85 protein-coding genes, 2 tRNA genes and 2 pseudogenes (1 of these 89 running past the window's edge) are annotated in these 91981 nt (G+C 69.4%); 42 read left to right on the forward strand and 47 right to left on the reverse strand.

Annotated elements, in window-relative coordinates:
- The 7 genes from KV106_RS26675 to hemP all read left to right on the forward strand — a co-directional run.
- Positions 1–1524 carry the 3' portion of a catecholate siderophore receptor Fiu gene (locus tag KV106_RS26675; protein WP_261213604.1) on the forward strand. 882 nt of this gene lie to the left of the window's left edge, so 1524 of the gene's 2406 nt are visible here — the last part of the coding sequence; its start codon lies beyond the left edge, outside the window; its stop codon occupies positions 1522–1524.
- Between the two features lie 105 nt (positions 1525–1629).
- Positions 1630–2310, forward strand: coding sequence for a Fe2+-dependent dioxygenase (locus tag KV106_RS26680; protein ID WP_261213605.1), 681 nt, complete (start codon positions 1630–1632; stop codon positions 2308–2310).
- A gap of 130 nt (positions 2311–2440) precedes the next feature.
- Positions 2441–2713, forward strand: coding sequence for a (2Fe-2S)-binding protein (locus KV106_RS26685; RefSeq protein WP_082322199.1), 273 nt, complete (start codon positions 2441–2443; stop codon positions 2711–2713).
- A 114-nt stretch (positions 2714–2827) separates the two neighbouring features.
- Positions 2828–3529, forward strand: a complete 702-nt coding sequence (locus KV106_RS26690) for an energy transducer TonB (protein ID WP_261213606.1) — start codon at positions 2828–2830, stop codon at positions 3527–3529.
- Between the two features lie 11 nt (positions 3530–3540).
- Positions 3541–4254: a MotA/TolQ/ExbB proton channel family protein gene (locus KV106_RS26695; RefSeq protein ID WP_057590302.1), complete on the forward strand. Its 714-nt coding sequence runs from the start codon at positions 3541–3543 to the stop codon at positions 4252–4254.
- A gap of 5 nt (positions 4255–4259) precedes the next feature.
- Positions 4260–4673 (forward strand): ExbD/TolR family protein, encoded by a 414-nt coding sequence (locus KV106_RS26700; protein WP_057590304.1) that lies wholly within the window; start codon positions 4260–4262, stop codon positions 4671–4673.
- Between the two features lie 95 nt (positions 4674–4768).
- Positions 4769–4981 carry a hemin uptake protein HemP gene (gene hemP, locus KV106_RS26705; RefSeq protein ID WP_057590305.1) on the forward strand — a complete coding sequence of 71 codons (213 nt, stop codon included), beginning with the start codon at positions 4769–4771 and terminating at the stop codon, positions 4979–4981.
- A 201-nt stretch (positions 4982–5182) separates the two neighbouring features.
- On the opposite strand, the gene KV106_RS26710 is transcribed toward hemP, so the two are convergent.
- Entirely contained in the window at positions 5183–5590 is a 408-nt protein-coding gene (locus KV106_RS26710; protein WP_057590432.1) for a GlcG/HbpS family heme-binding protein, read from the reverse strand.
- Positions 5591–5770: 180 nt separating this feature from the next.
- On the opposite strand from KV106_RS26710, the gene KV106_RS26715 reads away from it, so the two are divergent.
- A complete protein-coding gene (locus tag KV106_RS26715; protein WP_057590307.1) occupies positions 5771–6472 on the forward strand; it encodes a Bax inhibitor-1/YccA family protein in 702 nt (233 codons plus the stop codon).
- A gap of 91 nt (positions 6473–6563) precedes the next feature.
- On the opposite strand, the gene rlmD is transcribed toward KV106_RS26715, so the two are convergent.
- From rlmD to surE, 5 genes are read right to left on the reverse strand one after another with little or no spacing between them, the layout of a single operon-like run.
- On the reverse strand, positions 6564–8012 hold the full coding sequence (gene rlmD, locus KV106_RS26720) for a 23S rRNA (uracil(1939)-C(5))-methyltransferase RlmD (protein ID WP_261213611.1): 1449 nt from the start codon (positions 8010–8012) through the stop codon (positions 6564–6566).
- A 51-nt stretch (positions 8013–8063) separates the two neighbouring features.
- Entirely contained in the window at positions 8064–9077 is a 1014-nt protein-coding gene (locus KV106_RS26725; protein ID WP_261213613.1) for a sigma-70 family RNA polymerase sigma factor, read from the reverse strand.
- A gap of 4 nt (positions 9078–9081) precedes the next feature.
- Positions 9082–9996 (reverse strand): peptidoglycan DD-metalloendopeptidase family protein, encoded by a 915-nt coding sequence (locus KV106_RS26730; RefSeq protein WP_261213615.1) that lies wholly within the window; start codon positions 9994–9996, stop codon positions 9082–9084.
- Positions 9997–10007: 11 nt separating this feature from the next.
- Positions 10008–10799 carry a protein-L-isoaspartate(D-aspartate) O-methyltransferase gene (locus KV106_RS26735; protein ID WP_057590315.1) on the reverse strand — a complete coding sequence of 264 codons (792 nt, stop codon included), beginning with the start codon at positions 10797–10799 and terminating at the stop codon, positions 10008–10010.
- Between the two features lies 1 nt (position 10800).
- Positions 10801–11559 (reverse strand): 5'/3'-nucleotidase SurE, encoded by a 759-nt coding sequence (gene surE / locus KV106_RS26740; protein ID WP_057590316.1) that lies wholly within the window; start codon positions 11557–11559, stop codon positions 10801–10803.
- Positions 11560–11689: 130 nt separating this feature from the next.
- Here surE and KV106_RS26745 point away from each other — a divergent pair, with 130 nt between their 5' ends.
- Entirely contained in the window at positions 11690–12676 is a 987-nt protein-coding gene (locus KV106_RS26745) for an NADPH:quinone oxidoreductase family protein (RefSeq protein WP_057590318.1), read from the forward strand.
- Between the two features lie 111 nt (positions 12677–12787).
- Here the strand turns inward: KV106_RS26745 and KV106_RS26750 are convergent, their stop codons facing one another.
- The 3 genes from KV106_RS26750 to KV106_RS26760 all read right to left on the reverse strand — a co-directional run bounded on the left by KV106_RS26750 (position 12788) and on the right by KV106_RS26760 (position 14301).
- On the reverse strand, positions 12788–13135 hold the full coding sequence (locus KV106_RS26750) for an H-NS histone family protein (RefSeq protein ID WP_057590319.1): 348 nt from the start codon (positions 13133–13135) through the stop codon (positions 12788–12790).
- A gap of 356 nt (positions 13136–13491) precedes the next feature.
- Positions 13492–13567, reverse strand: a tRNA-His gene (locus KV106_RS26755).
- Between the two features lie 77 nt (positions 13568–13644).
- Positions 13645–14301: a YbhB/YbcL family Raf kinase inhibitor-like protein gene (locus KV106_RS26760; RefSeq protein WP_261213621.1), complete on the reverse strand. Its 657-nt coding sequence runs from the start codon at positions 14299–14301 to the stop codon at positions 13645–13647.
- 203 nt (positions 14302–14504) lie between these two features.
- On the opposite strand from KV106_RS26760, the gene KV106_RS26765 reads away from it, so the two are divergent.
- Both KV106_RS26765 and KV106_RS26770 read left to right on the forward strand, forming a co-directional pair.
- Entirely contained in the window at positions 14505–14753 is a 249-nt protein-coding gene (locus KV106_RS26765) for a GlsB/YeaQ/YmgE family stress response membrane protein (protein WP_057590393.1), read from the forward strand.
- A 24-nt stretch (positions 14754–14777) separates the two neighbouring features.
- Positions 14778–15110 (forward strand): hypothetical protein, encoded by a 333-nt coding sequence (locus tag KV106_RS26770; RefSeq protein ID WP_057590394.1) that lies wholly within the window; start codon positions 14778–14780, stop codon positions 15108–15110.
- A 15-nt stretch (positions 15111–15125) separates the two neighbouring features.
- Here the strand turns inward: KV106_RS26770 and KV106_RS26775 are convergent, their stop codons facing one another.
- The 6 genes from KV106_RS26775 to KV106_RS26800 all read right to left on the reverse strand — a co-directional run bounded on the left by KV106_RS26775 (position 15126) and on the right by KV106_RS26800 (position 20528).
- Positions 15126–15800, reverse strand: a complete 675-nt coding sequence (locus tag KV106_RS26775; protein WP_057590395.1) for a histidine phosphatase family protein — start codon at positions 15798–15800, stop codon at positions 15126–15128.
- 116 nt (positions 15801–15916) lie between these two features.
- The gene (locus KV106_RS26780; RefSeq protein ID WP_261213626.1) at positions 15917–17836 is read right to left on the reverse strand and encodes a SurA N-terminal domain-containing protein; all 1920 of its coding nucleotides are present in this window, start codon (positions 17834–17836) and stop codon (positions 15917–15919) included.
- Between the two features lie 76 nt (positions 17837–17912).
- Positions 17913–17988, reverse strand: a tRNA-Val gene (locus KV106_RS26785).
- 38 nt (positions 17989–18026) lie between these two features.
- On the reverse strand, positions 18027–18299 hold the full coding sequence (locus tag KV106_RS26790; protein ID WP_007830705.1) for an HU family DNA-binding protein: 273 nt from the start codon (positions 18297–18299) through the stop codon (positions 18027–18029).
- 232 nt (positions 18300–18531) lie between these two features.
- Positions 18532–19617, reverse strand: coding sequence for a tartrate dehydrogenase (locus KV106_RS26795; protein WP_261213634.1), 1086 nt, complete (start codon positions 19615–19617; stop codon positions 18532–18534).
- The gene (locus tag KV106_RS26800) at positions 19614–20528 is read right to left on the reverse strand and encodes an alpha/beta fold hydrolase (protein ID WP_261213636.1); all 915 of its coding nucleotides are present in this window, start codon (positions 20526–20528) and stop codon (positions 19614–19616) included. Before KV106_RS26800 ends, KV106_RS26795 begins: the two co-directional genes overlap by 4 nt.
- Positions 20529–20598: 70 nt before the next feature.
- Here KV106_RS26800 and KV106_RS26805 point away from each other — a divergent pair, with 70 nt between their 5' ends.
- On the forward strand, positions 20599–21546 hold the full coding sequence (locus tag KV106_RS26805; RefSeq protein WP_261213639.1) for a LysR family transcriptional regulator: 948 nt from the start codon (positions 20599–20601) through the stop codon (positions 21544–21546).
- An 18-nt stretch (positions 21547–21564) separates the two neighbouring features.
- Here the strand turns inward: KV106_RS26805 and KV106_RS26810 are convergent, their stop codons facing one another.
- The 3 genes from KV106_RS26810 to uvrC all read right to left on the reverse strand — a co-directional run bounded on the left by KV106_RS26810 (position 21565) and on the right by uvrC (position 25081).
- A complete protein-coding gene (locus KV106_RS26810) occupies positions 21565–22449 on the reverse strand; it encodes a DMT family transporter (RefSeq protein WP_261213641.1) in 885 nt (294 codons plus the stop codon).
- The gene (gene pgsA, locus KV106_RS26815; RefSeq protein WP_057590401.1) at positions 22446–23012 is read right to left on the reverse strand and encodes a CDP-diacylglycerol--glycerol-3-phosphate 3-phosphatidyltransferase; all 567 of its coding nucleotides are present in this window, start codon (positions 23010–23012) and stop codon (positions 22446–22448) included. Before pgsA ends, KV106_RS26810 begins: the two co-directional genes overlap by 4 nt.
- 83 nt (positions 23013–23095) lie before the next feature.
- Positions 23096–25081, reverse strand: a complete 1986-nt coding sequence (gene uvrC / locus KV106_RS26820; RefSeq protein ID WP_057590402.1) for an excinuclease ABC subunit UvrC — start codon at positions 25079–25081, stop codon at positions 23096–23098.
- Positions 25082–25227: 146 nt separating this feature from the next.
- Here uvrC and ggt point away from each other — a divergent pair, with 146 nt between their 5' ends.
- Complete coding sequence (ggt, locus tag KV106_RS26825) at positions 25228–27279, forward strand: gamma-glutamyltransferase (protein ID WP_261213642.1); 2052 nt, start codon at positions 25228–25230, stop codon at positions 27277–27279.
- A gap of 24 nt (positions 27280–27303) precedes the next feature.
- On the opposite strand, the gene KV106_RS26830 is transcribed toward ggt, so the two are convergent.
- Positions 27304–28758: a M20/M25/M40 family metallo-hydrolase gene (locus KV106_RS26830; RefSeq protein ID WP_261213644.1), complete on the reverse strand. Its 1455-nt coding sequence runs from the start codon at positions 28756–28758 to the stop codon at positions 27304–27306.
- 96 nt (positions 28759–28854) lie between these two features.
- On the opposite strand from KV106_RS26830, the gene earP reads away from it, so the two are divergent.
- The 3 genes from earP to KV106_RS26845 all read left to right on the forward strand — a co-directional run bounded on the left by earP (position 28855) and on the right by KV106_RS26845 (position 31660).
- Entirely contained in the window at positions 28855–29958 is a 1104-nt protein-coding gene (gene earP, locus KV106_RS26835) for an elongation factor P maturation arginine rhamnosyltransferase EarP (RefSeq protein WP_261213645.1), read from the forward strand.
- A gap of 172 nt (positions 29959–30130) precedes the next feature.
- Entirely contained in the window at positions 30131–30685 is a 555-nt protein-coding gene (gene efp, locus KV106_RS26840) for an elongation factor P (protein ID WP_057590405.1), read from the forward strand.
- A 108-nt stretch (positions 30686–30793) separates the two neighbouring features.
- Positions 30794–31660: an LOG family protein gene (locus KV106_RS26845; protein WP_057590406.1), complete on the forward strand. Its 867-nt coding sequence runs from the start codon at positions 30794–30796 to the stop codon at positions 31658–31660.
- A gap of 28 nt (positions 31661–31688) precedes the next feature.
- On the opposite strand, the gene KV106_RS26850 is transcribed toward KV106_RS26845, so the two are convergent.
- From KV106_RS26850 to pncB, 8 genes are all read right to left on the reverse strand, one after another.
- Positions 31689–32390, reverse strand: coding sequence for a TetR/AcrR family transcriptional regulator (locus KV106_RS26850; protein ID WP_261213648.1), 702 nt, complete (start codon positions 32388–32390; stop codon positions 31689–31691).
- Between the two features lie 8 nt (positions 32391–32398).
- Complete coding sequence (locus KV106_RS26855) at positions 32399–32938, reverse strand: hypothetical protein (RefSeq protein ID WP_261213650.1); 540 nt, start codon at positions 32936–32938, stop codon at positions 32399–32401.
- Positions 32939–32950: 12 nt separating this feature from the next.
- Positions 32951–34489 (reverse strand): MFS transporter, encoded by a 1539-nt coding sequence (locus KV106_RS26860; RefSeq protein WP_261213651.1) that lies wholly within the window; start codon positions 34487–34489, stop codon positions 32951–32953.
- 128 nt (positions 34490–34617) lie between these two features.
- Positions 34618–35799, reverse strand: coding sequence for an MFS transporter (locus tag KV106_RS26865; protein ID WP_261213653.1), 1182 nt, complete (start codon positions 35797–35799; stop codon positions 34618–34620).
- Positions 35796–37157 (reverse strand): DNA recombination protein RmuC, encoded by a 1362-nt coding sequence (locus tag KV106_RS26870; RefSeq protein WP_261213655.1) that lies wholly within the window; start codon positions 37155–37157, stop codon positions 35796–35798. Before KV106_RS26870 ends, KV106_RS26865 begins: the two co-directional genes overlap by 4 nt.
- A 42-nt stretch (positions 37158–37199) precedes the next feature.
- On the reverse strand, positions 37200–38180 hold the full coding sequence (locus tag KV106_RS26875; protein ID WP_261213656.1) for a 2-hydroxyacid dehydrogenase: 981 nt from the start codon (positions 38178–38180) through the stop codon (positions 37200–37202).
- 12 nt (positions 38181–38192) lie between these two features.
- Positions 38193–39602, reverse strand: a complete 1410-nt coding sequence (locus KV106_RS26880; protein ID WP_057590413.1) for a sodium:proton antiporter — start codon at positions 39600–39602, stop codon at positions 38193–38195.
- Between the two features lie 52 nt (positions 39603–39654).
- A complete protein-coding gene (pncB, locus tag KV106_RS26885) occupies positions 39655–40875 on the reverse strand; it encodes a nicotinate phosphoribosyltransferase (protein ID WP_261213660.1) in 1221 nt (406 codons plus the stop codon).
- Positions 40876–41067: 192 nt separating this feature from the next.
- Between pncB and KV106_RS26890 the strand changes: the two genes are divergently transcribed.
- Together KV106_RS26890 and KV106_RS26895 are read left to right on the forward strand one after the other, a co-directional pair.
- On the forward strand, positions 41068–41301 hold the full coding sequence (locus tag KV106_RS26890) for a CsbD family protein (RefSeq protein ID WP_057590415.1): 234 nt from the start codon (positions 41068–41070) through the stop codon (positions 41299–41301).
- A gap of 50 nt (positions 41302–41351) precedes the next feature.
- Positions 41352–41759: a hypothetical protein gene (locus KV106_RS26895; protein ID WP_057590416.1), complete on the forward strand. Its 408-nt coding sequence runs from the start codon at positions 41352–41354 to the stop codon at positions 41757–41759.
- 58 nt (positions 41760–41817) lie between these two features.
- Here the strand turns inward: KV106_RS26895 and KV106_RS26900 are convergent, their stop codons facing one another.
- Positions 41818–42273: an acyl-CoA thioesterase gene (locus tag KV106_RS26900; protein ID WP_093343058.1), complete on the reverse strand. Its 456-nt coding sequence runs from the start codon at positions 42271–42273 to the stop codon at positions 41818–41820.
- 246 nt (positions 42274–42519) lie between these two features.
- Between KV106_RS26900 and KV106_RS26905 the strand changes: the two genes are divergently transcribed.
- Positions 42520–43074: a phasin family protein gene (locus tag KV106_RS26905; RefSeq protein WP_057590418.1), complete on the forward strand. Its 555-nt coding sequence runs from the start codon at positions 42520–42522 to the stop codon at positions 43072–43074.
- A gap of 155 nt (positions 43075–43229) precedes the next feature.
- Positions 43230–43988: a 3-hydroxyacyl-CoA dehydrogenase gene (locus tag KV106_RS26910; protein ID WP_057590419.1), complete on the forward strand. Its 759-nt coding sequence runs from the start codon at positions 43230–43232 to the stop codon at positions 43986–43988.
- Here the strand turns inward: KV106_RS26910 and KV106_RS26915 are convergent.
- Positions 43936–44883 (reverse strand): YihY/virulence factor BrkB family protein, encoded by a 948-nt coding sequence (locus KV106_RS26915; protein WP_057590420.1) that lies wholly within the window; start codon positions 44881–44883, stop codon positions 43936–43938. The two genes, KV106_RS26910 and KV106_RS26915, sit on opposite strands and share 53 nt — an antisense overlap.
- A gap of 86 nt (positions 44884–44969) precedes the next feature.
- On the opposite strand from KV106_RS26915, the gene dnaG reads away from it, so the two are divergent.
- The 4 genes from dnaG (at position 44970) to KV106_RS26935 (ending at position 52167) form a co-directional block, all read left to right on the forward strand.
- Positions 44970–46952, forward strand: coding sequence for a DNA primase (gene dnaG / locus KV106_RS26920; protein WP_261213666.1), 1983 nt, complete (start codon positions 44970–44972; stop codon positions 46950–46952).
- A 309-nt stretch (positions 46953–47261) separates the two neighbouring features.
- Positions 47262–49634 carry an RNA polymerase sigma factor RpoD gene (rpoD, locus tag KV106_RS26925; protein WP_057590422.1) on the forward strand — a complete coding sequence of 791 codons (2373 nt, stop codon included), beginning with the start codon at positions 47262–47264 and terminating at the stop codon, positions 49632–49634.
- Positions 49635–49742: 108 nt separating this feature from the next.
- A complete protein-coding gene (locus tag KV106_RS26930; protein ID WP_261213670.1) occupies positions 49743–50978 on the forward strand; it encodes a multidrug effflux MFS transporter in 1236 nt (411 codons plus the stop codon).
- A 52-nt stretch (positions 50979–51030) separates the two neighbouring features.
- Positions 51031–52167: an HPP family protein gene (locus KV106_RS26935; protein ID WP_057590424.1), complete on the forward strand. Its 1137-nt coding sequence runs from the start codon at positions 51031–51033 to the stop codon at positions 52165–52167.
- 28 nt (positions 52168–52195) lie between these two features.
- On the opposite strand, the gene KV106_RS26940 is transcribed toward KV106_RS26935, so the two are convergent.
- Genes KV106_RS26940 through KV106_RS26950 form a run of 3 tightly spaced genes read right to left on the reverse strand, consistent with a single transcriptional unit; the run spans position 52196 to position 55390 of the window.
- Entirely contained in the window at positions 52196–53182 is a 987-nt protein-coding gene (locus tag KV106_RS26940; protein ID WP_261213672.1) for a tripartite tricarboxylate transporter substrate binding protein, read from the reverse strand.
- Positions 53183–53222: 40 nt separating this feature from the next.
- Positions 53223–54425, reverse strand: a complete 1203-nt coding sequence (locus KV106_RS26945; RefSeq protein WP_261213674.1) for a CaiB/BaiF CoA transferase family protein — start codon at positions 54423–54425, stop codon at positions 53223–53225.
- Positions 54422–55390, reverse strand: coding sequence for a hydroxymethylglutaryl-CoA lyase (locus tag KV106_RS26950; RefSeq protein WP_261213676.1), 969 nt, complete (start codon positions 55388–55390; stop codon positions 54422–54424). Before KV106_RS26950 ends, KV106_RS26945 begins: the two co-directional genes overlap by 4 nt.
- A 131-nt stretch (positions 55391–55521) precedes the next feature.
- Between KV106_RS26950 and KV106_RS26955 the strand changes: the two genes are divergently transcribed.
- The 3 genes and pseudogenes from KV106_RS26955 (at position 55522) to KV106_RS26965 (ending at position 58134) form a co-directional block, all read left to right on the forward strand.
- Positions 55522–56427, forward strand: a complete 906-nt coding sequence (locus KV106_RS26955; RefSeq protein WP_057590428.1) for a LysR family transcriptional regulator — start codon at positions 55522–55524, stop codon at positions 56425–56427.
- A gap of 121 nt (positions 56428–56548) precedes the next feature.
- A pseudogene (locus KV106_RS26960) lies at positions 56549–57427 on the forward strand (MBL fold metallo-hydrolase); the annotation flags it as partial.
- Positions 57421–58134 carry a DsbA family protein gene (locus tag KV106_RS26965; RefSeq protein WP_057590430.1) on the forward strand — a complete coding sequence of 238 codons (714 nt, stop codon included), beginning with the start codon at positions 57421–57423 and terminating at the stop codon, positions 58132–58134. The pseudogene KV106_RS26960 and the gene KV106_RS26965, both read left to right, overlap by 7 nt.
- Before the next feature lie 3 nt (positions 58135–58137).
- Here KV106_RS26965 and KV106_RS26970 read toward each other — a convergent pair whose 3' ends face one another.
- The 10 genes from KV106_RS26970 to KV106_RS27015 all read right to left on the reverse strand — a co-directional run bounded on the left by KV106_RS26970 (position 58138) and on the right by KV106_RS27015 (position 68175).
- The gene (locus KV106_RS26970) at positions 58138–58437 is read right to left on the reverse strand and encodes a putative quinol monooxygenase (RefSeq protein WP_261213681.1); all 300 of its coding nucleotides are present in this window, start codon (positions 58435–58437) and stop codon (positions 58138–58140) included.
- Positions 58438–58547: 110 nt separating this feature from the next.
- Positions 58548–60245: a tannase/feruloyl esterase family alpha/beta hydrolase gene (locus KV106_RS26975; RefSeq protein ID WP_261213683.1), complete on the reverse strand. Its 1698-nt coding sequence runs from the start codon at positions 60243–60245 to the stop codon at positions 58548–58550.
- Positions 60246–60308: 63 nt separating this feature from the next.
- Positions 60309–61013 carry an ABC transporter ATP-binding protein gene (locus KV106_RS26980; RefSeq protein ID WP_261213685.1) on the reverse strand — a complete coding sequence of 235 codons (705 nt, stop codon included), beginning with the start codon at positions 61011–61013 and terminating at the stop codon, positions 60309–60311.
- Positions 61006–61776, reverse strand: a complete 771-nt coding sequence (locus KV106_RS26985) for an ABC transporter ATP-binding protein (protein WP_261213687.1) — start codon at positions 61774–61776, stop codon at positions 61006–61008. The genes KV106_RS26980 and KV106_RS26985 overlap by 8 nt, the downstream gene beginning before the upstream one ends.
- A 145-nt stretch (positions 61777–61921) precedes the next feature.
- Positions 61922–62908 (reverse strand): branched-chain amino acid ABC transporter permease, encoded by a 987-nt coding sequence (locus KV106_RS26990; RefSeq protein WP_057595670.1) that lies wholly within the window; start codon positions 62906–62908, stop codon positions 61922–61924.
- Positions 62908–63780: a branched-chain amino acid ABC transporter permease gene (locus tag KV106_RS26995; RefSeq protein ID WP_057595671.1), complete on the reverse strand. Its 873-nt coding sequence runs from the start codon at positions 63778–63780 to the stop codon at positions 62908–62910. The genes KV106_RS26990 and KV106_RS26995 overlap by 1 nt, the downstream gene beginning before the upstream one ends.
- Before the next feature lie 141 nt (positions 63781–63921).
- Positions 63922–65106, reverse strand: a complete 1185-nt coding sequence (locus KV106_RS27000) for an ABC transporter substrate-binding protein (RefSeq protein WP_261213690.1) — start codon at positions 65104–65106, stop codon at positions 63922–63924.
- A gap of 164 nt (positions 65107–65270) precedes the next feature.
- Complete coding sequence (locus KV106_RS27005) at positions 65271–66260, reverse strand: PDR/VanB family oxidoreductase (RefSeq protein ID WP_261213692.1); 990 nt, start codon at positions 66258–66260, stop codon at positions 65271–65273.
- A gap of 35 nt (positions 66261–66295) precedes the next feature.
- Positions 66296–67072 (reverse strand): GntR family transcriptional regulator, encoded by a 777-nt coding sequence (locus tag KV106_RS27010; protein ID WP_261213694.1) that lies wholly within the window; start codon positions 67070–67072, stop codon positions 66296–66298.
- Positions 67069–68175, reverse strand: coding sequence for an aromatic ring-hydroxylating dioxygenase subunit alpha (locus KV106_RS27015; RefSeq protein ID WP_261213696.1), 1107 nt, complete (start codon positions 68173–68175; stop codon positions 67069–67071). The genes KV106_RS27010 and KV106_RS27015 overlap by 4 nt, the downstream gene beginning before the upstream one ends.
- A gap of 156 nt (positions 68176–68331) precedes the next feature.
- Here KV106_RS27015 and KV106_RS27020 point away from each other — a divergent pair, with 156 nt between their 5' ends.
- Genes KV106_RS27020 through KV106_RS27030 form a run of 3 tightly spaced genes read left to right on the forward strand, consistent with a single transcriptional unit; the run spans position 68332 to position 71572 of the window.
- Positions 68332–69453, forward strand: coding sequence for a 5-methyltetrahydropteroyltriglutamate--homocysteine S-methyltransferase (locus KV106_RS27020; protein ID WP_261213698.1), 1122 nt, complete (start codon positions 68332–68334; stop codon positions 69451–69453).
- Positions 69454–69480: 27 nt separating this feature from the next.
- On the forward strand, positions 69481–70146 hold the full coding sequence (locus KV106_RS27025; RefSeq protein WP_261213700.1) for a glutathione S-transferase family protein: 666 nt from the start codon (positions 69481–69483) through the stop codon (positions 70144–70146).
- 46 nt (positions 70147–70192) lie between these two features.
- Positions 70193–71572, forward strand: a complete 1380-nt coding sequence (locus KV106_RS27030) for a phospholipase D-like domain-containing protein (RefSeq protein ID WP_261213702.1) — start codon at positions 70193–70195, stop codon at positions 71570–71572.
- Here KV106_RS27030 and KV106_RS27035 read toward each other — a convergent pair.
- Positions 71550–72296: a TetR/AcrR family transcriptional regulator gene (locus tag KV106_RS27035; protein ID WP_261213704.1), complete on the reverse strand. Its 747-nt coding sequence runs from the start codon at positions 72294–72296 to the stop codon at positions 71550–71552. The two genes, KV106_RS27030 and KV106_RS27035, sit on opposite strands and share 23 nt — an antisense overlap.
- Positions 72297–72389: 93 nt before the next feature.
- Between KV106_RS27035 and KV106_RS27040 the strand changes: the two genes are divergently transcribed.
- The 6 genes from KV106_RS27040 to KV106_RS27065 all read left to right on the forward strand — a co-directional run bounded on the left by KV106_RS27040 (position 72390) and on the right by KV106_RS27065 (position 80977).
- Entirely contained in the window at positions 72390–73406 is a 1017-nt protein-coding gene (locus KV106_RS27040) for an HlyD family efflux transporter periplasmic adaptor subunit (protein WP_261213706.1), read from the forward strand.
- Positions 73403–75184, forward strand: a complete 1782-nt coding sequence (locus KV106_RS27045; protein WP_409976564.1) for an ATP-binding cassette domain-containing protein — start codon at positions 73403–73405, stop codon at positions 75182–75184. The genes KV106_RS27040 and KV106_RS27045 overlap by 4 nt, the downstream gene beginning before the upstream one ends.
- On the forward strand, positions 75181–76311 hold the full coding sequence (locus KV106_RS27050) for an ABC transporter permease (RefSeq protein ID WP_261213707.1): 1131 nt from the start codon (positions 75181–75183) through the stop codon (positions 76309–76311). The genes KV106_RS27045 and KV106_RS27050 overlap by 4 nt, the downstream gene beginning before the upstream one ends.
- A gap of 13 nt (positions 76312–76324) precedes the next feature.
- Positions 76325–77443, forward strand: coding sequence for an ABC transporter permease (locus KV106_RS27055; protein ID WP_261213709.1), 1119 nt, complete (start codon positions 76325–76327; stop codon positions 77441–77443).
- A gap of 32 nt (positions 77444–77475) precedes the next feature.
- On the forward strand, positions 77476–78999 hold the full coding sequence (locus tag KV106_RS27060) for an efflux transporter outer membrane subunit (RefSeq protein WP_261213711.1): 1524 nt from the start codon (positions 77476–77478) through the stop codon (positions 78997–78999).
- Positions 79000–79225: 226 nt separating this feature from the next.
- Positions 79226–80977 carry an Ig-like domain-containing protein gene (locus KV106_RS27065; protein ID WP_261213713.1) on the forward strand — a complete coding sequence of 584 codons (1752 nt, stop codon included), beginning with the start codon at positions 79226–79228 and terminating at the stop codon, positions 80975–80977.
- 7 nt (positions 80978–80984) lie between these two features.
- On the opposite strand, the gene KV106_RS27070 is transcribed toward KV106_RS27065, so the two are convergent.
- Entirely contained in the window at positions 80985–81884 is a 900-nt protein-coding gene (locus KV106_RS27070; RefSeq protein WP_261213715.1) for a LysR family transcriptional regulator, read from the reverse strand.
- Positions 81885–81978: 94 nt separating this feature from the next.
- On the opposite strand from KV106_RS27070, the gene KV106_RS27075 reads away from it, so the two are divergent.
- From KV106_RS27075 to KV106_RS27085, 3 genes are all read left to right on the forward strand, one after another.
- Entirely contained in the window at positions 81979–83103 is a 1125-nt protein-coding gene (locus KV106_RS27075; protein ID WP_261213717.1) for a TauD/TfdA family dioxygenase, read from the forward strand.
- A gap of 56 nt (positions 83104–83159) precedes the next feature.
- Complete coding sequence (locus KV106_RS27080; RefSeq protein ID WP_261213718.1) at positions 83160–84113, forward strand: tripartite tricarboxylate transporter substrate binding protein; 954 nt, start codon at positions 83160–83162, stop codon at positions 84111–84113.
- A 128-nt stretch (positions 84114–84241) separates the two neighbouring features.
- Positions 84242–85633 (forward strand): MFS transporter, encoded by a 1392-nt coding sequence (locus KV106_RS27085; RefSeq protein ID WP_261213721.1) that lies wholly within the window; start codon positions 84242–84244, stop codon positions 85631–85633.
- Here the strand turns inward: KV106_RS27085 and KV106_RS27090 are convergent, their stop codons facing one another.
- Positions 85634–86740 (reverse strand): ROK family protein, encoded by a 1107-nt coding sequence (locus tag KV106_RS27090; RefSeq protein WP_172705637.1) that lies wholly within the window; start codon positions 86738–86740, stop codon positions 85634–85636. It abuts the gene before it with no gap.
- 87 nt (positions 86741–86827) lie between these two features.
- Positions 86828–87715, reverse strand: a complete 888-nt coding sequence (locus tag KV106_RS27095; protein WP_261213723.1) for a LysR substrate-binding domain-containing protein — start codon at positions 87713–87715, stop codon at positions 86828–86830.
- Positions 87716–87818: 103 nt separating this feature from the next.
- Here KV106_RS27095 and KV106_RS27100 point away from each other — a divergent pair, with 103 nt between their 5' ends.
- Positions 87819–88118, forward strand: coding sequence for a DUF6506 family protein (locus tag KV106_RS27100; RefSeq protein ID WP_057595691.1), 300 nt, complete (start codon positions 87819–87821; stop codon positions 88116–88118).
- Positions 88119–88164: 46 nt separating this feature from the next.
- A complete protein-coding gene (locus KV106_RS27105; RefSeq protein ID WP_261213724.1) occupies positions 88165–89718 on the forward strand; it encodes an ABC transporter permease/substrate-binding protein in 1554 nt (517 codons plus the stop codon).
- Here the strand turns inward: KV106_RS27105 and KV106_RS27110 are convergent.
- A pseudogene (locus tag KV106_RS27110) lies at positions 89708–90607 on the reverse strand (LysR family transcriptional regulator); the annotation flags it as partial. The gene KV106_RS27105 and the pseudogene KV106_RS27110 sit on opposite strands and share 11 nt — an antisense overlap.
- Before the next feature lie 104 nt (positions 90608–90711).
- Here KV106_RS27110 and KV106_RS27115 point away from each other — a divergent pair.
- Entirely contained in the window at positions 90712–91908 is a 1197-nt protein-coding gene (locus tag KV106_RS27115; RefSeq protein WP_261213725.1) for an MFS transporter, read from the forward strand.
- Positions 91909–91981: the final 73 nt, after the last annotated feature.

A 91981-nucleotide genomic window follows, 5' to 3' on the forward strand; every position in this document is an offset into this window, starting at 1 on the left:
GCTCGCCGCACCTTCCTGAACTACGCGCAGCGCGTCGACTCGAGCAACTTCTACGGCACCAGCTCGGACTTCGACCATGTCACCACCGACATGTTCACCGCGCGCGTCGAACACGACCTGACGCCGGACATCACGATCCGCAACACCACCCGCTACGCCAAGACGCAGCAGGACTACATGCTGACCGCGTTCATGGGCGGCGGCCTCACCGCGTCGACGGCCGGCGTCGGCCAACTGCCCGCGGTGAACTCCGGCTTCATCAACACGGTGGTGCCGACGAATCCCGCGACCTGGACGATCACGCGCAACCTGCCGACCAACAAGGACCAGACCAATACGATCTTCACCAACCAGACCAGCGTCTCGGCGAAGTTCAACACCGGCGGCATCAGTCACACCTTCAACGGCGGCCTCGAGTTCATCCGCGAAACCCAGCGCGCGAACAACTACTACACGGCCGGCTATCCGACCGTCGGCACCACTTTCGCGCCGGCTGGCACCTGGCCCGCAGCCAATCTGTACGCGCCCGACCCCAACGTGCTCGGCTACAACCGCATCCCCAACGGCACCGGTTCCGACGGCAGCACGGACACGATCGGCCTCTTCGCCTTCGACACGATCAAGTTCAACGAACAGTGGCAGCTCACTGGTGGTTTGCGCTATGACCACTACTCGACCAACTACGACGCGACCGCGCTGACCCTGGCTCGCACCGGCAACAACCCGCAGACGTCGACCATCACGCCGACCCGCCTCAAGCTGTCGGACAGCCTGTGGTCGGGCAAGATCGGCCTGGTCTACAAGCCGACCGAGAACAGCAGCGTCTACGCGGCCTACGGCACGGCGGCACAGCCCCCGGGTGGCGCCAACTTCCAGCTCGCAGCAGGCGGCACCGGCAACAGCGCCGCGCGCACCGACTTCCTGCCGCAGAAGGCCAAGACCTATGAACTCGGCACCAAGTGGGACGTGCTCAACAAGCATCTCGCCTTGACCGCCGCGCTCTACCGCACCGACGTCAGCAACGAAGTGGTGCAGGACTCGATCTCGCAGCAGTACTACCAGACCGGCAAGAAGCGCGTGCAGGGCATCGAACTCGGCGTGTCGGGTGCGATCACCGACAACTGGGGCGTGACCACCGGCTTCACGACGATGAACACCCGCGTGCTCAGCGGCCCCTCGGTGCTGGCCGACGGCTCGACCTCGCTGGCCTACACGCCCAAGCGCGCCTTCACGCTGTGGACCACCTACCAGCTGCCGTTCGGACTGACGATCGGCGGCGGCGCGCGCTACAACGGCAAGCTGTACCGCGGCACGGACGGCGCGGTCGGCACGCCGGCCTACGTCGAGTCGTACTGGGTGGTCGACGCCATGGCGTCCTACCGGATCAACAAGAACGTGGACCTGCAACTGAACGTCTACAACCTGTTCGACAAGGACTACGTGGCGGCCATCAACAAGTCGGGCTACCGCTACACGCCGGGCACGCCGCGCTCGTTCAAGGTCACCGCGAACTTCGCGTTCTGATCCTTCGCCACGGCGCGCCACCGGCCAGGGCCGGTGCGCCGCGCCGCGGTGCGACACTCGAGCCCCGGCCCGCGTCGGGGCTTTTTTCCTTGCGGAGTTCCCGAGATGATGCTGCATGTGCCCGAAGTGCTGAGCCCGGACCAGGTGCGCAGGATGCGCGCCACGCTCGATGCCACCCAGTGGGTCGACGGGCGCGAGACCGTCGGCGACCAGGGCGCGCAGGTCAAGCGCAACCGGCAGTTGTCGGAGCATTCGCCGGTCGGGCGCGAGCTCGCCAAGACCGTGCTGGCCGCGCTGGCGCGCAACCCGCTGTTCTTCTCGGCCGCCCTGCCCGCGCGCTTCGTGCCGCCGCTGTTCAACCGCTACGAGGGCGGCGAGCACTACGGCCTGCACGTCGATGGCGCGGTGCGCGCCGTACCCGGCAGCGAGCAGCCGCTGCGCACCGACCTGTCGTGCACCTTGTTTCTCTGCGACCCCGACGACTACGACGGCGGCGAGCTCGAGGTGGTCGACACCTACGGTTCGCACGAGGTCAAGCTGCCGGCCGGCGACCTGATCCTCTATCCGTCGAGCAGCCTGCACCGCGTGCACCCCGTGACGCGGGGCGCGCGCGTATGCGCGTTCTTCTGGGCCCAGAGCATGGTGCGCAACGACCAGCAGCGCGCGATGCTGTTCGAACTCGACCAGAGCATCCAGAAACTGCGCGCCCGGCTGGGCGAATCCGAGGAAACCGTGGCCCTGACCGGCCACTACCACAACCTGCTTCGGCTCTGGTCGGAGATATAGGCGACCGCCCCCTCATAGCGAATAGCTGTCGCGCCGGGCGCTGGCGAATACGATAGTTATTGCAAATGCGAGGGATTCTTATTTATAATCATTGCATCCAACAGCCAGCCAAACTGCCGCCTTCACAGCCATGATCGTTTGCATTTGCCGCCGAGTCTCCGACCGCGAAATCGCACGCCACGTGCGCGCGGGGATGACTTTCGACGAAGTGCAATTCGAACTCGGCGTGGCCACCCAGTGTGGCCAATGCGAAGGATGTGCGCGCGATATCGTCGCGCAGTGCAGCGCTTCGCACCCGGTCGCGGCCCTGCACTGCGAATCGGAACCGAAGTCGATCCAGCTTGCCAACTCCATCAAGGAAAGCAAAGCATGGAACTCGTCTCTGCACTCGGCGGCAGCCTGATCCTGGTGGCGGGCTCCGTCTGGTGGATCCTTCGTAAATAGAAGTAGACGTCGTCGTAGCGGTTTTGCTGCAATCGGGGCACGTACCCACGTGCTCGCACTCGAATGGTTGATCGTGTCTGACCGCTTTGCCCCCCCTCCTACCTTTCTCGGCCTCTCGCGCAACGCCGCCATCGCCGGTGGCGTGATCGTCTTCCACGCCGCAGCGCTCTGGGCGCTGCAGAGCGGCCTGCTGCGCCGGGCCGCCGAAGTGGTGATCCCGGTCGAGATCATGAGCCAGTTCATCGAGCCGCCGAAGCCCACGCCGCCTCCGCCGCCCCCACCTCCGCCGCCGCCCCAGCCGCGCGTGAAGGCGCCGCCGCCGCCGCGTCCGCAGGCCATCCGCGAGCCCAAGCCCACGCCGGCGCCGCAAGCCCCCGTGGGCGATCCGGAACCGCCGCCGCCGGCACCGACACCCCCCTCGCCGCCGCCGGCGCCACCCGCGCCGCCGGCCCCTCCGCCGGCACCGCCCGCACCGCCCAGGGTGGTCGAGGTGACGGCCGCGCAGGCGCAATGGCTGCGCCAGCCGGTGGTGGTCTATCCGCAGCTGAGCTCACGGCTCGGCGAATCGGGCACGGTGACCATCGCCGTGTACTTCAACCGCAGCGGCATCGTGCGCCGCGCCGAGATCCTCAAGTCCAGCGGCTACGACCGCCTCGACCGCGCGGCCCGCGAGGCGGTGCTGAAGTCGTCCGTGACCGTGAGCAACTATCCGAACGCGAGCGACGAGACCCTCTTCATGCTGCCCGCGCCCATCGTTTTCAACCAACCTAAGTAACTGAGACCCCTATGGATTCCCAATTTGGCTTGATGAATGTCTGGCACCAAGGCGACTTCGTCACCAAGGCCGTCGCGGTGCTGTTGATCGCCATGTCGCTCGCGTCGTGGATCGTGATCATCGTCAAGGCGCTCGACGTCATCCGCTACAAGCGTCTCGCCAAGCAGTCGCAGGACTTCTGGCACAGCGAGGATTTCGCCACCGCGCTCAACAAGCTCGGCAAGGACGACAGCAACCCCTTCCGCGCCCTCGCGCTCGAAGGCCGCGAAGCCGCCGCCCACCACCGCAACACCAAGGCGCACCTGCATGACGCGCTCGACGTCAGCGACTGGATCACGCGCTCGCTGCGCAACGGCATCGACGCCTTCACCGCGCGCCTGCAGACCGGCCTGGCCGTGCTGGCGTCGGTCGGCTCGACCGCGCCCTTCATCGGCCTGTTCGGTACCGTCTGGGGCATCTACCACGCGCTGATGAGCATCGGCTCGGCCGGCCAGGCCACGATCGACAAGGTCGCGGGCCCGATCGGCGAAGCGCTGATCATGACGGCCCTGGGCCTCGCGGTCGCCATTCCCGCGGTGCTTGGCTACAACGCCCTGGTGCGCGGCAACAAGTTCGTGCTGACCAAGCTCAATGCCTTCGCGCACGACCTGCACGCCTACTTCGTGACCGGTGCCCGCGTCCAGAGCGGCGCCGAATCGATCGTGGTTCCGCTCAAGAAGGGCTGAGCATCATGGCCTTCGGTACCCAAGACGAACCCGATGAGGTGATGAACGAGATCAACATGACGCCGCTGGTCGACGTCATGCTGGTGCTCCTGATCATCTTCATCATCACCGTGCCGGTGATGAAGCACGCGGTGAACATCGACCTGCCGCGCGCCACCAGCGAGCCCGAGCAGCCGAAGCCCGAGAACATCCTGTTCAGCGTGACGGCCGAGGGCGACTACTACTGGAACGACCAGAAGATCGCCGACAGCGAACTCCCGGGCCGCCTCGCGGCCGAGGCCGCCAAGGAGCCGCAGCCCGAGCTGCACATCCGCGGCGACAAGGCGGTGCGCTACGAGCGCGTGGCCAAGGCGATGTCCGAGGCCCGCGAAGCCGGCGTGCGCAAGATCGGCTTCATCACCGAGCCCGACGCGAAATAACGGCCCCGCGGCTCACAAAATTTTTCATCGCGGCGATTGACTTCTTGATGAGAATTATTATCATTCAGTCATCGCTTCGATAAGAGGAATTCGAGATGCCAGCCACCACCAACGCCTTTTCTGTTCTGAGCCACCCTTCGCTCGATCAATCGGGCGGCGGTCACGCCACCATCCAGGCTCAGCGGCCGGTTCCGATGGTCGAAAGCACCGAACTGCTCAAGGGCAGCAAGACCGTCGGCATCATGCACAACGGCTCGCTGTACCGCCTGCAGGCCACCAAACTGGGCAAGCTGATCCTGACCAAGTAGGTCCCGGTCAGCCCGCCCCTCGCGCAAGTTTCATCGTGGGGCGACTCCAGGAGATTCATTTCTCCGAAGGGTCGTTTTTTGCTAGCCAACGGTTCGCCGACTAGCCAAGCTTTTTTTCACGCTGAACGTCCAATGCAAAACGCCGACCCTCGAGTCGGCGTTTTCGCTGGTGCAAGGCGCCGAGGCGCCCCGCGCAGGATCTCAGAGGCCGAGCGCCGCGATGCCGGCCTTGGCGACCTGCGCATCTTCGTTGGACTTCACGCCGCTCACGCCCACCGCGCCGATCACATGACCGTCCTTCACGATCGGCACGCCGCCCTCGAGCAGGCCTTGCACCAGGGGTGCCGTCAGGAAAGCGGTGCGGCCGCCGTTGATGATGTCCTCGTAGACCTTGCTCTCGCGGCGGCCCATGGCGGCCGTATGGGCCTTGGCCGGTGCGATGTGCGAGGACAGCGCGGCCGCGCCGTCGAGGCGCTGCAGCCACAGCAGGTTGCCCGCGTCGTCGGCGATGGCAATGGTCACGGCCCAGTTGTTCTTGAGCGCCTCGGCCTCCGCGGCGGCGGCGATCAGCTTGACATCGGCGAGTTCGAGGAATGATTTCGTTTGCATGATGGTGATCAAAAGTCTTGTTGCGCGAACCCCCGAGCATACCGGTCCGTCGCATGGGCTCCCCCTGTCGGACGGCGCGCCGCCTAAGGAACACCCCCCATACGGTCTTTGGAGGCCCCGGTCTTGCAGACTTCTAGAATGAGCCCAACTGCCAAGGCAGCAACCACAGGAGCTTCGGCCATGAACGACCGCGTTACAACCCTCGACACTTCCACCGGCTACGGCCAGGTGCTGCCGCAGGCTGACCGCCAACGCGTGCTGCGCAACACCTACTGGCTGCTGGCGCTGAGCCTGCTGCCCACGGTGCTGGGCGCCTGGCTGGGCGTGCAGACCGGCATCACCCGTTCGCTGACCGGCGGCCTCGGACTCATCGTCTTCCTCGGCGGCGCCTTCGGTTTCATGTTCGCGATCGAGAAGACCAAGAATTCGGCCGCCGGCGTGCCGGTGCTGCTGGGCTTCACCTTCTTCATGGGCCTGATGCTCTCGCGCCTGATCGCGATGGTGCTGGGCTTCAAGAACGGCCCCGAACTCATCATGACGGCCTTCGGCGGCACCGCCGGCGTGTTCTTCGTGATGGCCTCGCTGGCCACCGTGATCAAGCGCGACCTGTCGGGCATGGGCAAGTGGTTGTTCGTCGGCGCGATGGTGCTGATGGTCGGCGCGGTCATCAACGTGTTCGTCGGTTCGACCGCCGGCATGTTCGCGATCTCGGTCGCGGCCATCGGCATCTTCTCTGCCTACATGCTCTATGACCTGAAGCAGATCATCGACGGCGGCGAGACCAACTACATCAGCGCGACGCTCGCCCTGTACCTCGACCTGTTCAACGTATTCCAGAGCCTGCTGGCGCTGCTGGGCCTCGCCGGCGGCGAACGCGACTGACGATTCCTCTTTCGATGGCCCCGCGGCCATCGATCGGCAAAAAAAGAAAGGGCCCTTCCGGGCCCTTTCTCATTGCGGCGTCAGAACCGGTTCATTCGCGCTCGAACACCGCGATCGACTCCACGTGCGCCGTGTGCGGGAACATGTTGACCACGCCCGCATGCGTGCAGCGGTAGCCCGCCTGGTGCACCAGCAGGCCGGCATCGCGCGCGAGCGTCGACGGATTGCAGCTCACGTAGACGATGCGCCTGGGCGGCGTCCATCCGCCCGTGCGCAGCTCGGGCTGCTGATGCAGGTCGGCCATCGCCTTGGCCAGCGCGAAGGCGCCCTCGCGCGGCGGGTCGACCAGCCACTTGTCGGCCTGCCCGTCGGCGACCAGCATCTCGGGCGTCATCTCGAACAGGTTGCGCGCCACGAACGAAGCCGGCGACAGCGCACGCCGCGCGGATGTCGCGGGCTGGTTCTTGCGGAAATTCTCGGTGGCCCGCGCCACCAGCGTGTCGCTGCCCTCGATGCCCAGCACCTCGCGCGCGCGGCTTGCCAGCGGCAGCGTGAAGTTGCCGAGGCCGCAGAACCAGTCGATCACGCGTTCGTCGGACTGCACATCGAGCAGGCGCAGCGCCTTGCCCACGAGCGCCCGATTGATGTGCGGATTGACCTGCGTGAAATCGGTGGGCCGGAACGGCATCGTCACGCCGAACTCTGGCAGCCCGTAGGCCAGCGGCGTGCCGCCCTCCTCGAGCAACCGCACGGTGTCGGGCCCCTTGGGCTGCAGCCACCATTGAACCTGATCGTTCTTCGCGGCGAAGGCCTTGAGGCGTCCGATGTCCGCGTCCGACAGCGGCTCGAGGTGCCGCAGCACCAGCGCGATGGTGCCGAGCGCCTGGGTACCCGGCGCGTCGCCGCAGGCCAGTTCGATCTGCGGGCAGGTGTCGCGCGCATCGAGCGAGGCGATCAGCGCGCGCAGCGGCATCAGCATCTGGCTGACCTGCCTGGGCAGCACGGGACAGACCTGCATGTCGGCCAGGTAACGGCTCTTGCGCTCATGGAAGCCGATCAGCACCGTGCCCTTCTTGACCACGTGGCGCACCGACAGGCGCGCCCGGTAGCGGTAGTGCCAGGCCGGGCCCTCGAGCGGACGCAGCAGGTTCTCGGGACGGACCTTGCCGAGGTGCCAGAGGTTGTCCTCGAGCGCGCGCTGCTTCACCGCCACCTGCGCCGCGGCGTCGAGGTGCTGCATCTTGCAGCCGCCGCAGGCGCCCGTGTGCAGGCCGAAGTGCGGGCAGCCGGGCCGCACGCGCTGCGAGGACTCGCGCCGGATCTGCGTGACCGTGCCCTGCTCCCAGTTGTTCTTGCGGCGGTGCACGTTGAGCTGCACCTCTTCGAAGGGCAGCGCGCCCTCGATGAACACGACCATGCCGTCGGCCTTGTGCGCCACGCCCTGTGCGTCGAGGTCCAGCGATTCCACATGAAGCCATTCGCCGCCGGCGTTCGTGGGGGTGTCCGTGGGGGATTTATCTTTCTTGATGGGTTCCGTCATGCCCCGATTGTCTCAGCGTGGGAAGAGGCCCTCGCGCGGAGCCCGGCAGGGCTAGAACAAGGCGTCCCGCCCCACGCCCGAGCGCGCGAGCTGACGCCGCATCTTCGCGAGCGCCTCGTTCTGGATCTGGCGCACGCGCTCGCGCGTCAGGCCCAGCCGCACGCTGAGCACCTCGAGCGTCTCGGGCTCGCGGTCGTGCAGGCCGTAGCGCCCTTCGAGCACCTCGCGCTCGCGCGCGTCGAGCGCGGCCACCCAGCCGTCGAGCAGGCGCTCGACCTCGTGCGCCTGGGTCGCGCCGGTCGGGTCGCTTTCTTCGCCGTCCGCCGCGACCGAATCGGACAGCGCGTAGCTCTCCTCGCCACGCGATTCGCCCGCGTCGAGCGAACGCGGCGCTTCGGCCAGCGCCAGCAGGTCGGCCACCGACTGCACGTCCGAGCCCAGCAGCGCCGCGACGTCTTCCACGCGCACGCCGTCGGGCCGGCGCGCCACGAACTCGGGATCGCCCTCGAGCGTGCGGCGCGCGCGCAGCACCTGCTGCAGTTCGCGCACGATGTGCACCGGCAGGCGAATCGTGCGGGACTGGGTCATCAGCGCGCGCTCGACCGACTGGCGTATCCACCAGGTCGCATAGGTCGAGAAGCGGAAACCGCGCTCGGGCTCGAACTTGGTGATCGCGTGCATCAGGCCGAGGTTGCCTTCCTCGATGAGGTCGGAGAACGGCACGCCGCGGTGGAGATAGGCCTTGGCGATGTTGACCACGAGCCGCAGGTTGTGCTCGATCATGGATTGGCGCGCCGCGAAGTCACCGGCGCGCGCGGCGCAGGCGGTTGCGTATTCCTGCTCGGGGGTGAAGAGCTCGGTGCGCCGGATGCGGCGCAGGTAGACGGTGAGCGCGTCGGCCGTGTCGTCGCCGATGCGCGCGAGCGATTCGACGCTCGGCTCGGGCGCGGTCAGGCCATCGGGGGATGAAGCGGGCGGTGGAGCTTCGCCGCCGGTAGTCGATTCGACCGGGTTGCCCGCCGACCGGCGCACGGGCAACGTGCGACGGGGGCGGGAACCGGCCATGGCATCACCGGTTCGGGAGGTAGCGCGCCGGATCGACCGGCTTGCCCTGGCGACGGATCTCGAAGTGCAGCTTCACGCGATCGGCATCGCTGCTGCCCATCTCGGCGATCTTCTGGCCCTTCTGGACCGACTGGTCTTCCTTCACGAGCAGCGTCTGGTTGTGCGCATAGGCCGTGAGGTAGGTGTTGTTGTGCTTCAGGATGATCAGGTTGCCGTAGCCGCGCAGGCCCGCGCCCGCATACACCACGCGGCCATCGGCCGCGGCCAGCACCGGGTCGCCGGCCTTGCCGCTGATGTCGAAGCCCTTGTTCTTGGCATCGTCGAAGCCCGCGATCAGCGAGCCATGGGCCGGCCAGATCCAGCCGATGTCCTCATCGCCACCCGCTGCACCCGGGGTCGACGGCGAAGCCGTGACCGGCGGCTTGGTGCCCGCAGCGGCGGCGCCGCTCGCGGCCGCACCGGGCACGACGGCGGGCTGCGGCGTCACCGGCTTGGTGACGACACCGTTCTCGTTCGGTGCCGACGGCGTGGCGGCCACGGTGGAGCCCGGGCCCGAGGGCGGGATCACGCGCAGCACCTGCCCCACCTCGATCAGGTCGGGGTTGTCGAGGTTGTTCCAGCGAACGAGGTTCTGCCAGGTCTGGCCGGTCTCGTTGGCGATGCGGCGAATGGTGTCGCCGGGACGCACGGCGTAGTAGCCCGGCTTGCCGAAGTTCTCGATTCCGGCCAGCGGCTTGCCCGAGGCGTCGGTGGTGATGGTCGGACCGCCCGGAACGGGCGCGGCCGCGCCGGGCGCGCGGGTCATCGTGCCGCGGTCTTCGACCGGTGCCGGGCCCCGCGGCGTGGAACAGCCCGCGATCACGAGCACGACGGCCAACGTGACGCCAGCGTACCAACTCCGATTGCCAAAACCCTGCATTTGTTATTCCTTCAAGCAACGCCCGATTTTAGGGGGACAAAGTGAACCGCCTCAAGAATGAGGCGCTCGAGACCGCGGGCCGTCTTGTCGATCACGACGAGGGCCTGGCCGCCCTTCGCCGAGTGCGTCGGCGCGACGATCCGCCCCCCCACCGCGAGCTGTTCGATCCAGGCTTCGGGCACGGCCTCGCCACCGGCGGCGGCGATGATGCCCGCATAGGGTGCGCCCTTGGCATAGCCGACCATGCCGTCGCCGAACATCAGGTGAACCGTGGCCAGCCGGAAGTGCCGCAGATTGGTCCGCGCCCGCTCGTGCAGGCCGCGCAACCGTTCGATGCTGTAGACCTCCGTGGCCACGTGGTTCAACACCGCGGCCTGGTAGCCGCAACCGGTGCCGATCTCGAGCACGCGCCCCAGACGGTCCTGCGGCTTGCCACTCAGAGCCGGGGCCGCGAGCAAAAGTTCGATCATGCGCGCAACGACGCTGGGCTTGGAGATGGTCTGGCCCAGTCCGATCGGCAGGCTGGTGTCTTCGTAGGCCTGGTTGACCAGCGCGCTGTCGACGAAGCGATGCCGTTCGACCGCGCCCATGGCGCGCAGCACGCGCGCATCCGAGATGCCCTGCGCGGCCAGCTTCTGCACCATGCGCGCGCGCACCGCGTCGGAGGCCATCGAGGGCGTCGACGCGACCGACGGCTTGGGCGGCACGACGGGCTGCCGTCCGCGCAGCGCGGACGAAGCCGGCGTCGAAGCCGAGACGGTGGGCGCGAGGCGAGCCGGGAATCCAGGCCGTTGGGTGGCCATGTCAGTCGGCGAGCCGGACCACCGCGTCGCGCCACTGGCCCAGGTTGGCGTGGTCGGTCAGGTCGATCTGCAACGGCGTGAGCGCCACGTGGCCCTCGGCCGTGGCATGGAAGTCGGTGCCCTCGCCGCTGTCCTTGGCGCTGCCCGCGCCGGCGATCCAGTACATCGTGTCGCCACGCGGGCTTTCCTGCGTGATGACCTTCTCGGCCGCGTGGCGGCGGCCCAGCCGGCACACCTTCACCGGCTTGAGCTCGTCGAAGGGCCGGTTCGGCACGTTGACGTTCAAAAGAAAGGCGCCGCCCTCGAGCATGCGCTCGCGCTCGATACGCTGCACCAGTCGCCGCGCCACCTGGGCCGCCGCGTCGACATGGGCCCAGCCCTTCTCGATCTGCGAGAACGCGATCGCGGGAATGCCGAACAGGTAGGCCTCCATGGCCGCGCCGACGGTGCCCGAATAGATGGTGTCGTCGCCCATGTTGGCGCCGTTGTTGATGCCCGAGACCACCAGGTCGGGCCGGTAGCCGAGCAGGCCCTTGAGCGCGATGTGCACGCAGTCGGCCGGGGTGCCGGTCACGTAGCGGAAGCCGTTGTGCGCGGTGTGGACGTAGAGCGGTGCCGCGAGCGTCAGCGCGTTCGACTTGGCGCTGTTGTTGTGCTCGGGAGCCACCACCTCGACCTCGGCCAGGTCCTTGAGCGCGTCGTGCAGTGCGACGATGCCGGGCGCCTGGAAGCCATCGTCGTTGGAAATGAGTATCTTCATGATGCGGTGCGGTGCAACGGATTGTAGGCGTCGGGTGCGTCGCAGCAGGGACAAGGACACGCGAGGGCGACGCCTATCATCGCGCGCTTCATTGCCTCAACATTACTACCCGTTTCGAAGGAGACCGAGCATGCACGCATGGCTTTGCGAGAACCCCGTCGGCGTCGACGCGCTCACCTGGAAGGAGCTGCCCACGCCGACACCCGGCCCGGGCCAGGTGCTGATCGAGATCCGGGCCGCGAGCCTGAATTTCCCCGACCTGCTGATCGTGCAGAACAAGTACCAGATGAAGCCGCCGCTGCCGTTCGTGCCGGGCTCGGAGTACGCGGGGATCGTCCAGGCCGTGGGCGAAGGCGTCACGCACCTCAAGGTCGGCCAGAACGTCGCCTGCCTCTCGGGCACCGGCGGCTTCGCCACCCACACGCTGGCGCCCGCGGCGCTGTGCATGCCGCTGCCCGAGGGTTTCGGCCATGTCGACGCGGCCGCCTTCATCATGATCTACGCGACCTCGTGGCACGCGCTGATGGACCGCGCGCAGCTCAAGGCCGGCGAGACCGTGCTGGTGCTCGGCGCGGCGGGCGGCGTGGGCACGGCCGCCATCCAGATCGCCAAGGCGGCCGGCGCCAAGGTGATCGCGGCGGCGTCCACCGACGAGAAATGCGAGCTGTGCCGTTCGATCGGCGCCGACGCGACGATCAACTACACCACGCATGCATTGCCGAACGGCTTCAGGGACGCCATCAAGGCCGCGACCGACGGCAAAGGCCCCGACGTCATCTACGACCCGGTCGGCGGTGATTTCGCGGAACCCGCATTTCGCTCGATCGGATGGCGCGGCCGCTATTTGGTCGTGGGTTTTGCGTCGGGCCCGATTCCCTCGCTGCCATTGAACCTCACGCTGTTGAAAGGCGCGTCGCTGGTCGGCGTGTTCTGGGGCGATTTCGCCAAGCGCGAGCCGAAGGCCAACGCGCAGATGATGGCCGAATTGGCGCAATGGTATGGGCAGGGAAAGATCAAGCCGGTGATCGACAGCACGATGCCGATGGCCGAATTGAAAGCCGCCTACGCGCACATGGGTTCGCGCGGGGTCAAGGGAAAGCTCGTGATGGTGAACTGATCCCCACGAACCCGGGCACCAGGAGATTGGCACCCGGACCCGCAATAAAAAAGCCCGCGCTTGCGGGCTTTTTTATTGCGGAACCGGTTGGCGCGTGTTCGCGCACCATGCTCACTTGATCTCGAAATCCGTCAGCGACTTGCCCGCGGCCAGCGCCTCGGTCACCCAGCGCGGCTTGCGGCCACGGCCACCGGACCAGGTTTCGCCAGTCGGGCTGCGGTACTTGGCGGCGGCCTTGGGGGCCGGCGCACTGGCGGCGCGCTTGGCGGTCACGGCGCGGCCGGCCGAGAGCTTCAAATCCGAGGCGGTCAAGCCATAGTCGGCGATCTTCCTGCGAATGTCCTCGATCACGCCGGCACGTTCCTGGTTGCGCAGCTCTTCGGCCTGCTTGCGCAATTGCGCGATCTGTTCGTCGTGCTTCTGGATCTGGGAATTGATATCTGCGAGCGTCGAGGCCATTGGCGGCTCCTGTAAATGAAAACGCCCGCAGTTTAATTCAGTTTGCAATTGATTTTGAGCAAACCCGACCAGAAAAATCCGGGTCGCTTGGCGTTTTACAACAGCGCGAGGGTAAAACGCCCCGTTCCTGGGCAGGAACCGGGCCTGAGCCGGGCTTTGAAAGTCTGCCTGCAACGCGGAAGCCGGGGAATTGAACGCCTTGCGACCGTTTCGGGCCGCTGGTGCTTATTGAAAGGCCGGAAAGAAAAGCATTCGCCCGTTGCCCACCCAAGAACGCGCACGGAAAACGCTTTAGGCAGGCCCCAAAAACAAAAACGGCCCTGGATCGCTCCAGGGCCGTTTCTTCGGAATTCATATGGGGTGGCTGATGGGACTCGAACCCACGACGACCAGAATCACAATCTGGGACTCTACCAGCTGAGCTACAGCCACCGTAATAGAGTCCACGATTATAGCCATAAAAGCCGCGCCCCCGACCCTGGTTTGGAAGAATGATGCGCGCGCCCCACTCAGCCCGCCGCCAGCGGACCCGAAGGCGCTACCTGCGGCGCCTCGTCATGCGCGGCGTCCCTCTGCCGGATCGAGCCGTCCGAGCGCTCGAAGGTACCGATCAGCAGACCGCTGGCGATCGCATGCGCCTTCAGTTCGTCGACCACCTCGTCCCGTCCGGGCGCGACCGAGAACTCGTGCGCGCGGTCGAGCGCGAACAGCTGGAAGGCGTAGCGATGCACGCCATGCCCCGGCGGCGGATCGGGCGGCAGCCACGCCGCCTGCAGCCCGGAATTGCGGCCGGCGTGCACCGTGTCCTGGCCTTCGTTGCCCTGGCTCGGCAGCGCCGCCTCGACCAGCCGGGTGTCGCCGGGCGGCAGGCTGACGACGATGGCATGCACCAGCGGGTTCGGCGTGGGCGAATCCGCGTCCTCCACTACCAGCAGCAGCGAGGCGGCGCCTTGCGGCACGCCCTCCCACTGCAGGGGCGGCGACAGCCCTTCGCCATCGGCCGTGTAGCGCGGCGGAATCGGCGTGTGATCGGCAAAGGCCACGCTGGTCAGTGAAATAGAGGCCATGCCTTCGCGCAGGCCGAGCGTGTTGAAAACGATCTTGTCCAGGCCGGCACGCACGCCGTGCAGGGCCTGGCCGATGACTTCGGGCAACTTTTCGAGCATGCCGAGGGTATAGCGCGCCCTTTGCCGCGCCCCTGTAGGACGCCACAGCGGGCCAACCGAAGCCTGCGGCGCCAGATCGCGCAGCCCCGCACGCCGATTCGAAAGCACGGGCTCTCGCCTCGCCCGCGCGATGCATCCGGCCGCTATCATGGCCGCGCCCTGCCATGCGGGCGCCGCTTCATTCACGAACCAAGGGATCACTCATGAGCATCGTCTGGACCATCCTGATCGGCTTCGTCGTAGGTCTGGTGGCACGCGCCGTCAAACCGGGCGACGACTCCGCCGGCTTCATCGTCACCACGCTGATCGGCATCGCGGGCTCGCTGGTCGTCACCTATGTCGGCCAGTCGCTCGGCTGGTACACGGCCGGCGAAGGCGCCGGTTTCATCGCCTCGGTGCTCGGCGCGATCGTGCTGCTGATCCTCTACGGCCTCGTCAAGCGCAAGAGCTGAGTCGCCGGCCATCGGGCGGGGCCGATGCCACGCAAACCCCGCGCGCACCACCATGTCTACGTGGTCGAGCTCGACGACCGCGTCTGGAACATCGCCCGCTTCCGGCGCGCCAATCCCGACTACCAGCTCGGCAAGCCCTTCGTCTACGTCGGCATGACCGGGCTCGATCCCGACATCCGCTTCGACAAGCACAAGGCCGGCATCCAGGCCAACAGCTTCGTGCAGGACTACGGCCTGCACCTGCTGCCCGCGCTCTACGAGCGCTACAACCCGATGAACTACGAAGACGCGCGCTCGATGGAAGTCGAGCTCGGCATCGCCCTGCGCAAGGCGGGCTACGGCGTCTGGCAGGCCTGAGCGCGAAGGCCCGCGTCAGGAATAGGTGACCCAGTCCTCGTACGCCGGCCCGTCGAGATGCGGCAGCGTGTTGTAGGTCACCAGCATGTGGCGCTTGGGCGTGAAGGCGAACTCGGTCACCGACGAGTTGCGGATGCGCAGGTTGAGCTCGATCGTGGTCTCGGGGCTGGTGCCCAGCACATGGCCCACCGCCGTGCTGATCGGGCCGCCGCTCGACACCACGAGCACCTTGGCCCCATGGTGCTTGTCGCGCACATGGTCGAGCGCGGTGGTCACGCCCGCGAGAAAGTCGACGTAGCTGGGCATGCCGACCGGCTTCGTGCGCCCCTGCATCCAGGCGCCCAGTCCTTCGCGCAGCAGGCGGAAATGATGCCGGTACATCTCGGGCGAATCGGGCTTCTCGAGCTTGCCTTCATGGATGGTGGCGATCACCGCCTCGCTGTCGTACTCGTTGAGGCCGGGCCACGGCAGCACGTCGTCGCGCGACAAGCCGAGGCCCTGTGCGATGCCTTCCCAGGTCTGCCGATGCCGGCGCAAGGTGCCGGTGATCACGGCATCGAAACGCATGCCGCGCTCGCGCCAGTACTCGCCGAGCCGCACCGACTGCCTGTGGCCCAGTTCGCTCAGGTTGTCGTAGTCGGCCGCGCCGAAGCTGGCCTGGCCATGGCGCACGAGGTAGAGAGTTCCCATGCGCGGATTCTGGCAAGAAGCGACCGCGGCGCTTGTCCCACGCGAGACGGAAAAAGCAACGGGCCGCGCAAGGCGGCCCGCGAAGGGGAAGAGGAAGCGCCTCGCGGCGCGACCGGTCAACGTGCGCCGGCGAACGGCAGTCCGTCGGTCGCGGGACGCGGCACCAGGATCTCGGCCTTGTAGCGGTCCTTCAGCAGGTTGTAGTAGGCGGCGTCTTCGGCGGCAGCGATCGACTGGCCGACCTGCGCGTTCTCCTGCTTCGCGACTTCCGCCGTCGGCGCGGTGCGCGGCACGGCCTTGGTCACGCGCACCACGGCATAGCCCTGCGTGCCGAGGTCGACGCCGACCAGGGTCGGCAGCTTGCTGGCGTCGGCGCGCAACGCGGCCTCGACCACCACGCCCGGCTGTGCCTTCGCATCGGTGCGCGACACGGTGACGGGCGCCGCGAAATTGGCGCCGTCGGCCTTCGCGGTCCAGGCCGCGAGCTTGGCCTCGCCCTCGGTCTTGGCGAGGGCCGCCGCGCGCTCGGTGACGAGTTGCGCGCGGATCTTGTCTTTCACATCGGCCAGCGGAATCGGGTGCGCGGCCGAATACTGGGTCACGCGGCCCGAGGCGAGCTGGTTGGTGCCGACCTCGATCGCTTCGGTGTTCTGCTTGCGGCTCAGCGAATCGGGAGAGAACAGCGCACTCAGGAAGTTGCGGCTCGCGAGCGGTCCGGTGGCACCCGGCGCGGCCGTGCGGCCGATGTTGTTCGCGGTCTGGATCGTGAGCTTGAGCTTCTCGGCGGCCGGCTTCAGGCTCTCGGGCTGCTGGTACACCGTATCGGTGAAGGTCTCGGCGGCCTTGGCGAATTCCTGCGTGGCCTGCTGGGCACGGTAGTCGTTCTCGAGGGTGGCGCGCACCTGCTCGAACGGCGGCACCACGGCCGGCTTGATGTCGTCCAGGCGAATGATGTGATAGCCGAACTCGGTTTCGACGACGTTGCTGATCTCGCCCTTCTTCAGGGCGAACATCGCATCTTCGAAAGGCTTGACCATCGCGCCGCGCGTGACGAAGTCGAGGTCGCCGCCCTTCTCGGCCGAGCCCGGGTCCTGCGAGTTCTTGCGCGCGACATCGGCGAAGGTGTTGGGTGCCTTGCGCACATCGGCCAGCAGTTGCTCGGCCTTGGCCTTCGCCTTGGCGCGATCGGCGGCCGGCGCGCTGGCGGCCGCGGTGATCAGGATGTGGCTCGCGCGGCGTTCTTCCTTGGTGCCGAAGCGCGCGGTGTTCTGCTCGTAGTAGCTCTTGAGCTCGGCCTCGTTGACCGTCACGTTCTTCTTGGCCGTTTCGAGGTCGAGCAGCAGGTATTCGATGCTTGCCTGCTCGGGCGCCTGGAACTGCGCCGCGTGGTCCTTGTAGTAGGTCTCGATGTCGGCATCGCTGACCGTGACCTTCGACGCGAAGCCCTCGGGCGCGAAGCGCGACACCTGGATCTCGCGCTGCTCGTAGAAGGCGTTGATGGTGGCGGCCGCCAGCGCGGGCGGCGTGAAGGTGGTGCCCGACACGCCCAGCAGCAGTTGCTGCGTGGCGAGCTCGGCGCGCATCGAGGCTTCGTACTGCTCGGGCGTGCGGCCGGTCACGCGCTGGAAGGCGTCGCGGTCGAACTTGCCCTCGGGCGTACGGAAGGTCGCGAGGCCCGGGTCCTGCGCGAAGATGCGCGAGAGACGTTCCTCGGACACCGTCATGTTGGCCTTGTTGGCCGCCACCGTCAGCACGCGGTCGCGAACCATCTTCTCGAGCGTGGCGTAGCGCAGCGCATCGGAGTCGAGCACCAGCGGGTCGACGTTGGGCGACTGCTGGCGGATGCGGTCGGTTTCCACGCGATGCTGCGCATCCCATTCGGGCCGCGTGATGCTGGTGCCATCGACATGCGCGACGGCCTCGTCCTTGGAGAAGCCCTGGTAGCGCTCGACGCCGAACAGCACGAACGACGGGATGATCAGCAAGAACAAGATAATCATCATGATCTTGTTGTACTTGCGGAAGAAATCAAACATGCTTGGACACTCTCAGGCGTTGGCTGTCGGACGGCAATAAAAAAGGCGAACCGTTGTTCGCCTTTGCATCGGGTGGTGGTGGGTGCTGAGGGGCTCGAACCCCCGACCTACGCCTTGTAAGGGCGCCGCTCTACCAGCTGAGCTAAGCACCCCACCGGGAATACTTTTCTTCCGAGTTCTCGTCGTCGACTTAGTTCAACGCGTCCTTGAGGGCCTTGCCGGGACGGAACTTCGGAATCTTGGCGGCCTTGATTTTAATCGCGTCGCCGGTGCGCGGATTGCGACCCGTACGCGCCGCACGTTTACCGACTGCAAAAGTGCCGAAACCGACGAGCGACACGGAGCCGCCCTTCTTGAGCGTGGTACGAATGGCGCCGATGGTGGATTCGAGCGCGCGCGTGGCGGCTGCTTTGGAAATATCGGCGTTCTTTGCGATGTGCTCAATCAGTTCGGTCTTGTTCACAAGGGCCCCTTGTAGAAAAAAGTTGGTCGGCTTTCGTCGGCTGGCGAGTCGGTCGCGGCGTGGTGCGACGCGGAAGCTTGGCAGGCCTGACGCCCCGGCAGCGCGCTGCCATCGGGGATTACAACCACTGGCCTGCGGGGTGTCAATACGACATCAGCCCGTGCGGCGCAGCGGAGCGCGCGATTCTAGGGGCGTTTCGCGAAGACCTTTTTCCGACCGGGCTCAGGCCGTCTCACAAGGCTTCGGCGATCGCTTTTCCGAGGTCGCTGGTGCTCGCCGTGCCACCGATATCGGGCGTGCGCGGCGCACCGCTTCCGGGCGCGAGCACCTTCTCGATGGTCGAGAGGATCGCGTCGTGCGCGTCCTTGTGGCCGAGAAATTCCAGCATCATCGCGCCGCACCAGATCTGGCCGATCGGGTTGGCGATGCCTTTGCCCGCGATGTCGGGCGCCGAGCCGTGCACCGGTTCGAACAGCGAGGGCGTGGTGCGCTCGGGGTTGAGGTTGGCGCTCGGCGCGATGCCGATGGTGCCGGTGCAGGCCGGCCCGAGGTCGGACAGGATGTCGCCGAACAGATTGCTCGCCACCACCACGTCGAAGAAGTCGGGCCGCTGCACGAAGTGGGCGGTGAGGATGTCGATGTGGAACTTGTCGAGCGTCACGCCCGGATAGGCCTTCGCCATCTCGGCCACGCGCTCGTCCCAGTAGGGCATGGTGATCGAGATGCCGTTCGACTTGGTGGCGCTGGTCAGGTGCTTCTTCGGCCGCGACTGCGCGAGCTCGAACGCGAACTTGAGCACGCGGTCCACGCCCAGGCGCGACATCACGGTCTCCTGCACCACGATCTCGCGCGGCGTGCCTTCGTACATGCGCCCGCCGATGCTCGAGTACTCGCCCTCGGTGTTCTCGCGCACGATGTACATGTCGATCTCGCCGGGCTGGCGCGGCGAGCCGTCGCGGCGCACCACGGGCGCGACGATGCCGGGCATGAGGCGCGCGGGGCGCAGGTTGATGTACTGGTCGAACTCGCGGCGGAACAGCAGCAGCGAGCCCCACAGCGAGATGTGGTCGGCGATCTTCTCGGGCCAGCCGACCGCGCCGAAGAAGATGGCGTCATGGCCGCCGATCTGGTCCTTCCAGTCGTCGGGCAGCATCTTGCCGTGCTTCTCGCAGTAGTCCCAGCTCGAGAAGTCGAAGTGGTCGAACTTCAGGTCGATGCCGAACTTGCGCGCCGCCGCATCGAGCACGCGCACGCCCTCGGGCGTGGTTTCCTTGCCGATGCCGTCGCCGGCGATCACTGCGATTCTGTGGGTGGTCATGGTCTGGGTCCTTCCGATGGGATGAGCGGTGCAAAGAAGTCGAGTGCCTCGGCGAACAGTTCGCCCGGCGCCTCCTCGGGAACATAGTGGCCGCAGGGCAGCGCATGCCCGTCGATCCGGTCGGCGCGCTCGCGCCACAGTGCCAGCACGTCGAAGGCGCGTCCGACCACGCCGTGCGCGCCCCACAGCACGCGCAGCGGCATCGCGAGCCGCGCGCCCGCGGCGATGTCGGCGCGGTCGTGCTCGAGGTCGATGCCGGCCGAGGCGCGGTAGTCCTCGCAGATGGATTCGGCGCTGCCCGGGATGGCCGCGCAGCGCTCGTACTCCGCGAGCACCTCGGGCGCGAAGGGCGCGAGCCCCGCGTGACGCCCGCCCATCACGCTGCGCACGTAGCGCACCGGATCGGAGGCGATCAGCGCCTCGGGCAGCGGCGGCGGCTGGATCAGGAAGAACCAGTGCCAGTAGGCGCGCGCGAAGGCTTCCGAGGTGTGCTCGTACATGGCGAGCGTGGGCGCGATGTCGAGCAGCAGCATGCGCTCGACGGCGGACGGATGGTCGGCCGCGAGCCGGTGCGCCACGCGCGCGCCGCGGTCGTGCGCGAGCACGCCGAAGCGCTCGAAGCCGTGATGGCGCATCGCCGCGAGCGCATCGAGCGCCATCGCGCGCTTGCTGTGGTTCGCGTGCGCGGCATCGGCCGCGGGCCGGTCCGAATCGCCGTAGCCGCGCAGGTCGATCGCGACCACGGTGAAGCGCTCGGCCAGCGCGGGCGCGACGCGGTGCCAGATGGCGTGCGTCTGCGGATGCCCGTGCAGCAGCAGCAAGGGTGCGCCGCGGCCGCCGATGCGGCCATGCACGCGCACGCCATCGCGTTCGATGTCGAAGACGGGAAAGTCGAGGAAAGAGGCGGTCACGCGGCGATTGTGCGTTGCGCACCCGGGTCCATCAAGCAACAATCGGCCAATTCATACTTTCCTTTCTGGCATGAATTCATTGGCACTGGAGCGCGCCGACCTGGCATTGGCGCTCGCCATCCGCGAACACGGCAGCCTCGCGGGCGCGGCCGGCGCGCTCGACGTCGTGCCCTCGGTGGTCACCAAGCGGCTCGGCGCGCTCGAGGCACGGCTGGGCCAGCGGCTGTTCGACCGCACCACGCGGCGGCTCAGCGTCACGGCCGAGGGCGAGGCCGTGTGCCGGCATGCGAAGCAGCTGCTCGAAGGCTTCGCCGCGCTCGAGGGCGAACTCGGCGAGCGCCAGAACGAACTCACGGGCGCGGTGCGGCTGGCCGCCACCTTCGGCTTCGGCCGACGCTGGCTCGGCCCCGCGCTCGCGGAATTCCAGGCCGGCCATCCGGGCCTGCGCATCGAGCTGCAACTGACCGAACGCCTGCCCGACCTCGGCGCCGAAGGCTACGACGGCGCGCTGTGGCTCTGGGCGGTGCAGCAGCGCCATGCCTCGGACTGGGTCTCGCGCCGCATCGCGCGCAACCAGCGCGTGCTGGCGGCCGCGCCCTCCTACCTCGCGCGCCGCGGCACGCCGGCCAGCGTCGATGCGCTGGCTGCGCACGACTGCCTGGTCGCGCGCGAGAACGGCGAGATCCACCGGCAGGAATACGCGCTGTGGTCGCTGCGGCATGGCCGCGACGGCAGCACGGCGCGCGTGCGGGTGCAGGGCCCGCTGTCGAGCAACTCGGGCGAGATGGTGCGCGACTGGTGCCTGGCGGGCCACGGGATCATGCTGCGCAGCCTCTGGGACATCGCGCCGCAACTGGCTTCGGGCGCGCTGGTGCGGGTGCTGCCGCAGTACGCGATGCCCGATGCCGACATCCACTGGATCGCGCCCTGGCGGCCGAAGACGCCGCGGCGGGTGCGGCTCTTGGTCGACCACCTGGCAGAGCGCTTTCGCGGCGAACCCTGGAAGCCAGCGCGCTAGACGAAGGCCCCGCGCGCTTCAGCGGGCCGCGCGCACCACCAGGCTCACACCCACCGCCGTGAGCGCGGTGCCCAGCAGCGTGGCCGGCGTGATCTGCTCGCGGAACAGCAGCCAGGCCATGAGGGCGGTGCAAGGCGGCACCAGGTAGAGCAGGCTCGTGACCGCGGTCGCGGTGCCACGCTGAATCAATATATAGAGCAGCGAGCTGCCACCCAGCGAGAGCGCGAGCACCGACCAGGCCATCGCGCCGATCGAATGCGCATTCCACGCGATGGCCTCGGGCTCGAGCAGCGCGAACGGCAGGGTCGCGACCACGGCCGCCGCCATCTGCACCGCGCTGGCGCTGCGCACGTCGCAGGGTGCGACGAAGCGCTTCTGATAGAGCGTGCCCGCGGTGATCGACACCAGCGCCATGAGCGCGAGGCTCATGGTCGCGGCATTGACCTCCGAGCCGTCGCCCAGCTTGCGCCACACGACCAGCACCAGCCCCGCGAAGCCCAGCGCCAGACCCAGCCATTGCCGCGGCGACACGCGCCCGCCGTTGAAGGACATCCAGATCGCGGTCAGCACCGGCTGGATGCCGACCAGCAGCGCGACCAGCCCCGAGCCCATGCCAGCGCGCACCGCGGCCCAGACGCCACCGAGGTAGCCGGCCTGCATCAGGATGCCCGTGACCGCGAGGTGACCCCACTGCGCCCGGGTCGAAGGCCACGCCACGCGCGCCAGCGCGACCCACAGGCCGAAGCAGAGGAACGAGAGCACGAAGCGCACGGCCAGGAACTTGAAGGGCGGCGCATGCGGCATGCCGTAGCGCGCGACGATGAAGCCCGTGCTCCAGATCAGCACGAAGACCGCCGGCATGGCCCGCAACCAGCCCGCCTCGCGGGCCGAGGCGGCGCTCATTTGGCCCGGGCCCGGATCTCGGGAATGGCCTTTTGCAGGTAATAGACCATCGACCACACGGTGAGCACGGCCGAGACCCAGATCAGCCACTGGCCCCACAGGCCGGTGTCGATGAAGCCGAACAGCTGCCCGTCGTAGAGCAGGAACGGGATCGCCACCATCTGCACCGTCGTCTTGACCTTGCCGATCATGTGCACCGCCACGCTCTTGCTGGCGCCGATCTGGGCCATCCATTCGCGCAGCGCCGAGATCGCGATCTCGCGGCCGATGATGATCAGCGCCACGAACACGTCGGCCCGGTTCAGGTGCACCAGCACCAGCAGCGAGGCGCAGACCAGGAACTTGTCGGCCACCGGATCGAGGAAGGCGCCGAAGGCCGAGGTCTGGTTGAGCTTGCGCGCCAGGAAGCCGTCGAGCCAGTCGGTGGCCGCGAACACGATGAACATGACCGTGGCGATCACGTTGCGCATCGGGTCGGCGATGGGCAGGTAGAACACACCGACGATCAGGGGGATCGCGACGATGCGCGTCCAGGTCATGATGGTCGGCAGGGTCCAGAACATGCGCTCGATTGTGTCACGCGAAAACGATGGATTCGAGAACGGGGGCAAAGCCGTGCCGGCGCCCCGTTCCCGCGCCGGCATGTTCAGTGCAGCGCACGGTAGATTTCCTCGGCCAGGTCGAAGGCGATGCCCTCGACCGAGGCGATGTCCTCCACGCTCGCCGCCGCCACGCCGCGGATGCCGCCGAAGCGCTGCAGCAGCCGGGCCCGGCGCTTCGGGCCGATGCCCGGGATGTCCTCGAGCTGGCTGCCGCCCACGCGCACCTTGGCGCGCTTGGCGCGCATGCCGGTGATGGCGAAGCGGTGCGCCTCGTCGCGGATCTGGGCCACCAGCATCAGCGCCGCCGAATCCTTGCCGAGGTAGACCTTCTCGCGGCCGTCGGCGAACACCAGTTCCTCGAGGCCGACCTTGCGGCCCTCGCCCTTCTCGACGCCGACGATCAGCGACAGCGGCAGGCCGAGCTCGCTGAACACCTCGCGCGCCATCGACACCTGGCCCTTGCCGCCGTCGACCAGCACCAGCTCCGGCATGCGCGCGCCCCGGGCCCGCGCCGGCGCCGCCGCAACCTCGACGCCCTCGGCGCCTTCGCTCTCGGCATCGCCGGGCGGCAGCGCCTCGGTCTCGGCGGCCATCGCCTCGGCCAGCTTGCCGTAGCGCCGGTGCAGCACCTGGCGCATCGCCGCATAGTCGTCGCCGGGCGTGATGCCGTCGATGTTGTAGCGGCGGTATTCCTTGTTCTGCATCGCGTGGTGCTCGAACACCACGCACGAGGCCTGCGTGGCCTCGCCCGCGGTGTGCGAGATGTCGAAGCACTCGACGCGGAAGTTGTCGAGGTCCTCGCTCGCGAGCTCCAGCGCATCGGCCAGCGCGCGGGTGCGGGCCTGCTGCGAGCCCTCCTCGGCCAGCAACCGTGCCAGCTGCAGGCTGGCATTCTTCTCGGCCATCTCGAGCCAGTGGCGGCGCTGCTCGCGCGGCTGGAACACGGCCGTCACGCGCGTGCCCGACTGCAGCGACACCGCCTCGATCAGTTCGCGGCCCACGGTTTCGCTGAGCACCAGCGTGGCCGGCACCGGCACGTCGATGTAGTGCTGCGCGATGAAGGCCTCGAGCACCTGCACCTCCACCGAATCGGTGGCGGCGGGAGGCGCGCCCTCGCCTTCGTCGTTGTCGAGCTCGCCGTGGTGCATCTGCGAGGCGTCCTCGACATGCACCGGGAAGTAGGCCCGGTCGCCCAGGTGACGGCCGCCGCGCACCATGGCCAGGTTCACGCAGGCCTTGCCGCCCTGCACCTTGACGGCGAGGATGTCCACGTCCTTGTCGGAGGCGATCTCGATCGACTGCTGGTGCAGCACGCGCGAGATCGCCGACATCTGGTTGCGCAGCTCGGCGGCCTGCTCGAACTCCAGCTTCTCGGCGTGCGAGGTCATGCGCTGCTCGAGCTTGCTGAGCACGAGCTGCGTGTCGCCGCGCAGGAAGGCCTCGGCGCTCGCCACGTCCTGCGCATAGGCCTCGGTCGAGATGTGGCCCACGCAGGGACCGGTGCAGCGCTTGATCTGGTAGAGCAGGCACGGCCGGGTGCGGTTGGCGTAGACCGTGTCCTCGCAGGTGCGCAGCTTGAACACCTTCTGCAGCAGCTGGATCGACTCCTTGACGGCCCAGGCGCTCGGGTACGGCCCGAAGTAGCGGTGCTTCTTGTCGACCGCGCCGCGGTAGTAGGCCAGCCGCGGAAACTGGTGCGAGGCGATCTTGAGATAGGGATAGCTCTTGTCGTCGCGAAACAGGATGTTGTAGCGCGGCTTGAGCGTCTTGATGAGGTTGTTCTCGAGCAGCAGCGCCTCGGCCTCGGAGCGCACCACGGTGGTCTCCATGCGCGCGATCTTGGAGATCATGTGGCCGATGCGCGTGCCGCCGTGGCTCTTCTGGAAGTAGTTGGCGACCCGCTTCTTGAGGTTGCGCGCCTTGCCCACGTAGAGCACGGCGCCCGCCGCGTCGAAGTAGCGGTAGACGCCCGGCAGCTGCGGCAGGGCGGCCACTTCGCTGAGCAGTTGATCGGAATGCACGTCTGACATGGCGGCTATTGTGGCGCGCGGCGACCGACGTCATGGCGCACCTGCGAGCAAACCCCGAGGTGGCTGGAACGAAATGTGCTCATGATGGATGCGGGCGCGAGGAGCGCCCGTCTCGTTTCAACACAACTACTCGGGAAACTCTCTCCATGACGAAGAAGATCCAGTCGCGCGCCTGGTGGGCGCTCTCGCCCCTGGCGCTGGCATTGACGGTGGCTGGCTGCGGCGGTGGCGGCGGCGGACAGGACAACGCAGCGCTGGTCGCGACGATCGCCGCCATCAACGCGGCCAACAATCCCCCCCCGCCGCCCCCGCCCGCGGCCGACAAGGGCTGCCTGATCGGCGACAGCGGCACCCAGGTGACGGTGGGCTCGGGCGATCCGGGCGATCCGGCGGCACCCGAACCGGCCTCGGGCTACGTGGTCGGCCACAAGCTGGTCTACGCAAAGAACTACATGGTGGTGGCCAACCATCCGCTGGCCACGCGCGCGGGCTGCGACATCCTCAAGGCCGGCGGCAGCGCGGTCGACGCGGCGGTCGCGGTGCAGGCGGTTCTGGGCCTGGTCGAGCCGCAGTCCAGCGGACTGGGTGGCGGCGCCTTCATGCTGCACTACGACGCGAAGACCAAGAAGGTACAGGCCTACGACGGACGCGAGATGGCGCCCGCCGCGGCCACCGAGAACTACCTGCGCTACATCGACGACGTCAGCGACAAGAACCCGCCGCAGCCCACCTCGCGGCTGCGCGCGAGCGGCCGCTCCATCGGCACGCCCGGTGCCGTGCGCATGCTCGACATCGCCTACAAGGACCATGGCAAGCTGCCGTGGAAGGACCTGTTCGGCTACGGCATCACGCTGGCCTCCGACGGCTTCCCGATCGGCGGCCGCATGGCCACGGCCATCTCCGGTGCGGCCACCGACATCAAGCGCGACGCCGACGCGACCGCCTATTTCTTCAACGAGGATGGCACGCCGAAGGCGCTGGGCACGCGACTCAGGAACCCGGCCTATGCCAAGACCTTGACGACCCTCGCCACGCAGGGCGCGGACGCGTTCTATACCGGCGCGATCGCCCAGGGCATCGTCGACAAGATCGCGGTCTCGAAGGCCGTCGACGGCTCGGCCATCACGCCCGGCAAGACGACCATGGCCGACATGGCGAACTACGTGGCCAAGCGCCGCGATCCGGTCTGCGGCACCTACCGCGACTATTACATCTGCAGCATGTCGCCACCCTCTTCCGGCGGCATCGCGGTGGTGCAGGCGCTCGGCATCCTCGAGAACTTCAACATGGGCCAGTACAAGCCGACGGCCATCGACCTCGAGGGCGGCAAGCCCAGCGTGATGGGCGTGCACCTGGTGAGCGAAGCCGAGCGCCTGGCCTATGCCGACCGCGACAAGTACGTGGCCGACACCGACTTCGTACCGCTGCCCGGCGGCTCGCCCGACAAGATGCTTCGCAAGTCCTACCTGCAGGAGCGGGCGGGCCTGATCAGCCTGACCAAGAGCATGGGCGAGGCGAAGGCCGGCGACTTCAGCGGCGCGCCGCTGGGGATCGACAAGACCGAGGAGCACGGCACCACCCACTTCACAGTGGTCGACAAGCAGGGCAACGTGGTGACGATGACCACGACGGTGGAAGCCTCGATGGGCTCGTTCCACATGACCCAGGGCTTCCTGCTGAACAACCAGTTGACCGATTTCTCGGCCGACCCCAACGACGCCAAGAACCCGAGCATCAAGGTCGCCAACCGTGTCGAGCCGGGCAAGCGCCCGCGCAGCACGATGGCGCCAACGTTGGTGTTCAAGAAGAACACCGACGGCAGCATGGGCGAGTTCGTGATGGGCACCGGCTCGCCGGGCGGCGGCACGATCATCCAGTACGTGGTGAAGACCGTGGTCGGCGCGCTCGACTGGGGCCTCGATGCGCAGCAGGCCACCTCGCTGGTCGACTTCGGCGCCACCAACAGCGTGACGACCAACGTCGGCGGCGAACACCCCGCCATCGACACCTCGAACTCGGGCAACAACGATCCGCTGATCACCGGCCTGCGCGCGCTCGGCCACACGGTCAACTTCGGCGCCCAGTCCAGCGGCATCAGCACCATCATCCGCACCAACGTCGGCGGCCAGCCGGTGCTCACGGGTGGCGCCGATCCGCGGCGCGAAGGCATCGTGCTCGGCGATACCTTCACGCCCTGATCCGGGCCCGAAGCCCGGCGGCGCCTACTTCGCGAGTTCGCTCACCAGCCGGTAGAGGAACTCGCGCCCGTCGTAGAGCCGCTGGATCTCGATGCGTTCGTCCAGCCCGTGGGCGCGCGCATCCGAGGGCTCGAGGAACATGCCGGTCACGCCGTACATCGGAATGCCGGCATTGCGCAGGAAGCGGCTGTCGGTGGCGCCCGTGCTCATCGCGGGAATCACCGGCACGCCCGGCCACATCTGCTCGGTCAGCCGCTCCACCGTCTTCACCAGGTCGCCCTGCAGCGGCGACGCCGGGCTGCGCAGCGGCTTGCCGAGGTTGCGCACCACGATCTTGTCGTTGCCCACGGCCTGGGTCAGCAGGCGCTCGACCTCCTCCGGATCGTCGTGCGGCAGGATGCGGCAGTTGACCGTGGCCTTGGCCGACTGCGGCAGCGCGTTCTCGGCATGGCCGGCCTGCACCATGGTCGCCACGCAGGTGGTGCGCAGCTGGGCGTTGTAGGCCGGGTTGGCCGTCATGCGCTCCAGCACGCCGGCATCGGGGTTGCCGGTGCCGATGGCGCGCATGTCCTCGGCCAGCTGGCCGGTGGCGAAGGGCGCGCTGCGCGCGAAATAGGTCTTCGTGACGTCGGCGAGCTTGATCGGGAAGGCGTAGTTGCCGAGCCGCTCCAGGCCGGCCGACAGCGCGTAGATCGGGTTGTTCTTGGTCGGCACCGAGCTGTGGCCACCGACGTCGCGCGCCTCGAGCATGTAGGTGGTGTACATCTTCTCGGCCACCTGCAGCCGGTGCAGGTTCGGCTTGCCGTTGCGCAGTTCGCCGCCGCCGCCCTCGTTGATGCCGAACTCGGCCTGCAGCAGCTCGGGCTTGTTGTTGATGAGCCAGAAGGCGCCGTTGCTCAGCGCATCGCCGCGCTCCTCGTCGGCCGTGAGCGCGAGGATGATGTCGCGGCGGGGCTTGAAGCCCTCCTGTTTCAGTTGCCCGAGCACCGACACCAGCGCCGAGGCCATCGCCTTGTCATCGATGGAGCCGCGCGCCGTGAAGTAGCCGCCCGACTCCTGCAGCTTGAACGGGTCGGTCTTCCAGTCCTCGCGCCGGGCCTCGACCACGTCGATGTGGGCCAGCAGCAGCAACGGCTTCTTCGAGCCGTCGCCCTTGAAGCGCATCACGAGGTTGCCCTTCTTGGGGAAGGGTTCGAGGATCTGGATGTCCGCGGGCGCGAAGCCCGACTCGACCAGGCGCTTTTCCATCGCGCGCGCGGCCTGCGTGTTGTCGCCCACCGAGTGGGTGGTGTTGATCTCGATGAGCTCCTTGTAGATCTCGCGGAAGCGCTGCTGCTGCGGCGTGAGCGTCTGGGCGCCCGCCGTGGCGAGGCCACCGAGCGCGAGGGACAGGGCCAGCGCGCTGCGCAAGCTGCGCAGTCGCGAGGTCGCGGGCAAGGCGGCGCCGGGATGTCGGGCGCGGATCTTCTTCAGGCTCATTCGCTCTCTCCTTGTGGTTGTGGTGCGCGGCCAGCATAGCGACGGCCCTGCGCGAGAGCCATTCAGAAGAAAGGCACAAGGTGCACACTCGCGGCCATGCAACGCGACTGGGACATCTTCTGCAAGGTCATCGACAACCATGGGGACCTCGGCGTGTGCTGGCGGCTCGCGCGCCAGCTCGCCGGTCTCGGCGAACGGGTGCGGCTCTGGGTCGACGACGCCAGCGCGCTGGCCTGGATGGCACCGGAAGGCTGCGCGGGCGTGCGCGTGATCGACTGGAGCGACCCGGCGGCGGTGAGCGCGGCCGCGGCCGAACCGGCGCCGCGGGTGCTGATCGAGGCCTTCGGCTGCGACCCGGCGCACGAACTGATCGCGCGCTTCGCCGCAGCCTCGGCCGCCGACGGCACCCCGCGCGCCTGGATCAATCTCGAATACCTCTCGGCCGAACCCTATGTGGAGCGGCTGCATGGCCTGCCCTCGCCGGTCTTCAGGGAACCGGGCGCCGGGCTCACCAAGCGCTTCTTCTATCCAGGCTTCACACCGGCCACCGGCGGCCTGCTGCGCGAACCGGACCTGGCGCGGCGGCGCGCGGCCTTCGATCGAGCTGCCTGGCTGGCTCGACGGCAGTTGCCCTGGAACGAAGGCGAGCGGCTGGTGTCGCTGTTCTGCTACGAGCCGCCGGCCCTGGCCGCGCTGCTGGCCCAACTGGCCGATGAGGGCACGCCGACCCGGCTGCTCGTGACACCCGGCCGCGCGACCGCGGCCGTCGAGGCCTGTCTTTCGAGCGCGCCATGGCTCGAACGCGCTCCCGGCCAGGCGAGCGCGCTATCGATTTCATACCTGCCGCACCTCGACCAGCCCGATTTCGACCATCTGCTCTGGGCCTGCGACCTGAACTTCGTGCGCGGCGAGGACTCGCTGGTGCGCGCTCTCTGGGCCGGCGCGCCGCTGGTCTGGCAGATCTATGCGCAGGACGACGACGCGCATCACGTGAAGCTCGACGCCTGGCTCGACTGGCTGGAAGCGCCGGCCTCGATGCGGCGCTTCCACCACGCCTGGAACGGCTTCGGCAACACGGCCCTGTCGCTGGCCCACATCGGCGAGGAATGGCGTCTTGCGGTGACCCAGGGGCGCGAGCGCCTGCTCGCGCAAGACGATCTCGTGACCCAGCTGCAGCATTTCGTCGCCGGAAAAAGCTAAAATAGCGGGCTTTGCGGATTTCGGCCCGGATCCTGGGAACTTCCTGGGGGTTCGAGATGCACTCCGCTGAACCTGCCGCGGGACATGTACCGCGGGGCTTTTTCCAACCGGCACTCCTGCCCGGATTCTGGAAGTCCCGCGCACCGAGCGGCTTACATCCAGAGACCCTGATATGAAAATCGCTCAAGAAATCCGCGCCGGCAACGTCATCATGCACGGCAAGGATCCGATGGTCGTGCTCAAGACCGAATACAGCCGCGGCGGCCGCAACAGCGCCACCGTGCGCATGAAGATGAAGAGCCTGATCGCCAACTTCAACACCGAAGTGGTCTTCAAGGCCGACGACAAGATCGACCAGATCGTGCTGGACAAGAAGGAGTGCACCTACTCCTACTTCGCCGACCCGATGTATGTCTGCATGGACGCCGACTACAACCAGTACGAAGTCGAAGCAGAGAACATGGGCGACGCCCTGAACTACCTCGAGGACGGCATGGCCGTCGAAGTGGTGTTCTACGACGGCAAGGCGATCTCGGTCGAACTGCCGACCAGCGTCGAGCGCGAAATCACCTGGACCGAGCCGGCCGTCAAGGGCGACACCTCGGGCAAGGTGCTCAAGCCCGCCAAGATCGCCACCGGCTTCGAAGTGCCCGTGCCGCTGTTCGTCTCGCAAGGCGACCGCATCGAAATCGACACGCGCACCGGCGAATACCGCAAGCGCGTCTGAGCGACGCTTTCCCCGGCTGACCACCACCCGCAAGAGGCTCCGCAAGGAGCCTTTTGTCTTTGCGCACCGCCGCACGCAACGAATCCCGCGCCGCACAATCCCATTCCTATGACCAACAGCACGCACGACCTCCACGACAAGCGCCTCGCCGATGCCTGGGCCACGCTCCAGGCCCATGCCGACCATGGGCTGCCGCTCGACCCCGATCCCTCGCGCATCGCCTTCGCCGACCCCGAGTTCCTGCTGCGCCGCGAAACCCGCGGCGTGCGCATGCAGCTCGAGCTGATGAAGCCCGACATCGAGCAGCGCGCCCACGGCATCGAGAACACCATCGTGGTCTTCGGCAGCGCGCGCTTTCGCAGCGAAGAAGAAGCCGCAGCGCTGATCGCCGAGGCCGACAAGGCCGGCGACACCGCCGCGGCCGAGCGCTGGCGCCGGCTGGCGCGCAGCTCGCACTACTACGAGAAGGCGCGCACCTTCGGCAAGCTGGTCGCGCGCCACAGCGAGAACAAGGAGCCGCAGGACAAGCTCTTCATCTGCACCGGCGGCGGTCCCGGCATCATGCAGGCGGCCAACCGCGGCGCGCACGAGGCCGGCGGCCTGTCGGTCGGCCTGGCCATCGCGCTGCCGATGGAGGAAGCGGCCAATCCCTACGTCACGCCCGCGCTGAGCTTCAAGTTCCACTACTTCGCGATCCGCAAGATGCATTTCATGATGCGTGCGAAGGCGCTGGTGGCGTTCCCGGGCGGCTTCGGCACGCTCGACGAACTGTTCGAGGTGATCACGCTGGTGCAGACGCGCAAGTCGAAGCCGGTGCCGATCGTGCTGTTCGGCTCGGACTACTGGAAGCGCCTGATCGACTTCGACTTCCTGGTCGACGAAGGCGTGATCTCGCCCGGCGACGTCAGGCTCTTCGAGTACGTCGACGCGCCCGAGGACGCGTGGGACGCGATCAAGCGCTTCTACAAGCTTTGAGCCGGCGCGGGCCGCCGCGCCTCAGGAGCTAGGCGGCCTCGTCCTCATCGTCGTCGTCATCGGGCCGCAGCGCGTGCTCGAAGAAGCGCGTGAGCGCCTTGGCGCGCCGACGCCGCTCGGGGCCCGGGCCGATGGCGAGTCCCATGGCCACGGCACCGTCGGCCACGCCATGCAGCGCGTTGAACAGGATCACGGCCGTGAGCGTCGGGTCCTCGACCTCCCACACGCCGGCCGCGTCGCCATGCCTGAGCAGGCCGACCAGTTGCGTGATGACCGCGTTGTCGTTGCGCATGCGCCGGTCCTCGGGCCGGTATTCGTGGAACACCACGTCGTGCAGCGCGACGTTGTCGAGGTAGGTCGCGAGCCCGGTTTCGACCCAGGCCTTGATACGGCCATGGTGGTCCTCGGGACGGTGGCGGTCCATCGCCTCCTGCAGCTGCGCGCAGAAGCTGTCGACGAAGCGCTGCTGCAGCGCGCCCAGCAGCGCCTCCTTCGACGGGAAGTACAGGTAGAAGGTGCCCTTGGCCACCTGCGCGCCGGCCGCGATGTCGTCGATGCTGGTGGTGGCGATGCCCTTCTCGATGAACAGCCGCTCGGCCGCATCCATCAGCGCCACGGCGCGGGTTTCGGGGGCCTTGACGCGGCGGCGCGGCTCGGCCGTTTCGGGAGCCGCAGGCGGGTCCGCCGCATCGGGCGTGGAAGAAGTGGTGGTGCGGCGCCCCGTCGTCATTCGGTTCCTCAGGTTGTGGCTGCGGCGGCACGTGCCGCCGCGATGGCCGCGTTCACCGCGGCCGCGTCGAGCGCCAGGCCGCGCGGCCCCAGCACGCGCTCGCCGAGCCAGGCGATGGCCTCGTCGGTGCGCGCGAAGGTGTCGGCCGGCACGCCGAAGAGCTTCTCGACATTCATCTTGCGGATTTTCTCGTATTGATCGGGCGGCACCACGCTGGCCATTCCCATCATATGGCGCCGGATGTCGGCGCCGCGCGCCTGCAGCCACTGCTTCGCGCTCTGCGCGCTGCCTTCGGGATGCACCAGCGCGTCGGCGTCGGCGAACACGCGCAGCGCAGCAAAAGGCTCGCCACGGTCGAGCCAGCGGTTCCAGTCCTCGGTGAAGACCTGCATGTCCTCGAGGGTCTGCAAGCCCGAAGACACGCTGATGACCAGCGGCCACTGGCCGAGTTCGTGATGGATCATGGACAACTCCTTGACGACAGTCCGGGAACGAAGAACGGGAAGGCGACGCGCGGACAGGCGCAGCGGCACGCGCGCGGCGGGCATGGAACGAAGACCTCAGGCGCGGGCCGGCAGCGCGGCGGCGCGCGGCCTGACGCCGAGCAGCAGCCCGGCCGCCAGCAGGCCGGCCAGCCCGGCACAGGCCACGGCCGCATGGAAGCCCCCGGCCAGCGCACCCGACACCAGGCCATGGGCCAGCGAAGGATCGAGCGCGCCGAGCGCGGCGGTGTCGTGCCGCGCCACGGCGGCCACCGCCATCTCCTGCGCGCGCGCCGCCGACAGGCCGCCGTGCTCGAGCGCGGTGGCCAGTAGCGCGGTGGCGCGGCTGCTCATCAAGGTGCCGAGCAGCGCGATGCCGATCAGCATGCCGGCCTGGCGCAGCGCATTCATCGTGGCCGAGGCCATGCCCGAGCGCTGCGCCGGCACCGAGGCGATCACCGCCGTGCTGGTGGCCGGCACCGCCAGCCCCGTGCCGGCGCCGAGCACCACGAACAGCAGCGCGAGCACCACGTAGGGCGTGTCGGCCGCCAGCAGCGTCATCGCGAGCATCGCGGCGCCGATCAGGCCGTAGCCCGCCACCATCAACGCGTGGACGCCGTGGCGCCGCGACAGCCGGCCGAACTGCGAGGACACGATGCCGGTCGCGACGAACTGCGGCACCATGCGCCAGCCGGTGTCGGTGGCCGACCAGCCCTGCACCTGCTGCAGGAACAGCGAGAAGAAGAACAGGCTCGCGTAGGCCGAGAAGCCCAGCACGAAGGACGCGAAGTTGGTGACCGAGAAGCGCGCGTCCCGGAACAGGCCCAGCGGCAGCAGCGGCCGCTGCACGCGCGCCTCCACCGCCAGGAACAGCACCAGCCCGAGCGCCGCCAGCGCCAGCGACACCGTGGTGCGCCCCGACAGCCAGCCGTGCTCGCCGGCCGCGATCAGCCCGAAGGTCAGCGCGCCGAGCCACAGCACGCTGAGCACCTGCCCGGCCGGATCGAGCGCCGCATGCTCGGGGTGCGAAGTCTCGCGGATGCCCCAGAGCCCCAGGCCCACGGTCAGCAGGCCGATCGGCAGGTTGATCAGGAAGATGCTCTGCCAGCCCGTGTGGTCCACCAGCAGGCCGCCGAGCATCGGCCCGAGGATCAGCGAGATGGCGGTGAACGAGGACCAGCCGCCGATCACGCGCGCGCGGCTCGCCGGCTCGGGAAAGGCATGGGCCAGGATCGACAGCGCGCCCGGGATCAGCAGCGCGCCCGCGATGCCCTGCACCGCGCGGCCGGCCAGCAGCGTGCTCAGGGTGCCGGCCATGGCGCACATCGCCGAGCCGATGGTGAACACCACCACGCCGGCCAGCCAGGCGCGCTTGCGGCCGTAGCGGTCGCCCAGCGGCCCGGCCGAGAGCATGAAGGCCGACAGGCACAGCGCGTAGATGTCGATCACCCACTGCAGGCCCGCGAGGTCGGTGGCGAGCGCGCGCTGCAGGGTGGGCAACGCGACGTTGACGATGCTCACGTCGAGCGTGGCGATGAAGCTGCCGAGATAGACCGCGGCGACGAGCGCGAGCCGGCGGCGCGGATCGTCGATCGCCGCCCGGGATGGGGAGTCCATGGGACCGCCTTCGGGATTCGTTGAGGAGGCGGCGATACTGACTTCAAGTCACTATCTTGTCAATCAGATGAGAATTGATCTTATTTGGATCAGGGTTTCCTGGAAGCCGGCAGTGGCTTCGGGACCGTTCAGGCCCCCTCCTCCCGCACCTTCAGGCCCCAGGTCGCGCGCGCGCCGAGCGCCACCACCCCGCCCACGACCCAGAACACGCCGCCAATGCCGATCAGCGCGCCCAGCGAGCCGAACAGCATCGGCATCGCCACGCTCGAGGCATTGATGGTCATCAGCCGCAGCCCCAGCGCCTCGCCATGGCGGCTGTGCGGCGTGATCTGGTGCAGCATGCTCATCACCATCGGCTGCACCGCGCCGAGCGCGAAGCCCAGCACCACCGAACAGACGCCCATGCTCAGGGCCGAAGGCAGCAGCGGATAGACCAGGAAGACGCCAACCGTGACCAGGGTCGAAACGAAGATCACGCTGCGCTCGGAAGCGCGCGAGGCGATCGCCGGCAACACGATGCGGATGACGGCCGCCGCGATCGCGAAGGCACCGAGGATCGAGCCGATCACCGAGGCGCTGATGCCGCGCTCGTGCCCGAGCACCGGCAGCACGAAGGCATGCACGTCCCAGCTCGAGGACTGCAGCCAGTTCACGAACAGCAGGCGGCGGAACATGGGTTCGCGCAGCAGGTCCCAGGCGCGCGTGCGCGCGGCGCCGGGCGGCGGCGGCGGCGTGGGCGGCGGCTCGTGAGCACCGCGCGCCATCAGCCAGCACAGCACCGGCAGCAGCGCCATGGCGGCGAAGCAGACGCGGAAGGCCAGCATGTCGGCCGCCGCGCGGCCCGCATGGTCGATCAGCAGCCCGGCCAGGAACGGGCCGACGAAGTTCGCCACCGCGGGCGCGATCGCGAGCCAGCTGAACACCCGCTTGAGCTCGGTCGGCGTGGTGGCAGAGCGGCCGACGTGGCGCTGCAGCGCGATCACGGTCGCGCCGGTGGCGCCACCTGTCAGCAGCGCCGCCACGCACATGGCCGGAAAGACCGGGAACGCCCAGACCAGCCCCGCGCCCAGCGAGGCCGCGATCACCGACAGCAGCAGCGGCCGCTTGAAGCCGTGGCGGTCGGCGAAACGCCCGGCCGGCAGCGCGAGGAAGACCTGGGTCAGCGCGAACAGCGCGATCAGCACGCCGATCGCGGCCGCGCTGTAGCCCTGCTGCAGCGCCAGCAGCGGCGTGGCCAGCCGCATGCCGGCCATGGTGGCGTGGAGGCAGACCTGCGCGCCGATGACGCGCAGCAGTTCGCTGCCCTTCACGGCTTGCCGCCGGTGTCGGGGTCCGCGTCGATGCCTTCGGCGCCCGCGGCCAGCGGCGGCAGCAGCGCCTGCGCCTGGCCCTCGGGCAGCGCCTCGACCTTGCGCAGCGCCAGGCGCATCTGCCTGGCGCGCGTGTCAGCCTTGTCGAGCGTGTCGGAGGCCTTGGCCACCTGTTCCTTCACGCGCTCGACCCACTCGCCATAGCGCTCGAACTCGGTCTTGACCGCGCCCAGCACCTTCCAGACCTCGGAGGCCTGGCGCTCGAGCGCCAGCGTGCGAAAGCCCATGTGCAGGCTGTTGAGCATCGCGAGCAAGGTGGTCGGCCCGGCCAGCGTCACGCGGTGCTGGCGCTGGATCGCGTCCATCAGGCCCGGACGCCGCAGCACTTCGGCATAGAGGCTCTCGACCGGCAGGAAGAGGATCGCGAAATCGGTGGTGTGCGGCGCCGCGAGGTAGCTCTCGGCGATGGACCTGGCCTCGGCGCGGATGCGCGCCTCGAGCGCCTTGGCGGCGAGCTCGGCGGCACCCGCGTCGGCCTGCTCGTGGGCCTCGATCAGGCGCTCGTAGTCGTCGCGCGGAAACTTCGCGTCGATCGGCAGCCAGACCGGCGCGCCCTCGTCGCCGCGGCCCGGGAAGCGGATCGCGAAGTCCACCCGCTGCCCGCTGCGCGGCTTGGTCTCGACCTGGCGCGCGTACTGCTCGGGCGTGAGCACCTGCTCGAGCAGCGCCTCGAGCTGCACCTCGCCGAAGATGCCGCGCGTCTTCACGTTGGTCAGCACGCGCTGCAGGCTGCCGACGCCGACCGCCAGCGCCTGCATCTCGCCCAGCCCCTTGTGCACCTGCTCGAGCCGCTCGGCCACCTGCCGGAAGCTCTCGCCGAGGCGCGCCTCGAGCGTGCTCTGCAGCTTCTCGTCGACGACCTTGCGCATCTCGTCGAGCTTGGCGGCATTGCCCTGCTGCAGCTGGGTGAGCTGGCTCTCCATCGTGGCGCGCACCTCGGCGAGGCGGCGCGCGTTCGATTCGGACAGGCCCTGCAGCTGCGAGGCCAGCGTGTTCTGCAGCGCGGCGAGCTGCAGCGCGAAGGCGTCGAGCTGGGCGTTCTGCGTGCGCGTGGCCTCGGCGCCCTGCATCACCAGCGACTGCTGGAAGGTGGCGAAGGCCTGCGCCGTCTCCTGTCGCGCGCCACGCGAACTCTCGGCGATCTCGCGGCGCAGCTCGCGCTCGGTGCGCGCGTGGGCGGCGAGCAGCTCGCCATGATCGGGCGGTGGCTGCCGGCGGGCGAGCAGCCAGACGAGGAGCACGAGCTGGATGGCGGCCACGGCCGCCAGGGCGAGAAGAAGCAGATCGGTGAGTTCCAAGGGGATCGCGGGGCGCTTTCTTTCTTTTTCGTTCGGCGCCGCTTACCTGGCGGCCACAGGCGTGACCGGCGTCAATGGGCCCTTGCCGCCGAAGAAGGCGATCAGGTTGTCGGCCGCGAGCCCGGCCATGGCCTTGCGCGTGGGCACCGTGGCGCTCGCGATGTGCGGCGTGAGCACGACGTTGGGCACGGTCAGCAGGTCGGGGTGGACCTTGGGCTCGCCCTCGAACACGTCGAGCCCCGCGGCGGCGATGCGCTTGTCGCGCAGCGCCACGGCCAGCGCGGCATCGTCGACGATGCCGCCGCGCGCGATGTTCACCAGCGTGGCGGTGGGCTTCATCAGCGCGAGTTCGGCGGCGCCGATGGTGTGGTGCGAGGCGGCCGAGTACGGCACCACCAGCACCACGTGGTCGGCGCTCTTGAGCAGCTCTTCCTTGCTCGCGTAGGTGGCCTTGCACTCGGCCTCGAGCGAGGCGTCGAGTCGCGAACGGTTGTGATAGATCACCTTCATGCCGAAGCCGTGCGCGCCGCGCTTCGCGATGCCCTGCCCGATGCGGCCCATGCCGATGATGCCCAGCGTGGCGCCGTGGATGTCGGAGCCCGCGAACATGTCGTAGCTCCACTTCTGCCACTTGCCGGCGCGCAGGAAATGCTCGCTCTCGGCGATGCGGCGCGCGGTGGCCATCAGCAGCGCGAAGCCGAAGTCGGCGGTGGTCTCGGTCAGCACGTCGGGCGCGTTGGTGCCGACCACGCCGCGCGCGGCCATCGCGTCGACGTCGAAGTTGTTGTAGCCCACGGCCATGTTGGCGCAGATCTTCAGGTCGGGGCAGGCATCGAGCAGCGCCGCGTCGATGCGCTCGCTGCCGGTGGTGAAGGCGCCCTGCTTGCCCTGCAGCTTCGCGGCGAGCTGCTCCCTGGTCCAGCTCTCGTCGGACTGGTTCGACTCGATCTCGAAATGCTGCGCCAGGCGCTCGAGGGTCTCGGGGAAGATCGCGCGGGCGACCAGGATCTTGGGCTTGCTCATGGGCTTGTCTCGCTAGCGGAAGAAGAGGAAGGTGGTGAGGACGAACAGCGGCAGCAGGATGGCCATCGACCAGGCCATGTAGCCGAAGAAGCTCGGCATGCGCACGCCGCGACTCTCGGCGATGGCCTTGACCATCAGGTTGGGCGCGTTGCCGATGTAGGTGTTGGCGCCCATGAAGACCGCGCCGGCCGAGATGGCCGCGAGCGTGGTCGCGTAGGTGGTCATCAGCGCCGCGGGATCGCCGCCCGCGGTGTTGAAGAACACCAGGTAGGTCGGCGCGTTGTCGAGGAAGGAACTGAGCGCGCCCGTGGCCCAGAAGTACATCGCCGGGTCGGGCTGGCCGTCGGGCCGCGTGACCGCCGAGACGACGGCGCCGAACGGTCCCTGCGTGCCGGCCTTGAGCATCGCGATCACCGGGATGATGGTCAGGAAGATGCCCGCGAACAGCTTGGCGACCTCGGCCATCGGGCCCCATTCGAACTGGTTGGCCTGGTGCACCGACTTCGCCGTGATCTTCAGCGAGACCAGCGTGATCGCGATCAGGCCGACATCGCGCAGCAGGCCCGGCAGGCCGACCTCGGTGCCGGCCACGTCGAAATGCACATCGGATTTCCAGAAGCCGCTCACGAGCACCAGCGCCACCACGCCCGCGAGCAGCCAGAAGTTGGCGGCGCCGTCGAAGCCGATGCCCGGCGTGTCGGGCGTGGGGTCGACCGGCAGGATGCCTTCCTTGCGGTAGTAGTGGCGGTCGATCAGGTAGAACAGGACCAGCAGCACGCCGAGCACGAACATCGTGTCGGGCAGGATGTTGCGCGCGGTCCAGAAGAAGTCCACGCCCTTGAGGAAGCCGAGGAACAGCGGCGGATCGCCCAGCGGCGTGAGCGAGCCGCCCACGTTCGAGACGATGAAGATGAAGAACACGACCACGTGCACCCGGTGCACGCGGTTGTCGTTGGCGCGGATCAGCGGCCGGATCAGCAGCATCGACGCGCCCGTGGTGCCCATGAAGCTCGCGAGCACCGCGCCGATCGCGAGGATGGCGGTGTTCAGGCCCGGCGCCCCGTGCAGGTTGCCGCGGATGTGGATGCCGCCGGCCACCGTGAACAGCGCGGTCAGCAGCACGATGAACGGGATGTACTCGGCCACCAGCGCATGCATGAGCTGCGTGCCCGCGAGCGCCGGGCCGTGCAGTGCCGCGAAGGGCAGCAGGAAGGCCAGCGCCCAGGCCGCGGAGACCTTGCCGTAGTGGTGGTGCCAGAAGGACGGCGCCAGCAGCGGCATCAGCGCGATCGAGAGCAGGATCCCCGCGAACGGCACGCCCCACAGCGGCGACAGCGAACCGCCGTCGAAATCCGCGGCCAAGGCCGGCCCGGCAACGAGCAGCGGCACCATCGCCGCCACGAGACGCATCGATTTTTTCATGGGGCCGTACCGTACCAGAGCCGGGCCCCGCGGCGGACCGCGTGAACCCGCATCAGGCGGCAGGCTGCTCGATCTCGAACACCTGGCGCAGATAGGCCAGGTATTTCTCGTCCTCGCACATGTTCTTCGACGGGGTGTCCGAAAGCTTGGCCACCGGCTGGTCGTTGCAGCGGATCATCTTGATCACGATCTGCAGCGGCTCGTAGCCCAGGTCGTTGGTGAGGTTGGTGCCGATGCCGAAGGCCAGCTGGCAGCGGCCGCGGAACTGCTGGTAGAGCTCGATGGTGCGCGGCACCGTGAGGCCGTCGCTGAAGATCAGCGTCTTGGTGCGCGGGTCGACGCGGTTCGCTAGGTAGTGCGCGATCATGCGTTCGCCCCACTGGAACGGATCGCCGCTGTCGTGGCGCGCGCCGTCGAACAGCTTGCAGAAGTACAGGTCGAAGTCGCGCAGGAAGGCGCTCATGCCGTAGACGTCGGACAGCGCGATGCCCAGGTCGCCGCGGTACTCGCGCGCCCAGCTCTCGAAGCCGAAGATCTGGCTGTCGCGCAGCCGCGGGCCGAGCGCCTGGCAGGCCTGCAGGTATTCGTGCGCCATGGTGCCCAGCGGGATCAGCCCGAGCTTCATCGCATAGAGCACGTTGCTGGTGCCCGCGAGCTGCGGCAGCCGGCCGCCGGGCTGCGAGTTCGCGGGCGGCGAGGTCACCGCGCCGAGCCGCGCGTTGAGGGTGCGCAGCACCTCCTCGTGCCAGTCCTTCGAGAAGCGGCGGCGCGTGCCGTAGTCGGCGATCTTCAGGTCGCCGAGGCCGGCTTCCTGCAGCTGCGAAATCTTGGTCTCGAGCCGGCGGCGGCCCTCGTCGAGGTCGGGGCGCTTCTGCGTGTTGCGGAAGTAGACCTCGTTGACGATCGCCAGCACCGGGATCTCGAACAGGATGGTGTGCAGCCACGGCCCCTGGATGCGGATCTCGAGCTCGCCCGAGGGCTGGGGAATGATGTTGATGTACTTCTCGTTGAGCCGGAACAGGCCCAGGAAGTCGATGAAGTCGCTCTTGATGAAGCGCATCGAGCGCAGGTAGGCCAGTTCGGCATCGCGGAACTGCAGCGAGCAGAGGCTGCGCACTTCCTCGCGGATCTGGCTGGCGAACTGCGCGAGGTCGACGCCGGGATTGCGGCACTTGAAGCGGTACTCGACGCGCGCCCCCGGGAAGTGATGCAGCACGACCTGCATCATGGTGAACTTGTAGAGGTCGGTGTCGAGCAGGCTGTGAATGATCATGGTGCGGCGCGCGTTGTCTCTCGGTCGTCCCGGCCCGGAGTTTTCTCGGGCATCGCTCGATTATCACGGCCCCCGTCGGCCTGTGCCTACGGACCCTGCCCAGCACGTCCTACCGCTGGGGTGAATGCGCCTGGAGACAGTGTTTTCACGGCGGCGAAATGACCGCCGAATCAACCTCTCAAGGAGATTCGCATGAACAAGGACACCATCGAAGGCAACTGGAAACAGCTCAAGGGCAAGGTCAAGGAGCAGTGGGGCAAGCTGACCGACGACGACTTCGACGTCATCGCCGGCAAGCGCGACCAGCTGCTGGGCCGCATTCAGGAACGCCACGGCATCAGCCGCGACGAGGCCGAGAAGCAGGTCAAGGACTGGGAATCGCGCGACGGCCGCACGCCCGACGCGCTCTGGTTCGAACGCTACTGACGGGTGTCCTGACGCCCCCTCCCTCATCCATCGACCAGGAGAACTCCAAAATGAAGAAACATCTGCTCATGCTCGCGCTCGCCTCCACCTGCTTCGTCGCCACCCAGGCCGGCGCCCAGATGAACAAGGACGAGCACAAGGTCGCCAAGGAAAAGATCGAGGCCGACTACAAGGTCGCCAAGACCCAGTGCGACACGCTGAAGGACAACGCCAAGGACGTCTGCCAGAAGGAAGCCAAGGGCAAGGAGAACGTTGCCAAGGCCGAGCTCGAGCAGCAGTTCAAGCCCAGCGACAGCAACGCGCGCAAGGTGGCCGAGGAAAAGGTGAAGGCCACCTATGAAGTCGCGAAGGAAAAGTGCGACGACCAGACCGGCGATGCCAAGTCCGCCTGCGTGAAGCAGGCCAAGGCCGACGAGGACAAGGGCAAGGCCGACATCAAGGCGATGGCCAAGAAGTAAGCCGCGTCTCCGACCTCGCAACGACGGCGCCCCCAGGGGCGCCGTTTCTCTTGGGGGCTCAGGCCCGCAGCGAATCGACCACGCGCTGCAGCGCTTCGGGCAGCGGCACCGGCCGCTGGGTCGTGCGGTCGACGTAGACATGCACGAAATGCCCCTGGGCCGCCGCGGTGTCGGCACCCTGCGCGAACAGGCCGACCTCGTAGCGCACGCTGGACCGCCCGGCCTGCGCCACGCGGATGCCGGCCTCCACGGTCTGCGGGAAGGCCAGCGGCGCGAAGTAGTTGCACTGGGTCTCGACCACGAAGCCGATGGTCGAGCCCTGGTGGATGTCGAGGGCGCCGCGCTCGATCAGCAGCGCATTCACCGCCGTATCGAACCAGCTGTAGTAGACGACGTTGTTGACGTGGCCGTACATGTCGTTGTCCATCCAGCGCGTGGGAATGCTGCGGAAGACGGGGTAGCTGGCGCGCGGCTGCGGCACGGGCTTGGGGCTGGGAGAGGCGGGCGTCGTCATCGCGCGAGATTCTGCCAGCGGCCTTGGCCGGCTCCGGGCGACTGCGCGACACCCATGGTCGCCATCGGCTTTCAAGGGCGGCCGGCCTGTTTTAGAAAGCCTCTTCTAAATTGCTGCAAAGCAACAAAAACCTCTTGCCCGGAGATTTCAGCTGCCTATACTTGAGCCCATGCTGCACCGCAACAAAGACGACGAGGCGCAGCGCAACGTGAATAGACCAACCATCATCCCTTCCGGAGATTCCAAATGGCCCTGACCGCTGACCAGATCCTCGCCGCCCAAAAAGCCAACCTCGAAACCCTGTTCGGCCTGACCACCAAGGCTTTCGAAGGCGTCGAGAAGCTCGTCGAACTCAACGTGACCGCCTCCAAGGCCGCCCTGTCCGAAGCCGCCACCACCGCCCAGGCCGCCCTGAGCGTGAAGGACGCGCAAGAACTGCTGACGCTGCAAGCCAGCCTGTTCCAGCCCCTGGCCGAGAAGACCGCCGCCTACAGCCGTCACCTGTACGAAATCGCCCAAGGCACCGGCGCCGAATTCACCAAGGCCTTCGAATCGAAGGCCAGCGAAGCCCAGCAAGCCTTCGTCGGCCTGGTCGACAGCGCTTCGAAGAATGCCCCCGCCGGTTCGGAAACCGCCGTCGCCGTGCTGAAGAGCGCCGTCGCCGCCGCCAACAACGCTTTCGAATCGGTGCAAAAGGCCGTCAAGCAAGCGTCGGACGTCGCCGAAGCCAATTTCAACGCCGTGTCCACGCAAGCCGTCGCCGCTGCCAAGACCGCGACCGCTTCGTCGCGCAAGCGCTAAGCCGCCGACCACCACCAGTTGTCTCCTTGGGTCCTCACGGATCCAATTCAGGGCCTCGTCTTCGGACGGGGCCTTTTTTTATGCGCGCGCCGAAACGGTCGCGCACCGGGGCGTCTTCGATAATGCAGTGCTTTTCTTCCTCAGGAGACTCCTACATGCAGATCGACGGCAAGGTTTTCATCGTGACCGGTGGCGCTTCGGGCCTCGGCGAAGGCGCGGCGCGCATGCTGGCCGGCAACGGCGCCAAGGTCGTCATCGCCGACATGCAGGCCGACAAGGGCGAAGCCGTCGCGCGCGACATCGGCGGCGTGTTCGTGAAGTGCGACGTGAGCCAGGAAGCCGACGGCCAGGCCGCGGTGGCGGCCGCGCTGCAGCTCGGCAAGCTGGTCGGCCTGATCAACTGCGCCGGCATCGCGCCGGCCGAGAAGACCGTGGGCAAGAACGGCCCGCACGCGCTGGCGGTGTTCAGCAAGACCGTCACGGTCAACCTGATCGGCAGCTTCAACATGATCCGGCTGGCCGCCGACGCGATGAGCAAGAACGAGCCCGAAGCCACGGGCGAACGCGGCGTGCTGATCTCGACCGCCTCGGTCGCGGCCTACGACGGCCAGATCGGCCAGGCCGCCTACAGCGCCTCGAAGGGTGGCGTGGTCGGCATGACGCTGCCGATCGCACGCGACCTGGCGCGCAACGGCATCCGCAACATGACGATCGCCCCCGGCATCTTCGGCACGCCGATGCTGTTCGGCATGCCGCAGGAAGTGCAGGACGCACTCGCCGCCAGCGTGCCCTTCCCCTCGCGCCTGGGCACCCCGGCCGACTACGCGAAGCTCGCCAAGCACATCATCGAGAACGACATGCTCAACGGCGAGGTGATCCGGCTGGACGGAGCGATTCGACTCCCTCCCCGCTGACCGAGGACGGCCGCACGCGGGTGCTGCCGGTGCGGTCCAAACGCTCGTAGTTCGCGATCACCTGGGCGCCCAGCAGCACCAGCGTGGCCGCGATCTCCAGGCTCAGCAACACCACGATCGCCGTGGTCAGCGAGCCGTAGACGACGTTCACCTGCGACAGCGTCGAGAAATACCAGATCAGGATCCGCCGCGTGGCCTCCCACAGCAGCGCGGCGGTGATGCCGCCCAGCAGCGCATGGCGCAGCGACATGCGCCCGGCCGGCATCACGAGGTAGAGCGAGGTCAGCATGAAGATCTCGCCGCCCAGCCCCAGCAGGTACAGGAGCAGCCCCGACACGCCGGACAGCGACCAGCTGCGCCCGAGCAGGTCGACGCTCTCCTGCCCCACCAGCTGCAACGCGCCCGACACCAGCGTGACCAGCAGCAGCCCCACGCACAGGCACAGGATGTAGACGTAGGGCATGGCCACCGACACCAGGAAATGGCGTTTGTGGTCGGCCTTGCGGTGATGGAAGATCACCGCCATCGCACTCTCGAGCACGCTGAAAGCCAGCGAGCTGAAGAAGATCATCGTCACCAGCAGCACCGGCCCGAGCACATCGCGGTGGTCCAGGAAGCTCGACAGCTCGGCCACGATGGCCTTCGACTGCCCCGGCAGCAGCCATTCGAGGTAGCGGCCGATGGTGCGCAGCAGCTCGGCCTGGTCGATCACATGCGACAGCGCGATCACGCTGACGATCAAGAGCGGCACGATCGACAGCAGCGCGTAATAGGCCACGGCACCGGCCAGCAGCAGCCCCTGGTTGGCGCGGAATTCTTTCAGGGCCTCCCAGCCGAAGCGCAGCGGGTGGCGCAGCAGCGGGGCGGCGTGTTTCAGCGGATTGAGCGTCGTCATGCGGGCGGGATGGTCGGTCGCCGCCAGTATGCCGCCGGGTCGCGGGGGACCCGCGGCTTGCGTATGATTTGCCGCTCCCCGCCTACATGACCATCCCCGCTTCATTCATCCAGGAACTCATCGCGCGCGCCGACGTGGTGGAAATCGTCGGCCGCTACGTGCAGCTCAAGAAGGCCGGCGCCAATTTCATGGGGCTGTGCCCCTTCCACGGCGAGAAGTCGCCCTCCTTCTCGGTCAGCCCGACCAAGCAGTTCTATCACTGCTTCGGCTGCGGCGCCCACGGCAACGCCATCGGTTTCCTCATGGAGCACGCCGGCATGGGCTTCGTGGAGGCCGTGCACGACCTCGCGGGCCAGTACGGCCTGCAGGTGCCGGAAGACGACGCCTCGCCGGCCGAACGCGCGCGCGCCGCCAGCCAGCGCCAGAAGCAGGCCACGCTGACCGACGTGCTCGAGAAGGCCGGCGACGCCTTCCGCAAGCACCTGCGCCAGGCGCCCGGCGCCATCGACTACCTGAAGGGCCGCGGCGTCTCGGGCGAGATCGCCAAGCAATTCGGCATCGGCTATGCGCCGCCGGGCTGGCGCACGCTCGCGGGCGTGTTTCCCGACTACGAGGACCCGCTGCTGGCCGAGAGCGGCCTGGTGATCGTCAACACCGAGGACGGCCAGGTCGAGGCCAGCGAGGCCAAGCGCTACGACCGCTTCCGCGACCGGGTGATGTTCCCGATCCGCAACGTCAAGGGCGAATGCATCGGCTTCGGCGGCCGGGTGCTCGGCGACGAGAAGCCCAAGTACCTGAATTCGCCCGAAACGCCCGTCTTCAGCAAGGGCCGCGAGCTCTACGGTCTCTACGAGGCCCGCGCCGCCTTCCGCGACCGCGGCTACGCGCTGGTGACCGAGGGCTACATGGACGTGGTGGCGCTGGCTCAGCTCGGCTTTCCGAACGCGGTGGCCACGCTGGGCACGGCCTGCACCACCGAGCATGTGCAGAAGCTGTTCCGCTTCACCGAATCGGTGGTGTTCAGCTTCGACGGCGACGCCGCCGGCCGCCGCGCGGCGCGCAAGGCGCTCGACGGCGCCCTGCCCTATGCCACCGACACGCGCAGCATCAAGTTCCTGTTCCTGCCGGCCGAGCACGATCCCGACAGCTTCATCCGCGAGTTCGGAGCCGACGCCTTCGCGCGCTTCGTGCAGGAGGCCACGCCGCTGTCGCGCTTCATGATCGAGGCCGCGCGCGAGGGCTGCGACCTCGGCACCGCCGAGGGCCGCGCCCACATGAGCAGCAACGTGCGCCCCTTGTGGAGCGCGCTGCCCGACGGTGCCCTCAAGCGCCAGTTGCTGAGCGAGATCGCCACGCTGGTGCAGCTCGACGCGGCCGCGCTGTCGGACCTCTGGGCCACGGCGGCGGCGCCGCGTGGCGGCGGCGCCTCGCGCCAGGCCGAGCGCAGCCAGGAGCGACCGCCCGACGACGACGGCTACTTCCCGGAACCGCCGGTCTACGAAGAGCGCGAGCGCCACTACGAAAACGATAGCAAGAAGCGACCGTTCAACAAGCGTTTCGGCCGCAAGGAGCCGCCGCGCGAACCGATGCGCGGGCGCAGCCAGCCGCTGAGCCGGCCCGACATCGCGGTGCGGCTGCTGCTCGCCAACATGGCGCAGTGGGAACCGCTGTCGCACGAGGTGCACCTGATGCTGTGCGAGCTGCCGGGGCCGCACGGCGCGCTCTTTACCTGGCTCGACAGCCAGCTGCACGAGCACGGCGCCCAGTCGTGGGCCGCGCTGCGCGAGGGCCTGCGCGGCCAGGAATTCGAGGCGCTGGCCGACAAGCTGATGACGGCCGCGGAAGGCGGCCCGCCCGTCGATCCGGAGGCCAGCGAGAGCGACCTGCAGGCCGAGGCCGCCCGCGAGCTGGGCAGCGTGCTCGACTTCATGCTCGACGACCGTCTCAAGTTCCAGCAGAGCGAGGCCATCGCGGCCGTCGGCAAGGATCCGCGGGCGCTCGAGCGCTACAAGGCGCTCGAGGCGCGGCGGCTTGAGCTGCGCGCCCGCATGCGCCCCAAGACGGTGTGATTGCTTGAAATTTGCGCAAGACGCTATAATGTAGGGCTTCGCAACTGGCGAAATCGGCAAGAGCGACAGCAGCACCTCCGGACCGGCCCCTCGCGCAACGCACTCCACGGCAACCCCGCTGGAAAGGGCCAATACCCGCAAGGACTGCACACCAAATGATCGCCCGACATCTTGCCTATTGAGGATTTATTCCTCTTTTCCCCAATTGTTCCTGTCCGGCCGTGCCGGGCTGGCGGCGCTGTCCTCGCGGACCGCGCCCGTGTGATTTCGTGTGATCCCGCTTGTTCATTCTTGTTGTAACGAGGTCGTATGCCCAGTTCAAAGAAGCCTGCTCCTTCACCCGCCAAAAGCGCCGCCGCCAAGCCTGCAGCCGAAAAACCGTTGAAAGCGGCCGCTTTGCCGGCAACTAAGACGGGTGCAGCCGCGTCCAAGGCGGCAGCCGCAACGAAAGTGAAAACCGTGCCCACGAAATCGACGACCACCACCGACGACACCAAGAAGACAGCCGCCAAGACGGCTGCCGCAGGCGCTGCAGCCCCCGCGGCCAAGAAGGTCGGCCGCCCGCCCAAGGCCGCCAGCACCGCCGCCGCTCCCGCCACCGGCGCCAAGCGCGGCCGCAAGCCCAAGGCCGACAAGGATGCGCCCGAGAGCGACGTCGACCTGTCGGACATCGAGGACGACCTGGCCGGTGACGAACCCGCGGCCGCCGTTGCGACGACCGAGGAGAAGGTCAAGCCGCTGCGCATGAAGATCAGCAAGGCGAAGGAACGCGCCTTGATGAAGGAATTCGGCCTCGACGAGACCGTGCTGTCCGAGGAAGACCTCGCCAAGCGCCGCTCGCGCCTGAAGACCCTGATCACGCTGGGCAAGACCCGCGGCTACCTGACGCACGGCGAAATCTCCGACCACCTGCCCGACAAGCTGGTCGACGCCGAGACCATGGAAGTCGTGGTCACCATGCTCAACGACATGGGCGTGGCCGTCTACGAGCAGACCCCCGACGCCGAGACCCTGCTGCTGAACAACACCGCCCCCACCGCGACCACGGTGGAGGAAGCGGAAGAGGAAGCCGAAGCGGCTCTCTCCACCGTGGACAGCGAATTCGGCCGCACCACCGACCCCGTGCGCATGTACATGCGCGAAATGGGCACGGTCGAACTGCTGACCCGCGAAGGCGAAATCGAGATCGCCAAGCGCATCGAAGGCGGCCTGATGGCGATGATGGAGGCCATCTCGGCCTCCCCTGCCACCATCGCCGAGATCCTGCGCCTGGCCGGCGAGATCCGTGAAGGCAAGGTTGTCATCTCGACCATCGTCGACGGCTTCTCGAACCCCAACGAGGCCGACGACTACGTGGCCGAGGAAGACTTCGACGAATTCGACGAGGAAGACGACGACGACGGCAAGGGCGGCTCCAAGGCGCTGACCAAGAAGCTCGAGGAACTCAAGAACGAGGCCCTGTCGCGCTTCGACCGCATCGCCGAGATGTTCGAGAAGGTGCACAAGGTCTACGACAAGGAAGGCTACGGCACGCCCTCGTACACCAAGGCCCAGCAGTCCCTGTCGGACGAGCTGATGACCATCCGCTTCACCGCGCGCACCATCGAGCGCCTGTGCGACCTCGTGCGCACCCAGGTCGACGACGTGCGCAAGAAGGAGCGCGAGCTGCGCCGCATCATCGTGGACAAGTGCGGCTTCCCGCAGGACGAGTTCATCCGCGACTTCAGCGGCTTCGACAAGAACGGCAACCGCATCGCCTCCAACCTGCTGAACCTCAAGTGGGTCGAGAAGCAGGCCGCCGCCGGCAAGCCCTGGAGCGCCGTGCTCGCGCGCAACATTCCGCCGGTGCAGGAACTGCAGCAGAAGCTGGCCGACATCCAGTCGCGCGTGGTGGTGCCGCTGACCGAGCTCAAGGACATCAACAAGCGCATGAACGAGGGCGAATCGTCCTCGCGCGATGCCAAGAAGGAAATGATCGAGGCCAACCTGCGCCTCGTGATCTCGATCGCCAAGAAGTACACCAACCGCGGCCTGCAGTTCCTCGACCTGATCCAGGAAGGCAACATCGGCCTGATGAAGGCGGTGGACAAGTTCGAATACCGCCGCGGCTACAAGTTCTCGACCTACGCCACGTGGTGGATCCGCCAGGCGATCACGCGCTCGATCGCCGACCAGGCGCGCACGATCCGCATCCCGGTGCACATGATCGAGACCATCAACAAGATGAACCGCATCTCGCGCCAGCACTTGCAGGAGTTCGGCTTCGAGCCCGACGCCGGCATCCTGGCCGCCAAGATGGAGATCCCGGAAGACAAGATCCGCAAGATCATGAAGATCGCGAAGGAGCCGATCTCGATGGAAACCCCCATCGGCGACGACGACGATTCGCACCTGGGCGACTTCATCGAGGACAGCAGCAACACGGCCCCGATCGAGGCCGCGATGCAGGCCGGCCTGCGCGACGTGGTCAAGGACATCCTCGACTCGCTGACGCCGCGCGAGGCCAAGGTGCTGCGCATGCGCTTCGGCATCGAGATGTCGACCGACCACACGCTGGAAGAAGTCGGCAAGCAGTTCGACGTGACGCGCGAGCGCATCCGCCAGATCGAGGCGAAGGCCCTGCGCAAGCTCAAGCATCCGTCGCGCTCGGACAAGCTGCGCAGCTTTATTGATACGCTCTGAGCCGGTCTCCCGGTATTTCCCCGCAAAGGAGGCGCCCGCAAGGGCGCTTTCTTTTTTGGGCCCCTCTGCGACAGCCACCCAGATAAGAAGAATGGAGCAATCCTCATCATGAATCCCGATGCAGACAAACTCTGGCACGCCCCGCGCTGGGCGCTGGCCGTGCTGCTCGCGGTGCTCGGCATGCTCGGGCCCTTCTCCATCGATACCTACATCCCCGCCTTCTCGGGCATCGCGCGCTCGATCGGCGCGACGCCGGCCGAGATGCAGCAGACGCTCTCGGCCTACCTGTTCGGCTTCGCGTTCATGAACCTGTTCCATGGCGCGCTGTCCGACAGCTTCGGACGCCGCCCGGTGGTGCTGTGGGGCCTCGCGGTGTTCACGCTGGCCTCGCTGGGCTGCGCGCTGTCGCAGACGATCACGCAGCTGGTGCTGTTCCGCGGCCTGCAGGGCCTGTCGACCGGCGCGGGCATCGTGGTCTCGCGCGCGGTGATCCGCGACATGTTCCCGCCCGCCGAGGCCCAGCGCGTGATGAGCCAGGTCACGATCTACTTCGGCGTGGCACCGGCCATCGCGCCGATCGTCGGCGGCTTCCTGTTCGTGCACGCGGGCTGGCACGCGGTGTTCTGGTTCCTGGTGGCCGTGGGCGTGGTGCTGTTCGCGGCCAACTACAAGCTGCTGCCCGAGACGCTGCACCCCTCGCACCGCCAGTCCTTCCACGTGCGCCACCTGCTGCGCGGCTACTGGGACCTCTGTTCCGACCCGCGCTTCCTGCTGCTGGCCTTCGCCAGCGGCGTGCCCTTCAACGGCATGTTCCTCTACGTGCTGGCCGCGCCGGCCTTCCTCGGCGACCACCTCGCGCTGCAGCCGCAGCAGTTCTTCTGGTTCTTCCTGCTGACCATCGGCGGCATCATGCTCGGCGCGCGCGCCAGCGGACGCATGGCCGGCAAGGTGGCGCCCAAGCGCCAGATCCGCGACGGCTTCCTGATCATGCTGGTCACCTCGGTGGTCAACGTGGTCGCCAACACCTTCTTCCAGGCCCACGTGGCCTGGGCGCTGTGGCCGCTCGCGGTGTTCGCCTTCGGCTGGGCGCTGATGGTGCCGGTGGTCACGCTGCTGGTGCTCGACCTGCATCCCGAGCGCCGCGGCATGGCCTCCTCGCTGCAGGCCGTGATCGGCTCCACCGCCAACGGCATCGTGGCCGGCGCGGTGGCGCCGCTGGTGATGCACTCCACGCTCGCGCTCGCGCTCACTTCCACCCTGATGCTGGCCATCGGCCTGGTGGCCTGGGTCTGGCTGCACCGCCGCTGGCCCGACATCGGACGGCGCGTCGCCCACGAGGGCTGAAGCGGCGGCCGGCGAACGAACAAGAACAACACCGAGACACTCTTCGATCCGCATGTCCTCCGCCAACAAGCTCCTCGTCTATCTGCGCGCCTGGCTGCCGGGCCGCACCACCGTCGATGCGCGCGAGCGCCTGCGCGCCATGGGCGGCGCGGCCCTCGGGCTGCTGATCACGGCGCTGATCTGCCGCTGGATCGCGCAGACGCTCGGCGGCAACGCCGTGTGGCTGATCGCGCCGCTGGGCGCGAGCGCGGTGCTGGTGTTCGCGGTGCCGGCCAGCCCGCTTGCTCAGCCCTGGTCGGTGGTAGGCGGCAACACGCTGTCGGCCATCGTGGGCATCGCCAGCGTCAACTGGATTCCCGACCCGGCGGTGGCCGCCGCAGTCGCGGTGGGCGGCGCCATCGGCCTGATGTTCGTGGCGCGCTGCCTGCATCCTCCGGGCGGCGCCGCGGCGCTGCTGGCGGTGCTCACCCACACCACGCACCTGTCGTCGGCCTTCTTCCCCTTCTTCGTCAACTCGCTGCTGCTGGTGCTCGCGGGCGCGGCCTACAACAGCTTCACCGGCCGGCGCTATCCGCACGTGCAGGTGGCGCAGCCGCCGCGCGCCGACGCGCGCTTCAGCCAGGCCGACATCGATGCCGTGCTGGCGCGCTACAACCAGGTGCTCGACATCAGCCGCGACGACCTCGAGTCGCTGATCCAGCAGACCGAGCTCGAGAGCTACAAGCGGCGGCTCGGCACCCTGCACTGCGACGACATCATGTCGCGCACGCCGATCACGGTGGAGTTCGGCACGCCGCTGCAGGAGGCCTGGGCGCTGATGCACGAGCGCCGCATCAAGGCGCTGCCGGTGGTCGACCGCACGCGCCGCGTGGTGGGCATCGTCACGCAGGCCGACTTCTTCCGCCAGCTCGACCTGGCGCACCACGAGGGCATCGCGGGCCGGCTGCGCGACTTCATCCGCGCCACCCGCACCGTGGTCTCGAACAAGCCCGAAGTGGTGGGCCAGATCATGACGCGCCAGGTGCGCGTGGCCAGCGCCGACCGCCCCGTGGTCGACCTGGTGCCGCTGTTCTCCGAGGGCGGCCACCACCACATCCCGATCATCGACGCCGAGAAGCGGCTGGCCGGCATGATCACCCAGTCGGATTTCGTGCGCGCGCTCTACCGCGCGGTGCGGCCCGAGAACTGATCGCCCCGGGCCGCGAAGGCCCGCGTGCTCACTCGAGCACCACGTTGGCCTTCTTCACCAGCGCCGCGTAGCGCGTCGCCTCGCTGCGGAAATAGGCGGCCGCCTGCTCGGGCGTGGTCGGCTTGATGAGGTTGCCCTGCTTGTCCATGGCCTCGCGCACCTCGGCGCTCGTGAAGGCGGCGGCCACGGCGTCGTGCACGCGCTGCACCTCGGCCGCCTGCATCTTCGCCGGCCCGATCACCGCGAACCAGCCCTCGACCACATAGTTCGGCAGCCCCTGCTCGGCGATGGTCGGCATCTCGGGCGCGGCCGGCGAGCGCGCCGGGCCGCACAGGCCGATGGCGCGCAGCGCACCGCTCTTCAGGTGCGGCTGCACGGCCGGCAGCGCGACCACGCCCATCTCGACCTGGCCCGCGATCATGTCGGTGACCATCGGGCCCGTGCCCTTGTACGGAATGTGCCGCGCCTTCACGCCGGCCTCGTCCATGAACATCTCGCCGGCCAGGTGGATGATGGTGCCGTTGCCCGAGGAGGCGTAGTTGTAGCCCTCGGGCTTGGCGCGCAGCAGCGCCACCAGCTCCTTCACGTTCTTCGCCGGCAGCTTCGGGTTCACCGCCAGCACCAGCGGCGTGGCGCCCACCACGCTGATCGGCGTCACGTCGGCGATCGGGTCGAAGGGCATCTTCCTGAACACCGCCGGGTTGATGACGTGGTTGTTCGACACCATGCCCAAGGTGAAGCCATCGGGCGCGGCCTTGACCACGGTCGAGGTGCCCGTGATGCCGCCCGCACCCGGCTGGTTCTCGACCACCACCGGCTGGCCGAAGGCCTTGCCGAGCGCGACCGTGGCGGCGCGCACGATGGCGTCCACGCCCGAGCCCGCGCTGATCGGCAGGATGAAGCGCACGGGCCGGTCGCCCTGCGCCCAGGCGGGCCAGGCGGCGAGCGCGGCCGCGCCGGCACCCAGGCCCAGCAGCGCGCGGCGGTTGATGAAGAAAGGCAGTGGGTTGCGCATCGTCTTGTCTCTCGTTGTAGTGGGGGAAGAAAAAACCGGCCTAGGCCACGGCCGCGTCGTCGAGCAGCGCCTGCATCTGCGCCTCGCCATAGCCGAGCTCGGCCAGCAGCTCGCGCGTGTGCTGGCCCAGCGTCGGCGGATCGAGGCGCACGCCCAGGCGCTCGCCGCCCAGCGTGATCGGGAACAGCGTGGTCTGCGCGGTCCGGCCCGCGCGCTCGCCGTCGGGCAGCCGGATGTCGGCCAGGCCGCCGGTGGCCAGCAGGTGCGGATCGCCGTAGAGGTCCTCGGGCCGCACGATCGGCGCGAACGGCAGGCCGCGCGCCTCGAAGAGCGCTGACAGCTCGGCGGCCGGGCGCGAGGCCAGCCGCGCGCGCAGGTCCGCCAGCAGCGTCGGGCGCAGCCGCACGCGGTCGTTGTTGGTGCGCAGCGCCGGGTCGGCCTTCAGGTCGTCGAAGCCCAGGGCATCGCAGAAGCTCTGCCATTGCGCGTCGCTGACCGCGGCCAGGAAGATCTGCTCGCCGTCCTTCACGGTGAACACGTCGTACAGCGCCCAGGCCGAGATGCGATCGGGCATCGGCGCCGCGGCCTGGCCCGTGATCGCGTACTGCAGCATGTGCTGGCCGACCAGGAACACGTTGTTCTCGAACAGCGCCGAATGCACCTCCTGGCCCTCGCCGGTCTGGCCGCGCTGCATCAGCGCGGCCATCGCGCCGATGGCGCCGAACATGCCGCCCATGATGTCGTTGACGCTGGTGCCCGCGCGCAGCGGGTCGCCGGGCCGGCCGGTCATGTAGGCCAGCCCGCCCATCATCTGCACCACCTCGTCGAGCGCGGTGCGGTGCTCGTAGGGGCCGGGCAGGAAGCCCGTGTGGTTGACGTACACCAGCCGCGGGTTGAGCCGGCGCAGCGCGGCGTAGTCGAGGCCGTACTTCCCCATGGTGCCGGGCTTGAAGTTCTGCGCCACCACGTCGGCGCCGGCGCACAGGCGCAGCGCGGCCTCGAGCCCCTGCGGATGGCGCAGGTCGAGCGCGATGCTCTTCTTGTTGCGGTTGAACATCGGGAAGAAGCCCGCGCCGGCGCCCAGCAGGTGGCGCGTGCGGTCGCCTTCGATGGGCTCGACCTTGATGACCTCGGCGCCGAGGTCGGCCAGCACCATGCCGCAGGTCGGGCCCATCACCATGTGGGTGAACTCGACCACGCGGATGCCGGCCAGCGGCAGGCGCTTCTCTTCGAGGGCGCTCATGCCGCCACCTCTTCCTGCGCGAAGGTCTTCGGGAAGCCCGCGCGCCACAGCGTGCCCTGCAGGGTCTCGCCGTCCAGCCATTGCGCCACGCGCCCGCGCAGCGCGAGCAGCTGCCGTAGGTCGACGCCCGTGGCCACGCCCATGCTCTGCAGCATGAACAGCAGGTCCTCGGTGTCGACGTTGCCGCTGGCGCCCGGCGCGTGCGGGCAGCCGCCGATGCCGGCCAGGCAGGCGTCGAAGCGCGCGATGCCGACCTCGAGCGCCGCATAGACGTTGGCCAGCCCCAGCCCGCGCGTGTCGTGGAAATGGCCGCACCACAGTCGCTCGCCCGCGATCGCCCGCGCGCGCTCGAACAGGCTGCGCACCATCGCCGGATCGGCATAGCCGACGGTGTCGGCCAGGCTCACACGGTCGGCGCCCGCATCGAGCAGTGCCTGCATCAGCCGCAGCACCTCCTCGGGCGCCACGGGGCCCTGCAGCGTGCAGCCGAAGGCGGTGCCCACGCCGCCCTCGATCAGCGTCCTCGAGCCCGCGGCATCGCGCGCGGCGCGGATGCGGGCGACCTCGGCCACCACCTCGTCGGGCGTCTTGCGCAGGTTGGCGAGGCTGTGCGCATGGCTGGCCGACAGCGGCACCACCAGCAGGTCGGCCTCGCCATCGATGGCGCGCTCCGCACCCTTCAGGTTGGGCACCAGCACCGAGGCGAACAGGCCCGGCAGGGTCTTCGCGAAGGCCAGCAGCTCGGCCGTGTCGGCCAGCTGCGGCAGCAGCCGCGCGGGCACGAAGGAGCCGACCTCGATCTCGCGCTGGCCTGCCCCATGGGCAGCGCGGATCCATTCGCGCTTGTGCGCGGTGGGCAGGGTGCGGGCGATGCTCTGCAGGCCGTCGCGCAGGCCCACTTCGCGCACGGTGGCGCGCGGCGGCAGGAAGGCGTGCGGGCGCGCCGGGGCGGAAGGTTCGGTCAAGGCGTTGTCTCCGTGGGATGGATGTCTGGAATCGGCTTGATTCTTAGACTTTCCGATTCGATGCAGAAGCTATATTTCGGAAGCCAATCCGTTCCGAATCGGAACACCACAAAAACCACGGAGCCGACGCCATGCGCGACCTCGACCTCACCACCCTGCGCCTGTTCGTCTCGGTCTGCGAGACCCGCAGCATCGCGCGCGCCGGCGCCCAGGCCAGCATCGTCGGCTCGGCCATCAGCAAGCGGCTGGCGCAGCTCGAGGACACGCTAGGCACGCCGCTGTTCGTGCGGCGCCGCCGCGGCGTGGTGCCCACGGCGGCCGGCGAAACCCTGCTCGAGCATGCGCGCGCCATGCTCGGCAGCGTGAACCGCATCGAGCGCGACATGGCGGCCTATGCGGGCGGCATGCGCGGCCATGTGCGCATGCTGGCCTCGGCCTCGGTGATGGCCGAGTCGCTGGCCGAGGACGTGGCCGACTTCCTGCAGGACCCGGCGCACCGCAACATCCGCGTCGACATGGAGGAGCGCGTGAGCCCCGAGATCGTGCGCGGCATCCGCGAGGGCGTGGCCTCGATCGGCCTGTGCTGGGACGCGGCCGACCTCGAGGGCCTGCAGCGGCGCGACTACCGCAGCGACCACCTCGCGGTGGTGGCCCATCCCTCGCACCCGGTGGCGCGGATGCGCGAGGTGCGCTTCGAACAGCTGCTCGACCACGAGTTCGTCGGCATGCCCGCGCTCAGCGCGGTGCAGCTGCTGCTCGCGCGCGAGGCCACGGCCGCGGGCAAGCCGCTGGTGCACCGCGTGCTGGTGTCGAACTTCGACGCCGCGCTGCGCGTCGTGCGCGCCGGCCTCGCGATCAGCGTGGTGCCGGCCGAGGTGGCGCAGCCCTTCACCGCGGCCTACGGCCTGTGCCTGATGCCGCTGGCCGACCCGTGGGCGAAGCGCCGCTTCGCGATCTGCTTTCGCGACGAGGCCTCGCTCTCGCCCGCGGCACAGCTGCTGGTGGCGCACCTCGAGAAGCTGGCGCGGCGCGACTGATCCGCCCGATTCGACCGGATTGCGAAACGATCCTTTGCGCGGAAGCCGGTTTTTGTTTCGTTCGGCGCCATCCACACTGCGGGCTTCACCTGTCACACCCTCATGCGCAGAAAGAATCGCCATGTTCCGCCGCAGCTTCCTCGCCGCCACCGCGCTCGCCGCCTTCTCCACCCTCGGTCTCGCCGCATCCGCCTCCCCCTTGACGCTCGAGGTCTACAACCCTGGCGCGGCCTCGCTGTTTCCCGTCTCCTCGAGCATCGTCTCGGGCGAGAAGGAGGCCGTGCTGATCGACGCCCAGTTCCAGCGCAACGACGCCCAGGCGCTGGTGAAGAAGATCCAGGCCGGCGGCCGCAGGCTCGCCACCGTCTACATCAGCCACAGCGACCCCGACTACTACTTCGGCCTCGACGTGATCCATGCCGCCTTCCCCGACGCGAAGATCGTCGCCACGCCGCAGACCGTGGCCGCGATCCAGGCCTCGAAGGACGGCAAGCTGGCCCACTGGGGTCCGATCCTCAAGGACAACGCGCCGCAGTCGCTGGTGGTGCCCGAGCCGCTCGCGGGCGACACGATCGAGCTCGAGGGCCGCAAGATCCAGGTCGTCGGCCCCACGCCCGCGCGCACCGTCGCGTGGATTCCCTCGCTCAGGACCGTGGTCGGCGGCGTGCCGGTATCGGCCAACATCCACCTCTGGGTGGCCGACATGCAGACACCCGAGTCGCGCCGCGACTGGCGCCGCACGCTCGACCGCATCGCGGCGCTCAAGCCGAAGACCGTGGTGCCCGGCCACTACCTGCCGAACGCCGACGGCTCGGCGCCCTCCACGCTCGCCTCGGTGAACTTCACGCGCGCCTACCTGCAGGCCTTCGAGACCGAGGCCGCGAAAGCCAAGGACTCGGCCGCGCTGATCGCCGCGATGAAGAAGCGCTACCCCAAGCTGGAAGACGCCTCCTCGCTCGAACTGAGCGCGAAGGTCATCAAGGGAGAGATGAAATGGCCGCAATGAATGAAGCCACCACCCTGCATTGCATCTTCGATCCGCTGTGCGGCTGGTGCTATGCCGCCGCGCCGCTGGTCGAGGCCGCGCGCGAGGTGCCGGGCCTGCGCGTCGAACTGCATGGCGGCGGCATGATGACCGGCGCCAACCGCCGCGCCATCACGCCGCAGTGGCGCGACTACGTGCTGCCGCACGACCGCCGCATCGCCGAGCTCACGGGCCAGCCCTTCGGCGAGGCCTACTTCGAAGGCCTGCTGCGCGACGGCACGGCCGTGATGGACTCCGAGCCGCCGACCACCGCGATCCTCGCGGCCGAGTCGCTGCGCGCGGGTGGCGCGCTCGACATGGCCCATCGCGTGCAGCGCGCGCACTACGCCGAAGGCCGGCGCATCGCCGACGCCGACGTGCTGCAGGCGCTGGCCGCGGAACTGGGCTTCGATGCCGAGGCCTTCGCCGCGGCCTTCGCGCGGCTGTCGGGCGAAGCGACCGCGCAACACATCGAGGCCAGCCGCGCGCTGCTGCGCCGCGTCGGTGGCCAGGGCTTCCCGACCTTCGTGCTCGCGCGGCCCGATGGCGGCGCGAGCCGCGTCGACATCGGCCCGTGGCTGGGCCGGCCGGACGCGTGGAAAGCGCAGCTCGCGAGCTTCGCGGCGCCGGCGTCGACTTCGTCGGCAACGCCGGCCTGCGGCCCGGACGGCTGCGCGATCTGAGCGCTACGCGACCTGCTCCAGAAAGACCAGCCGGATCGGCTCCTCGAGCAGTTCGTCGAAGCGCTGCTCGAAGGCCTTGAAGTGCGGCGTGGCCAGATGCGCATCCAGCGCGGCCTGGTCCCGGAACGACTCGCGCATGTAGAAGCTGCCGGGTTCGTCGCGCAGTTCGAACAGCGTGTAGTCGAGGCAGCCGGGCTCCTGGCGCGTGGGCGGCACCAGCGCGCTCAATGCGGCGCGAAGGGGTTCGCGCCGACCGGGCCGGGCTTTCAGGACGGCGATGCCGATGAGGGGGGTCGTGTTCATGGGGCGTGGAGGGTGTGACAGGGACCCCGCAGTGTGCGAGCAGGCCCGTGCATGAAAAAGCCCTCGCGCCCGGAAACTCTTTCAAGCGCCGCTTGAAGATCGGCCCGGCGCTAGCGCGTGCACTGGAAGCTCGCCGCCTGTGCCACATCGCCCCCCACGTAGCGCGGCCACAGCGGCCATTCGCACAGTGGGCGCGCGCGCACCGTCCTGAAGGGCGGCCGCACCTCCTGCTCGAGCAATTGCAGGCCGGCGGGCGCGCGGCCGCGCTCGACCCAGTCGACCAGCACGCCGAGCATGTCGACGTTGGCCGGCGCGCCGCTGCCCACGTGGTCCACGCCGGGCGCGGTGTACAGCCGCATGAAGCGGTCCACCTCGGCGCGGCCCATGCGCGCGACCACCGACTCGTGGTAGCGGATGCCCGCGAACGGGCTCTGCGCATAGTCGGCCATGTGCTCGAGCATCAGCAGCTTGCCGCCGCGCGCGCTGAAGGCGCCGAGGTCGGGGTCGGTCGAATCCATCAGCCGCGAGACGGTGGCGATGCGCGCCGCATGGTCCTCGGCGCGGTAGTTGCGCACGTCGAGCGACGGATCGCGGGCATAGAAGTACTGCAGCGCGCCGCTGCCGTAGAACCACGCGATGCCGTTGCTCGGCTGCGGCGGCACGGTCGGCGCGGCACTGCCGGTCCACCAGGCGTTCCAGCCGCCCATCGAGGCGAAGGCCGGCGTGGCCTCGCCGCCGATGCCCCAGCCCGGGTACTCCGCGATGCCGTTGGCGAGTGGCACGGGCGAGCGCCACGGCGAACGCAGCGTGCGCACCGCCTGCACCTGCGCGTCGTTGAGGCAGTCGTCCCCGCGCGTGCCCGCCGCGCAGCGCAGGCTGGCCGGGTCGAAGCGCTGCAGGCAGGCCACCGGGTTCGACACGATGCGATCGGCCGTGCCGTCGGCGGCATCGCAGGCCGCGAGCACGGCCTCGTGCACCCGCTGCACCTGCGCGGGCCGCAGCCAGCCCTCGCCGAAGGTGGCGATGCCGTTGCGCGTGCCCGCATGCTGCAGCCCGGTCCAGTTGATGACCGGCACGCGGCTGAAGATGCCGTCGAAGTCGCGCGGATAGCGCTGCGCCATGGTCAGCGCCTCGCGCCCGCCCTCCGAGCTGCCCATGAAGTAGAGCTTGCGCGGCGCCTGTCCGTAGGCGCGCTGCATCAGCGCCACGGCCACGTCGCGCACCTTCTTGTACGAGGCATGCGCGAAGTTCTCGAGCGCCTCGTCGTTGAGCGCGAAGGCCTGCGGCGGCTGGCCGGCCACGTTCTGGTGGCCGGAGTCGGTGCCGTAGGTCACGTAGCCCTGCGCGAGCGGCGTGGGCTGGTCGAAGCGGGCCGCCGGCACCAGCGCCAGGCCGGTGATCAGCACGCCGTTGAACCCGCCGCCGCCGTACTGCAGGCTGCGGCCGTTCCAGGCCAGCGGCAGGTTGACCTGGAACCCGATCGGCGGCGCGGCAGCATCGAGCGGCGCGATGCGCCCGAGCAGCCGGCAGTGCGCGGGCGTGGCCGGCGTGATGCGCACTGCCGGACTCGGGCCGCGTTCGGCCACCGCCAGCGGCGCGGCGGCCACGAGGGTGGCGGTATCGATGGTCGCCATGCCGCTGGGCAGGCCGATCGCGCCGGGCGGCACCGGTGCCGCGAGGCGCGCGCAGGCCGCGGCGGGGTCGGGCCCGAGGCTCAGGCTTTGCGGCGCGGAAGGCCCGCCGGTGCCGCAGGCGGCGAGCAGGCCCGCGGCGATCGCCAGGGCCGACAGGCCGGCGGTTCTTCGCATCGTCGTGTTCCGGATCGCCATGGTCTTCTGTCTCCTTGTCTTTCCGGCCGATGCGTCGACCGCCTAGCGCGCCACGCCCAGCAAGCGATCGAGCACCTGCGGCTGCGCGCGCAGCGCGGCCGCGCTGTCGGCATGCACGATGGTCCCGTGGTCGAGCACCACGGCCTCGTCGGAGATCGCGAGGATCGCCTGCGGATGCTGCTCGACCACGATCGCGGCCAGGCCCTCGTCGCGCGTGATGCGGCGGATGGCGCGCAGCAGCTCCTCCACGATGATCGGCGCCAGGCCCTCGAGCGGCTCGTCGAGCAGCAGCAGCTTCGGGTTCAGCACCAGCGCGCGGCCCACGGCCAGCATCTGCTGCTCGCCGCCCGAGAGCTGGGTACCGAGGTTGGTCTTGCGCTCGGCCAGGCGCGGGAACATCTCGTAGACGCGGCGCGGATTCCACGGCCCGGGCCGCTCCACGGCCGTGAGGTTCTCGTGCACGGTGAGCGACTTGAAGATGTTGCGCTCCTGCGGCACCCAGCCGATGCCGGCCGCCGCGCGCTGGTGCGGCGCGAGCCGGTGCAGCGCCTGGCCGCCGAGCGCGATGCTGCCGCCGTGCTGGCGCGTGGCGCCCGCCAGGGTGTTGATCAGCGTGGTCTTGCCGGTGCCGTTGCGGCCCAGCAGCGCGAGCGTGCGGCCCTCGCCGAGCGCGAAGGAAACGTCGTGCAGCACCACGGCCTCGCCGTAGCCGGCGCTCAGGTTCTCGATGCGCAGCAGCTCAGACATGGGCGACCTCCGCGGACTGGCCATGGCCGAGGTAGACCTCCTTGACCCGCGGGTCGTTGGCGATGGCCTCGGGATCGCCCTCTGTCAGCAGGGTGCCGTTGACCAGCACCGTCATGCGGTCGGCGAAGCTGAACACCAGGTCCATGTCGTGCTCGATCAGCAGCACCGACACGTCGGCCGGCAGCGCGGCCACGGTCTGCAGCAGCTCCTCGCGCTCGCCCGCGGGCACGCCGGCCACGGGTTCGTCGAGCAGCAGCACGCGCGGCTCGCAGGCCAGCGCGATCGCGATCTCGAGCAGCCGGCGCTTGCCGTAGGCCAGGTGCTTGGTCTGCTGGTGCGCCACGTCGGCCAGGTGGAACTGCTCGAGCAACTGCCCCGCGCGCTCGGCCACCGCCTTGGTCGCGCCGAGCGGGCGCCACCATTGCGCGCCGATGCCCTGGTGCTGCGACACGACCAGCGCCAGCGTCTCGAGCGGCGTCATCGAGTCGAACAGCTGGTTGATCTGGAAGGTGCGCACCAGCCCGCGCGCCACGCGCTTGTGCGGCGCGAGGCGCGTGATGTCCTCGCCGAGCAGCGTGATGCGGCCCTCGGAGGGCGTGAGCACGCCCGTGAGCTGATTGATCAGCGTGGTCTTGCCGGCGCCGTTCGGGCCGATCAGCGCATGGCGCGCGCCGCGCCGGAGTTCCATCGAGACGTTGTTCGTCGCGGTGATGCCGCCGAAGCGCATCACCAGGCCATGGGTGGAAAGCACGGTGTCGGTCATCTTGCGACCCTCGCGATCTTGCTCCTTCCCCCTCTGGGGGAAGGTCGGGATGGGGGCACCGGGCGGTCGATGCGATGGCAGCGATGGACAGGCCCGTTGCCCCCACCCCAGCCCTCCCCCAGCGGGGGAGGGAGCAATACGTCGCTCATGCCGCACCGCCCTTCTTGCCGGCACCGAACCAGGTCCAGGGCTTGAGCAGACGATCGCGGCCCACCAGCACCAGCAACACCAGGATCAGGCCGATCCAGAACATCCAGTACTGCGGCGTCACCGACGACAGCCAGGTCTGCAGCAGCTTGAAGACGATGGCGCCCGCGACGCCGCCGTAGAGCCAGCCCACGCCGCCGATCACCAGCATCAGCAGCACGTCGGCCGAGCGGTCGAAGGCCAGCACGTCGAGCGAGGCGAAGCCGGTGGTCTGCGCGAGCAGCGCGCCCGCGGCGCCGGCCACGCCGGCCGCCACGGTGTAGATCACGGCCAGCCGCGACACCACCGGGATGCCGATCGCCATGGCGCGCAGCCGGTTGTCGCGGATCGCCTTGAGCGTGGCGCCGAAGGGCGAATGCACGAGCCGGCGCATGACGAGGAACAGCACCAGCATCACGGCCAGCGAATACCAGGCGGCCGTGCGGCCGTAGAGATCGAACTCGAACAGGCCGAGCACCGGCCCCATCACCACGCCCTGCAGGCCGTCGGCACCGCCGGTCAGCCAGTCGAGCTTGTTGGCGAGCTCGAGCAGCAAGAGCGCGGTGCCGAGCGTGACCATCAGCCGCGTGAGGTCGCTGCCGCGCAGGATGGTGACGCTGGCCACCAGCCCGAGCAGCGCCGACACGACGATGGCGAACAGCAGGCCCACGGTCGGGTCGGGCATCACCAGCTTGGCGAACAGCGCCGCGGCATAGGCGCCGAAGCCGAAGAAGGCCGCATGGCCCAGCGAAACGATGCCGGTGTAGCCGAGGATCAGGTCGAGCGACATCGCGAACAGCGCGACGATGGCGATCTCGTTGACCAGCAGCGAGTGCGAGGGCGTGATCAGCGGCAGCGCGAAGGCCACGGCCCACACGACGAACTCGACCGGATGCCAGCGCGCCTTGCGCAGCAGCGGCGACTGGAAGTCGGAAGGCGCATCCATCAGCGGCCTCCCTTGCGCGTGAACAGGCCCTGCGGCCGCCACATCAGGATCAGGATCATCAGCAGGTAGACGGTGAAGGCGCCCATCTTCGGAATGAAGTACTTGCCGGCCACGTCGGCGATGCCCAGCAGCAGCGCGGCCGCGAGCGGCCCGGTGATCGAGGAGGTGCCGCCGACCGAGACCACGATCAGGAAATAGATCATGTACTTGAGCGGGAAGGTCGGATCGAGGCCGAGGATCTCGGCACCGAGCGCGCCACCCAGCCCCGCGAGCCCCGAGCCGACCGCGAAGGTCAGCAGGAACACCACGTTGACGTTGATGCCCAGCCCCGCGGCCACGCGCGGGTCGTCGACCGCGGCGCGCAGCCGGCTGCCGAAGCGGGTCTTCGAGAGGATCAGCTGCAGCACCACGGTGAGCACCGCGCAGACCGCGATGATGAACAGCCGGTAGTGGCCCATGCCCAGCATCAGCGCGCCGTCGCCGAGCTCGGTGCGCCCGCGCAGCCATTCGGGCAGCTGCACGTTCTGCTGCGAGGAGCCGACGAAGTAGTCGATGGCCGCCACGGCCATGAAGGCCAGCCCGATCGAGAACAGCACCTGGTCGAGGTGCGGCTTGCCGTACATGGGCCGGTAGAGCGTGCGCTCGAGCAGCGCGCCGGCCAGCGCCACGACCACGAAGGCCAGCGGCAGGCACAGCATGAACGGCACGCCGAACTTCTGCATCGCGAACACGGTGAGATAACCGCCCGCCATCGCGAAGGCGCCGTGCGCGAGGTTGATGAAGTTCATCAACCCCAGCGTCACGGCCAGCCCCACGGCGAGCACGAACAGCAGCATGCCGTAGGCGATGCCGTCGAAAAGAATAGTCAACATATCAACAAGTCAACGGCGCACCGAGGCCAACTTACACCAGCTACGTGCCGCGGAACCGGCTTTGCCGGGCCGCAGGCAGGGTCCCCTCCTCGGGAGGTGGCGAATTACACGCAGCGAAGCGAAGTGAAAAGCCGGGAGGCTCTATTTCGCCTTGCCCGGGTCCTTGACGCCCTTGATCACGTCGAACTCGACGTTATAGAGCTGCCCGTCCTTCTTCTCGACCTTGCGCAGGTACACGTCCTGCACCACGTCGCGGGTCTGGGCGTCGATCAGCACCTGGCCGCGCGGGCTCTCGAAGACCTGGCCCTTCATGCCGGCCAAGAGCGCCTCGCCGCCGCCCTGGCCCTTGCTGGTCCTGAGCGCCTCGTAGATCACGCGCATGCCGTCGTAGCCGCCCACGGCCATGAAGTTGGGGCGCAGCTTGGGGTTGGCCTTCTCGAAGGCCTCGACGAACTTCTTGTTCGCGGCCGAGGGATGGGCGGCCGAGTAGTGGTGCGAGGTGACCACGCCGAGCGCGCCGTCGCCCATGTCGTTGAGCTGGTCGTCGTCGGTCACGTCGCCGGTGGCGATCAGCTTGATGCCGGCCTTGTCCATGCCGCGCTCGAGGAACTGCTTCATCACGGCCGCGCCCGCGCCCGAGGGCACGAAGACGAACAGCGCGTCGGGCTTGGCGTCGCGCACCTTCTGCAGGAAGGGGGCGAAGTCGGGATTGCGCAGCGGCACGCGCAGCTTGTCGATCACCTTGCCGCCGTTGAGCGCGAAGCGCTCGCTGAAGAACTTCTCGGCGTCGTTGCCGGGGCCGTAGTCGCTGACCAGCGTGACCACCGTCTTGATGCCGTTCTTCGGCGCCCAGTCGCCCATCGGCACCGACACCTGCGGCAGCGTGAAGCCGCTGCGCACGATGAAGGGCGAGGCCTCGGTGATGCTCGAGGTGGCCGCGGCCATCACGACCTGCGGCGTCTTCGACTGGGTGGCGATCGGCGCCACCGCGAGCGCCAGCGGCGTCAGGCCGAAGCCCGCGAGCACGTTGACCTTGTCGTTCACCACCAGTTCCTGCGCCAGGCGCTTGGTGACGTCGGGCAGGCCGGTGTCGTCCTTGACGATCAGCTCGATCTTCCTGCCGGCCACGGTGTCGCCGTTCTGCGCCATGTACAGGCGCGCGGCGGCCTCGATCTGGCGGCCGGTCGACGCCGACTGGCCGGTCATCGGCAGGATCAGGCCGATCTTGAACTTGTTGTCCTGGGCCTGGACGGCCGTCACGGACAGCGCGCCGGAAAGCGCGAGCGCGGCGAGGCTCGCGGACTGGATGAGTTGACGCCTTTGCATGAGTTCTCCTTTGGGGGCGACGAGCGGAATCGGCCTATTTTTCAACACTTTGCAACATTCCTTGTCGCGGGCCTTCACCTAGGCGCGGGCCCGCGCGGCGCTTTGTTGCGCGATAGACAAATGAACTGCGCGATGATCGCGCAACGGGGGTGGATCGGTGCCGGTCAGGCGTCCGCGCGGTACGCGGAATCGAGCGTGAGCGTACCCACCGCGCGCGACACGCAGGCACAGATGCGGGTGGTGGCCCGCTTCTCGTGCGCGCTGAGGAACACGTCGCGGTGGTCGATCTCGCCGTCCACCGCCAGCACGTCCATCGCGCACAGCCCGCATTCGCCGCGCCGGCAGTCCCACAGGGTCTGCACGCCGGCGGCGTCGAGCGCATCGAGCAGCGAGCAGTCGGCCGGCACGGTGATCGCGAGGTCGTGCCGCGGCACGCGCACGGTGAAGGCCTGCGCGGCCAGCCGGCCGCTGCTGCCGAAGGTCTCGAAGCGCAGGTCAGCCGCGGGGCGGCCGGCCGCCGCCCAGGCGCGCTGCACGGCCTCGAGCATCGGTGCCGGGCCGCAGGTGTAGAGCTGGCCGCCCGCGGGCAGCGCGGCGATGGCAGCCGCGAGGTCGATGGCCGCGGCGCCTTCGTGGGTCTGCAGCTTCTCGTCGCCGAGCGATGCGCGCAGCTCGTCGAGGTAGGCGAACTCGCCCGCATGGCGCGCGCCGTAGTGCATGGCCAGCGGCACGCCGCTGCGCCGCGCATGCGCGCTCAGCCGCTGCGCCATGCCCACCAGCGGCGTGATGCCGATGCCGCCCGCCACCAGCAGGTAGCCCGGCGCCGACAGGTCGAGCGCGAAGTGGTTCTGCGGCGCGCTGACCTGCAGGCGGTCGCCGACGGCCAGCCGCCACATCGCGAGCGAACCGCCACGGCCGTCGTCGAGCCGCTTGACGGCGATGCGCCAGCCGCCCTGCTCGCCCTGCCCCACGAGCGAATACGAGCGCGTCTGCAACTGGCCCTGCGCGCTCGTCACCTGCACCTGCAGATGGGCACCGGGCTCGTGGCCGCCGGCCGTGCCCGCCTCGGGCCGCAGCTCGAATTCGCGCACGGTGGGCGTGAGGTCGCGCAGCGCCACCACCTGCGCCTGCATCCATTGGAGATCGCTTTTCATCGGAGAACCAGGACCGGGAAAAAGAAGGAAGCCGCTCAGCCGCGGCGGCGGATCAGTTGCACGCCGGGCAGCGGACGCTGCTGCTCGGTGGGCGCGCCGTGCAGCGCCTCGCGCAGGTTGCGCCGCGCGATGCGGCTGTGCTCGCGCATCAGCGCCTCGGCGCGCGAGCCCTCGCCGGACTCGATGGCGTCGAGCACCTGCACATGCTGGTCCTGCGCGATCACCAGCATGTCGCGCGCGGCCGGCGAATTGGCCTGCACGATCACGAAGCCCGAGGGCGAGGCGAACGGCAGGTTGATCACGCGCTCGAGTTGCTGCGCGATGACCGGGCTGCCGGCCATCTCGCACAGCAGCGCATGGAAGCGCTCGTTGTGCGTCACGTAGCGCGAGAAGGCGGCGTCATCGAGCGCGGGCTCGCGCAGCAGCTCGTCGATGCGCTGCAGGCAGCCGCGCGCCTCGCGCAGCACCACCGGCGCCGCGCCGCGTTCGGCCGCGAGCCGCGCGACCAGCCCCTCGAGCGTGCCGCGCAGCTCGATCGCATCGGCCACGTCGCGTTCGGAAAAAGTGCGCACCGCATAGCCGCCGTTGGGCAGGGCCTCGAGCAGGCCTTCCTGCTCGAGCCGCATCAGCGCGGTGCGCACCGGCGTGCGCGACACGCCGAGTTGCTCGGAGATCGCGACCTCGGCGATGCGCGCGCCGCCCGGCAGCTCGCCGGCCAGGATCATCTCGCGCAGCCGCAGCTGCGCCTTCACGGCCTGCGAGGCGCCGCTGTCGCCGGGCTCGCCGGCGCTGCTGCTGGCGGCGACCTTCATGCGGCCTGCCGCCGGTCGACGCGGATCGGGATCGCGGCGCGCGCGGGCCGCTCCTTGTCGACCATGCGGTCGATCAGCCGCCGCGCCCACATCGAGCCGGCGTCGATGTTGAGGTTGTAGAAGCGGTGGTCGGGATGCTCGTCGATCGCCTTCTGCTGCGCCTCGAGCACCAGCTCGTCCTCGCGGAAGATGCCCGAGACGCCCTCGCGCAGCTCGTGCGTGAGGCGCTGCTCGCCCAGGCAGTAGTTGCGCGCGAAGGCCCAGAAGTAGAGGCAGGTCTTGTCGGTCTCGGGCGTGATGGTGTTGAGCACGTAGCCGTTGACGCCCTTGCCGCGGTCGCCCGGGTTGCCGCCCTTGGGCACCGCGCCGCTGCCGGCCTCGGCCACGCCGACGTCGATGTTGACCGTGCACGGCGCCTCGAAGCGGATGATCTGCCAGCGGTCGACCTTGCCCGCGTAGCCGCGCGCATGGCGGATCTGGCCACCCCAGAAAGGCGGCGCCTCGATGTTCTCCATCCAGCGCGTGACGGTGGCCGAGCGGTCGCCATGGGTGGCGACGAAGGGCGCCTCGGCCACCTCGCGGTTGCCGATCGAGGAGCCGTGCACGAAGGTCTCGTGCGTCAGGTCCATGAGGTTGTCGACCACCAGCCGGTAGTCGCAGTTCACGCGGATCATCTTGCCGTCGCCGGCCCAGGCCGGGTCGTCGTTCCAGTGCATGTCGGGCACCAGCGCGGGGTCGGCCAGCGCCGGATCGCCGGGCCAGATCCAGATGAAGCGGTGCTTCTCGGCCACCGGGAAGCTGCGCACGCAGGCCGAGGGGTTGAGCGTTTCCTGGCTCGGCATGTGGGTGCAGCGGCCCTGGCTGTTGTAGACCAGGCCGTGGTAGCCGCAGACCAGCTCGTCGCCCTCGAGCCGCCCCATCGACAGCGGCAGCAGCCGGTGCCAGCAGGCGTCCTCGAGCGCGGCCACCTGCCCGTCGGTGCGGCGGAACAGCACCAGCTTCTGGTTGCAGACCGTGCGCGGCAGCAGCGCATGCCGCACCTCCACGTCGTAGGCGGCGGCATACCAGGCGTTGAGCGGGAAATGGGGCGATCGCGTGTCCATGGATACTCAATGTATACAGAAACACGAGAATTTCCAGCCAATTACGCCGAATCGAGGGAAAACACCGATCTCTCTGTACACATCAACGTCGTCGCACAAGGCGATACGATGTTCCGTTCCACCTCTTTCGTTCAGACAAGCCGGAGTTCCATCCTCATGTCACAGCACGCCACCCTGCCCGCCCGCTACGACCACGTGGGCAGCTTCCTGCGTCCCCAATACCTGCTCGAAGCCCGCGAGCAGAAGGCCAGGGGCGAGATCACGCCCGAGCAACTGCGCACGGTCGAGGACAAGGCCATCGCCGAGGTCGTCAAGTTCCAGGAAGACATCGGCCTCAAGAGCATCACCGACGGCGAATTCCGCCGCACCTACTTCCACATCGACTTCCTCGACCAGCTCGGCGGCGTGAAGACCGACATCCCGGTCACGATCCGCAAGCCCGACGGCAGCGAGGAACTGGCCCCGCCCGCGATGCGTGTCATCGACAAGGTGCGCCACGTCAAGAACATCCAGCTGGCCGACTTCGAGTACCTCAAGAGCCAGGTCTCGGCCGGCCGCACGCCCAAGGTCACGATCCCCTCGCCGACCATGCTGCACTTCCGCGGCGGCCGCGCCGGCATCAGCAAGGAGGCCTACCCCGAACTCGACCCCGCGTTCTACGACGACGTGGCCCAGGCCTATGGCGACGAGCTGCGCTCGCTGGCCGCGGCCGGCTGCACCTACGTGCAGATGGACGACACCAACCTCGCCTATCTCTGCGACGAGCACATGCGCGAGGCGGCCCGCAAGCGCGGCGACGACCCGAACGAGCTGCCGCACCGCTACGCCGCCTTCATCAACAAGGTGGTGGCGCAGAAGCCGCCGGGCATGCTGCTGGCCATGCACCTGTGCCGCGGCAACTTCAAGAGCACCCATGCCGCGGCCGGCAACTACGAGCCGGTGGCCGAGGCGCTGCTCAAGGAGATGGACCTCGACGCCTACTTCATGGAGTACGACGACGCGCGCTCGGGCGACTTCAAGCCGCTGCGCTTCCTGCCCAAGGGCAAGACCGTGGTGCTGGGCCTGGTGACCACCAAGTTCGGCCAGATGGAGGACAAGGACGAGCTCAAGCGCCGCATCGAGAACGCCGCCATGTACGCGCCGCTCGAGCAGCTCGCGCTGTCGCCGCAGTGCGGTTTCTCGAGCACGGTGCACGGCAACAACATCGCGGTCGAGGCGCAGCGCGCCAAGCTGCGGCTGGTGGTCGAGACCGCGCAGGAGGTCTGGGGATCGACCTGAGCCGCGCTTTCTGCTGAACTCGGGGCCATGACGACCCACATCTTCTCCGGCCCCCTCAGCATGTTCGGCGCCAAGGTGCAGATCGCGGCGCTCGAGAAGGGCATCGCCTTCGAGCTCGTGATGGTGCCCTTCGACCGCGACGACAACTACAGTCCCAAGCACCCCGAGGTGCTGCGCATCAACCCCAAGGGCCAGGTGCCGGTGCTGATCGACGACGCGGTCGAGCTGTTCGACTCGACCCAGATCTTCGAGTACCTCGAGGACCGGCATCCACGGCCCGCGCTGTGGCCCGCCGAAGCGGCCGCGCGGGCCCGCGCGCGCCAGCTCGAGCACCGTTCCGACGAGGTCTTCTTCCCGCAGGTGGTCAGGCTCTTCGGCCTGCAGGAGGCGATGCAAAGCCCGCCCGCGGTGGAGGCCTGCGCCGCCTGCGCGCGCTTCTACGGCCAGCTCGACACCCTGCTGGCCGACGGCCGCGCGTTCCTGGCCGGCGACTACGGCTATGCCGACATCGCCTTCTACATGGCCCATGTGTTCGCCGACCGCAAGGGCGCGGGCATGACCGCCGAGACGCCGCGGCTCGTGGCCTGGCGCGACCGCGTCGGCGAGCGGCCCGCGGTACGCGCGGTGGTCGACCCGATGATGGACTTCCTGGCCTCGCAGGGCCGCGGCGTTCCGGCCTTCCTTCGGCGCTGAGGGGGCAAGCACGGCGGCGCGCGGCCGCCTCAGGCATCATCGGCCCATGCCGAAAAACGGGTTCGACTGGCTTCCCTCTCCGTCCCAGCATTTCCTCGTCGTCACCTTCGCGCTGCTGGTCTACGTGCTGACCACCCGCGCACGCCGCGAGCAGCGCGCGCCCACCACCGCCATCGCGTGGGTCATGGGCCTGGTGCTGCTGCCCTACCTGATCCTGCCGATGTACCTGCTGTTCGGCCAGCGCAAGCTGCGCCCCGCGGGCTCGGCGCGGCCGCCGCGTTCGGCTCCGGCCGGCCACTGGGCGGCCGACCTGATCGAGAGCTTCGGCCTGGCGCCGCCCGGGCGCAGCGCGATCCGGCTGCATGCCGACGGCGAGCACGCGCGGCTCGCGCTGTTCGAGGTGATCGACGGCGCGCGCGAACGGCTCGACGTCTGCACCTTCATCATCGGCAACGACGCGCTCGGCCGCTCGGTGATCGAGCGGCTCGCGCAGCGCGCGCGCGAAGGCGTCAAGGTGCGGGTGCTGCTCGACGGCTTCGGCGCGCTCACGCTGCCGCGCCACCACTTCGATCCGCTGCGCGCGGCCGGCGGCGAGGTGGCGGTGTTCCGGCCCTTCTTCAGCCTGCGCCGCATCGGGCCGCGCAACCTGCGCAACCACCGCAAGTTCACCATCGCCGACGACGGCTGGCTCTGGTCGGGCGGGCGCAACCTCGCCTGCGAGTACTTCAACGGCGACGCCGCCCATCCCGAGGCCTGGCGCGATCTCTCGTTCGACCTGCGCGGCAGCGTGGCGGCCGCCGCGGCGCGCCAGTTCGACCACGACTGGGCCTCGGTGCGCAGCCGCAAGCCGCGCGCGATCACGGCCGAGGACGTGCCCGAGGGCCCCGGTGCCGCGCTGGCGCAGTTCCTGCCGAGCGGCCCCGACCAGACCGAGGACACCGCGCATGCGCTGCTGATCGACGCGTGCTTTCGCGCCGAGCACCGGCTGCTCGCGATCACGCCCTACTTCGTGCCCGGCGACGGCCTGCGCGACGCGCTGCGGCTGGCCGCGCGGCGCGGCGTGCAGGTCACGATCGCGATCCCCGCGCAGTCGAACCACCGGCTGGCCGACTTCGTGCGCACGCGCGCCATGCGCGACCTGGCGCGCGCGGGCGTGAGCTTCCGCATGCTGCCGTTCATGGCCCATGCCAAGGCGGTGGTGGTCGACGACCAGCTCGCGATGTGCGGCTCGATCAACCTCGACCTGCGCAGCCTGCTGCTGAACCACGAGGCCAATGTCGTGTTCTACGGCACGCACGAGATCGAATGGCTGGCCGAGTGGATCGAGACCACGGCCTCGGCCGGCGAGGCCTACCGCGCGCGGCGCCCGGGCCTGTTGCGCGACGTGGCCGAGGGATTGCTGCTCACCGTCGCCTTCCAGCTTTGACGGGCGCGGCGGCCTGCTGGCCGCCCGCCTCCCGCGCCACCGCGTCGAGGCCCGCGAGCACGTAGCGCATCAGGTCGTCGACCAGCGCCCCGGTGTCGCGCACCGCGGGCAGCACGCGCTGGCCCAGCTCCTTGGGCGCGACCATCATCACGATGCACGGCAGCACCGTGAACATCACGCCGCGCTGCACCGAGGGGTGGTCGTCGGCCAGGCCCATGATCTCGCCGATCAGCCCGCGCACCACCTTGGCCTTGGGCAGCACCGCCTTCTGGATCAGCACCGGCATCGCGCTCGAGGGCGACAGCGCCTCGCGCAGCATCACGCGAAAGCCCCAGGGCGCCTGCGGCTGGTGGCCCATCTCGACCAGGTGGCCGAGCAAGGCGCGCAGCCGCTCGCGCGGATCGGCGCCGCTGCTCGCCTGGGCCACCAGTTCGTCCAGGCTGACGATCTGGCGGTGCGCCTCGACCAGCACCGCCTCGTAGAGGCCGTCGCGGCCGCCGAAGTGGTAGTTGACCGCCGCCATGTTGGTGCCGGCGCGGGTGCAGATCTCCTTGCTGGTGCTGGCCGCGAAGCCCCGCTCGGCGAACAGCCGGCCCGCGGTCTCGAGGATGTGGGCGCGGGTCGCGTTGCCGTCGGTGCGCGGCGCGCGCGCGGCCGGTTCGGCCTCGGCGGCGGGCGGTGCGGAGGAGGCGGTCGGACGAGGGGAACGGGAGCGGCTGGCCATGGCGCGAGCCTACCCCAACTTCCGGCCTACTTCAAATTCAAATTTGAATTTGATACGATCCGGACGCTCCTTCCGCTTCCGCCCCAAAAAGCCATGACCAAGAAACCCCTGATCGCCCTCGCCGTCGTCGTGCTGGCCGCCGCGGCCGTCGCCGCCTGGCACTACGGCCGCCCGGCCGCGCCTTCCGACCGCATCGTGCTCTACGGCAACGTCGACCTGCGGCAGGTGTCGCTGGCCTTCAGCGGCAGCGAGCGCGTGGCCGAGCTCGCGGTGCGCGAGGGCGACCGGGTGCGCGCCGGCCAGGTCATCGGCCGGCTCGACACGCGCACCCTGGCGCTGCGCGTGGCGCAGTCGCGGGCGCGCATCGGCGTGCAGGAACAGGCGCTGCTGCGGCTGAAGACCGGCAGCCGGCCCGAGGAGATCGCGCAGGCCGAGGCGCAGGTGAGCGCCGCCCAGGCCGATGCCGAGCTCGCCGCGCAGCAGCTCGCGCGGCTGCAGGCCATCGGCCAGTCGACCGCGGGCCGCGCGGTGAGCCAGCAGGACCTCGAGAGCGCGCAGGCGCGACGCAAGGTCGCGCAGGCCCAGCTCGACAACGCGCGCAAGGCACGGCAACTGGTGGTGAGCGGGCCGCGCAAGGAGGACATAGCCCAGGCCCAGGCCCAGCTCGAGGCGGCGCGCGCCGAGCTCGCGCTGATGCAGCACGAACTCGAGGAGGCCGAGCTCAAGGCGCCGATCGACGCCGTGGTGCGCGCGCGGCTGCTCGAGCCCGGCGACATGGCCTCGCCGCAGCGCCCGGCCTTCACGCTCGCGATCACCGATCCCAAGTGGGTGCGGGCCTACGTCGCCGAGCCCGACCTCGGCCGCATCCAGGCCGGGCAGGAGGCCAGCGTGACCACCGACAGCCAGCCCGACCATGCGATCGCGGGCAAGGTGGGCTACATCGCCTCGGTGGCGGAGTTCACGCCCAAGACCGTGCAGACCGAGGAGCTGCGCAGCAGCCTCGTCTACGAGATCCGCGTGATGGTCGACGACAGGGAGGACCGGCTGCGGCTGGGCATGCCGGCCACGGTGACGCTGCGGCTCGCACCCTCCGGAACGGCCGGCAAGTGAACGCGCCCGCCGTCCTCGCGCGCGGCCTGCACAAGCGCTTCGTCGTCAAGCCCGCGAAGAAGACCGTGCACGCGCTCGACGACATCGCGCTCGAGGTGCCGCCCGGCACGCTGACCGCGCTGGTCGGCCCCGACGGCGCCGGCAAGACCACGCTGCTGCGGCTGATGGCCGGCCTGCTGCGCGTCGATGCCGGCGAGCTGCGCGTGCTCGGCATCGACGTCGCCGCCGACCCGCAGGCGGTGCAGGACCGCATCAGCTACATGCCGCAGCGCTTCGGCCTCTACGACGACCTCAGCGTGCAGGAGAACCTCGACCTCTATGCCGACCTGCACGGCGTGCCGCGCGACGAGCGGCGCGAACGCTACGGCCGGCTGATGGAGATGACCGACCTCGGCCGCTTCACCGACCGGCCCGCGGGCAAGCTCTCGGGCGGCATGAAGCAGAAGCTCGGGCTGGCCTGCACGCTGGTGCGCTCGCCCGAGCTGCTGCTGCTCGACGAGCCCACGGTGGGCGTCGATCCGCTGTCGCGGCGCGAACTGTGGCAGATCGTGCAGCAGCTGGTGGACGACGAGCAGCTCTCGGTCATCGTGAGCACCGCCTACCTCGACGAGGCCGAGCGCTGCGCGCGCGTGTTCGTGCTGCGCGAGGGACGGCTCGTGGCGCAGGGCGCGCCCGAGGAGATCCGCGACCGCGCGCAGGGCCTGTGCTTCGTGGCCGCGCCGCCGGCCGGCGAGCCGCCGCGGCGGCTGCAGGCGCGGCTGCTCGATGCGCGCGCCGAGATCGTGGACGCGGTGCCGCAAGGCGGCGAGGTGCGCTTCGTGCGGCGCGACGACGCGGACGAGGCAGGCATCGGCACGCTGCTCGATGGCGCGGCCGCCGAGCCCGTGGCACCGCGGCTCGAGGATGGCTTCATGACGCTGCTGCGCGCGCAGGAAGAGCCGGCGCAGAAGCCCGCCGAGCCGATCGCGCGGCAGCCGGCGCCCTCCTCTTCCACGCCCGGCGACACCGTCATCGAGGTCAAGGACCTGGTGCGCCGCTTCGGCGACTTCACCGCCGTCGCCAGCACCAGCTTCAGCGTGCGCCGCGGCGAGATCTTCGGCCTGCTGGGCCCCAACGGCGCGGGCAAGACCACCACCTTCCGCATGCTCTGCGGCCTGCTGCCGGCCAGCGGCGGGCAGCTGCGCGTGGCCGGCGTCGACCTGCGCCATGCGCGCGCGCAGGCACGCCGGCGCATCGGCTACGTCTCGCAGAAGTTCGCGCTCTACGGCAACCTCAGCGTGCGCGAGAACCTCGAATTCTTCGGCGGCGCCTACGGCCTGCGCGGCGGGCGGCTGCGCGAACGCATGGACGCGGTGCTGCGCCAGTTCGACCTGGCGCGCGAGATCGACGCGCCCAGCGGCCAGTTGCCCGGCGGCTACCGCCAGCGCCTGGCGATGGCCACCGGCCTGCTGCACGAGCCCGAGATCCTGTTCCTCGACGAGCCCACCAGCGGCGCCGACCCGCTCGCGCGGCGCGAGTTCTGGCGCCGCATCACCGCGCTGGCCGAGGCCGGCACCACGGTCGTGATCACCACCCACTTCATGGAAGAGGCCGAGTACTGCGACCGCATCGTGATCCAGGACGCGGGCCGGCTGCTGGCCATCGGCACGCCGCGCGAGGTGCGCGCGCAGGCGCTGGGGGACGAACACGGCGAACACGGCGAGCACGATGCGCGCCGCATCGACATCGAGCAGGCCTTCATCGGCATCGTCGAGAAGGCGCGGAAGGAGAAAGCATGAGCGGCTTCTGGTCCCGCCTGGTCTCGCTCACGCGCAAGGAGTTCCGCCAGCTGCTGCGCGACCGCAGCAACCTCGCGATCGGCATCCTGCTGCCGATGGTGCTGATCCTGATCTTCGGCTACGGCATGTCGCTCGACGTCAAGCATGCGCCGGTGGCGATCGTGTTCGAGGACGCCTCGCCCGGCGCGCACGAGGCGATGGCCGGGCTGCAGCTCTCGCCCACGCTCGCGCCGATCCCGCTGGCCTCGATGCACGAGGCCGAACGGTTGATGCGCGAGCGCCGCATCGACGCCATCGTGCGCGTGCCCTCGGACTTCCCGCGCGCGCTCGCGGCCGGCCAGGCGCGCGTGCAGGTGATCGTGCATGGCGCCGACGCGGGCCGCGCGACCATCGTGCTGCAGTACCTCAACGCGGCCATCGGCCAGTCGGCGTTGCGCCAGGCCGACCGCGGTGGCAACGCCAGCGCCGCGCCCGCCATCGGCAGCGTGACGCTAGAGCAGCGCATGTGGTTCAACGCCGCCAACACCAGCACCTGGTACCTGGTGCCGGGGCTGATCGTGCTGATCATGACGCTGGTCGGCGCCTTCCTCACCGCGCTGGTGATGGCGCGCGAATGGGAACGCGGCACCCTCGAGGCGCTGTTCGTCACGCCGGTGCGGCCGGTCGAGATCCTGCTGGCGAAGATCGTTCCCTACTTCGCGGTCGGCATGCTGGGGCTGGCGCTGTGCCTGCTGGCCGCGCGCTTCCTGTTCGCGGTGCCGATGTACGGCTCGCTGGTCGTGGTGGTGCTGAGCTCGATGCTCTACCTGGTCGTGGCGGTGAGCCTGGGCCTGGTGATCTCCTCGGTCACGCGCAACCAGTTCCTCGCCAGCCAGGTGGCGCTGATCGCCACCTTCCTGCCCTCGATGATGCTGTCGGGCTTCCTGTTCGACCTGCGCAACACGCCGCTGGCGGTGCAGGTGATCGGGCATGCGCTGCCGGCCACCTACTTCATGGAGCTGGTCAAGACGCTGTTCCTCGCGGGCGACGTCTGGCCGCTGATCTGGCGCGACTGCGCCATCCTCGCCGCCTATGCGGTGGGCCTGCTGGCGCTGGCGCGCGCGGTCACGCGCAAGCGCCTGGACTGAAAGGACCCGCACCATGCTCGACTTCCTGCTGCGCATCGCCAACCTCTGCCGCAAGGAACTGCTCGCGATCCTCAAGGACCCCGCGAGCCGCGTGATCCTGGTCGTGCCGGCGCTGATGCAGAGCCTGATCTTCGGCTACGCCGCCACCTACGACCTCAGCAACGTGCCCTATGCGCTGCTCGACCAGAGCCATGGCGGCGCGGCCACCGAGCTGGTCGCGCGGCTCGACGGCACCGGCGTGTTCCACCGCGTCGCCACGCTGCGCACCCAGGCCGACATCCGCGAGGTCATCGACACGCAGAAGGCGCTGCTGGTGGTGCAGCTCGGCCCCGACTTCGAGCAGCGGCTCGCGGCCGGCCAGCGGGCGCCGGTGCAGCTGATCCTCGATGCGCGCAACTCCAACACCGCGGGCTCGGCCGCTGGCTACGTGGGCGCGGTGGTCGAGCGCTACAACGCCGAGCTGCGCAACCGCGCGGGCCTGGCGCCGGCGCCGCTGGCCGTGGAATCGCGCGCCTGGTTCAACCCCAACCTCGAGACGCGCTGGAACCTGCTGCCCGGCATGATCGCCGCGCTCAGCATGGTGCAGACGCTGCTCTTGACCGCGCTGTCGGTGGCGCGCGAGCGCGAACAGGGCACCTTCGACCAGTTGCTGGTGACGCCGATGTCGCCGCTCGAGATCATGGTCGGCAAGGCGCTGCCGCCGGTGCTGGTGGGGCTGGTGCAGTCCTCGCTGGTGCTGCTGGTGGCGCGCTTCTGGTTCGGCATACCGATGGCGGGCTCGCTGTTCACGCTCTACACCGGGCTGGTGTTCTTCACCGTCGCGAGCGTGGGCATCGGGCTGTCGATCTCGGCCGTGTCGGCCAACATGCAGCAGGCCATGCTCTACACCTTCGTGCTGCTGATGCCGATGATGCTGCTGTCGGGCCTGACCACGCCGGTACGCAACATGCCCGAGCTGCTGCAGATCGCCACGCTGGCCAATCCGCTGCGCTTCGCGATCGACCTGGTGCAGCGCGTCTATCTCGAGGGCGTCGGGCTCTCGACGGTGGCGGCCAATCTCATTCCGCTCTCGGTCATCGCCGTGGTCACGCTGCCGCTGGCGGCCTGGTTGTTCCGGAACCGGCTCGCCTGAACGCGCGCCATTCCACGTCTGGAGAAGAAGACATGTCCCTCCCTCATGCCCTCGCGCCGCTGGTGCTCGCCCTCGCGCTGTCGGGCTGCGCGGTCGGCCCCGACCATCGCCCCGCCGAGACGCCGGCCCCCGCCGACTGGTCGGCCTGGCACGGCGGCGCCGATGCGCTGCTCGGCGCCGAACGGCGCGCCGGCGCCTCGGCCGCCACCAGCGACTGGAAGGCCTTCGGCGATCCGCTGCTCGACAGCCTGCAGGCGCGCGCGCTCGCTGCCAACCACGACCTGCGGACGGCCGCCTTGCGCTTCGCGCAGAGCCGCGCGCAGCGCAGCGCCACCGCGGCGCAGCGAGGGCCGCAGCTCGAGGCGACCGCGGGCGTGAACCGCCAGCGGCAGAGCGAGAGCGGCGCGGCCACGCGCATGATCGACGCGATCGGTTCTTCGGCCGGCAACCGCGAGCAGCTGATCCGCTCGCTGTCGCAGCCCTTCGACCTCTACCAGGCCGGCTTCGACGCCTCGTGGGAGATCGACCTCTGGGGCCGCGTGCGGCGCGCGGTCGAGGCCGCCGAGGCCGACAGCGCCGCCTCGGCCGCGCTGCTGCGGCAGGCGCAGCTCAGCGTGCAGGCCGAGGTCGCGCGCAACTACGTCGAGCTGCGCGGCAGCCAGCGCGAACTGCAACTGGCGCGCGCCGACCTCGCGGCCGCCGGCGAGTCGCTCGAGCTGGTGCAGGCCCGCGCGCGCGGCGGCCTCGTGACCGAGCTCGACCCGGTGCGCCAGCGCGGCCTGCTGGCCGAGCTGCGCGGCCGCATCCCGGCGCTGCTGCAGCAGGAGGCGCAGGCGATGAACCAGATCACGCTGCTGCTCGGCGCCGCGCCGGGCGCGCTCAATGCCGAGCTCGCGGCGCCGGCCGATGCCGCCGCGCAGGACCGCGCCCTGCCCGAACTCGCGCTGGGCCTGCCGGCCGAACTCGCGCGCCGCCGACCCGATATCGCCGCGGCCGAGGCGCAACTCCATGCCGCCATCGCGCGCGTGGGCGTGGCGGTGGCCGAGCTCTATCCGCGCGTGACGCTGGGCGCGCGCTTCGGCAACGAATCGGTGGGCCACGAGCGCTTCGGCGACTGGGGCAGCCGGCAGTGGCAGGTCGGCCCCTCGCTGAGCCTGCCGATCTTCGACATGGGAAGGCGCCGCAGCACCGTGACCCTGCGCGAGCTGCAGCAGCAGGAAGCGGCCGTCGCCTTCCAGCAGACGGTGCTCAAGGCCTGGCACGAGATCGACGGCGCGCTCAGCGCCTATGCGGCCGAGCGCCGCCGCCAGGCCGAGCTGGCCGAGCGCGAGCGCGAGAGCGCCGATGCGCTGGCGCTCGCGCAAGCGCGTTACGCCGGCGGGCTCACCGACTTCGGCGTGGCGCTCGAGGCCCGCCGCACCCTGCTGCAGGCCCAGCGCGACCGGGCCCAGAGCCGCAGCCGGCTGGCCGTGGACTGGGTCGCGGTCTGCAAGGCGCTGGGCAGCGCGCCGCCCGAGGACGCGGTCGCCACGGCGGCATCGGGGCCGCCAATTTGATACATTGCAACAACGTTTGAAACACAAACACACAATCCATCTAGAATTACTACCGGTTTCGGTAGTTGACGGATTGGTTTTGTCCGCGCGCCCCTGAGGCGCGGCCCGATCGGCACTCCCGGCACCCCCTGCATCGCAGGGCCGCCCGACGGGGGTCGCGCACGGCGAACGGCCGGCTCCCGGCGCCGACCGTTCGCGCTTTGCGCCCCCGCCGCGGGGAAGACCGATGCGAGCCTTCTCCTCGCTGCAAGCCGGCGTACGCCGGCTGTGCGCCGCCCTGCTGGGGGCAGTGGCCCTGCTGGTCGCATCGCCCTCGGGCGCGGTCGTGCTCGACGAGATCGGCCGCGGCACCGCCAGCGTCCACCGGCTGAAGTTCTTCGTCGATCCGCAGCTCGCGGCCGAGATCGGCGGCGCCGAGGCCGGCCGCCGGCTCGCGCAGTACGTGGCCGACGTGAACACCGTCTTCACGCGCGAATCGGTGCGCGGCTTCGGCTTCGACCCCGCCGCCGACCTGCAATGGATCGCGCCGGCCCAGGCACCGCAGTGCAGCCTCAACGGCCTGGTCAATGGCGAGATCGCGGTCTGCATCAACAAGTCGACGCGCGGCTACAGCCACGGCGGCCTGACGATGAGCTGGACCTTTCCGGCGCGCGGCGCGACCTGGAACCTCAACTGGACCGCGATCCACGACCCGCTGCGCCTCACGCGCGCCATCGCGCCCGGCGCCGTCGAATCGACCGAGAAGGACTACCTCGGGCGCCAGCTCAAGACCCTGCTGCATGAACTCGAGCACGTCTTCGGCGCCGGCTCGGGCGAGTACTACAACGCGATCGCGGTGGCCGACACCACCGACGTCGCACCCAAGGCCGACCTCGACCTCACGAAGCCCGCCGACCGCTACAGGTGGCCGCGCCAGCACTGGCGGCTCGATCCGCTGCTGGGCACGGTGTTCGAGGAGCGCTTCGACCCCGCGGCCAACCGCGTGGCCACGATCGAGATGATCCGCTTCACCGAGGGCACGAAGGCCAACCTCGACACCGACTGGAGCAACTGGCCCAAGCTCGGCAGCTCCAAGTTCATGGCCGGCACCACCGCCACCCAGGTGCGCGTGAGCGAGCGCGAGGGCGGCGCGGCGCTGCCCGGCGCGCAGGTCTGGGTATGGCGCGATCCGGGCGCGGGCAAGCCGCTGGAGCCGATCGCGCAGGGCGTGTCGGACGCGGGCGGGCGCTTCGTCTTCGACTGGCGCTGCGGCTTCACCTGCTTCGCGGTCGGCAAGACCAACCTGCTGGTGAAGGCGCAGGCACCGGGCCGCGCGCCGGGCGCGAGCTGGTTCACCATCTTCGATGCCTTCGAGCAGAAGGCGGTGCGCGGCCAGGCCATGTTCTCCATCGACCTGCCGCTGGGCCTGCCCGACGACCACAAGCCGGTGGTCTCGCTGGCCGCGCCGGCCATGGCCACCGTGGGCCAGCCGGTGACGCTGGCGCCGGTGGCGGTCGATAACGTGGGCGTGTGGGGCCTCAAGGTGATGGGCGCGCAGAGCCTGCCGATCTGCAGCTTCACCGCCCCGCCCTACACCTGCAGCTGGACGCCGACCGCGCCCGGCATGCAGACCATCCGCGTGATCGCGATGGACGCGGCCGGCAACACGGCGGTGGCCTCGGCCAACGTGATGGTCAACCCGCCGGCCGACACGCTGCCGCCCGCCGTGGCCTTCGTCGCGCCGCCGACCGCTGCGGCCGGCCTGCCGCTGCGCCTGGCCGCGAGCGCGGCCGACAACGTGGCGGTGGCCGAGCTCAAGTTCATCGCCGACGGCCGCACCGTCTGCACGCTGCGCGCCGCGCCCTACGTGTGCACCTGGACGCCGACACGCGCGGGCCATGCGGTGATCGAGGTGCGCGCCTCGGACGCGGCCGGCAATCTCGCGGCCGTGTCGGGCGGGGTGCGCGTCGAGGGCAGCTTGCGGCCCGAGGACCTGTAGCGCAACCCTACATGCCGCGGTCGCTGCGCTGCCGCTGCGCCGTCATCAACGCCGTGTGCATGGCCTCTCGCATCGCGGCCAGCGTGCGGCTGTCGTCGTCGGTCTTGCGCGTGACCAGCGACAGCTGCAGCATCGGCGCGCCACGGCCGAGCCGCACGATGCGCACCGGGTAGGTCGCCACCAGCCCCGGGTCCGCGATCTGCACCACCGAGATCCCGAGACCGCCGCTGACCATGGCGACGATGGCGGGCGTGCTGTCGAACTCCAGCGTGCCGCGCTTCTCGCGCACCTGCGTGCTCACGAAGCGCGCGGCCAGCGTGCCGGTGACGGTGGAACGGTCGTAGCGGATCCAGTCGTACTGCTTGAACAGCGCGGCCACCGAGCTCTCGGTGGCCGTGGGCGGCGCCACCAGCACCAGCTCGCGCCGCAGCATCGGCTGCCAGCGCAGCCGCGCCGAACCGCCGCTCTCGGGCTGCGCCACCAGCGCCGCATCGAGGTCGCCGGCCTTCACCGCCGCGATCAGCGACGCGCTGCGCCCGCGCGCGGGGCGCAGCTCCAGCCGCGGATAGCGCTCGCGCAGCAGCCGCATGGTGGCGGGCAGCACGATGGGCTGCATCGACTCGATCACGCCCAGCCGCACGCTGCCCTCGATGCTCACGCTCGCGCGCTTGCGCAGCGACTCGAGCTGCTGCAGCGCATCGCGCATGACCGAGGAGACCTCGTGCGCCAGCTTCATCGGCTTGACCTGCAGGCCCGAGCGGTCGAACAGCGGCTGGCCCAGGTAGGCCTCGAGCTGCTTCATCTGCATGCTGATGGCGCTGGGCGTGAGGTTCATCTCGTGCGCGGCCGCCGCCAGGGTGCCGCCGCGCAACACGGCGTCGAGCGTGGAGAAGGCATCGATCTTCATCAAATTTCCTTATCTAAGACTTGAAATAGTGTCGCTTTTTCTTCGCATCGCGCGGTCCTAGACTTTTTGGCACGACACCCGAGGACCCGATCGAATGAACGACACGCAACCCGCCGCCCCCCTCGCCTGGACCGCCGAAGAGGTGCGCCAGGACAGTTCCTGGATCCAGCGCCTGAGCGAGACGGAGGTCGACGGCTTCCGCTCGGCGCTGCGGCATGCGGCCGCGCTGGGCAAGCCGCTGCTCTCGATGACGCAGGCCGACTTCCCGCTGCCCGCGGCCTCGCGCGAAGCGCTGGACCGTGCCATCGCGACCACGCAGGGCCGCTGGGGCATGTGCCTGCTCAAGGGCTTCCCGGTCGACGAATGGAGCGAGGACGAGACGCGCACCGCCTACTGGGGCATGAGCCTGCACATGGGCGTCGGCCGCACGCAGAACCGCGCCAGCCAGGTCATGAACGACGTGCGCGACGAAGGCGGCGACTACAAGGTCAAGGGCGGCCGCGGCTACAACACCAGCGCCGGCCTCGACTTCCACCAGGACTCGTGCGACGTGGTGGGCCTGCTGTGCCGGCGCACGGCCAAGAGCGGCGGCACCAGCAAGGTCATCAGCTCGATCCGGCTGCGCGACGAGGTGCAGCGGCTGCGCCCCGACCTGATCCCGGTGCTGCAGCAGCCCTTCTTCCACAGCTACCAGGGCACGCAGGACCCGTCGCAGCCGCCGTTCTACCGCTGCCCGATCTTCGGCAGCGACCCGCTGCATTTCGCCGCGCGCACCAACCGCAAGAACACCGACGCGGCGCAGCGCGACTTCCCCGAGGTGCCGCGCCTCACGCCACAGCAGGTCGAGGCCCTGGACCTGCTCGACGCGCTGATGCCGAGCCCGCTGCTGTGCTACTCCATGACGCTGGAGCGCGGCGACATGCAGCTGCTCAACAACTACGTGACCCTGCATTCGCGCACGCCCTTCGAGGACTTCGAGGCGCCCGACGACAAGCGCCACCTGCTGCGCCTGTGGCTCGCGATCCCTTCGTCGCAACCGCTGCCCGCTGCCTTCGAGGAGTACTACGGCGACGTGCGCGCGGGCGCGGTGCGCGGCGGCGTGCGCGGCAGCGCGATCACGTCCGAGTTCCTGGCCTACGAGCAGCGGCAGGCTCAGGCCCTGAACATGCGGCTCGAGCCCTGGCGGGCGAAGCGGCCGGCGGCGGACGCCCTGGCCTGAAGCGCGCGCCGGCACCGGCCGGCCCGCCCCCCGATGACAACGAAAGAGAGACAAGCATGCTTCGACGCAGATTCATCGCCGCAGGCGCCAGCGCCTCGGCCCTCGCGAGCTTCGGCGTTCGCGCGCAGCAGGTCACGCGCCTGCTCGTGGGCGCGACGCCCGGCGGCGGCACCGACATCGTGGCGCGCGCGCTGGCGCAGGAGCTCACCACGCGCCTGGGCCACCAGTTCATCGTCGAGAACCGCCCGGGCGCGGCCGGCAACATCGCGGCGCTGGCCGTGGCCAAGGCGCCCACCGACGGCAGCACGCTGCTGCTGAGCTACACCAGCCACGCCATCAATGCCTCGCTGTATCCGAACCTCCCCTTCGATCCGCAGAAGGACTTCACGCCGCTCGCGGGCATCGCCAGCCTGCCGGCCATCCTGATCGCGCGGCCCACGCTCCCGGCCAACGACGTGCGCGAGCTGATCGCGCTGGCCAGGCGCGAGCCCGGCAAGCTCAACGTGGCGATCGCGGGCTTGGGCAGCGCCAACCACCTGGCGGGCGAGATGCTCAAGCGCGACGCGGGCATCGACATCGTGGGCGTGCCCTACAAGGGCACCGGGCCGGCCATCGCCGACGTGGTGGCGGGACAGATCGACCTGGCCTTCGCGGGCGTGGCCACGGTGCAGCAGCTCGTGAAGGCAAAGCGCCTCAAGGCCCTGGGCGTGACGAGCGAGAAGCGCCTGGCTGCCTTTCCCGAGGTGCCGGCCGTGGCGGAAGTGCTGCCCGGCTATGCGTACAGCTCGTGGTATGGCCTCTTCGGGCCGGCGCAGATGCCCGCGCCGCTGGTGGCGCGCATCGCCGACGCCGCGCGCGCCGCGCTGGGCTCCGAGCTCATGCGCGAGCGCTTCAGGGACGAGGGCCTGGTGCCGATGGGCACCGGCCCCGACGAGTTCGGCGCCTTCGTGCGCAGCGAGATCGTGCGCTGGGGCAAGGTGGTGGCGGCCACGGGCGCCAAGCCCGAGTGAGCAGCGGGCGGGCCGGGGAGGCCCGCGCCGCGCATCCCCGAGCGCCGGCAAGGGTTTCCACTTAGGACTAGCCTTCGCGTCTCCCCACGGCGTCGCCGGACGCCGCAGCCCTCTTTCTTCCGCGAGCGATGGCCTCCCTGTTTTCCCGTCAAGAGATCCATGCGATCGGCCCGGGCCTGCCGGCCCACGAACGCTTCGGCGCGCTGCTCGCCATCATGCTGGGCGTGTGCGTGGCCAGCCTCGACACCGCGATCGCCAACACCGCCCTGCCCACCATCGCCAACGAACTGCGCGTGAGCGAGGCCGCCTCGACCTGGGTCGTCAGCGGCTACCAGCTCGCGATGGTCGCCGCGCTGCTGCCGGCCGCCGCGCTCGGCGACGTGCTCGGCCACCGGCGCGTGTTCCTCTGGGGCCTGGTGCTGTTCACCGTGTCCTCGCTGGGCTGCGGCCTGGCCGACTCGCTGCCCGCGCTGGTCGGCTGGCGCCTGGTGCAGGGCCTGGGCGCGGCCGGCGTGATGGGCATCAACGGCGCGCTGGTGCGCGTCGTCTATCCCTCGGGCATGCTGGGCCGCGGCCTGGGCCTGAACGCGCTCGTCGTGGGCCTGGCCTTCGCGGGCGGGCCCACGGCCGCATCGCTGGTGCTGCTGCTGGGCTCGTGGCACTGGCTGTTCCTCATCAACGTGCCGATCTGCGCCGTGGCGGTGTTCTACGGGCTGCGCTTCCTGCCGGCCACCGAGCGCCACAGCCACGGCTTCGACGGCCTGGCCGCGCTGCTGTGCGCCGCCGCGCTGGCGCTGCTGGCCTCCACGCTCACCGAGGCCGCGCACCAGGCCACCGTCGAGTCGGTGATCGTGCAGGCCGTGCTGGGCTTCGTACTGCTGGCCTGGCTGCTCAAGCGCCAGTCCGGGCATCCGGCGCCGATCCTGGCCATGGACCTGCTGCGCAATCCCGTGTTCGCGCTGTCGGCCGCCACCGCCGTGTGCTCGTTCGCCGCGCAGGCGCTGGCCTTCATCTCGCTGCCCTTCCTGCTGCAGTCGCTGCTGGGCTACTCGCAGGTCGAGACCGGCTTCCTCATCACGCCATGGCCGCTGGTGGTGGCCGCGATGGCGCCCCTGGCCGGACGCCTGTCGGACCGCTACGAGCCGGGCCTGCTCTGCGGCATCGGGCTCGCGCTGCTGGCGCTGGGCCTGCTGTCGCTGGCGCTGCTGCCGCCGCATCCCACGGTGGCCGGCATCGTCTGGCGCATGGCGCTGTGCGGCGCGGGCTTCGGCTTCTTCCAGTCGCCGAACCTGCGCGCCATCATGGGCTCGGCACCGGCCTCGCGCAGCGGCGGTGCCAGCGGCATGGTGGGCACGGTGCGCCTGCTGGGCCAGTCCTCGGGCGCGGCGCTGGTGGCGGCCTGCTTCCACGTGTCGAGCACGAATGGCGCGGTGTACGCGCTGTGGCTGGGTGCCGCGTGCGCGGCGAGCGCCGCCGTGTTCAGTTTCCTGCGGCTCAGGCGACGCGCGCTGGCGGTCTAGTCATTTGCGGTTGGTGAAGCTGGCATTGCCCAGCCCGGTGCCGATGGTGAGCACCGCCCAGTGGCCGACATCGCGCATGAACGGCAGTTCGCTCAGGCCCTGCACCACCGCGTCGTTGTGCATCAGCACCAGCGTCGGCCCCGAGCCGATCATCGGCATGCGGCGCCACAGCGCGCTCGGCAGGTGGAAGTTCTCGCTCTCCCAGTCGCCCGGCAGGTTCTGCGCACCGCGCGCGATCGAGCCGTCCTTGCGGATCAGGCCGGGGCAGGCGATGCCGATGAAGGGCGCGAGCCGGATCTTCTTGCGCTCGGCATAGCGCACCATGTCCTCGAGCATGCCGGCCACGTGCTCGACGAAGTTGGTGCGGCTGGGCTTCTCGTCGGCATGGCGCCACTTCTCGCGCCGCACCACCTTCGCGAGCGAGAAGTCGCGCGCCTTGCGGTGGCGCGTCTTCACGATGCCGCAGCGCACGTTGGTGCCGCCGATGTCGATCGCGAGGATCGCGTCGTGCTTCTTGAGCATCTCGGGCGGCGTCAGGTGCACCCAGCCGATCAGCCCGCCGTCGTCGACCTCGTGCGAGAGCCGGCCGAGCTGCACGTGCACGCCCATCTCCTCGAGGATGGCGCCGGCCTCGAGGATCGCGCGCTCGCCGGCCTCGCTCTCGGGAAAGCCTCCGCCCACCACGATGCGCTCGACCTTCTCCCATGAAGGCTGGTGCAGGAAGCGCTGGATCACGGCCGCGAGCTCCTGCGCGAACTCGCCGATCGCGCTGTGCATCACGTTGGCCGCGTCGCTGACCTTCTGGCCGCGCAGCAGCCGGTCGAGCTCCTTCTTGCTCATGTCGCGCGAATGCCGCAGGCCCAGCGGATCGGTGCCGTCGCTGCGGTGCTTGCGGCGCCAGCGCTCGAGCAGCGCGCGGAACGCGGTCTGGCTCGCCTGATCCCCGACGAAGCCCTCGTTGTCGCGCAGCTGCAGGCTGTAGCCGTCGACCTGCAGCTTGGGCAGCTCGCGCAGGCCGTGGACGTCGGGGCCGGGCAGGTCGATCTTGGGAGACTGGCGGGGCTTGGTCGTGGTCTTGGAAGACTTCTTGGCGGGCTTGGGATTCATGGCTTTCGACTATGCGGCGCGGCGCGTCCCGAGCGCATCGGCTTCGCGCACCACGGCGTGTAGGAGACGGGCGGGTACGACCTCGGCTCAGACGGCGGGCAGCGCCGCCAGCAGGCGCTCGGCGAGCGCGCCCGGCACCTTTCGCGTCACCGCATGCACCTCGAGCTCGAGCGCAAAGCCGCGCGGCAGCTCGGCCCAGACCACGCCCGAGGGCGCCAGCCGCTTCAGCCCGGACTGCACGATCGCCAGCCCGAGCCCGCAGGCCACCAGCTCGAGCACGGTGGAAGGCTCGGCCGCCTCGTGGCGGATGGCGGGCGCGAAGCCCGCGCGCCGGCAGGCCTCGAGCATCTGCGCGCGCCCCTCGGGCGTGGCCTGGCGCGGCAGGAAGACGAAGGGCGCGCCATCGAGCGCCCTGGCGCCGGCACGCCGGCCGGTGGCCAATGCATGGTCGGCGGGCAGCGCCAGCAGATAGGGTTCGCGCGCCACGCGCCGGCTCGCGAGCGCATCGTCCGACGCGGGCGGTGCACGGTGCGCGAAGCCGATGTCGATGCGGCCGTCGCGCAGCGCCTCGAACTGCGCCGCGGACCGCGCGGCCAGCAATTGCACCTCGGTGGCCGGCGACTGCCGCCGCAGCGCGCGCAGGGCCTTGCGCAACACGCCCGCATGCAGCGCGCTCTCGACATGGCCGATGGCCACGCTGCCGGCCCGGCCCGCGGCCTCCTCGCGCACGCGGGATTCGAGCCGCGCCGAGGCGGACAGCAGCAGCCGGCACTCCTCGAGGAAGCGCTGCCCCGCCTGCGTGAGCTTGAGCCGCTTGCCGCTGCGCGCGAACAGCGCCAGGCCCAGCCGTTCCTCGAGCGCGATGACCTGCCGGCTCAGCGGCGACTGCGAGATGTGCAGGCGCTCGGAGGCGCGCGCGATGCTCTGCGTCTCGGCGACCGCGACGAAATAGTGGAGCTGCTGCAGATCGAGCATGTCGGACCTTTTCTGTCTCATTCATTGCCGAAACGGACGTGGACGAGCATAGACCGAGGCGCGACCATGGCGGCCATTCACCACCCGCCCCTGGAGCAAATACATGGCACTCACCCGATTCGGATTCATCGTCACCGGCCACGGGCTCGACCCCGCGCGCGACCGCAGCGTGCTGTCCGCCTCGCACTTCCACATGATCACCATCGGCGTGGCGAGCGCGGCCCAGGGCCCGCAGGCCGCGCGCGAGCTGCTGGCGCAGGGCGTGCAGCTCATCGAGCTCTGCGGCGGCTTCGGCCCCGTGGGCACGGCGGCGGTGCTCGCGGCCGTCGATGGCGCGGTGCCGGTCGGCTCGGTGGGCTATGGCCCCGAATCGATCGCGGGGCTGGCACGGCTGTTCGCCTGAGTGCCCCGGGTGGCCGCGCGCCACGCATGCCGATACACTGGTCCGGATGCAATCGCCCCGCCGCCACCTCTGGCGCGCCATCCTGCTGTTCTCGCTGGCCTGGCTCGGTGTCGCGGCATCCGCGCAGACCACCGACGACGGCACGCTGCGCGTCGGCTCGAAGCGCTTCACCGAGTCCTACATCCTGGCCGAGCTGCTCGCGCAGACCGCCGCGCCGCACCTCGCGAACAAGCCGGTGGTGCGCCAGGGCCTGGGCAACACGGCCATCGTCTACGAGGCGCTGCGCTCGGGCGCGATCGACCTCTATGCCGAATACACCGGCACCATCGCGCTCGAGATCCTCAAGGGCTCGCCCGCGGCCACGCGCGCGCAGATGAACGAGGCGCTCGCGCCGCTGGGCCTGGGCGTGGCGATACCGCTGGGCTTCAACGACGGCTATGCGCTCGCGGTGCGCGCGGCCGATGCCGACCGGCTCGGGCTGCGCAGCCTCGGCGACCTCGCCAAGCATCCCGAGCTGAAGCTCGGCCTGTCGAACGAATTCATCGGCCGCGCCGACGGCTGGAAGGGCCTGGCCGCGCGCTACGGCTTCACGCAGACGCCCACCGGTCTCGACCACGGCCTGGCCTACGACGCGATCGGCGCGAAGCAGGTCGACGTGATCGACATCTACACCACCGACGCCAAGATCGACCACCTGGGCCTGCGCGTGCTCGAGGACGATCGCCAGTACTTCCCGCGCTACGACGCGGTGGTGCTCTACAAGCTCGACCTGCCGCGGCGCCTGCCGAAGGCCTGGGCCGCGCTGCAGAAGCTCGAGGGCCGGGTCGACGAGCACGCGATGATCGCGATGAACGCGCGCGCCGAGCTGCAGAGCGTGCCCTTCGACACCATCGCGCGCGACTTCCTCGCGAGCGCCGGCAAGGACGGCGCGGCGCCGCAGGACACGCGGCGCGGCTTCGCGGCAAAGCTCTTCGGCCCCGACCTCTGGCAGCTCGCGCGCCAGCACCTGCTGCTGGTGGCGCTGTCGGTGGGCGTGGCCATCCTGGTCGGCGTGCCGATCGCGATCCTGGTGTTTCCGCATCTGCGGCTGCGCGCGCTGGTGCTGGGCGTCGCGAGCCTGATGCAGACCGTGCCCTCGCTGGCGCTGCTCGCGGTGCTGATCTCGATGCTCGGCGCCATCGGCACCCTGCCCGCGCTGATCGCACTCACGCTCTATTCGCTGCTGCCGATCATGCGCAACACCGTGACCGGCCTGGCCGAGGTGCCCAACGGCCTGCGGCTGGCCGGCACCGCGCTCGGCATGACCTCGAAGCAGAGCCTGCGGCTGGTGCTGCTGCCGCTGGCGCTGCCCACGCTGCTCGCGGGCGTGCGCACCGCCACCGCGATCGCGATCGGCACCGCGACCATCGCGGCCTTCATCGGCGCGGGCGGCTTCGGCGAACGCATCGTGACCGGGCTCGCGCTCAACGACCGCGAGCTGCTCGTGGCGGGCGCGCTGCCGGCGGCGGCGCTGGCGCTGCTGAGCGAGGGCGTGTTCGAGCTGGTGGAGTTCTGGCTGCGCCGGCGCCGCCGCGCGCCGCCGGCATCGACAGTGCCTTGAGGCCCTCGCGCAACAGCCGCGCGCCCACGCCCAGCGGCTTGTCGGCGCGGTGGCAGAAGTAGGCGCGGTGGCCGGTCTCGCCGTCCACGCCGAGCCGGCCCACCGGCAACTGCACCAGCGTGCCGGCCGCGATGTCGGCCGCCACCAGCCATGACGGCATCTTTCCCCAGCCGAGTCCGGCGCGCAGCAGCGCGAGCTTGATCTGCATGTCGCCCGCGCGCCAGGTGGTGGGCGAGAGCACGTCGAAGTCCTGACCCGCGCTGAGCGCGCTCGCGTCCTCCACCACGATCTGCAGGTGCCGCGCGGCCGCGTCGTCGAGCGAGCCGCGGGCCTTCTTCCTCGCGAGCGCCGCCAGCGGATGCGCGGCGGCCGCCACCGCCACCATCGACAGCGGCAGCAGGAACTCGCGCGCGATGCGCTCGTCGAGCTGCGAGAAGGCCGAGATCGCGATGTCGCAGCGGCCGCTGTGCAGCGCCTCGACCGGCGCGCCCATCGAGCCGTACTCGATGCGCATCGCGATGCCCGGATGCACCGCGTGCACGCCGCGGATGGCGGCCGCCACGAGGTCGATCGGGAACAGCGTGTCGACCGCGATCGACAGGCCGAGCTCGATGCCCTGCTCGATCCCCTGCGCGCGGGCGCGCAAGGCATCGACCTTCGCGAGGATCTGCCGCACGTCGCCCAGCAGCGCCTGGCCCGCGGGCGTGAGCACGGGCTTGTGGCCCGAACGGTCGAACAGCCGCACCTGCAGCTGCTCCTCGAGGTTGGCGACGGCCTGGCTCACGGCCGACTGCACGCGGTGCAGCCGGTCCGCGCCCGCGCGGAAGCTGCCGGCCTCGGCCACCACCGCGAACATCTGCATCTGGGACAGCGTGAGCGCATCCAGCATGGGCTTCTCCTTCTTCGGGCAATGCAACTCGATCGGTTCGATCGATGAAGTCGACCGATATTATTTGCTTTCATCGATCGGGCTCGAAGGCCAGACTGGCGCTCATGCACTCCACGTCCGCGCCGCTGCCCTCCTCCGCCGCCACCACCGCCTGGACCGGCGTCGCCCTGGTGGTCGCCGCGGGCGTGATCGCCGCGCTGCAGGTCGGCAAGGTCGCGATCGCGGTGCCGCAATTGCGCGAGGACTTCGGGCTCGGCCTGTCGGCGATCGGCTGGCTGATGGCGGTGTTCTCGCTGCTCGGCGTGCTCGGCGCGATTCCGGTCGGCGCCTGGATCGCGCGCGCGGGCGACCGTCGGCTGCTCGCGGCCGGCCTGCTGGCGCTGGCCGTCGGCAGCACGATCGGCGCCCTGGCCGGCGGCCTGGCCGCGCTGCTGTTCGCGCGCGTGGTCGAGGGCCTGGGCTTCCTGCTGATCGTGATCGCCGGGCCCGCGCTGCTGCAGCGCATCGTCGCGCCCGCCGCGAAGGACCTGGCCTTCGCGATCTGGAGCTGCTTCATGCCGGTCGGCATCGCGATCGCGTTCTTCGTCGGCTCGGTGCTCGAGGGCTGGCGCGGCTTCTGGCTCGCGAACGGCCTGCTCGCGCTGGTGCTGCTGGCGCTGGTGCTGGCGGCCGTGCCGCGCCCGGAGCGCGACACGCGCCGGCTGTCGTGGCGCGACATCGCCGGCGACACCGCCCGCACGCTCGCGGCGAGCGCGCCGCTGCGGCTCGCGCTGTCCTTCGCGATCTACAGCCTGCAGTTCTTCGCGCTGTTCAACTTCCTGCCGGTGCTGCTGATCGAGCGCATGGGCACGAGCGCGGCCACGGCCGGGCTGTTGAGCGCGCTCGCCTGCCTCGCGAACGTGGCCGGCAACCTCGCGGCCGGCCTGTTGCTGGCGCGCGGCACGCCGCGCTGGCGGCTGGTGGCCGTCGCGACCGCCACCATGGGCATCGCCGCGCTCGGCATCTTCCTGCCGCTCCTGGCGGCGCCGCCGACCTTCGTGCTGTGCCTGCTGTTCTCGGGTGCCGGCGGGCTGCTGCCCGCGACCCTGCTGGCCTCGGCAGAACGGGCCGCGCCGCAGCCTCGGCTCGCACCGCTCACGGTCGGCCTGCTGATGACCGGCAACAACGTCGGCCAGATGATCGGCCCGGTGCTGGTCGGCGGTGCGGTGGAGGCGCTGGGCTGGCCGGCCGCCGCCGCGATCGTGGCACTCGCGAGCGTGGCGGGGCTGGGGGTGGCGATGGGGTTGCGACCGCTGCGCTGAAGGCGCGGCCGCGAACGCTGCCTCAGGCCAGCGTGTAGGCCGTCTTCACCGTGGTGAAGAACTCCTGCGCATA

This window comes from Variovorax endophyticus, assembly GCF_025376855.1.
In the GTDB taxonomy this organism is placed as follows: domain Bacteria; phylum Pseudomonadota; class Gammaproteobacteria; order Burkholderiales; family Burkholderiaceae_C; genus Variovorax.

Bases quoted from the DNA above. Each gene is read 5' to 3' on its own strand.
- KV106_RS27105 (WP_261213724.1), top strand. From the start codon at position 88,165: ATGCAATCGCCCCGCCGCCACCTCTGGCGCGCCATCCTGCTGTTCTCG.
- KV106_RS26990 (WP_057595670.1), bottom strand. From the start codon at position 62,908: ATGGATGCGCCTTCCGACTTCCAGTCGCCGCTGCTGCGCAAGGCGCGC.
- rlmD (WP_261213611.1), bottom strand. From the start codon at position 8,012: ATGACGGAACCCATCAAGAAAGATAAATCCCCCACGGACACCCCCACG.
- KV106_RS26725 (WP_261213613.1), bottom strand. From the start codon at position 9,077: ATGGCCGGTTCCCGCCCCCGTCGCACGTTGCCCGTGCGCCGGTCGGCG.
- KV106_RS27080 (WP_261213718.1), top strand. From the start codon at position 83,160: ATGCTTCGACGCAGATTCATCGCCGCAGGCGCCAGCGCCTCGGCCCTC.
- KV106_RS26875 (WP_261213656.1), bottom strand. From the start codon at position 38,180: ATGAGCAAGCCCAAGATCCTGGTCGCCCGCGCGATCTTCCCCGAGACC.
- KV106_RS26770 (WP_057590394.1), top strand. From the start codon at position 14,778: ATGCCACGCAAACCCCGCGCGCACCACCATGTCTACGTGGTCGAGCTC.
- KV106_RS26810 (WP_261213641.1), bottom strand. From the start codon at position 22,449: ATGAGCGCCGCCTCGGCCCGCGAGGCGGGCTGGTTGCGGGCCATGCCG.
- KV106_RS26935 (WP_057590424.1), top strand. From the start codon at position 51,031: ATGTCCTCCGCCAACAAGCTCCTCGTCTATCTGCGCGCCTGGCTGCCG.
- KV106_RS26750 (WP_057590319.1), bottom strand. From the start codon at position 13,135: ATGGCCTCGACGCTCGCAGATATCAATTCCCAGATCCAGAAGCACGAC.
- KV106_RS27085 (WP_261213721.1), top strand. From the start codon at position 84,242: ATGGCCTCCCTGTTTTCCCGTCAAGAGATCCATGCGATCGGCCCGGGC.
- KV106_RS26880 (WP_057590413.1), bottom strand. From the start codon at position 39,602: ATGAAAAAATCGATGCGTCTCGTGGCGGCGATGGTGCCGCTGCTCGTT.
- KV106_RS27025 (WP_261213700.1), top strand. From the start codon at position 69,481: ATGACGACCCACATCTTCTCCGGCCCCCTCAGCATGTTCGGCGCCAAG.
- KV106_RS26715 (WP_057590307.1), top strand. From the start codon at position 5,771: ATGAACGACCGCGTTACAACCCTCGACACTTCCACCGGCTACGGCCAG.
- KV106_RS26850 (WP_261213648.1), bottom strand. From the start codon at position 32,390: ATGACGACGGGGCGCCGCACCACCACTTCTTCCACGCCCGATGCGGCG.
- KV106_RS27090 (WP_172705637.1), bottom strand. From the start codon at position 86,740: ATGAATCCCAAGCCCGCCAAGAAGTCTTCCAAGACCACGACCAAGCCC.
- KV106_RS26845 (WP_057590406.1), top strand. From the start codon at position 30,794: ATGACCAACAGCACGCACGACCTCCACGACAAGCGCCTCGCCGATGCC.
- KV106_RS26890 (WP_057590415.1), top strand. From the start codon at position 41,068: ATGAACAAGGACACCATCGAAGGCAACTGGAAACAGCTCAAGGGCAAG.
- KV106_RS26930 (WP_261213670.1), top strand. From the start codon at position 49,743: ATGAATCCCGATGCAGACAAACTCTGGCACGCCCCGCGCTGGGCGCTG.
- efp (WP_057590405.1), top strand. From the start codon at position 30,131: ATGAAAATCGCTCAAGAAATCCGCGCCGGCAACGTCATCATGCACGGC.
- KV106_RS27065 (WP_261213713.1), top strand. From the start codon at position 79,226: ATGCGAGCCTTCTCCTCGCTGCAAGCCGGCGTACGCCGGCTGTGCGCC.
- KV106_RS27060 (WP_261213711.1), top strand. From the start codon at position 77,476: ATGTCCCTCCCTCATGCCCTCGCGCCGCTGGTGCTCGCCCTCGCGCTG.
- KV106_RS26910 (WP_057590419.1), top strand. From the start codon at position 43,230: ATGCAGATCGACGGCAAGGTTTTCATCGTGACCGGTGGCGCTTCGGGC.
- KV106_RS27095 (WP_261213723.1), bottom strand. From the start codon at position 87,715: ATGCTCGATCTGCAGCAGCTCCACTATTTCGTCGCGGTCGCCGAGACG.
- KV106_RS26975 (WP_261213683.1), bottom strand. From the start codon at position 60,245: ATGCGAAGAACCGCCGGCCTGTCGGCCCTGGCGATCGCCGCGGGCCTG.
- surE (WP_057590316.1), bottom strand. From the start codon at position 11,559: ATGAAGATACTCATTTCCAACGACGATGGCTTCCAGGCGCCCGGCATC.
- KV106_RS26775 (WP_057590395.1), bottom strand. From the start codon at position 15,800: ATGGGAACTCTCTACCTCGTGCGCCATGGCCAGGCCAGCTTCGGCGCG.
- KV106_RS26940 (WP_261213672.1), bottom strand. From the start codon at position 53,182: ATGCGCAACCCACTGCCTTTCTTCATCAACCGCCGCGCGCTGCTGGGC.
- KV106_RS26745 (WP_057590318.1), top strand. From the start codon at position 11,690: ATGCACGCATGGCTTTGCGAGAACCCCGTCGGCGTCGACGCGCTCACC.
- KV106_RS26735 (WP_057590315.1), bottom strand. From the start codon at position 10,799: ATGGCCACCCAACGGCCTGGATTCCCGGCTCGCCTCGCGCCCACCGTC.
- KV106_RS26955 (WP_057590428.1), top strand. From the start codon at position 55,522: ATGCGCGACCTCGACCTCACCACCCTGCGCCTGTTCGTCTCGGTCTGC.
- KV106_RS27000 (WP_261213690.1), bottom strand. From the start codon at position 65,106: ATGCAAAGGCGTCAACTCATCCAGTCCGCGAGCCTCGCCGCGCTCGCG.
- KV106_RS26805 (WP_261213639.1), top strand. From the start codon at position 20,599: ATGAATTCATTGGCACTGGAGCGCGCCGACCTGGCATTGGCGCTCGCC.
- KV106_RS26830 (WP_261213644.1), bottom strand. From the start codon at position 28,758: ATGAGCCTGAAGAAGATCCGCGCCCGACATCCCGGCGCCGCCTTGCCC.
- KV106_RS26905 (WP_057590418.1), top strand. From the start codon at position 42,520: ATGGCCCTGACCGCTGACCAGATCCTCGCCGCCCAAAAAGCCAACCTC.
- KV106_RS26900 (WP_093343058.1), bottom strand. From the start codon at position 42,273: ATGACGACGCCCGCCTCTCCCAGCCCCAAGCCCGTGCCGCAGCCGCGC.
- dnaG (WP_261213666.1), top strand. From the start codon at position 44,970: ATGACCATCCCCGCTTCATTCATCCAGGAACTCATCGCGCGCGCCGAC.
- KV106_RS27115 (WP_261213725.1), top strand. From the start codon at position 90,712: ATGCACTCCACGTCCGCGCCGCTGCCCTCCTCCGCCGCCACCACCGCC.
- KV106_RS27015 (WP_261213696.1), bottom strand. From the start codon at position 68,175: ATGGACACGCGATCGCCCCATTTCCCGCTCAACGCCTGGTATGCCGCC.
- KV106_RS27075 (WP_261213717.1), top strand. From the start codon at position 81,979: ATGAACGACACGCAACCCGCCGCCCCCCTCGCCTGGACCGCCGAAGAG.
- KV106_RS27035 (WP_261213704.1), bottom strand. From the start codon at position 72,296: ATGGCCAGCCGCTCCCGTTCCCCTCGTCCGACCGCCTCCTCCGCACCG.
- KV106_RS27030 (WP_261213702.1), top strand. From the start codon at position 70,193: ATGCCGAAAAACGGGTTCGACTGGCTTCCCTCTCCGTCCCAGCATTTC.
- KV106_RS27005 (WP_261213692.1), bottom strand. From the start codon at position 66,260: ATGAAAAGCGATCTCCAATGGATGCAGGCGCAGGTGGTGGCGCTGCGC.
- KV106_RS27100 (WP_057595691.1), top strand. From the start codon at position 87,819: ATGGCACTCACCCGATTCGGATTCATCGTCACCGGCCACGGGCTCGAC.
- pncB (WP_261213660.1), bottom strand. From the start codon at position 40,875: ATGATCATTCACAGCCTGCTCGACACCGACCTCTACAAGTTCACCATG.
- hemP (WP_057590305.1), top strand. From the start codon at position 4,769: ATGCCAGCCACCACCAACGCCTTTTCTGTTCTGAGCCACCCTTCGCTC.
- uvrC (WP_057590402.1), bottom strand. From the start codon at position 25,081: ATGTCAGACGTGCATTCCGATCAACTGCTCAGCGAAGTGGCCGCCCTG.
- KV106_RS26985 (WP_261213687.1), bottom strand. From the start codon at position 61,776: ATGACCGACACCGTGCTTTCCACCCATGGCCTGGTGATGCGCTTCGGC.
- ggt (WP_261213642.1), top strand. From the start codon at position 25,228: ATGACGAAGAAGATCCAGTCGCGCGCCTGGTGGGCGCTCTCGCCCCTG.
- KV106_RS26695 (WP_057590302.1), top strand. From the start codon at position 3,541: ATGGATTCCCAATTTGGCTTGATGAATGTCTGGCACCAAGGCGACTTC.
- KV106_RS27050 (WP_261213707.1), top strand. From the start codon at position 75,181: ATGAGCGGCTTCTGGTCCCGCCTGGTCTCGCTCACGCGCAAGGAGTTC.
- KV106_RS27020 (WP_261213698.1), top strand. From the start codon at position 68,332: ATGTCACAGCACGCCACCCTGCCCGCCCGCTACGACCACGTGGGCAGC.
- earP (WP_261213645.1), top strand. From the start codon at position 28,855: ATGCAACGCGACTGGGACATCTTCTGCAAGGTCATCGACAACCATGGG.
- KV106_RS26855 (WP_261213650.1), bottom strand. From the start codon at position 32,938: ATGCCCGCCGCGCGCGTGCCGCTGCGCCTGTCCGCGCGTCGCCTTCCC.
- KV106_RS26710 (WP_057590432.1), bottom strand. From the start codon at position 5,590: ATGCAAACGAAATCATTCCTCGAACTCGCCGATGTCAAGCTGATCGCC.
- KV106_RS26760 (WP_261213621.1), bottom strand. From the start codon at position 14,301: ATGCTCGAAAAGTTGCCCGAAGTCATCGGCCAGGCCCTGCACGGCGTG.
- KV106_RS26915 (WP_057590420.1), bottom strand. From the start codon at position 44,883: ATGACGACGCTCAATCCGCTGAAACACGCCGCCCCGCTGCTGCGCCAC.
- KV106_RS26780 (WP_261213626.1), bottom strand. From the start codon at position 17,836: ATGTTTGATTTCTTCCGCAAGTACAACAAGATCATGATGATTATCTTG.
- KV106_RS26995 (WP_057595671.1), bottom strand. From the start codon at position 63,780: ATGTTGACTATTCTTTTCGACGGCATCGCCTACGGCATGCTGCTGTTC.
- KV106_RS27040 (WP_261213706.1), top strand. From the start codon at position 72,390: ATGACCAAGAAACCCCTGATCGCCCTCGCCGTCGTCGTGCTGGCCGCC.
- KV106_RS26685 (WP_082322199.1), top strand. From the start codon at position 2,441: ATGATCGTTTGCATTTGCCGCCGAGTCTCCGACCGCGAAATCGCACGC.
- KV106_RS26730 (WP_261213615.1), bottom strand. From the start codon at position 9,996: ATGCAGGGTTTTGGCAATCGGAGTTGGTACGCTGGCGTCACGTTGGCC.
- KV106_RS26765 (WP_057590393.1), top strand. From the start codon at position 14,505: ATGAGCATCGTCTGGACCATCCTGATCGGCTTCGTCGTAGGTCTGGTG.
- KV106_RS26970 (WP_261213681.1), bottom strand. From the start codon at position 58,437: ATGAACACGACCCCCCTCATCGGCATCGCCGTCCTGAAAGCCCGGCCC.
- rpoD (WP_057590422.1), top strand. From the start codon at position 47,262: ATGCCCAGTTCAAAGAAGCCTGCTCCTTCACCCGCCAAAAGCGCCGCC.
- pgsA (WP_057590401.1), bottom strand. From the start codon at position 23,012: ATGTTCTGGACCCTGCCGACCATCATGACCTGGACGCGCATCGTCGCG.
- KV106_RS26680 (WP_261213605.1), top strand. From the start codon at position 1,630: ATGATGCTGCATGTGCCCGAAGTGCTGAGCCCGGACCAGGTGCGCAGG.
- KV106_RS26860 (WP_261213651.1), bottom strand. From the start codon at position 34,489: ATGGACTCCCCATCCCGGGCGGCGATCGACGATCCGCGCCGCCGGCTC.
- KV106_RS26700 (WP_057590304.1), top strand. From the start codon at position 4,260: ATGGCCTTCGGTACCCAAGACGAACCCGATGAGGTGATGAACGAGATC.
- KV106_RS27055 (WP_261213709.1), top strand. From the start codon at position 76,325: ATGCTCGACTTCCTGCTGCGCATCGCCAACCTCTGCCGCAAGGAACTG.
- KV106_RS26980 (WP_261213685.1), bottom strand. From the start codon at position 61,013: ATGTCTGAGCTGCTGCGCATCGAGAACCTGAGCGCCGGCTACGGCGAG.
- KV106_RS26895 (WP_057590416.1), top strand. From the start codon at position 41,352: ATGAAGAAACATCTGCTCATGCTCGCGCTCGCCTCCACCTGCTTCGTC.
- KV106_RS27070 (WP_261213715.1), bottom strand. From the start codon at position 81,884: ATGAAGATCGATGCCTTCTCCACGCTCGACGCCGTGTTGCGCGGCGGC.
- KV106_RS27010 (WP_261213694.1), bottom strand. From the start codon at position 67,072: ATGAAGGTCGCCGCCAGCAGCAGCGCCGGCGAGCCCGGCGACAGCGGC.
- KV106_RS26965 (WP_057590430.1), top strand. From the start codon at position 57,421: ATGGCCGCAATGAATGAAGCCACCACCCTGCATTGCATCTTCGATCCG.
- KV106_RS26945 (WP_261213674.1), bottom strand. From the start codon at position 54,425: ATGAGCGCCCTCGAAGAGAAGCGCCTGCCGCTGGCCGGCATCCGCGTG.
- KV106_RS26795 (WP_261213634.1), bottom strand. From the start codon at position 19,617: ATGACCACCCACAGAATCGCAGTGATCGCCGGCGACGGCATCGGCAAG.